The sequence below is a fragment of the Pantoea agglomerans genome (genome assembly GCF_021397715.1).
Classification (GTDB): Bacteria; Pseudomonadota; Gammaproteobacteria; order Enterobacterales; family Enterobacteriaceae; genus Pantoea; species Pantoea astica.
In genome coordinates, this window is record NZ_CP090207.1 from 1,544,660 (window position 1) to 1,660,002 (window position 115,343).

Consider the following 115,343-nt stretch of genomic DNA (forward strand, 5'->3'; position numbering starts at 1 on the left):
CCGGTCAGGTCCACCAGATGCAGCACCGTGGCGCCTTCCTGCGCATACTGCTGCAGACGAGGCAGCGGATCGCTGCCGTAGTCGCGCTGCTGGCCATAATCGCCCTGATGCAGACGGACGACTTTGCCGTCGATTAAATCTAACGCGGGGATAATCATCACATCTCCAGGAAGTTTTTCAGCAACTGCGCGCCCGCTTTGCCCGAGCGTTCCGGATGGAACTGGACGCCGAAGAAGTTATCTTTCTGCACCGCCGCGGTGAAGGCTTCACCGTAGTGACACTGGGCGATGGTGCTGGCATTCACCGGCATGGCGTAGCTGTGAACAAAGTAGAAGTAGCAGCCTTCCTCAATGCCACGGAACAGGTGGTTGCCCGCCTGGGCGGTAATCTGGTTCCAGCCCATGTGCGGCAACGGCAGTCCATGGGTGTCCATCAGCGAGACCGGCTGGTCGATAATCCCCAGCGTCGGCACGCCGCCGTTTTCATCACTGCCGCGTCCCAGCAGCTGCATCCCGAGACAGATGCCCAGCACCGGCTGGGTACAGGCTTTGACCAGATCGATCAGGTCACGCTCTTCCAGCTGATTCATCGCCGCCTGCGCGGTGCCCACGCCCGGCAGAAACAGTTTGTCGGCGCGCAGCACCACATCGGGATCGCGGCTGACTTCCGGGGTGTAACCCAGACGTTCAATCGCCCATTTCACCGACGAGAGGTTGGCGCAGCCGGTATCCATGATTACCACGTTCATCACAGCACTCCTTTCGAGCTCGGCAGCGTATTACCTTCAACGCGGATCGCCTGGCGCAAGGTACGGCCAAAGGCTTTAAACAGGCTTTCGACGCGGTGATGATCGTTCTTACCTTTGGTTTTCAGATGCAGGGTGCTCATCATGGCGTAGGAGAGCGAACTGAAGAAGTGCTCAACCATCTCGGTGCTCAGGTCACCGACGCGCTGATAGTTAAATTCCGCTTTAAATTCGATGTGCGGACGGCCGGAGATATCCAGCGCACAGCGTGCCAGGCACTCATCCATCGGCAGCACAAAGCCAAAACGGCCAATGCCACGCTTATCACCCAGCGCTTTAAGTAACGCTTCACCCAGCGCCAGGCCGGTATCTTCCACCGTGTGGTGATCGTCGATGTAGAGATCGCCTTTCACTTCGATGTTCATGCGGAAACCGCCGTGCACCGCAATCTGGTCCAGCATGTGGTCAAAAAACCCGACGCCGGTGTTAATTTTGCTGCCGCCTTCGCGATCCAGCCACAGCTCGACCCGCACCTGAGTCTCTTTGGTATTACGCTGCACCAGCGCATAGCGGTCGCGCTGGGTCAGACGCTGCTGAATGGTCTGCCAGTTCTCGCCGTCCGCGCCATAACGGATTGGCTGAATGCCCATGTTCTCCGCCAGCTGCACGTCAGTCAGGCGATCGCCAATCACATAGCTGTTAGCGGTATCCAGCGCGCCTTCAGCCAGCCAGGCTTCCACCATTTTGGTTTTTGGCTTACGGCAGTCACAGTGATCTTCGGGCAGGTGCGGGCAAATCAGCACGTCGTCAAAGGTGATGCCCTGTGAGTTCAGCACCTGCATCATCAGATTATGCGGGCCATCAAAGTCCGCCTGCGGGAAGCTCTGGGTGCCGAGTCCATCCTGATTGGTGATCATCACCAGACGGTAACCGGCGGCCTGCAGCGCCAGCAGTGCTGGGATGACGTCAGGCTCAAACGCCAGTTTGTCCATACGATCCACCTGAAAATCTTCAGGCGGCTCAGAGATAAGGGTACCGTCGCGGTCAATAAAAAGGGTCTTCTGGCTCATGCTTGCTCCACAGAGAGGGCTTGCAGCGCGGCGATCACACGTCCGCACTCTTCACGCGTGCCGATGGAGATGCGCAGACATCCCGACAGGCCCGGATTTTTGTTCTGGTCACGCAGGATAATGCCCTGATCCCACAAGGTTTTGAAGACTTTTGGTGAGTCGGTAAACCGCGCCAGCACATAGTTGGTTTCACTGGCGAAAACCTGTTTTACGCAGCCCAGCTTTGCCAGCTCCGCCAGTAACCAGCTGCGGTTGTCGTTGAGCTGCGCCACATGCTCACGCATCAGCGAGATGCCTTGCTCGCTCAACGCCTGACCGGCGACATCCGCCACCGGTGTCGCCAGCGGATAGGGCGCAATTACCTTCATCAGCAGGTCGATGACCGGCTGATTGGCCAGCGCGAAACCACAGCGCAGGCCAGCCAGCGCAAAGGCTTTCGACAGGGTGCGCAGGATCACCAGGTTGGGATAATCTTTCAGCCAGCCGGTCAGCGTCGCCTGCGGACAGAATTCAATATAGGCTTCATCCGCCACCACCAGCGCTTTGCCGGCGGTCATCGCCAGCAGCTGACGGATATCATCCTGATTGATCAGGTTGCCGGTGGGATTGTTCGGGCTGCAAAGGTACACCACCTTGACGCCTTCCAGCTGCTCAGCAATGGCGGGCAGATTAAGCTGCCAGTCGGCCAGCGCCGGGACGGTGCGGTATTCAATGCCGATGGTTTCGGCGCTGACGCTGTACATGCCATAGGTCGGCGGGCAGAACAGAATCGCATCCTGACCCGGCTCACAGAAGGCGCGCATGATCAGTTCGATGGCTTCATCTGCGCCACGGCTCACCAGCACCTGCTCCGGCGTTAAGCCCGCGTAAGCAGCGTAGCGCTCAATCACCAGTTTAGGCTGACACTCCGGATAACGGTTCAGCGTCTGCTGTGACAGCTCAAACGACACCGGCAGCGGGAACTCGTTGGCATTGAGCCAGACATCACCGTTGCCACCCAGCCGGCGCGCCGACTGGTAAGGCGTCAGGGCGCGAACGTTGGCGCGCGCCAGTTGTTCAATATTCTGGCTCATGCTTGCTCCTTCAGTGCGGCAACGCGCAGGGTGACGGCATTTTTGTGGGCATCCAGCTGCTCGGCGGCTGCCAGCGTTTCAATCGTCGCGGCCAGGTTGAGGAAGCCCTGCGGCGTCAGCTCCTGTACCGTCATACGCTTCTGGAAATCCGCCAGGCCGAGGCTGGAGCAGGTCGAGGTATAACCGTAGGTCGGCAATACGTGATTGGTGCCAGACGCATAGTCGCCCGCGGACTCCGGTGACCAGTCACCGAGGAATACTGAACCGGCGCTGGTGATCGACTCCACCAGTTCGCGTGGCTGACGGGTCTGCAGGATCAGGTGCTCCGGACCGTACAGATTCGAAATTTCCACACACTGTTGCAGATCGCGCGCCACAATCAGACGGCTGCTCTCCAGCGCCTGACGGGCCGTGGCGGCTCGCGGCAACTGCGCCAGCTGCTGCTCAACCGCTTCAGCGACTGCGTCGGCCAGCGTGCGTGATGGCGTCAACAGAATCACCTGGGAATCGGGACCGTGCTCGGCCTGCGACAAAAGATCCGACGCCACGAAAGCGGGCGTCGCGCCCTCATCGGCAATCACCAGCACTTCTGACGGACCAGCAGGCATATCAATCGCCGCCCCATCCAGGCGCTGACTGACCTGACGTTTCGCTTCGGTCACCCACGCGTTGCCCGGACCAAAAATTTTATCGACGCGCGGCACGGTTTCGGTGCCGAAGGCGAGGGCGGCAATCGCCTGCGCACCGCCAACCTGAAACACCTCTTCGACGCCACACAGTTGAGCGGCATAAAGAATCTCATCAGCAATCGGCGGCGGTGAGCAGAGCACCACGCGACCACAGCCAGCGATACGGGCCGGGGTCGCCAGCATCAGCACGGTGGAGAAGAGCGGGGCGGAACCACCAGGAATATAGAGTCCGACCGATTTCACCGGACGGGTAATCTGCTGGCAGCGTACGCCGGGCTGGGTTTCAACATCCACCGGCGGCAGGATCTGCGCATTGTGGAAGGTTTCGATGTTGGCCACCGCTACCGCCATCGCCTGTTTCAGCGTATCGCTGAGCCGGTCACTGGCATCGCTGATCTGTTGCGGCGTCATGCGCAGATTCTCAACCTGCGCCTTATCGAAGCGGGCGCTGAAGTCGCGCAGCGCCGCGTCACCACGGGTCTTCACCTGCTCCAGCACTTCACGTACCGTCTGGGTCACATTCTCTGAGGCGGCAATAGCCGGACGTAACAACAGCGCCTGCTGCTGTTCTGCGCTGCATTGCTGCCAGTCAATCGGGGTAGAAAAGGCCATGGCTTACTCCATCATCTTCTCAATCGGCAGCACCAGAATCGAACTGGCACCCAGCGCTTTCAGTTTTTCCATGGTTTCCCAGAACAGGGTTTCACTGCTTACCATATGCATCGCTACACGGCTGACATCACCGGCCAGCGGCAGCACCGTTGGGCGCTCTGCGCCAGGAAGCAGGCTGATCACTTCTTCCAGGCGTTCACTCGGTGCGTGCAGCATGATGTACTTCGATTCACGCGCTTTAATCACGCCCTGAATACGGGTCATCATTTTGTCGATCAGCTCCTGCTTCGCGGCAGGCATCTCGCCGTCACGCTGGATCAGCACCGCTTTTGAACGATAAATCACTTCAACTTCGCGCAGGCCATTGGCTTCCAGCGTGGCACCGGTCGACACCAGATCGCAGATGGCATCTGCCAGGCCGGCACGGGTGGCGACTTCAACGGACCCGTTCAGTAAACAGGTTTTGAAGCTGACGCCTTTTTTGTCGAGGTATTGTTTGAGCAGGTGCGGATAGGAGGTGGCAATACGGGATTTATCGAGGCATTCCGGGCCGGTGTACTCGGCATCTGTCGCCATCGCCAGCGACAGGCGGCAACCGCCGAAATCCAGGCGGCGCAGCGTGAAATAACGCGGGTCTTCACCCTGGGCACGGCGTGAGAGCAGCTCTTCTTCCAGCACGTTCTCACCGATGATGCCTAAATCGACCACACCATCCATTACCAGGCCAGGAATATCGTCATCACGCACCCGCAGGATGTCGATCGGCATGTTCTCCGCAAACGCAATCAGGCGCTGTTGCTGAAGATTGATTTTAACGCCACAGCGCGCCAGCAGTTCGCGTGAATCATCGCTTAAACGGCCGGATTTCTGCATAGCTATGCGTAAACGGGTGTTATCTAACATGGTTCCTGTCCTCTTTAAGCCTATTCCAGTAGGCGTATATTGTTGCAGTCAGTCTGGTCACGGACAGTGCGCAACAACCGGAACGTACCCGCAGTACGTAAGGATTGTCAGCACTGCTCAGGGCCAGAGTGGCAAATAAAATAGCCTGATGGGATAGGCTACTGTTCCTGTCCTGATTGCTGGGTTTGCGTCAGCCCATAAAAAAACCCCCGGAAGACGATCTTCCGGGGGTTCTCTTGCGTTCGCACCACTGGAAGATCTTGAAAGTCTTCCAGCACACATCGCCTGAAAGACTAGTCAGGATGATGGTGGTGGTGATGGTTGAACTGAACGCGTGTCATAATAATCTCGTCGATGAATGAGTATTCATTTGTGAGGTTTAACCTAGCGAAGATGGCTGCGATTGGCAACCCTTTTTTAACCAGTCGGTTCGGAAAGCGCTGAAACCGGTTGTTCTGGTTTGCATTCCGGGGGCAAACTAGGTTGAAGTCAGGGTTGATGTTTCACGCCAGGAGTCAAAATGAAGAAGGTCGCAATTGTGGGACTGGGTTGGTTAGGTATGCCGCTGGCTACGGCGTTAACCGCACGAGGCTGGCAGGTCACCGGCAGCAAAACCACGCCGGACGGGGTGGACGCGGCGCGCCGCTGCGGCATCGAAGCCTTTCAACTGGCGCTGACGCCGGATCTGGTGTGTGATGCCGCCGACGTCGAGCCGCTGTTCAACGTCGATGCGCTGGTGGTCACGTTACCCGCCAGCCGTACCGCAGAAGGGGGCGAAGCCTATCTGCAGGCGGTGCAGAACGTGGTGGATAGCGCGCTGGTCTATAACGTGCCGCGCATCATCTTTACCAGCTCGACTTCGGTCTATGGCAGCGACTCCGGCATCAAACGCGAAACCAGCCCGCTGATACCCGAAACCGTCGCCGGCAAAACGCTGGTGAAACTGGAAAACTGGCTGCACGATCTGCCGGGCACCAGCGTCGATATTGTTCGTCTCGCCGGGCTGGTGGGGCCGAAGCGCCATCCGGGTCGGTTTCTGGCCGGTAAGCAGGATGTAGCGAACGGCTCGCAGGGTGTTAACCTGGTACACCTGGATGATGTAGTAGAAGCGATTACGCTGCTGCTGCAGACGCCAAAAGGAGGACGAGTCTATAACCTGTGCGCCGCAAAACATCCGTCGCGCGACACCTTTTATCCGGCGGTCTCGCGACAGCTGGGTCTGCAGCCGCCACACTTCGCGCCGCAAACCGGCAACGAAAGTGGCAAGCTGATTGACGGCTCACGCATCTGCACCGAGCTGGGCTTTGAGTATCGCTACGATGATCCGGTGAAGATGCCGCTGGAGTAAAGCGGGTGCTGCTGTTCCGGTGGCGCGCCACCGGAACAGGAATCAAAGCAGACAGAAATCGGGCGCAAATAGTTACAACATACTAAAAGCCTGAAGAAACGGCCAGAGCCTGCCCCGGCAACACGTTTCAGCGAAGTACGACAGGCAGGGGATGCTGCTACCTCATCACACCCCTAACCGATCGCGAATCGCGTACCACACCGCGCCCATCGCCGTCAGCGGTACCTTAAAGCGACGTCCGCCTGGGAACGGCAGGTGAGGCAGCCGGGCGAAGGCGTCAAAACGCTCAGCATCGCCGCGCAACACTTCGCTGATCAGCTTGCCGGACAGATGAGTGCTGGTCACGCCGTGGCCGCTGTCGCCCTGCATGAAATAGACATTGTTCTCCAGCCGGCCAAACTGTGGCATACGCGACAGGGTCAGCAGAAAATTACCGCTCCAGCTGAAATCCAGCTTCACATTCTGCAACTGAGGAAAGGTGCGGCGCAGTTTTGGCCGAATCAGCGCCTCGATATCGGCAGGCTCGCGCGCGCCATAGACCACGCCGCCGCCATACAGCAGCCGGTTATCGGCGGTCAGACGGAAATAGTCGAGCAGATAATTACAATCTTCCACGCAATAATTATTTGGCAACAGCGACAGCGCCTGATCGGGGGACAGTGGTTCGGTGGCCACAATCTGCGAGCCGCACGGCATACTTTTACCGCTCAGACGGGGTTCAACCTCACTGGCCAGATAGGCGTTACCGGCGAAAATCACAAATTTTGCGCTCACCTCGCCGTGCGCGGTTTTTACCCGATTCGGTGAACCATAGGCCACCTTCAGCGCAGCAGACTGTTCATAGATGCGCCCGCCGTGTCGCCGGATCGCTTCCGCTTCACCCAGCGCCAGATTGAGCGGATGCAGATGACCACCCCGGCGATCCAGCAGCCCACCGACGTAGCGTTCGGTCGCCACCTCACGGCGAATGCCGCGCTCATCCAGCAACTCCAGATCATGATTGCCATACTGTTGCCATAACGCTTTCTGTTTACGCAGGTGCGCCATCTGGCGGGCATTCAGTGCCGCAAAGATACCGCCAGGCCGGTAGTCGCAGGCAATAGCGTAACGATCAATACGATCGCGGATGATCGCTGCGCCCTCGAACATCATGCTGCCCAGCATACGAGCGCTCTCTTTACCGTAACGCTGTTCAATAACGTCGACATCGCGGCTGTAGGAGTTGACCACCTGGCCGCCGTTGCGTCCGCTGGCACCAAAGCCGATACGCGCCGCTTCCAGTACTACCACCTCGTAACCCGCTTCAGTCAGATGCAGCGCCGCTGACAGGCCGGTAAAACCGCCGCCAATGATACAGACGTCACACTGAATGCTCTCCTGCAGCATCGGCCAGGGTTCATGCGGATTGGCGGTCGCTGCGTAATAACTCTCCACGTAATTCATCACTACCTCCTTGAAGCGCTCAGAAATTGGCAGGCGTATGGGCACTGACAATGCGGCAGGGTACGTCAGACGTATTGGTAAAACTGTGCGGCAGACCGGTATCAATCACGTAACTTTCACCGGCGTACAGATGAAAACTCTGACCATTGATCACCAGGGTAATTTCACCCTCCAGCAGCGTGCCGGTCTCTTCACCGGGATGTCGCAGTTTTTCGCCAGTGCTGGCTCCGGGTTGATAGGTCTCCAGTAGCATCCCCAGCGAGCGCTGCGGATTGCCGTTTTCAACCAGCTTCAGCGAGACGCCCTGGCTGCCCATCTCCAGCAAATCCTCGGGACGGACAATGGTTTTAGGCGTGGCGTCGGCTTTCGGTTCCGAAAAAAACTCCGACAGAGAGAGCCCGTACACTTTTAATAGCTTCTGCAGGGTACTGACCGCCGGGCTGACCTTATCCTGCTCAATAGTGCTGATAGCGCTGTGAGTCAGGCCCGCCAGCTCGGCGACGCGGCGCTGTGACAAACCCAGCGCCTGACGGATCTCAGACAGCCGGCGTCCGGGTGCCAGCGTGACGTCATTCATGATCTTTTTCCTTGTGAAAACGCAGCGCAGCCTGAATAAAACCCTCAAACAGCTGGCACGATCCGGTAGCGCGATCCGCCTGCCATTCCGGGTGCCACTGTACCGCCAGCGCGAAAGGATGGTGGCGCAGGCTGACCGCTTCAATCAGTCCATCCGGCGCGCGGGCCTCAACGCGTAACTGCGGGCCGGGTTCACGGATGCCCTGATGATGCAGGGAGTTAACCTGCAGCGGCTGGGTGCTGTCGAGCAGCGTCGCGAGCAGCCCATCCGCTTCAATCGTCACCGGGTGAGCCGGGGCATACTGTTGATCCAGCGGCTGGGTCTCATCTTCATGATGGCGCTGGAACTGTTTTTGCTGGCCGAGATCGCGCCACAGCGCGCCGCCATTTGCCACCACCAGTTCCTGCATCCCGCGGCAGATACCGAACATCGGCATTTTTCGGCTGGTGGCGTACGTAATCAGTTGAAAGGCAAGACGATCGCGGCCCGGATCGGCGTGCGGCTCGGCACCGGCTTCACCATAATGCCAGGGTTCGATATTGCTCGGGCTGCCGGTCAGCAGGAGGCCATCCAGCACCGTCATAGCGTTTTCTGATAGATGAGGCGCATTGAGCAGGCTGTGGGGCAGGGCAAGCGGCACTCCGCCCGCGAGGATCACCGCATCAAGATATTTGTTGTGCACGGTCTGCGTCGGATGACCACCGATATGGCTTTGACACATCACTACGCCAATCAAAGGTTTGTCAAAAATAATGCCCATCTCACATCCTCGCATCGCTGTTCGAAATATCTACCGAAAGGGCACGTCTGGCGGTTAAGTGTGCAATATTTTGTCAATCTAGCAATCTGCTGTTTGTTCTTCAAACAGATTTGTTACATTTGCACACTTTTTATGTTGGCGCTATGTTAGAGGAGTGGCTGTTATTTTGAGCATTGCGCAAACCGAATAGGGGCGGGTGAGATCATGACTAACCTGGTAGAAGTGGAAGACTTCACGCTTCACAGTGAAGAGAAACGAACCAGCGCGTTCCAGCTTGAGGTGAAAGCCTGGCTGGAGCGCCATCCTGAAACGCAGTATGTCGACATCCTGTTAAATGATTTAAACGGTGTTTTTCGCGGTAAGCGCATTCCCATCTCGGCGCTGCCAAAGCTGGAAAAGGGCTGTTATTTCCCCGCCTCGGTATTTGCCATGGATATCCTCGGCAACACGGTGGAAGAAGCCGGGCTCGGACAGTCCCTCGGCGAACCTGACAACCTCTGTCTGCCCGTGTTGGGCACCTTAGTTCCCTCCGCTTCCGATCCTCAGCACATTGCGCAACTGCTGCTCACCATGTGCAACCAAGATGGCACTCCCTTTGACGTTGAACCCCGAAATGTCCTTAACCGGCTGTGGCAACAGCTGCGTAACCGAGGTCTGTTTCCGGTGGTAGCGGTAGAGCTGGAGTTCTATCTGGTCGACAAGAAGCGCGATGCCGAAGGCTTCATCCAGCCGCCGTGCGCGCCGGGCAGTGATGAACGCAATATGCAGAGCCAGGTCTATTCGGTCGATAATCTCGATCACTTCGCCGATGTCTTGCGCGACATTGACGATCTGGCGCGTCAGCAGGGCATTCCGGCCGATGGCGCGCTGGCCGAGGCGTCACCTGGCCAGTTTGAAATCAATCTGCATCACACCGGCGATGTGCTGCGCGCCTGCGATCACGCGGTGCAGCTGAAACGACTGATCCGTCAGGTCGCGGAAAATCACGGCATGACCGCCACCTTTATGGCGAAACCGTATGAAGAGTACGCGGGCAGCGGTATGCATGTGCATATCAGTATGCTGGATGCGGCCGATCACAACGCATTTGCCTGTGATGACGGCAGCGACTCGCCACTGATGAAACGGGCGCTGGCCGGCATGATCGACCTGATGCCCGCCTCAATGGCGCTGCTGGCCCCTAACGTTAACGCCTATCGCCGCTTTGTGCCGGAGGCTTACGTGCCGCTGCAGGCGTCGTGGGGCCATAACAATCGCACCGTGGCGCTGCGGGTGCCGTGCGGCGATATCGATAATCATCGCATTGAGTACCGGGTCGCGGGCGCGGATGCTAATCCTTATCTGGTGGTGTCGGCGATGCTGGCCGGGATGCTGCACGGGCTGGATACTCCGCTGCCGTTACCCCAACCGGTGACCGGCAACGGCCATCATGCTGAAGGACTGGCGCTGCCGATCCGGCAGAGCGACGCCCTGTATGAGTTCGACAACAGCTATCCGCTGCAAAAGTTGCTCGGCGAACGCTTTGCCCGGGTCTGGTATAGCTGCAAGAATTATGAACTGATGCAGTTTGAACGGCTGATCACCGCCACGGAGATAGACTGGATGCTGAAGAACGCCTGATCATCTTTTTTTTTTGCATCCGGTGCCCCGGTGGCTTGTATTCCTGCCCTGCTATGGGGCAGAATACGCGGCCTGCAAAATCAGACCATAACCGACGCTCACCGCGCCGGTTATTTTTTTTGCATCCTGTTTTAACAAATAGTTTTTCGCTGACTTAACCGAGGCCGGGCACGCACCCGGATAGATAAACACTGAAAACACGCGTAAGCGTGAGATTGAGGATACAAAGATGGGGATGTTTTCCACACTGCCAGCTCAGGCTGGCGCGCGCTTTCGTGATGACTACGGCGCCGCGTTGATCACCAACCTTACTCCCTGTCGCTTAATGCGCAGTTGCCCTGTGACCCAACCCAGTCAGGTTGTTGCGCATGGGGGACTGAAGCATGTCGCTTAATACCTCCGCTGCACCACAGCGTACACAGCTGAAAAAAACGCTTACGTTACTTCCGGTCGTCATGATGGGCTTAGCCTACATGCAGCCTATGACCCTGTTCGATACCTTTGGCATCGTTTCCGGGCTGACCGACGGTCACGTCGCCACCGCTTACGCTTTCGCGCTGATTGCGATTCTGTTTACCGCCGTGAGTTACGGTAAGCTGGTACGCCGCTTCCCCTCTGCGGGCTCCGCTTATACCTACGCTCAGAAGGCGATCAGTCCGCACGTCGGCTTTATGGTCGGCTGGTCATCCCTGCTGGACTACCTGTTCATGCCGATGATCAACATCCTGCTGGCAAAAAACTATTTCGAATCGCTGGTGCCCGGTATCCCGTCGTGGATTTTCGTGGTGCTGCTGGTTGGTTTTATGACGCTCTCTAACCTCAAGGGCATCAAAACCGTCGCCAATTTTAACAGCGTGATTGTGGTGCTGCAGGTGATTGTCATGGTCGGCATTACGGCAATGGTGATCTACGGCGTGGCGAACGGCGTCGGTGCCGGTACGCTGGCGAGCAGCAAGCCGTTCTGGTCTGAGAATGCGCACGTCGTGCCGATGATCACCGGGGCGACGATACTCTGCTTCTCGTTCCTCGGCTTTGATGGCATCAGCTCACTGTCGGAAGAGACCAAAGATGCAGAACGTACCATTCCGCGTGCGATTTTCCTGACGGCGCTGATTGGCGGCGTGATCTTTATCATCGCCTCTTACTTCCTGCAGCTCTACTTCCCGGACATCACGCGCTTCCAGGACCCGGACTCCTCACAGCCTGAAATCATGCTGTTTGTTGCCGGTAAAGCGCTGCAGGTCGGCATCCTGATCTTCTCGGTGGTCACGGTGCTGGCATCCGGTATGGCGGCGCACGCTGGCGTATCGCGTCTGATGTATGTGATGGGCCGTGATGGCGTATTCCCGGAGCGTTTCTTCGGTTACGTCCATCCTAAGTGGCGGACCCCGTCGCTCAACGTGCTGCTGGTCGGTGCGATTGCGCTGATGGCGATTAACTTTGATCTGGTGACCGCGACGGCGCTGATCAACTTCGGTGCGCTGGTGGCCTTCACCTTCGTTAACCTGTCGGTGATTGCGCAGTTCTGGATCCGTGAGAAGCGTAACCGCACGCTGAAAGATCACGTCCAGTATCTGCTGCTGCCGCTGCTGGGTGCGCTGACGGTCGGTGCGCTGTGGGTGAACCTGGAAGAGAGTTCGATGGTGCTGGGCCTGATCTGGGCTGCCATCGGCATTATCTACCTGGCGTTCGTGACTCGCAGCTTCCGTAATCCGGTGCCGCAGTTCAGCGAAGAGGTTTAATCCCGCGACACTTCGCCGCCTTCCGCTGTTATTCGGGAAGGCGGCGAAAGCCTTAGTCAGCCAGCACCAGTTCGCAACTGCCCGCGCTTAACGCAACTCGTCCCGCCTCACTCAACTGACTGTCGGTCACCACCAGATCAAACTTCTCCAGCGGCAAGGCCAGAAAGGTCGCAATCTTGTTATATTTTGAGCTGTCGCTCACTAGCACCCGTTTACTGCTCACCTCGCTGACCGCCTGCTTTACCGTCACCTTGTCTTCATCCGGGGTAAATAAGCCGCGCGGCCCCCAGCAGGAGGCGGAAATAAAGGCGATATCGATCGCCAGATGACGCAGGCTGCGCGCCGCCGACTCGCCGACGCAGGAGCGGTTCTCACGGCATACCGTGCCGCCAGTGTGGATCACCCGACAGTGGCTGGCTTCCATCAGCAGATTTGCCACCATGAAATCGTTGGTCACCACCAGCAAATCATCCCGATCCACCACTTCCCGCGCCAGCGCCAGCGTGGTGGTACCGGCATCGAGATAGATGCAGCTATTGCGCGGAATGTGCTGAGCGGCATAGCGGCCAATGGCGCGCTTCTCATCGTTATACAGGCCACTTTTGGTCAGGTGCGACGGTTCCGCCGCCAGCCGATCCGCCGATCGCACGCCGCCCGATACCGACAGCACCGCACCTTGCTCCTCCAGCTTTTGCACATCACGACGGATAGTCATGTGTGATACGCCCAGCCGCTCGGTCAGTTCAGCAATGCTCACCACTCCCCGATCCGCGACCAGCGCCAGAATCTGTTGATGACGTTCAACCGGAATCATATTCCCTCCCTGAGATTTATCATTTTTTCACATTGTAAAGCATCCGCCTGTTAACCAGAACAGGAATTAACAGCCCATAAAGGTTCGCTCTGCCGTCATCATCGCCGTCAGGCCCGATGAGCCGGTGTCGGTGCGCAATGTTAATAATTGTTCCCGCTCACATCACAGATGTTTTTTTGTGAGACATGGCACATTTTTACCGGCTTAAAGCTGGCAGGATTAACAGTAACAAACAAATAATCACTTATTTTAACAGTGGAGGCCGACAGTGCCAGTCGAAAATATCTGTGTTATCGGGTTAGGTTCTATGGGCATGGGTGCCGCGCAATCCTGTATCCGCGCCGGTCTTAACACCTGGGGTGTCGATCTCAATCCCGCCGCGCTGGAGACCCTGCGCCAGGCGGGCGCGCGTGACGCGCAACCCTCCGCCGCCCACTTTGCTGACCAGCTCGACGCGGTGCTGCTGCTGGTGGTGAATGCGCAACAGGTCAACGCCATCCTGTTCGGGGATGACGGTCTGGCGGCGAAGCTGCGGCCCGGCACGGCGGTGATGGTTTCATCGACACTCTCGGCGCAGGATGCGCAGCAAATTGAACAGCGGCTGGCGCAGCATCACCTGCTGATGCTGGATGCGCCGGTCTCCGGTGGTGCCGCTAAAGCCGCCAGCGGTGAGATGACGGTGATGGCATCGGGCAGTGAAGCGGTCTTCACCCAGCTGCAACCGGTTCTGGATGCTGTCGCAGCGAAAGTCTATCGGGTGGGCAGTGAGATTGGCCTCGGCTCCACGGTCAAAATTATTCATCAACTGCTGGCTGGCGTGCATATCGCCGTTGGTGCAGAAGCGATGGCGCTGGCCGCGCGCGCCGGTATCCCGCTGGAAACCATGTATGAAGTTGTCACTAACGCCGCCGGTAACTCGTGGATGTTCGAAAACCGTATGCGGCACGTGGTCGACGGTGACTACAGCCCGAAATCGGCGGTCGATATCTTCGTCAAAGATCTCAATCTGGTGACGGATACCGCCAAATCGCTGCACTTCCCGCTGCCGCTGGCCTCGACCGCGCTCAATATGTTTACCGAAGCCAGCAATGCCGGTTATGGCCGGGAAGATGACAGCGCGGTGATTAAAATCTTCAGCGGCATTACCCTGCCACAGGGCAAGGAGAAGAGCTGATGCGTCTTGGAGTGATAGCCGACGATTTTACCGGCGCTACCGACATTGCCAGTTTTCTGACACAGAACGGCCTGAGCACGATTCAGTTCAACGGCATCCCCGACAGCGAGCAGGCCGCAGAGGCGCAGGCGATTGTGATCAGCCTGAAGAGCCGATCCTGTCCGGCCGATCAGGCGGTTGCACAGTCGCTGGCGGCGCTGGCGTGGTTACAGCAACAGGGCTGTGAGCGCTTCTACTTCAAATACTGCTCCACCTTCGACAGCACCGCGCAGGGCAATATCGGCCCGGTGACCGATGCGTTGCTGGCTGCGCTGGGTGAAACTCAGACGGTGATCTGTCCGGCGCTGCCGGTGAATGGCCGCACGGTCTATCAGGGCCATCTGTTTGTCGGCGATCAGCTGCTGTCGGACTCCGGTATGCGCCATCATCCGGTGACGCCGATGCGCGACAGCAACCTGCTGCGTCTGATGACGGCGCAGGCCACAGGCAAAGCCGGGCTGATTAGCGCCGCGCAGGTCGATCAGGGTGCAGAGTCCGTGCGTCAGGCGCTGGACCAGCTGGCGGAGCAGGGCGTGAACTATGTGGTCATCGATACCCTGAATGAACAACATCTGCTGACCCAGGGCGAGGCGCTGCGCGATCGGCGGCTGGTCACCGGCGGTTCCGGGCTGGCGATTGGGCTGGCGCGTCAGTGGGCAACGGCCGGGGCGGATGCGGCAGCGGCGGAGCAGGCGGGACGGCCGCAGGGCGATCGTGCGGTGGTGATCTCCGGCTCCTGCTCGCAGATGACCAACCTTCAGGTTGCCGCGTATCGCCAGCTGGCACCGGCACAGGAAGTGCAGATCGAACGCTGTCTGCAGGATGCAGACGGTTATGCCCAACAGCTGTGTGACTGGGTGGAAGCCAACAGCCATCAGGCGCTGGCACCGCTGCTGTTTGCCACCGCTGACGCGCAACAGCTGCAGGCGATTCAGCAGCAACACGGCGCCCGGCGCAGCAGCGAGGCGGTGGAGCAGCTGTTTGCCGCGGTGACCCGTGAGCTGAAGCGGCGCGGCTGGCAACGCTTTATCGTGGCGGGCGGCGAAACTTCCGGCGTGGTGGCCCAGAGCCTGGGCGTCACCGCGTTTCATATCGGCCCGACCATCTCGCCTGGCGTGCCTTGGGTGCGCGACATCCACCAGCCGCTGTCGCTGGCGCTGAAGTCCGGTAACTTTGGCGATGAACACTTTTTCCGCCGCGCGCAAACGGAGTTTTCCCATGTCTGAATCTTTTTCTTTAGCCGAGCAGCAGGCGCGTGACGAAATGGTCCGGCTCGGTGCCTCCTTTTTCCAGCGCGGCTACGCCACCGGCTCGGCCGGTAACCTCTCCGTACGGCTGGAAGATGGCAACCTGCTGGCGACGCCAACCGGTTCCTGCCTCGGTGAATTACAGGGTGATCGGCTGGCGAAAGTCACCCCTGATGGTGAGTGGCTCTCTGGCGATAAACCCTCCAAGGAGATCGCGTTTCACCGTGCGCTCTACCTGAACAATCCCGACTGCAAAGCGGTGGTACATCTGCACAGCCACTACCTAACGGCGCTCTCCTGTTTACAGGGACTGGACCCGGAAAACTGCATCCGCCCGTTTACGCCCTATGTGGTGATGCGGGTTGGCGATGTGCCGGTGGTGCCGTACTACAAGCCGGGCGATCAGCGGCTGGCGGAAGACCTGGCGCAGCTGGCACCGCGCTATCGCGCCTTTTTGCTGGCCAATCACGGGCCGGTGGTGGTGGGGAAATCATTACGTGAGGCGGCAGATAACACCGAGGAGCTGGAGGAGACGGCCCGGCTGATCTTCACTCTCGGCGACCGCGCCATCCGTTATCTCAACGATGCCGAAGTGGCCGAGTTAAGGAGCCGATAATGCCAAAGTTTGCTGCCAACCTGTCGACCCAGTTTACCGAACTGCCGTTTGCGGAACGCTTCGCCGCCGCCGCGGCCGCCGGTTTTGAGGCGGTGGAGTTTCTGTTTCCTTATGACTATCCGGCGGAACAGCTGAAGCAGTGGCTGGATGAGAATCAGCTGCAGCTGGTGCTGTTCAATACTGCGCCCGGCAACGTCGCGGCGGGTGAGTGGGGCGTTTCCGCCATTCCCGGACGTGAAGCGGAAGCGAAAGCGGATATCGATCGTGCGCTGGACTATGCGCGGGCGCTCAACTGCCCGCAGGTGCACATCATGGCGGCAACCGTGCCGCCGGGTGGTGATCGCCAGCGCTATGTTGAGACTTTCATCGGCAACATGCGCTATGCCGCTGAGCGCTTTGCCCCGCACGGTATCACCCTGCTGATTGAGGCGCTCAATCCGACCACCAAGCCAGGCTATCTCTACTCCAGCCAGTATCAGACGCTGGAGATGGTGGATCAGATCGATCGGCCCAATGTGTTTACCCAGCTCGATCTGTTCCATGCGCAGTTAGTGGATGGCAACCTCAGCCATCTGATTCGCCACTATGCCGGGCGCTATCGCCACGTACAGATTGCCTCGGCACCGGATCGCCATGAACCGGATGGAGGGGAGATCAACTACCCGTGGCTGTTTGACCTGCTGGATGAGGTCGGTTATCGCGGCTGGGTCGGCTGCGAATATTTCCCGCGAGGCAGCACCACGGCCGGCCTCGGCTGGTTTGCGCCCTGGCGTACGCGCTGCTAATCACCTGCATGCTGAATCACACCGCTTGCCAGACAAACGGTGTGAGTCCTGCTGCAGCTTAATCACACCAGTGTTGAATCAATAAAAATATAACTTACTGAAAATTATAATTAATCAGAGGTCTGCCGATGTCCACTACGCTGCTGTTATCCATCGCGCTGGTCAGCGTGATTCTGCTGTTGCTGCTGGTAATCAAAGCCAAAGTCCATCCGTTTATTGCGCTGCTGGTTGCCAGCCTGTTTGTCGCCATCACCACCGGTATCCCGGCCGAAAACATCATGAAAGTGATCCTCGGCGGCATGGGAAGCCTGCTCGGCAGCATTGCCGCCATCATTGTGCTGGGTGCGATTCTCGGCGCGATTATTGAAACGTCCGGCGGGGCCGATCGACTGGCAAACCGCTTCGCGCAGCTATGCGGACCGCAGCGCATGGTAGCGGCACTCACCACCGTGGCCTTTATTCTGGGGTTGCCGGTATTTTTTGACGTCGGGTTTATTATCGTGGTCCCGCTGATCTATGGCTTCACCAAAGTGATGCGCGTCTCGCCGCTGAAGTTTGGTCTGCCCATGGCGGGCATGATGCTGATGGTGCATGTTACGGTGCCCACCCATCCGGGACCCGCCGCTGCCGCCGGATTGCTGAATGTCGATCCTGGCTGGTTAATGATGACCGGAATTGCCCTGTCGATACCGACCGGCATCGCTGGCTATTTCGTCGCCAAAGCGCTTAATCTTCGAAAATATCATCTCTCAATTCAGGTACTGGAGCAGCTACAGCTGACGGAGCCGAACGCCGGGGGGCAATCCGCCCGTCACCACGATGCACCGGGCGCATTGCTGATTTCAGGCTTAATCGTGCTGCCGATCCTGCTGATTATGCTGGGCACGTTGCTGCCGCCGCATCTTACGCCTGGCAGCCTGCCGCTGAAGATCCTGACGCTGGTCGCATCACCGGCGGTGGCGTTACTGATTACGCTGGCGCTTGCCGGATGGTTACTGGGGCTGCGTCGTGGCTGGACCGCAGAGAAGCTGGAAACGCTGTCAAACAACGCGATATCCACCGCTGCTGGCGTGATTCTGGTTTCAGGTGCCGGAGGCGCGTTTGGTAAAGTGCTGGTGGAGTCTGGCGTAGGCAAAGCGCTGGCCACTTCGCTGCAGACGATCCATCTGCCGTTAATCCCGGCTGCGTTTATTCTTTCACTGGCGCTGCGCGCCTCACAGGGCTCAGCAACGGTGGCGATCGTCACAACCTGTGGATTGCTGAGTACCGCCGTTGCGGGTCTTGGCGAGATGCAGCTGGTGCTGGTGGCGCTGTCCGCCTGTTTCGGCGCGCTGGGCTTGTCACACGTTAATGATTCGGGCTTCTGGGTGGTCACCCGTTATCTCGGCCTGTCGGTCGCCGATGGGTTACGCAGCTGGACGGTACTGACGACTCTGATGGGATTATGCGGTTTTGCGCTGACCTGGCTGGTCTGGGTGATGATCTAAAATCGCAGATGCCGGGACCGCTGACGGCAGCGGGACCCGGCATTAAGGTAGCAGGGAAGGCCGGGCAGAGCGCGCGTTAAGAAACCAGTTCCTGCGCGTAGAGATAGAGCGCTTTTAACTGTCCCAGCTTCTCTGGATCGGCTTCATGAAGATTCGCCAGACCTTCCAGTTCCTGCATAAACGCCTGCACCCGATCAGCATTCAGCACTTCACGCCGATGCTGTAACCAGCGCTGCTGCTCAGCATCATCCAGCGTACCGGGGAAATTACGCGCCCGATAACGGAACAGCAGTTTCGCCACGCGCGCGCTGTCGAAGGTTAAATCCAGCGCCGGCAGATTGGCGGGGGCGGTCTGACGTATAATATTCATGCCCGCGCGATCGGCATCGCTGAAAAAGCCATCGTACAGCTGAGTATCGACATCGTCCGACGGGGTAAACGGCTCCGCTTCAGCAAACAGCGTGACCAGCTTCTCCCGCACCTCAGGCTGCTGACGCAGCAACGCCAGATTCGCCAGACAGTGCTGACGATCGATACCCAGCCGGGCGGCATCTTCCGGACGCAAAGTATTGGCCGGGGCCAGCACCGGACATTTATTGATGTGAACCAGCTTTACCGGCACCGCTGGCCGATCGCCGAGATCGTTTTTCGGCGTATAAAGTCGCTCGCGCAGGGTATCGGCATCGAGTTGCAGCAGCGGTGAGATATCACCGGCCAGATCGACCACAATCAGCGCATTGCGGTTATCGGGATGCCAGGCCAGTGGAACCACCCAGCTGGTATTGCCGCGCGCCGCGCCGAACATGCCGGAGACATGCACCAGCGGTTTCATCTGCGGGATATCAATCAGGTTCATCAGCTTGTTTTTGTTACGGTGGGTAAACAAAAACTCAAACAGTTTTGGCTGCTTCTCTTTTACCAGCTTTGCCATCGCCAGCGTGGCATAGACATCTGACATCGCATCATGCGCATTTTCATGCGCCACGCCGTTGGCTTTGGTCAGATGTTCCAGCCGGAAGCTGGGAAAACCCTCTTCGTTCTCCGGCCAGTGAATGCCTTCCGGGCGTAACGCATAGCAGGCCCGCATCACGTCGAGCAGGTCCCAGCGCGAGTTACCGTTCTGCCAGCTCCAGCCATAGGGATCGTAAAAGTTGCGGTAGAAAATATTGCGCGTCACTTCATCATCAAACCGGACGTTGTTGTAGCCCACCACACAGGTCTGTTCGACGGTAAACAGGGCGTGAATGCGTTCAGCAAAGTCTGCTTCAGTGACGCCGCGCGCCATCGCTACCTGCGGCGTAATCCCGGTAATCATTACCGCTTCCGGCTGCGGCAGATAGTCATCCGGCGGACGGCAGTAAAAGACCTGCGGCTCGCCGATCGGATTAAAATCGCTGTCGGTGCGCAGCCCGGCAAACTGCGCCGGCCGATCGCGTGAAGGACTGGTCCCGAAGGTCTCGTAATCGTGGAAGAGGAAGGTGGGCTGTACGCGATCGTTATTCAAATTTCATATCCGCTCAATGTCGTTCACTAAACTGATGAACAGAAAGTCATCAGGCTTCCCGCTCGCTTGATGCCTTACTTCATCGGCACCTGGCTGCTGGTGCGAGAGCTGTGCCTGTGCAGAGCACGGTCACGCAGGCAGCATCAGGCTTCACAACCTACATGGTAAACCATAATCCGACCGGCCTGAAGTTTCGGATGGTAGCGGGGACAGGGGTTGCATCTGGCTGAGAGGTAAGGCGGCAGGATTAAACCGGACTTTTATCTCTCAGGCTGTAGCTCGCTCATTCCAGGTGTCTCGATAGATAATATTCCCTTCGGTATATTTCCAGGTTATCGCTTCATAGCGTAATTCCAGCGTTTCCAGATGCGTGCTGCTGATGCCGTTGGGTGCAAGATAGGGCGATACCGTGGTGACCTTCACGTTTTCCAGGATGATATTAAAATATTCAGTCTCAATTCCTGCATCAATTATCCGGTACATCCTGATTGTCGCCTTCTTCATGATTCGGCCTTCGCAGACAGCTCTGTACAGAAGTGGAGTTGTTTGATCAAACTCTTTCACTATCGTTATAGGCTGGTGAATGCGTGTGCCTGTAAGTTTTCCCCAGTTAGGATCGACCGGAATAGTAACGCCGTGGGAGAATGATTTGAGTTCAATAGAGCCTGAACGCAGTGGCATCTGACAACTACCGACGATTGGAGATCCATTTTCATCGTTAAGCCATAAATGTGCGGGAGCAGACATGTTATATCCTTATATGTTGGAGTTTTTGTTAAATAACGGGTTACCATTTAACCAGTCGGTGGAAAAATATAATGATAACTACAGCAAAAACAGGTACGGGCCACAAAGGGCCTTCAGGGAAGATCTGAAAAAGGGCTACAGAAAAAGCCAGAGTAAGGAGAGCTGGTCCATAGAGAGAAATCCAGGATTTAAAAAGGCGCTTGAGAAATCTTTTTATTAAATTTTCCATTATTCATTTACCGAATCATGTTAGTAATAACTCTGGAGATTTCATCATCAGATGCCCACGCACTTCGCAGGGCTCCAGATCTTTCGAATAAAGGATCAATCAGAAAAAACATCATCTCTGGTTCATTGGCATATAATGCAGAATAATAGCCAGGCAGGGCATATCGAAGTCGGTTTGCGCTATCAGCAGCTTTCTGAACGACGCCATACATTCCCGCAAGAGCAGCAACTGCACCAGCTTTGAGGCCCACCAGTGCGTTCATATCAAGGCTCATTTTCATGCCAACAGATACCGCAGCTGCTACAGCTAAAGAAAACCCGTGCTGCGTTAAATAAGTGGCAGCAATATGGATATTTACTGCCATTAACGACTTCTTAATACGCTGTAGTTGGCTAAGGGTTTTGTATTTGAAGACATCTTCAAAATATATTTTGAGCATGTCATTTACTATGTTTCCATGACTGATGAGCTGATACACGCCTTTGGTAAATCTTAAGTCCTCAACTTTTTGCTGCTGACAAATCTCCTGATATTCATCCGTAAAACATGATGTGTAATACATTGCGCGCTGCACACCTGCGCCTGGCATATCAATTTGATCAGATGCCGCTTTTCCAACGCCGGTAAATGTGCGGTCAAGTTTTAACGCGAGGATATTATTTGACTTCAAGTAACTGATAACGTTTTTATTATAGTACATAACCGTTTCCTTATGGTTAGTCTGTGTCCTGCCACCCTTTAAACTTAATGGAAATAATCATTTAGTAATGTGTAGTACAAAGCGCGTTTTGCACCTTTTCCAATAAGTACCCTCTGAGCAGAGACCACGTTATTCAAACCTGTTAAGGCGCGATCAAGTTTCAGCGCCACTATCCTGTTGGTTTGCAGAAAATCGATAATCTCCTCACCGTAATACATAACCTTATCCCTCAGGCCGATGTTCCTTTTATAACCTCACAAAAGGTACGGGCAAATGTTCATTAAGTAAACAGCTTTCACCGCACGCCGTGATCCATCGAACAGCCAGCCGGTGTCTCAGCCGCCGCAGTTCATACTTTTTTTCAATTTATTCAAACCTTCACAACGCTTTTGCCGTAAAAGGTGCGGCTGTTTCCGTTTCGTTTCATAAATAAATTTTTTCTCCCGTGCAGGTAAGGATGAAGTGTTGAAAAGGCGTCTGTTGATTACCGTTACCGCTACTGTTTTTTGGGCTTCGCTGGCACAGGCTGACGACATGCCGTTTCCCGTGACGCCACCGGCGATTGATGCGGCCTCCTGGGTATTGATGGATGCCACTACCGGCCAGGTGCTGACCGCTGGTAATCCGGATGCGCGCCGCAATCCTGCCAGCCTGACCAAGCTGATGACCGGTTATGTGGTCGATCGCGCTATCGATCAAAAGAAAATCAGCCGCGACGATATGGTCACCGTCGGCAAAGATGCCTGGGCTGCCGGTAATCCGGTGTTCAAAGGGTCATCGCTGATGTTCCTCAAGCCCGGCGATAAGCTCAGCGTGCGCGATCTCAGCCGTGGAGTGATCATCGATTCCGGTAACGATGCCTGCGTGGCGCTGGCGGACTACGTGGCGGGCAGCGAAGATAACTTCGTCAAAATGATGAATCACTATGTTGATAAACTCGGCCTGCAAAATACCCACTTCGAAACGGTGCATGGTCTGGATGCACCGGGCCAGTTCTCCAGTGCGCTGGATATGGCGAAACTGTCGCGGGCGATTATCGACGGTGAGCCTGACTTCTATGCCATGTACAGTGAGAAAACCCTGACCTGGAACGTCATCACTCAGAACAACCGTAACGGCTTACTGTGGGATAACAACCTGCATGTCGATGGGCTGAAAACCGGCCACACCGAAACCGCGGGCTTTAACATCATCGCCTCTAACGTGGTGGGCAAACATCGTCTGATCGCGGTGGTGATGGGTGGTAAGAGTCCCAAAGGGCGGGAAGAGCAGGCGCGCAAACTGCTGGTATGGGGTCAGAATACCTTTGATACCGTGCAGCTGTTCCATGCCGGTAAGAAAATAGGCAGCGAGAATGTCTGGTATGGCAATCCGCATCAGGTTGAAGTGGGGACCGCGAATGATGTCTATCTGTCGCTGCCGCGCAGTGAAGTGCAGAACGTCAAAGCGAAATACATCATTAACCGCAGCGATCTGGAAGCGCCGCTGAAAGCCAATGAAGTCATTGGTGAAATTCAGGTGATGGATAAAGATCAGCAGATTGCCCACTATCCGCTGGTGGCGCTGAGCGCCGTAGAGCCTGCTGGCGTGATTACCCGCATCACCGATTATCTCAGGCAGAAATTCTGATCGGCATCGCTGGCACCGTAAACGGGGGCAGCCTTCTGGCTGCCCCACGGAGGTTTAGCGTAACTCTTCCTTCATCTTCTTCACCTCACTGGCCTCAACCGGCGCGGCGGCATTGCCCCAGCTGTTGCGAATGTAGGTGAGCACTGCCGCAATATGGTCATCACTCAGCGTACCGGCAAAGGCTGGCATCGCCGGTGCCGTTGGCCGTGCGTCGGTATCCACGCCGCGACTGCCCGCCAGCACCACATGCATCAGTGATGTTGCATTCGGCTGATTGATCAGCGGATTATCCGCCAGCTGCGGGAAGATGTTCTTTTCACCGCGGCCACCCGGACTGTGGCAGGCCGAGCATTTGGCTTCATAGATCGTCGCCCCGAGCTTCATTCTGTCATCACCGGCATCCAGCGGTTTGGGCTTCTCATCGGCTTTTTTATCACCCTCCTTGAGATAAACCGCCACCGCATTAAGATCGTCCTCGCGCCAGTGCTGGGTTGAATGGCGCACCGCATCGGCCATCGGGCCGGACGCGATGGCATAGCGGTTCACGCCGGTCCGCAGGTAGGTGACGATATCCTGCTGCGTCCATTTACCCAGCCCGGTATGGTCGCTGGCGTCCAGGTTCGGCGCATACCAATCCTCAACCTCGCTGCCGCCGAGGAAGCGGCCATTTTTGTCGCCGCCCAGCAGATTTTTCGGGGAGTGGCAGGTGCCGCAGTGGCCGAGTCCTTCAACCAGATAGGCGCCACGGTTCCATTCCGCCGACTTGTCCGGATTCGGTTTAAATTCGCCTTTATCAAAGTTGATCCAGTTCCACACTATCAGGCTGGTACGGATGTTGAACGGGAAGGGGAGCTGGTTGGTTTCAACCGGATGATGGATCGGTTGCAGCGTCTGCATCCAGGCCCACAGGTCCTGCAGATCTTTTTCCGACATTTTGGTGTAGGCGGTAAACGGCATCGCGCCATATAACCGTTTGCCGTTATGACCGACGCCGGTATTCATGGCGCGGCGGAAATCATCGTAACTCCAGTCACCAATCCCGGTTTCACGATCAGGGGTGATATTCGCCCCAACCAAGGTACCAAACGGCGTTTGCAGCTTAACGCCACCGGCGAACGGCTGTTTCTCATCGGTGGTGTGACAGGCGGTACAGTCGCCCAGCGTGGCGATATAGCTGCCGCGGGCGATCTGATCATATTCCGGCTGCGCCTGACTGCTGAATGATGCGGCCAGCAGCAACGCGGCGGCAGAGAGAAGCGGTAAAGTTTTCATGCGCTGATCATCTCCCCCGGACGTTTCAGGTAGTAGCGACGGATATCATGCGCCGCTTTAAAGGCCAGCGCGCCCACCGTACCGGTCGGGTTATAGCCGGGATTCTGCGGGAAGGCGGAAGCGCCGACCACAAACAGATTCGGCACATCCCACACCTGCAGATGCTTATTCACCGAGCTGGTGCGCGGATCGGCTCCCATGATAAAGCCGCCGACGACGTGAGAAGACTGATAGGGCACGCTGCTCCAGTGGCCGGTCATCGGCTTAACGATCATCTCGCGCGGGTTCATCACCTTAGCAATCTCAGCCACCTTGTTGGTGCAGTACTGCGCCATCTTCAGGTCGTTCTGCGCGAAGTCGAAGGTGATACGTAACAGCGGGCGGCCGTGCGGATCTTTGTAGTTGGGGTCAAGCGACAGGTAGTTGGTGCGGGTGGTATAGCTGCTGGCTTCACAGCCAATCGACATGGTGCTGAGATAGTTATCTTTCAGCGTCTGTTTCCATTTCGATCCCCACTTCGGCGTGTTGGGCGGCAACGGTCGATAACCAATCGGCGCTGCGCCAATTGGCGTTACGCGGATGCTGCCGCCGCCGAAAAAGCCGAGGCCGCTGTGGTCAAAGTTATCGTTATTAAATTCGTCGATCCCCATCCCGACCGCGCCTGCGCCGATAAACGGATTGAAGTTTTTGTTATCGAAAAACAGCGTGACGTTGTTGGCGGTCTGGTAGGCGTAGTTGCGCCCGGTGGTACCGCTGTTGGTCACCGGATCGTAGGCCTCGCCAATCCCGGAGAGCAGCATCAGGCGCACATTTTCAAAGGTGAAGGCGGCGACGATCACCAGATCGGCGGGCTGTTCCCACTCGTCGCCTGACGAGTCGATGTAGGTGACGCCGGTGGCTTTTTTGCCGGTTGAGTCCGTCAGCACCTGCAATACTTCACTGTTGGTATAGGCGGTGAAGTTAGGCTTACGCATCAGCGCCGGCAGCACGGTGGTGATGGCGCTGGCTTTGGAGTAGTTGGCACAGCCGTAGTTAGTGCAAAAGCCGCAGAAGGTGCAGGGCCCCATCGTCACGCCGTACGGATTGGTATAGGCCTCCGAGACCAGCGAGGAGGGCACCGGGAACGGCTGATAGCCGAGATTTTTTGCCGCATCGGCAAACAGCGTTGGCGCATAAGGCTGACGCAGCGGCGGCGTCGGATAGTCGCCGGAGCGCGCGCCCTCAAACGGATTGCCGCCCGGCCGTTTTTCACCGTTAAGGTTACCGGCGCGGCCCGAGGTGCCCGCCACCCGCTCAAACTGCATATAGTGCGGCTCCATCTCCTCCCAGGTTGTGCCCCAGTCCTGCAGCACCAGCTCATCAGGTATGGCGCTGGCACCGTAACGCTCGGTCAGATGGCTCTTCAGGCGGAACTCTTCGGGCTGGAAGCGAAAGGTGATGCCAGCCCAGTGGTTGCCTGCGCCGCCGGTGCCGTTGCCGGGGTGAAACGATCCCCAGGTGCGCATCGGTAACGCGGTCTGCGACGGGTTGTTGCGCATGGTGCAGGTGTTCTGGCGAGTGCGCAGCATCAGTTCTTCACGCATCACATAACGCAGCTCATCGGTGACGGTACCGATATTGAAGTCGCGAGCGGTATCGCGCCACGGACCCCGTTCAATACCGACCACTTCCAGGCCTTCATCGGCCAGTTCATTGGCGATAATCGATCCGGCCCAGCCGAGGCCAATCACCACGACATCGGTTTTGGGAAGTTTTTTCATGATTCGTCCTTTGCTTTCCATTGCGCAATACTGATCGGTTCGAAGTGCAAATCTTCGTTATGCCGCTCGATGTAATCGCGGTAGTCATAGCGCGCGCCCGGAAAACCGAGCATTTTCCATGACACCATCTCCCGGTTGCCGCCATACACCGGATCGGCAAAGAAGCCTTCCATGGTGTTATTGAGCACTTCGAGAAAGAAGGATTGCGCATCGAAATCGCTGAAGTGAACCTTACCGGCTTCCATCGCGTGCAGCAGTTCGTCCTGCTGTGGCGGCGTCAGATCAGTGAAGTTTTTGTTCGAGGTCTGCTGAACGTAGCGGTTAAGCGCGGCGATGCCCTTGCGGTAGCGCTGGCGCGGCACCAGCGGGGATTGATCGCCCTGTTCAGTGGTGCCTTGCTGAAACGGGCCCTGCATATAGAGGCGCTCAAAAGTGCCGTAGGAGCTGTGCAGCTGACGATCGATAAAGACCGCGCAGCCCGCCTCTTTGCCGCCCACGCTGAGGTCATCGGCCGGGATCAGCCGGTCAACCATCGCTTCGATGGTCTTTGCTTCAGCATCAGTAAAAAACAGCCAGCCTTGCTGGGGATAGGTTTCTGGAGGATTATCGGAGAATGGCGTCCAGCCTGGACTACCTTTCAGAGAAACGGCATCGGCGACCTGGCTGACCGTCGCCGCAACGCCCAGCGTCGACCATGTCAGAACCTGCCGCCGCGTGACGCCCGGCAGGGTTTTTGCTCTCTTTCTCATCGTGCTTCCTTCTCAAGTGTTACTAACAAAAGCGAAAGGTTAAAAACTGTTGGCAATTTGTTTTTTGAGTTCGGGGTCGTATGTAAAGGCGATGTTGATAATTGTAAGGGAACGTCAAAACTGTTTTGAAATGTAGATGGCGCACTAAGCCTTAGCAACATCAGGGGTTAAGATAGCGCACGAATTGATCCACCAACCGGAAAACCACTTTGCGATCTGATAAGCCCATATCAAAACTTGAGTTTTGGTTCTATCGTCACTACCGCAGTGTTCATGGCGTGCGCATCGCTATCGCTTTTTTACTCTGCTTTATTTTTGTCCGGGCTACCGGTATTCCGGAAGGCACCTGGCCGCTGATTACCCTGGTGGTGGTGATGGGGCCGATCTCAACCTGGGGAAATGTCTTTCCGCGCGCCCTGCAGCGCATCAGCGGCACGGTGGCGGGATCGATCTCGGGGTTGATTGCCCTGAAGCTGGAGCTGATCTCCATGCCGATGATGCTGGCATGGTGTGGCGTGGCGATGTTTATCAGCGGCTACCTGACGCTGGGCAAGCATCCCTATATGGCGCTGCTGATCGGCATTACCCTCAGCGTGGTGGTTGGCGCACCGACCGGCGATTTCACCATGGCGCTGTGGCGCGGCGGCGATGTGATCCTCGGTTCGCTGATGGCGCTGCTGTTTACCGCCATCTGGGCGCAGCGCGCCTACATTCACTGGCGTATTCAGCTCTCGGACACGCTGGCGGAGATGGCGAAAATTTATCACGCCGGTTTCTCACCCAATCTGGTGGATAAGCCGCGCCTGAACAAGCCGCTGGGTAAGTTGCTGACCAGCGTAATCAGGATGCGGGCGCTGCTGGAGCCGTCGAGCAAAGAGACGCGCATTCCAAAATCGGTGCTTGAAGCGATTCAGACCATAAACCGTAATATGGTGTACACCATTGAGATGCAGATTAATGCCTGGTGGGCCTCGCGCGAGAGCCATCTGATTCTGCTCAATGCTCCGGCATTACGTCGTACCCAGCAGATGACCGAAAGCACCCTGCGTGCGCTGTCGGTGATGGCGATTGAAGGCGAGACTGACGAAGTGCTGGCCAACAGCCACGAACTGACCGAAATCAGCGACGAACTGCGGCGGCTGATAGCGGAAGCCGGCAGTGAAAGGCTGGAGGAAACGCCGATCTACGGTTACGTCTGGTTAAGCCTTGAGCTGGCAAAACAGCTGGAGCGGATGACCGATCTGATGCGGATGGCGCTGCGCAAATAATCACCTCAGACAATGACTTAATGTGAAACCGGGTTTCTTTGCGCTAAGATAAGGGCCAGTCCGAAATTAGCTGTGAAAATTGCGTATAAGGCTGGCTAGCCGCTAAGCTGATCGTTTTGTCTCTCTCCCTGCGTCAGCAGGCTCAAAGAAAGGTGCCATCATGGAAAATGCCAAGCAATCATTTCAGGACGTCCTGGAGTTCGTGCGTATGTTCCGCCGCAAAAACAAACTGCAGCGTGAAATTGTCGATAACGAGAAGAAAATTCGCGACAACCAGAAGCGCGTCCTGCTGTTAGACAACCTGAGCGAGTACATTAAACCCGGCATGAGCGTGGAGGCGATTCAGGAAATTATCGCCAGCATGCGTGTGGATTATGAAGATCGCGTCGATGAGTACATCATCAAAAACGCCGATCTGTCGAAAGAGCGTCGTGAGCTGTCGAAAAAGATCAAAGCCATGGGCGTCGGCGAACACCCGAAAGCCTGAGGCCGATAACGGAGCCGGTCCGTTGCGCTCTGTTAACTGAGACCCGCTCCCGTTTCCGGGGGCGGGTTTTTTTATGGGCGATGGATTGCGACGTGGCGGTCAGCCTCTGCCTGGCGGAGTGGCTGCGCTACTTTGCTGTCAGCTGGCGGGCAATGGCCTGTAGCTGCTGCGCCAGCGCGGTTAAATCGACGCCGGAGTCGGCGGGTGGGGCGGTGGTTTCCCGGATCACCAGCGTGGTTTCCAGCGCTGCATCACTGAGGGTTTCGCCCTGTAGCTGCGCCAGCAATCGCTCGACGCTGAGCACGCCAAGCTGTTGTAAATCCTGACGCACCGTGGTGAGCGGCGGCTGATACCACGCACTCTCGGCGGTATCGTCATAGCCAATGACCGAAATCTGTCCCGGAATCGCCACGCCGTGCTGATGGAGGGCGCGCATCGCACCCAGCGCCATCTGGTCATTGGCCACCAGCAGGGCCTGAGGTAAGGCATCAGGCAACTGCGCCAGTAACACCTGATAGCCTGACTGCGCACTCCAGTCGCCGCGCAGCGAGCAATGCGGTGTCAGCTGATGATCTGCCAGCGCCTGACGCCAGGCAGCTTCCCGCTGACGTGCCGACACCGATCGCTCCGGGCCGTTCAGCAAGCCGATCTGCCGATGTCCCAGCGCCACCAGATGTTCGACCGCCGCTCGCGCCCCGGGATGATTAGGATACTGACACTGCGCCACGGCCGCCTGCGGCTCGACATCCAGAAACAGCGCCGGTTTTGCGCCGCACAACGCCTGGATCTGCTGAGCCTCCTCCGCCTGCAGCGGCAGGTTAATCAGTAAGCCATCCACCCGCTGAGCCAGCAGCTCGTTGACCGTCGCCGCGGCGTCATTGCCGCTCTCCATCGCGATCACCAGATGGTAGCCCGCCGCCGCCGCGCGTCGCTGAATTGCCGAGGCAATCTGAGCCGGTGCCATCAGCGCCAGATCGCTGGTGGCAAGTCCCAGGGTACGGGTCGCTTTACCGGCCAGCTGTTGCGCCACCCGATTCGGCACATAATTGAGCTGCTGCATCGCCGCTTCTACCCGCTCCCGGGTGCGGACAGAAACCTGTTCAGAACGATTAAGCACGCGTGAAACGGTTTGATAAGAGACGCCAGCCAGTTGAGCGACATCATCAAGGGTCACAGAGCGGGAAGTCATTGATCTCTCCAGTAGATGAAGTGGCGATTGTAGCAAATTTTCCCACTGCAGCGCTGCTGTGGCGCGTTACACTGCGCAGCGACAAGGAGAAAAAGATGCAGCTTACTGAACGTGACAGGAATGACGTCAACCTGATTGCCGACTGGCTGGCGCTGGATCAGCTCTCCGGACAGGATGAGATCCACGCCGATCTGCTGATACTGGCGGGCCATGCGGTGCTGCCTAACATTGAAGGCGCGGTGGCGCTGGCAAAAAGTTCTGGCTTACCGCTGTTGATCAGCGGTGGCATCGGCCATGCCACGCCGCTGCTCGCCGGGGCGATGGCCGCCCATCCATTGTATCGCCAGATTGATACGCAGGGAAAAAGCGAGGCGCAGATGCTGGCCGCTATTGCGCGGACCTTTGCCGATCTGCCGGACGATCGGCTGCTGCTGGAGGGCGAATCGCGCAACTGCGGCGAAAATGCGGCCTTGAGTCAGCGGCTGCTGGAGAGCCGTGGCATCCGGCCGCAGCAGGTGATTCTGATTCAGGACCCGTTGCTGCAGCGGCGCACCGACGCCACCTTCCGCTGGCAGTGGCGCGATCGGGCGGCGGCTCCCCGCTTTATCAGCTGGCCGGTTTTTGTGCCGCAGTTAACCGCTGAGGCGGACCAGTTGCGGATTACCGGCGCCGCGCCGCAGGGTCTGTGGTCGCTGGAGCGCTTTATGTCGCTGCTGATGGGCGAGGTCCAGCGGCTGCGTAACGACGAACAGGGCTATGGGCCGCGCGGCAAAGGGTTCTTTGCCGAAGTAACGTTGCCTGATGAGATTGAGGCGGCGTGGCAGCGGCTGATGCGTCTCGCTGGCGTACAGCAGCGGATTCAGGGGAGCTGAAAAGCGGCGGGCCGGCGCGATGCGGCCCGCTGGCGTTTAGCGATTTTGCAGATAGACCTGCAGATTGACAAATACCGCATTCAGCAGGGGCGTGTTCAGACCGTACTGACCGGCACGCAGCAACAGATCGCCGATGATCTGGTCGGCTTCAATATCGAATCCCTGGCATAAATCGCGGTACATCGAGGAGGTCATCGGTGTGGCAGGATCGTTCAGCAGCTCGAAGATTCTGGCGGTTACCGCCGGGCGTGGCTGATAACCCGCAGCACCGATCACCGTCAGGATCTCGGTGAAAATTCCCTGAAGCAGCGCTTCGCCGCCTGCTGATCGCAGCACCTGCTGGGTATCACCGCGCGCCAGACAGCAGACCGCGCCGAGCGTGCTGAGCAGCAGCCACTTCTCCCACAGTTCATCCATCATGTTGTCGCTGAAGCGGGTATCGACCTGAGCGTCGCGCAGCGCTGCGTCAACCCGCTGCAGGCGCGCATCGTTATTACCGTCGAGCGCGCCGTAATAGAGCTGATGCAGCGCGGTCATCTGGATCACTTCACCGTTGTCGCCCAGCGTGGCGTTGATTTTACACATCCCGCCGATCACCGCCTCGCGGCCAAAGCGCTGCTGCAGCGTTTCAAGGTGCCGCATACCGTTCAGAATCGGCATGATCAGCGTCTGCGGACCGACGGCAGGCGCAATGTCTTCCATCACCTGTTCAAGGGCAAAACTTTTTACCGTCAGAATAATCAGGTCGTAGTGGCCGTGCAGTGATGCCGCCTGCACCAGTTGCGGCCGCAGCGTTTCGCTGCCGCCGGGCGTCTGCAACACCAGCCCCTTTTCCTGCAACTGCCGGTAGCGCCGTTCGCGCACCAGAAACGTCACGTCCTGGCCCGCCTGAGCCAGTCGCGCGCCAAAATAGCCGCCGGTCGCGCCGGCACCTGCTATCAGAATCCGCATAGAGTTTCCCTTTAATTAAATTCCGTTACCTTAAAACGTCGTCGCCGGGCTTGCCAGCCCGTGCGTGCGGTGCGGCATCCTGGGGGATGGCGGTCAGCACGCTGGTCAGTAAGCCGGGGAAGCGTTGTTCGAGATCCTCACGCCGCAGCGAAATCAGATTTTCCCGTCCCAGCGGTCGTTGCCAGATCACGCCACTGTCACGCAGCACCCGCCAGTGATGCGTCATGGTCGATTTCGCCACTTCACCGCGCAACAGGCCGCAGGGCTGTTCACCTTCACGCGCCAGGGTATCCACGATCGCCAGCCGCAGCGGATTGCCCAGCGCGAACAACACATTTTCCAGCCGTAACTCTCCGGTTTCCGGATGATGACTCAGCATAACCTTCCTGTTGTTTAGAGTGAGCTGATTAATAATAGCTCAAACTGTTCGTATAGAGTCGTACCATTGGGCTACGCTTGCTGACACAGCTGCGCAAAAATTGCGCATCACGTTCCCGTCAATCTGACTAAGGATACATCATGCCCCGACCCCTACCGATCGAACGTTACCGTAATATCGGCATCTCCGCGCATATCGATGCCGGTAAAACCACCACCACCGAGCGCATTCTGTTTTACACCGGAATGAGTCACAAGCTGGGGGAAGTGCACGATGGCGCGGCAACAACCGACTGGATGGCGCAGGAGCAGGAGCGCGGCATTACCATCACCTCTGCCGCCGTCAGTTGCTTCTGGCCGGGCATGGATAAGCGCTTTGAGCCGCACCGCATCAATATTATCGACACCCCAGGCCACGTCGATTTCACCATCGAGGTCGAGCGCTCAATGCGGGTGCTGGATGGGGCGGTGATGGTGTATGACGCCGTGGGCGGTGTACAGCCGCAGTCGGAGACGGTATGGCGTCAGGCGAATAAATATCATGTACCGCGGCTGGCGTTCGTCAACAAAATGGACCGCCAGGGCGCCGATTTTTTCCGCGTCGTCACCATGATGCAGTCACGGCTGAAAGCCAATCCGGTACCGATTGTGATCCCGATCGGGCGTGAAGAGCAGTTCGTCGGGGTGATCGATCTGATCCGTATGCAGGCGATCTACTGGGATGAAGAGAGCCAGGGAATGACCTTCAGCTATGGCGAGATCCCGGCTGACCAGCTGGCCGAAGCGCAGCGCTGGCGTGAAAAAATGGTCGCGGCGGCGGCGGAAGCCAATGAAACCCTGACCGAAGCCTGGCTGGAGCAGGGCGATCTCAGCGAGCAGCAGGTGATTGCCGGTTTACGCCAGCGCACGCTGCAAAACCAGATTCAGCCGATGCTGTGCGGCAGCGCGTTTAAGAACAAAGGAGTGCAGCGGATGCTGGATGCGGTGATCGAACTGATGCCGTCACCGGCTGATGTGCCGGCGATTAGCGGCGTTGATGAGGCTGGCAATCCCGCTGAACGCCATCCGGATGATGACGAACCGTTCTCGGCGCTGGCGTTTAAGCTGATGAGCGATCCCTTTGTCGGCCAGCTGACCTTTGTGCGGGTTTACTCGGGCGTGTTACGCAAGGGTGATAGCGTCTATAACGCGGTTAAAGGCAAAAAAGAGCGCATTGGCCGTATCGTGCAGATGCACGCCAACGCCCGTCATGAGATCGACGAAATACGCGCCGGAGATATCGCCGCCTGCGTCGGGCTGAAAGAGGTCACCACCGGCGAAACCCTGTGCGATCCGCACGCCATCATTACCCTGGAGCGGATGGAGTTTCCTGAACCGGTGATTTCGCTGTCGATTGAGCCGAAAACCAAAGCGGACCAGGAGAAGATGGGGCTGGCGTTACAGCGGCTGGCGGCAGAAGATCCCTCGTTCCGGCTGCACACCGATGAGGAGTCGGGCCAGTCGATCATCTCGGGCATGGGCGAACTGCATCTGGAGATTATCGTCGACCGCCTGAAGCGTGAATTTGGCGTCGAGGCGAATATCGGGCGACCGCAGGTGACCTACCGCGAAACGCTGCGCAAAGCGGTACAGGATGTGGAAGGTAAGTTTGTGCGCCAGTCGGGCGGCAAAGGGCAGTACGGCCATGTGGTACTGAGCCTGCAACCGGGTGAGGCGGGCAGCGGCTTTGTCTTTGAAGATGCCACCAAAGGCGGCGTGGTGCCGCGTGAATATATCCCGTCAGTGGAGAAAGGCGTGCGCGAGGCGCTGAACAGTGGCGTGCTGGCGGGCTATCCGATTGTTGATATCAAAGCGACCCTGACGTTTGGCTCTTATCATGAGGTCGACTCCTCGGAGATGGCCTTCCGCATGGCGGCCATTCTCGGCTTTCGCGCCGCGGCGAAACAGGCCGATCCGGCGATTCTGGAGCCGGTGATGAAGGTGGAAGTGGAGACGCCGGAAGAGTACGCCGGCGGCATCATGGGCGATCTGTCGTCACGTCGCGGGGCGGTGCAGGGCATGGATGAGCATTTTGGCGGCCGGATTATTCGCGCTGAAGTGCCGCTGTCGGAGATGTTCGGCTACTCCACCAGCCTGCGCTCGCTGACCCAGGGGCGCGCCACCTACAGCATGGAGTTCAGCCACTACGCGCAGGCGCCGCGCAACGTGGCTGATGCGATTATCGCCGCCCGTAAATAGAACAGTGCGGCAGGGAAGCCTGGTGCCCGTCAGTAAAGCGACAGGTGTTAACGCGGTCTGGTGCCGCTCAGGGGCTGGCGGTCCTCGCGCCGCTGCGCGGTTCCTTCACGTCATTCGCCTGCCTGACGGACCGCCGGGGATGGCACATCCTGTGCCGCCCCGCCTTTCGCCCGCGTCCTGCGGGCTCTCCTGGCCGACTCATTCTGTTCAGCGCTGCGGATTGCCTGCCCCTGATCGGCCACAGCCTGCTCTGTGGCTTCAGTGCGTGCTGTTAAAGGGCACAAAAGTGGAGGCCTGAGCGCCTCTGCTGTTCAAAGTCGGGTCACCCCAAGCGCTGTTGCCTGCTGTTCAATGCGGATAATCGTCTGATAATCCTCGCGCTGCAGCGGGCTGAAGCCGCTAATCAGGCTGGCTGCACAGACTTCCCGCCACGCCGGATCGGTCACCAGTTCGCCCAGCACCGCCTGCAGCGTCTCGCGCTGTTGCGCGCAGGTCGCGGCAGAGGTGATCAGCGGCAGTCCGGGCGCAGGCGGGGTTTCGCCAATAATATGCAGTCCCTGTAACTCCTCCGGCGCATATCGGGCGATCAGTGCCCAGCTGACACAATCAATCGCCGCGATATCGGCCTGATGCTGACGCACCGCCGCCAGTGACTGACGATGCCCGCCGCTCAGCACCAGCCGTGAAAACATCACGCCCTGCTGTGCCGCCACCACACGCAGCGCGTTATAGCCAGAGTGCGAATCCACGCTGTTAGCCACCGCCCGACGCGCATGAAAGTCGCTCAGCGTCGCGCCCTGATCCCGCGCCACCAGCCAGCTACGATAATCGGGACCGCTGCAGCCTGGCGCGCTGTAGTGAAACGTGCCGACCAGCTGCACCGCGGGTAGCCGCGTCACCAGCGGATAGCCGCAGGTCTGGCTCAGCAGCAGCCGATCGTCCTGCCAGTGGGCCAGCAGATCATCGGGCCAGATCGGCTGTGCCGCCGTGCCGTGCTGCGCCAGCAGGGTCACGATGGCCTGGCTGAGCGCCACGGTGGTTAGGCGATCAATGTCATACATCGGTAATGCCAGCAGGTCAGTCATGGCGTGCCTCTTCTGAACTCCCCGGATGGGCATTGACTCCGACCGGTCGCGCCCAGAACTGACGCAGCCAGACCCGGTAGCCCGCCACACGAAAACCGTGATTACGCTGATAGTAGCGCTCGCGGTCAAGCAGATAGAGGCGGCGCAGGCCATACCAGGGCACGCCGGGCAGATCGTGATGCACTGAATGGTAGTTCAGATTCAGAAACAGGATGCGCCAGGGCAGCGCCGCTTCATTGTTGACCGAACGCGCCAGCGGATCGTCAGCCGCGCGATGCTCGTAGAAGGAGCGCACTTTGGTCAGCGCCAGCGCCGGGTAGCTGACCGCCAGCAGATACCACAGCGGGGAAAAACCGCGCTGGACCATCCACCACAACAGCAGCGCCAGCAGGGTGCCGTGCAGCAGCCACATCCCAATCGCGGCCCGATCGCCGCCGCGTATCGCCCGCCACATCGCCCTGAAGGTACCGACGATATCCAGCAGCGGACCCAGCAGCAACCGGCCAAAAAAAGTGTTCCGCAGATGGATCAGCTGCTGCTGCCACGGCGACAGCTGCGCCCAGCGTGCGGCGGAGAGGTAGTAACTTTCCGGATCGTCATCCGGTTCGGTCAGGGTGTGATTACGGTGATGGGCCAGATGGGAATCGCGGTAGAGGCCAAACGGAAACCACACCGCCAGCGGCAGAGTACCAAACAGCTGATTGACCCGCGGCCAGCGCGTCGGATGCCCGTGGATCAGCTCATGCTGCAGCGACATGTACCAGGCGGTAAAGCCAGTCAGCAGCAGCGTAGCGGGCAGCCGTCCGAGCATCTGCCAGTTGAGCAGCGTACCGAACCAGCCGCCATAGATAGCGATGATCAGCAGCCAGGTCGGCAGTTCGGTGCGCCACAACGCACTGCGCGACAGCTGTTGCAGCAGGGCGCGCTGCTGCGGATGAAGGTAACCGGCACGGCTTTTTTGCATGATCAACCTGGCAGAAGAGGAACAGGCAGCCACAGTGAAATAAACGCGGCGCAAAGACAAAGACGTTATTTTTCTTAGCTATGTCGAAAATCCTGAATATGGCGCTGAAAGATATTGACTATCAGTGGCGACGACGACGGCGTAACCTTTGCTTATCGAAAATCGCCTCAGCATGTGCGGGTTAGCGTTGCCCGCCAGGAGAAGTAACAGATGAAAAAGATTGGCTTTTTATCCTTCGGTCACTGGACACCCTCTTCACAGTCAGCCACCCGATCGGCGCAGGATGTGTTACTGCAATCGATCGATCTGGCGGTGGCGGCCGAAGAGCTGGGCGCAGATGGTGCCTACTTCCGCGTGCATCATTTTGCCCGCCAGCTGAGTTCCCCGTTCCCGCTGCTGGCGGCGGTGGGTGCCCGCACCAAAAAAATTGAGATCGGCACCGGCGTGATCGACATGCGCTATGAGAATCCGCTCTATATGGTGGAAGATGCCGGTTCAGCCGACCTGATTTCCAACGGTCGTTTGCAGCTCGGCCTGAGCCGTGGTTCGCCGGAGCAGGTGGTGGATGGCTGGCGCTATTTTGGCTTTGAGCCAAAAGCGGGGGAGACCGACGCGGATATGGGACGTCGTCATACCGAAGAGTTCCTGGAGGTGCTACGCGGTGAAGGTTTTGCTAAACCTAATCCGCAGCCGATGTTCCCGAATCCGCCGGGTCTGCTGCGCCTCGAACCGCTGTCAGAAGGGCTGCGTGATCGCATCTGGTGGGGCTCTGGCTCCAATGCCACCGCAGAGTGGGCGGCAAAAATGGGTATGAACCTGCAAAGTTCGACCCTGAAAGATGATGAAACTGGCGAGCCCTTCCATATTCAGCAGGCGAAGCAGATCCGCGCCTACCGTGAAGCGTGGAAAGCCGCTGGTCATCAGCGCGAGCCACGGGTTTCAGTCAGCCGCAGCATCTTTGCGCTGGTGAATGACATGGACCGCGCCTACTTTGGCCGCAGCGGCAGTGACCAGGATTCGGTGGGTTTCCTTGACGAAAAAACCCGCGCCATCTTTGGCCGCAGCTATGCCGCTGAGCCGGAGCAGTTAATTAAGCAACTGGCGCAGGATGAAGCGATTGCTGAAGCCGATACGCTGCTGCTGACCGTGCCGAATCAGCTGGGCGTGGCGTATAACGCGCATGTGATTGAGGCGATACTGAAATATGTCGCGCCGGAACTCGGCTGGCGTTAATCCCTTCCCCAACACAGCGCCTTAGTAATAAGGCGCTGATTTTCGTCTTCAGCAACCCTTCCCGCGTCAGTCGCTTAACGTCTTAATGCACTCCTCAGCGTCGCCACCTGACGGACGGCCCGCGCCGGCTTGTTTCGCTATTCGCATCCCGTGACGTAAATTATCAGTAGTCACTATTTTATTCGTTGCCTCTTCTTTTGCTTATCCGCCCGCCTGTTGCCGCGCACTGCGCCGATAACTTTGCGGGCATGACAATCCGCAGGTGCAGAGCCAAAAGTGATCCTTAATCGCTATTTTGTGACCATTGACAATATTGGTCACTTGATAAGAGAATGGCGCGAACTCCCCATTCACTGATAAAGGTCACCTATGTACAGGTTTAATCCTGCCACCGTTGCTCTATGCCTGCTGCCGTTGGCACTGGCTGCCTGCCATGACACTGCCCGTGATGACGATCCGCGCAACCAGCCGCCTCAGGTCCGGGTCGCAAAGGTGGTCAGCGCCACTGACGCCGCACGCGCCTTCAGTGGAGTGGTGGTTGCCCGGGTCCAGAGCGATCTTGGCTTTCGGGTATCGGGCAAAATTCTTGAACGTCTGGTGGATAACGGCCAGAGCGTCAGACGCGGTCAGCCGCTGATGCGTCTCGACCCGGTCGATCTGCAGTTGCAGGTCCAGGCCCGGCAGCAGGCCGTTGCCGCGGCACAGGCCCGCCTCAGACAGACCGCGGCCGATCAGGCGCGTTACCGCAGCCTGCTGAGCAGCGGGGCGGTCTCCGCATCGGCTTACGATCAAATCCGCGCCGCAGCAGAGACGGCGAAAGCTGAACTGCGCGCGGCAGAAGCGCAGGCGGATGTGGCGCGAAACGCCAGCGGTTATGCGCTGCTGCTGGCGGACGCCGATGGCGTGGTGATGGCCACGCTCGCCGAACCGGGCCAGGTCGTGAGCGCGGGCGAACCGGTGATCCGGCTGGCCCGCGCCGGTCAGCGTGAGGCGCGGGTCGAGCTGCCGGAAACGTTGCGTCCGGCGCTGGGTAGCGTAGCGATGGCAACCCTCTATGGCCGCAATAGTGCGGCGGTGCCGGCCCGGTTGCGGCAGCTGGCGGATGCGGCGGACCCGCTGACCCGTACCTTTGAAGCCCGATATGTGCTGGAAGGGGCGCTGGCCGCTGCGCCCCTTGGCGCGACCGTCAACCTCGCGATCCCCAACAAGGCCACACAGCCTTTGCTGCAGGTGCCGCTGGCCGCGCTCTACGATGCGGGCAAAGGCCCTGGCGTCTGGCAGATTGCCGGGCCGCCCGCTACCGTCGCCTGGCAGCCGGTAAAAGTCATCAGTCTCGGTGATGAGTCGGCTACCGTCAGCGGTGAACTCCAGCCGGGAGAGCCGATTGTAGCGCTGGGCGCGCACCTGCTGCATGAAGGCGAACGTGTCCGTCTCAGCCAGGCTGACGCCGCCGGGAGCCAGCCATGAGTCACGGACGGTTTAACCTCTCGGCGCTGGCGGTACGTGAGCGCGCCATCACGCTGTTTCTGATCATCCTGATTACCGTCGCCGGGGTGCTGTCGTTTTTTGAACTCGGCCGGGCGGAAGATCCGCCGTTTACCGTTAAACAGATGACGATTATCACCGCCTGGCCGGGCGCCACTGCGCAGGAGATGCAGGATCAGGTGGCGGAACCGCTGGAGAAGCGGCTGCAGGAGCTGAAATGGTATGACCGCAGTGAAACCTATACCCGTCCTGGTATGGCCTACACCATGCTGTCGTTGCAGGACAAAACGCCGCCGTCACAGGTGCAGGAGCAGTTCTATCAGGCGCGTAAAAAACTCGGGGATGAGGCCAGCAATCTGCCTGCCGGAGTGATAGGCCCGATGATCAATGACGAGTTCTCCGATGTGACGTTTGCGCTACTGGCGCTGAAGGCCAGAGGGGAACCGCAGCGTCTGCTGGTGCGAGATGCCGAAGCGCTGCGTCAGCGGCTGCTGCATCTGCCGGGCGTGAAAAAGGTCAACATCATTGGTGAACAGGCCGAGCGCATTTACGTCTCCTTCTCACACGATCGACTGGCGACGCTCGGCATCTCGCCGCAGGACATTTTCGCCGCCCTGAATGACCAGAACGTTCTGACGCCAGCCGGCTCCATCGACACTGCCGGACCGCAGGTATTTATCCGGCTGGAAGGGGCCTTCGATAAGCTGGAAAAGATCCGTGAAACGCCGATTGTGGTGCAGGGCAGAAGCCTGAAGCTGGCGGATGTAGCAACGGTCGAGCGCGGTTATGACGATCCTGCCACCTTTCTGGTGCGCAATCAGGGTGAACCGGCGCTGCTGCTCGGCATCGTGATGCGTGACGGCTGGAACGGGCTGGATCTCGGCAAGGCGCTGGCGGCGGAGACCGTCAAAATTAACCAGGCGATGCCGCTCGGCATGTCGCTGACTCAGGTCACCGACCAGTCGGTGAATATCCGCTCGGCGGTTGATGAGTTCATGGTGAAGTTTTTCGTAGCGCTGCTGGTGGTGATGGTGGTCTGCTTCGTCAGCATGGGCTGGCGCGTCGGTGTGGTGGTGGCGGCCGCGGTGCCGTTAACCCTGGCGGTGGTATTTGTGGTGATGGAGGCCTCCGGGAAAAACTTCGACCGGATCACGCTGGGCTCGCTGATACTGGCGCTCGGGCTGCTGGTGGATGACGCGATCATCGCCATCGAAATGATGGTGGTCAAAATGGAGGAGGGCTACGATCGGATTAAAGCCTCCGCCTATGCCTGGAGCCACACCGCCGCACCGATGCTGGCCGGGACGCTGGTCACCGCGGTGGGCTTTATGCCCAACGGATTCGCTCAGTCGACCGCCGGTGAGTACACCAGCAACATGTTCTGGATTGTCGGCATTGCGCTGATCGCCTCATGGGTGGTGGCGGTGGTCTTTACCCCGTATCTCGGCGTGAAGATGCTGCCAGCCATCAAAACCGTCGAGGGCGGCCATGCGGCGATCTACAACACCCGTCACTACAATCGCTTTCGCCATCTGCTGACGCGCGTAATTGCCCGCAAATGGGCGGTGGCGGGCGCGGTGATTGTGCTGTTTGTGGCGGCGGTGTTCGGCATGGGGCTGGTGAAAAAACAGTTCTTCCCGACCTCCGATCGTCCGGAAGTGCTGGTGGAACTTCAGTTGCCCTACGGCAGTTCCATTGAGCAGACCGCGGCGGCCACGGCAAAAATCGAAACCTGGCTGAAAAAGCAGCAGGAGGCGAAAATTGTCACCGCCTATATCGGCCAGGGACCACCGCGTTTTTATCTGGCGATGGCACCGGAACTGCCCGATCCTTCGTTTGCCAAGCTGGTGGTGCTGACCGACAGCCAGCAGGCGCGTGACGCGCTGAAGTTACGGCTACGCGCGGCCGCGGCCAGCGGTCTGGCTCCCGAGGCGCGGGTGCGCGTCACTCAGCTGGTGTTTGGCCCCTATTCACCTTATCCGGTGGCCTGGCGGGTGATGGGACCCGATCCTGCACGGCTGCGGGTTATCGCCAGCCAGGTGGAAGCGGTACTGCAGGCCAGCCCGATGATGAGAACGGTCAATAGCGACTGGGGTTCACAGGTGCCGACCCTGCATTTCTCCCTCAATCAGGACCGTTTGCAGGCGGTGGGGCTGACCTCCAGCGCCGTGGCCCGCCAGCTGCAGTTTCTGCTGTCGGGCGTGCCGATCACTGCGGTGCGGGAAGATACTCGTTCGGTGCAGGTGGTCGGACGGGCGGCCGGCAATATCCGGCTCGATCCGGCGCGGATCGGCGACTTTACCCTGGTGGGCGCGGCGGGCCAGCGTATTCCGCTGTCACAGATTGGCGAAGTTAAGGTACAGATGGAAGATCCGCTGCTGCGGCGGCGCGACCGCACGCCGGTGATCACCGTGCGCGGCGATATCGCTGACGATCTGCAACCGCCGGATGTCTCAGCCGCCCTCGGCAAACGCCTGCAGCCGATCATCGCATCGCTGCCGGAAGGCTACCGGATAGAGCTGGCGGGCTCGATAGAGGAGTCGGGAAAAGCGACCCAGGCGATGGCGCCGCTGTTCCCAATCATGATCGCCATCACGCTGCTGATTATTATTTTGCAGGTGCGATCCATGTCGGCAATGGTGATGGTATTTTTAACCGCTCCGCTTGGACTGGTCGGTGTGGTGCCGACGCTGCTGCTGTTTAATCAGCCGTTCGGCATCAATGCGCTGGTCGGGCTGATTGCGCTGTCGGGGATTCTGATGCGTAACACCCTGATCCTGATTGGTCAGATTCACCACAATCAGCAGCAGGGGCTGGCCCCGTTTGATGCGGTGGTTGAGGCGACCGTGCAGCGCGCCCGACCGGTGCTGCTTACGGCGATGGCGGCCATTCTGGCGTTTATCCCGCTAACGCACTCGGTATTCTGGGGCACGCTGGCCTATACCCTGATTGGCGGTACGCTGGGCGGCACCATTATCACGCTGGTCTTCCTGCCGGCGATGTATGCCATCTGGTTCCGGATCCGTCCGGTAGCGGAGTAACCGGCGGGCGGTGAAAGCCGCCCCTCTGAACATCCTGCGCTACGCCGTGCCTGTTGACAGGCGCGGCGCTTTTCATCGTTAAAACCTTTTCAGCTAAGCATATTCAAAGGAGCAGGCTATCAAAGGTATAGGATGAGACAGGTGTGCCTTTTTCAAAAGCCACTATAGAGTAGCGCTGAGAATACATAAAAGAGGTGTGACCATGAGCAATTCTGTTGATGAAGATGCAAAAGATGCAAAGCCTATTGTCGAAGCCGATCGCGAAGCGGCGGCGGGTAAATGTCCTTTTCACGCAGGAAAGGCAAACCAGACATCAGGCGGCGGCACGACCAGCCGTGACTGGTGGCCTAACCAGCTGCGTGTCGACCTGCTGAACCAGCACTCATCCCGCTCTAACCCATTGGGCGAGTCGTTCGACTACCGTAAAGAATTTGCCAAATTAGACTACGCTGCGCTGAAAGCCGATCTCAAAGCCTTGCTCAAAGAGTCACAAGCCTGGTGGCCTGCCGACTGGGGCAGCTACATCGGTCTCTTTATCCGTATGGCCTGGCACAGCGCCGGCACCTATCGCGCCGTTGACGGTCGCGGTGGTTCAGGACGCGGTCAGCAACGCTTCGCCCCGTTAAACTCCTGGCCGGATAACGTCAGCCTGGATAAAGCGCGCCGTCTGCTGTGGCCGGTGAAGCAGAAGTATGGTCAGAAGATCTCCTGGGCTGACCTCTATATCCTGGCGGGCAACGTGGCGCTGGAAAATTCCGGCTTCCGCACCTTTGGTTTTGGTGCCGGACGTGAAGATGTCTGGGAACCGGATATGGATGTCAACTGGGGCGATGAAAGCACCTGGCTGGAACACCGTCACCCGGAAGCGCTGGCGCAGTCACCGCTGGGCGCGACGGAAATGGGGCTGATCTACGTCAACCCGGAAGGCCCGGAACACAGCGGCGATCCGGCTTCGGCTGCCCCGGCCATTCGTGCCACCTTCGGCAACATGGGCATGAACGATGAAGAGATCGTCGCCCTGATCGCCGGTGGTCATACGCTGGGCAAAACCCACGGTGCCGGTTCGGCCGACCACGTTGGCGTTGACCCGGAAACCGCACCGCTTGAAGCACAGGGCCTGGGCTGGGCGAGCAGCCACGGCACCGGCGTTGGTGCTGATGCGATTACCTCAGGTCTGGAAGTGATCTGGTCGCAGACGCCGACCCAGTGGAGCAACTACTTCTTCGAGAACCTGTTCAAATATGAGTGGGTCCAGACGCGCAGCCCGGCGGGCGCGATCCAGTTTGAAGCGGTCGATGCGTCAGAGATTATTCCTGATCCGTTCGACCAGACGAAGAAACGTAAACCGACCATGCTGGTTACCGATCTGACTCTGCGCTTCGACCCGGAGTTCGAGAAAATTTCGCGTCGTTTTTACAACGATCCGCAGGCATTCAATGAAGCCTTTGCCCGCGCCTGGTACAAGCTGACGCACCGCGATATGGGGCCGAAAGCGCGTTATATCGGTCCGGAAGTACCGAAAGAAGATCTGATCTGGCAGGACCCGCTGCCGGTACCGGTTTACCATCCGACCGGCGCCGACATCGCCCAGCTGAAAGAGAAGATTGCCGCCGCGGGCCTGAGCGTCAGCGAACTGACCTCGGTGGCGTGGGCGTCAGCCTCTACCTTCCGTGGCGGTGACAAACGCGGTGGTGCCAACGGCGCGCGCCTGGCGCTGCTGCCGCAACGCGAGTGGGACGTAAACGCCATTGCGGTCCGGGTGTTGCCGACGCTGGAAGCGCTGCAGCGTGAATTTAACAAGGTTTCGCTGGCCGATCTGATTGTGCTGGCCGGTGTGGTCGGGGTTGAGCAGGCGGCGAAAGCGGCTGGCGTTGAGATTGAGGTGCCGTTTATTCCGGGCCGGGTCGATGCGCGTCAGGATCAGACCGATATCGAGTCGTTTGAGTTGCTGAAACCTCGCGCCGATGGCTTCCGTAACTACGGTCGCGGCTACGGTAAAACCACCACCGAGAACCTGTTAATTGATAAGGCCCAGCAGCTCACGCTGACGGTGCCGGAATTAACGGTGCTGATTGGCGGAATGCGCGCGCTGGGCACCAACTACGACGGCAGCCAGCACGGCATCTTCAGCCGCCGCGTCGGGGAACTGAACGCCGATTTCTTCGTCAATCTGCTGGATATGCGCATTGAATGGAAAGCGGTTGATGGTTCCAGCGAACAGTTCGAAGGTCGCGATCGCCTGACCGGTGAAGTCCGCTTTACCGCTACCCGCGCCGATCTGGTGTTCGGCTCCAATGCGGTATTACGCGCCTCGGCGGAAGTCTATGCCAGCAGCGATGCTAAAGAGAAGTTCGTTAAAGACTTCGTTGCAGCCTGGACCAAAGTGATGAACCTCGATCGGTTCGAACTCTGATCGCCCGCTGTTAACGGTTGAAAGCAAAAACCCGCTGAGTGATAAGCGGGTTTTTTATTTTTCAAAGCCTGATGGCTCAGCGAGCGGGCTCGCCAGGCTGACGCTGGAGTAACAGCGGATCGTCATCTAACACCAGCGTGTCACGCAGCGCCCAGCCTTTGAGTTTACCGGGATTGAGTAACCCGTCTGGATCGAGGCACTGTTTAACCGACACCACCTCGGGTTTGATCTCGCCCTGTTTGCCCTCTTCAATTTGATAGACATGCGGATTGTTGATCCTGACATCATGAGCGCGGAAGGTGTCCATAATCTCATTCAGCCTTGCTTCGCTGGTATAGCGCACCAGTTGCAGGCCGCTGGCAGTGATATTGCCTTCACCGTCACGCAGGAACTCAATATGCGACATCACTTCATCACCCAACCGGGCGGCCATATCAATAATCTGCTGACGATAACAGGCCGGGTTAAACGCACTCTGTAAATAGGTCAGCGTGCTGTCTGCCTTCAGCGCGTGAAGCGTGGTGTGGTTCCAGCAATATTCCATCAGTGACGCATTCGCCTCGCGTGCTGCGTCGGCAGGCTGCCGCACCGCGTTGCTGCCGCGATATTTCTCCAGCAGCCCCGTTGCCAGCCGTTCACTTTCCCCGGCAATCAGGCTGATCACCGCGTGCTGACCCGCCTGATAATGGCCATTAAGATGGGTGAAGTAGCCGGGGATCGGCGCGGCAAAGAGTGCCAGCTGACGTTTCACCACTCCTGGTGAACGGGCAAAGGCATTGGCGTAATCCAGCGCATCGGTAAAATCGTCGAACACGTCGAGCCGCTCTATCCAGTGGTGAACCGGGGCCAGCGCCAGCTCAACCTCCAGCACGATCCCGTTGCTGCCGTAAGCGTGATGCAGCAGCAGCGCCTGCGGTGCCGGTATCTGCAAAATGCGCGGTTCCGCCTCCACCGTCATGACTTTGACGCTGAGTACGTTACCGGCTGCGGCCAGCGGGCCATAGTTGATTGAGCCGATGCCGCCGAAACCGCCGCCGTACAGCCCGCCCAGCGTGGCAAGGCGGTAAGTCGAAGGCATACAGCGCAGTTCCCAGCCGGTCGGGCGGGTCAGGGCTTCAATCTCCGCCAGCCGCATTCCGGCCTGCGCCCGCACCACGCCATCACTGAGTTCACACAGCTGATTAAAGCCGGTCATATCAACCAGAATGCCGCCCTCCAGCGGCACCAGCTGGCCATAGTTGCCGGTTGCGCCACCCCGCAATATCAGCGGTAACTGATGCTGTACGCAGGCGCTGACCAGCAGACTCAGCTCCTCTTCACTGCGCGGTTTAACCACCGCATCGGCCTGCTTATCTTCCAGTTGCCGTTTGAGTACCGGGCTGAACCAGTGAAAGTCGCGCGACAGACGTTTAACCTTTGGCGGCTGTAGTGTCCAGTCGAGATCGGGAAATGCCTGTTGTATCAGAGTAAGTGCCTGCTGACGGTGTTCAATGTGCATCGTGTTCCTGCCTGAAAATAGAGGTTAATGAGACTGAACCGCTTCGCTCTCGTGCCAGGCGCTGAGCGCGCGGCGGGAAATCCACGACATCACACCAAACAGTGCAATCCCGGCGAGAGAGATCAGCAGCAGCGCCGCGAACATCAGCGGAATATCGAGCTGATAGCCCGCCTGCAGGATCTGGTAGGCCAGCCCGGTATTATTTCCGCCGGTCCCGGCGACAAACTCGGCCACCACCGCACCAATCAGCGACAGCCCGCTGGAAATTCGCAGCGCACCGAAAAAGTAGGGCAGCGCGGAAGGAATGCGCAGGCGAATCAGCACCTGCAGACGACTGGCGCGGCTCAGCCTGAAGTAGCTCAGCAGCCCCGGCGAGACGCTGCGCAGCCCCTGGGTGGTGTTAGAGATAATCGGGAACACCGCCATCAGGGTTGAACAGACCACCAGCGACAGGGTGGTGTCTTTGACCCAGATAATAATCAGCGGCGCAATGGCGACGATGGGCGTCACCTGCAGGAAGACGATGTAGGGAAACAGGGCGGTTTCGACAAAGCGGTTCTGCACCAGCACAAAGGCCACGGCGGCACCGATGACGATCGAGAGTAAAAACGAAATCAGCGTGATTTTCAGGGTGAAGAGCAGCGCCATCATCAGCGACCCGAAATGAGTCCACAGGCTTTGCAGCATCACCAGCGGTGACGGCACCAGAAACTGCGGGATGTTGAAGTAGCTCACCCAGCCCTGCCACAGCAGCACCACAACCACCGCGACCACGGTGGGATAAAACACTTTGCGAAAGCCGGGATTGGCTATCCACGGCGAAGATTTTTGCGTCTGCATGGTATTACTCCCCGCCCGATTGGCTGGCTTGTAGCAGGCTGTCCTGCAGTTGCTTTGCGTAACGTGAAAAAGCCGGACTGACGCGGAAATCTTCGCTGCGCGGGAACGGCTCATTGATGGCGATATCCTCCACCACCCGGCCCGGCCGGGCTGCCATCATGATCACCCGCTGCGACAGAAAAACCGCTTCATGTATTGAGTGGGTGACGAACACCACCGTCAGGCCCTGTTCACGCCACAGCCGCAGCAGGTCACTGTCGAGTTTATTGCGGGTGATTTCATCCAGCGCGCCAAAGGGTTCATCCATCAGCAGCAGTTTCGGTCGCGTGACCAGCCCGCGGGCAATCGAGACGCGCATCTGCATTCCGCCGGAGAGCTCGCGCGGCAGCACCCGGGCAAACTGACCCAGCCCGACCAGTTCCAGCGCCTCGGTGACGCGGGTATTGGCTTCGGCCCGCGGCACGCCCGCCAGATCCAGCGGCAGACGAACGTTGTTTTGCACTGTGCTCCACGGCATCAGCGTGGCTTCCTGGAACACAAAGGAGAGCGGAACCTGCGCGCTTTCCCGGCTATCGCGACGCCACAGCACCAGTTTGCCATCGCTGGGCTCGGTCAGCCCGGCGACCATTTTTAGCAGCGTACTTTTGCCACAGCCCGACGGACCGAGCAGGGTGACAAATTCGCCCTGATGAATGGTGAGATTGACCGGCAGCAGCGCGCGGGTGCCGTTGCTGTAAATTTTCTCTGCCGACAACACTTCGATAGCCGGCTCTGCGTGCGGCGTGGCGGCACGACGATCGCGCATCACGGTCAGGTTGGGGGCGGTGTTCATGGCATCACCTTCGCGTCTTTGATCATATCGAGGCTATAGGTCTGGTCGAACGGCACTTTCTCCGCGTCGATCAGCTTGTTTTTCACCAGCATCTCCCAGCTCTTTTTCAGCCGAGCTTCGGTGATGATGCCGATACCGCCGGTTTGTGCGTCACCGCCGGTAACCAGCTGGTATTTCTTCATCTGCGCGATGCCGAAGGCGATCTGGTCGGCGCGCATCTGCGGGTTATCTTTGGCGATCAGCGCATTGCCGGCGGTCGGGTCCTGCAGATAGGCTTTCCAGCCCTGCATCGAGGCTTTGACGAAGGCGGCCACGGCGACCGGTCGTTTTTTCACCGTGTCAGCCATGCAGATAATCGAGTTACCGTAGGGCGGATAGCCCCAGTCGCTGAGCATGTAGACGTAAAACGGTTTGCCGCCTTTGGCAATCGAGAACGGCTCGGAGGTGACGTAACCCTGCTGCACCAGGTTGTTATCGGCGAGGAAAGGCTGAACGCTGAAGGTGTAGGGCCGGACTTTCACTTTATCCAGTCCCAGCTCGCTTTTGGCCCACGGCCAGAACGAGTTATAGGCCTCGGTTGCCAGCAGGAAGGTTTTGTCCCTGAGCTGCTGCGGCTGGTCCACCTTGTCATGGCTGATAAAGACCGTCGGCGAATGCTGGAATACCGTCGCCACCGTAACGGCATGAACCCCAGCCTCCCAGGTCTCCAGCGCCTGGCCGTTATCGCCCAGCGTACAGTCGGCGCGTCCGGCCGCCATCAGCTGCATCACGTTGACCTGCGGGCCGCCCATATTAATGCTGACATCCAGTCCGGCTTTTTTGTACAGCCCGTCGGCCTGCGCCTGATAAAAGCCACCGTGCTCCGCCTGGGCATACCAGTTGGTCAGGAAGGTAAACTTCTCTTCCGCCATCGCGGAGGCAGAAACCCCGGTCAGCAGCAGGGCCAGCAGAGAGAGAGTCGATCGACATCCAGGTTTCATCGTAAGCACTCCACTATTCAGAGACAAAAGAAGACGAAGGGGGCGTAAAGGTGGTTTGTACAAAACCGTGCCAGTGCTGTTTTCCCCAGGTGGGTTCGCTGCGGACTTTCCAGCTCATCTGGTGGATTTCGGTGATCGCCTGCGCCCAGCTTGCCGCCAGCGAATCGAGGATCGCGTGGCCCTGTTCGGCAGTAGCGCCGGTGGGATCGCCAATCACGCCACTCGGTCCGAAATCGTAGGCGGCCCAGGCAGCCGCCGGTCGGCCTGACGAGAGCGTCGGGCAGGGAAATGCTGGCGGATAGTTAGCAACCGCCTGGTCGAGGTGGACGCACTCCGGCGCCAGCGCCAGCATCACAGCGGTTTCGCTGTGACCGGCGTGCATCGCCATCTTCTGCTCCTCGGCGCTGAGGAACTGGTTTTCGACATTCGGCACCCGAAACACGTCGTGCGGGATCACGATCATATCGCCATGACGCAGGCGCATTTCCCGCGCCGCCATCTGCAACACCTGCGGCTGTCCGCCGTGACCGTTGATCATCAGCAGCTTGCGAAAACCGGCGCGGTAAAGCGATTCGGCAATTTCCAGCACCGTTTGCAGCAGGGTGTCGCCGGTTAAGGTCAGCGTGCCGGGAAAGTTCAGGTGTTCGTCTGACTTGCCGTAGGTGATTGGCGGAATGGCGTAGGCCGGGACCGACGCGGGCAGCCGCGCCAGCGCATGGCCTGCCACGCCGGAGGCGATCACGCTGTCGACCGAACAGGGCAGGTGCGGACCGTGCTGCTCAATCGCGCCGGTCGGCAGCACAATCACCGTATTGGCTTTGTCGGGCAGGGCAGCAATCGCCGTCCAGCTGAGAAAAGGCAGAAATCGCGCTGCGGGAATATAACCGTTAATCATGCTGTGCCTCGTGATCGGAAATTATCGGGGGAGCGGTAGCCAGGCGGTGGCTTCCACTTCAATCAGTACCTCGGCGCTGGGCAGCATTTCGCTGACCTGTACCACGGTTGAAACCGGAGGCTGGCCGTCATAGAACAGCTTTCTGACCCGGCTGTAACAGGGAAAGTGATCGAGATTGCGAAAGTACTGCACCAGCTTGAAGACATCACTCATCTGCCCGCCCGCCTGTTCGATGGTGTGGCGAATGCTTTCCAGCACGTACCAGCTCTGCGCAAGGATCGGTCCCTGTCTGGCATCGGTGGAGAACTCGCCGGTTTCGCCGACTAACTGGCGAACTTCGGCCGGGATATCCTTAAAGCCGCGTACCAGAGTGCCGCTCTGCGGGTTAACCGGAATGATGCCGGAGAGAAAGACAAAATCGCCGGCCCGACGCCAGGCGGCATAGTGGGCGAGCGGTTTGCCCGCGCCCTCTTCAAGACTCATAGGGGTTCTCCTGCTGCCAGGTGCGTTGATGGGTCAGCCTGCCGCGCTGGATCACCAGACGGGCAGCACTGTTTAATGGCCAGCTGCCACTGTCGCTGCCGGGAAACAGCACCAGCGTGGCGTCGCTGCCGGGTGACAGCGGCGGTACGGCTGAAGGTTCTCCGGTCAGGGCGGCGACATCACAAATCAGCCGTGAAGCGTGGTCAAAAACGTGGCTCAGTTGCAGGGCGAACAGGGCGCAGCTCAGGGTATCCAGCGGGTCATAACTGCCTGCCGGACAAAAGGCATCCTGAACGTTGTCGCAGCCGATCAGCAGCGGAACGCCAGCCGCCTGCGCCTCTTTCAGCAGAGTGATGCCGCGCTGACGCGGCGTACGCCCGGTTACGGCATCCTGCAACAGCAGGTTGGTCATCGGCAGAGCAATCAGCGTGACGCGCTGTGCCGCCAGCTGTTGTAACACCTGGCTCGCCTGCTGCTCACTGCCGGACGCCAGCGCGCAGCCGTGACTGCAACAGATGTGGCCGCTGAAGCTGTTTTCAGCCAGCCAGTGCGCCAGCCAGCTCAGACCCTGGGCCACGGGCGACAGCTCTTCATCAATGTGCAGATCGAGATCCAGATGCCAGCGTGCGGCGCTGCGCATCAGGTGAGTCATCGCCGCCGGGTCCCAGTTTGAGGAGTGGATAAAGCCGCCGAGCAGGCAATGCTGGCCGCTCTGCGCCACGGTGCGGGCGATGCGGTCAGCGACCTCAGGGTCGGCGAACAGGCCCAGCGGCACCAGTGCGACCCGTTCCAGCCGCATCGTTGGCGAGGCTATCGCGGCCAGTTCCGTCCAGGCGAGCGGGGCGGTAGCGTCAAACCAGTCGAGATGGGTGCGTAAGCGGGTGACACCGTTAGCCGTCGCTAATGCGATCGCCTTGCGGGCGCGCTGCTGCAAATCTGACGGCGTCCAGTGCTGACGATCCTGGTGCAGGGTCTCAATCGCGGCCAGCAGACCCGGTTTCGACGGGCGACTGCGGGCAAGAGTAAAGGTTTTATCGAGATGCGCGTGCGGTTCAATCAGCCCCGGTAACGCCAGCGCGCCGTGCTGATCCCACAGACCAATCTGATCGCGTCCGGCGGGCGTCAGGTCGGCAATCTTGCCATCCTTAAAGCGCAGATCCGCCAGCAGCGGCTCGCCCGCTTCCGTCGGCCAGTTCGCTGGCAGCAGCCAGGCGGGCAGACGAACATTGGCAATGCCTTTCAGCGGGGCGTCAGTGAAAGCAGCAGGCATCTTCAGGCTCCGGGGTGGCATTAAAGATCGAGGACCAGAACCGGCGTTCTGGATCGCGAGCAGCACAAGGTTATCTGCGTATTTTCCGCTTTCTCTTCGGCAGTCAGCACACAGTCGCGATGATCGGGAATACCGTCGATAACATCCGTAATGCAGGAGCCACAAATACCCTGTTCGCACGACAGCATAATATCGACGCGGGCGCTTAACAGGACTTCAGCAATTGTCTGATTCGGGCCAACTAAATAACGGCTGCCGGTTGAGCTGAGCTGAATATAAAATGGGTTATCGCTGGCGCTGTTATTCAGTGCCGCATTGCTGAACCGCTCAAAAGATAATTGTTGCGGCTGCCAGTGATGCTGCTGCATAAGATGTTGCAGGCGCTGAATAAAGCCATCCGGACCGCAGGCGATTATTCGCGTCTGTGGGTCAGGCTGTGATAAACAGGGCGGCGTGAGGTGACGCAGGGAGTCACTGGCGCTGCTGTAATGAAAATAAACCTGGTCGGCCAGTAAGGGCGCTGATAAGCGTGAAGCAAACGCGGCCTGTTGTGGCGCAGAAAGATAATAATGCAGCTCAAATTCAATACCTTGCCGGGCAATCTGTTCCGCCATGGTCAGCAGCGGCGTAATACCAATCCCGCCAGCAAACAGCAGATAGCGTCCCGCTTCGGGCAACGGAAAGTGATTACGCGGCGCTGAAATCGTCAGCTTATCGCCGGGCCGGAAATGATGATGAATATAATGTGAACCGCCGCTGGAACGTTCTGCCCGCCTGACGCAGATTTCATAATATTCGCCGCTGTGGGAGTAGCTGCAAAGGGAATACTGGCGCGGACCGATATCCGGAATAATCACGTCAATGTGCGCGCCGGGTAAATAAGCCGGTAACGCTTCGCCGTGCTGCGAAATAAGCTGCAGGGAAAGATTATCGACACCGTTAATATCGACAGATTTAATCGTGACAGGAATCAGTCCGGCATCTTTCATCGTCATTTACCGTTTTTCATTAAGCTGGCCTGTATAAAAAGGACGAAAACGCACTCGCCGACTGACCTGAAGCGAAACAGCGGCTCGCTGCCCGGCATCTGCCTGTCCGGCGATGAAACAATCGTTCCCGTTGCAATGAAATCTACGTTATTGTGATAAAACTGTTGCGTCCAGCGCTTTGATTCGCACATCCCGTTGCATAAAAGAGAGCACTCGCTATGTTCGCCTTCTCCCGATTTTTGCTCTATTTCACTGAAGTCGCCCGTCAGGGATCGTTTCGTAAGGCCTCCGAAACCCTGCATGTGGCGGCATCCTCCATCGACCGGCAGATCCTGCGGGTTGAGAAAGAGCTGGCGATGCCGCTGTTTGAGCGCCACCCCAGCGGCCTGCGGCTGACCGCCGCCGGTGAGCTGTTGTTGCACGCGGCAAATAACTGGAAAAAGGATTTTTCCCGGGTCTGCGAACAGCTTGACGATCTGCGTGGTCTGCGCCGCGGTCATGTGCGTATCGCCACCATCGACGCCATTAATCGGCAGTTTTTCTCGTCGATGCTCAGGCAGGTGCATCTCGACTACCCGAATATCTCTTTCACCCTGACCACCATGAATAACGTCGATATTCAGCAGGCGCTGATCTCAGGCGATGCTGATTTTGGCGTGATGCTCAATCCGCACACCTCACGTGAACTGCAGGTGCGGGCGTTTGCCGAAATTAACCTTGGGATTGTGGTGCCGGGCGGACATCCGCTCGCCAGCAAAAGCGGGGTGCGATTTAATCAGTGCATGGATTATCCGTTTATCCTGCCTTCCGCGCCGCTGATGCTGGCGGAACCGGTGCAGGCGCTGATCAACATCCACGGTGGCAGCATCAGAGAAGTGGCGGTATCGAATAATATCCACATGATTCGCTCGCTGATTAAAGAGAAGATCGGCATCGGCATTCTCTGCTGGCTCGATATCATGGATGAGGTGGAAAGCGACGAACTGCGGTTTGTTCCGCTGACCGATCCGCAGCTCAAAACCTTTACCCTGTCGCTGTGCGTCGCACCGGCCAGGCAGCTCTCGCTGGCGGCCTCAATGATGCTTAAACAGCTGGAAATGCTGTTCAGTCAGATCCAGACTCCAGGCCATCACCGATCCTGACTCTGCACCAGCATGGTGCTCTCTGCTCCTTAATGAATCAAAGGTTGCAGCGCGCCCGGCTCCGATCGCCGCGCCAGCCGCCATCCACGCCGATCCGCTGACCTGGCATCCTTTTTGTATAACTCAGTGTGAGTAGAAGCGGTCAGTGCAGGTAACTGCGCGGGACATTGCTCAGCCACCATTTCGCGGTTCATGTTGAACCGGTTGGGGGCTGAGCCGCATTGGCTCAGCCTCTCTCCGGTGACGATTAGGAGAGGAGCAATGAAGTTACTATTCCGCATTCCCCTGTCTGGCTGCGTGCTGAGCACGCTGATTTCTGGCGCATTTGTCTTCCCGGTGGGTGCCGCAGAGAAAATCGCCTTGCTGACTTCCTGGTACGCCCAGGCTGAGCAGGGCGGCTACTATCAGGCGCAGGCGACCGGCATTTATCAGCGCTACGGGCTGGATGTCAGCATTCAGTCCGGCGGACCGCAGATCAACGGTATGCAGTTGCTGTTATCAAAGCGGGCCGACGTGATCATCGGTTATGACCTGCAGTTACTGGAGGCGGTACAGCGCGGCTTTCAGGCGAAAGCCATTGCCGCCCCGTTCCAGTTCGATCCGCAGGGGCTACTGACCCACGCCTCCGTCACCTCCCTTGACGGCCTGAAAGACAAAACCATTCTGGTTTCCAGTTCCGGCCAATCCACCTGGTGGCCGTGGCTCAAGGCGCAGTATCAGCTCAGTGATGGGCAGGTACGTCCCTACACCTTCAATATTCAGCCGTTCATTGCCGATCAGAATGTGGCCCAGCAGGCTTACGTCAGCTCTGAGGTTTTCCAGGCACAGAAGGCCGGGGTGAAATCGAACTTCTTTCTTTTCTCCGAACACGGCTATCCCCCTTACGGCGGCATTCTGATCACCCGGCCAGACCAGATCAGCAGCCGCAATGAGGCGATGGCGAAGTTTGTCCGTGCCTCAATGGAGGGCTGGGTGAGCTATCTGAACAACCCGGCACCGGGCAATGCGCTGATTAAAAAAGATAACCCGAAGATGACCGATGATTTGCTGGCCTGGGGCGTGACGCAAATCAAACAGCACCATCTGATTGACGGCGGCGATGCCGCGACAGCCGGCTGGGGCACCATGACACAGGAGCGCTGGCAGAAAACCCGGGATTTCATGGTGAAAGCCAGCCTGCTGAAGGCGGATACCGACTGGAAACAGGCGTACACCACCGAGTTTGTTCAGCAGATGCAGGTTAAACCGTGAGGAGTGATGCGATGTCATCTCAGTCATTACTGATTAAAAATGCGCACGCCATTCTGACTGGCCTGCCGGGCGATCGGGCGCGCCAGGCCGGACCCGATATCCGCGTCCGTGAGGGCGTGATCGAAGCCATTGGCTCGCTGAGCGCCTTGCCGGACGAGCGGCTGATCGATGCCCGCGACTGCGTGGTCTATCCCGCCTGGGTCAATACCCATCACCACCTGTTTCAGTCATTGCTCAAAGGTGAGCCGCAGGGGCTGAACAAAAGCCTGACCGCCTGGCTGAGCGCGACGCCCTATCGCTTTCGCGCCACCTTTGACGAGCAGACGTTCCGGCTGGCGGTGCGTATCGGCCTGATTGAGTTACTGCGGTCCGGCTGCGCCACGGTCGCCGATCATAACTATCTCTACTGGCCGGATATGCCGTTTGATCCCTCAGAGATTCTGTTCAGTGAAGGCGAGGCGCTGGGGATGCGCATTGTGCTGTGCCGCGGCGGCGCAACGCAGGGGCGGACCATTGAGCAGGATCTGCCACAGGCGCTGCGCCCGGAGAATTTCGGCCACTACATGGCTGATATCGAACGGCTGGTGGCGCGCTACCACGATCCGCGACCAGCCTCGCTGCGGCGGGTGGTGATGGCTCCGACCACGCTATTGCATTCGGCTCCCGGCGCGCAGCTGCGCGAAATGGCCGGGCTGGCGCGCCAGCTCGGTATCCGGCTGCACAGTCATCTGTCGGAAACGGTGGATTATCTGGATACGGCGCGCGATCGCTTCAATATGACGCCGGTGCAGTTTTGCGCCGAACACGACTGGCTGGGTGATGACGTCTGGTTTGCGCATCTGGTGAAGCTGTTGCCGCAGGAGATCACGCTGCTGGGTGACAGCCGGACCGGGATTGCGCACTGCCCGCAAAGTAATGGCCGTCTCGGCAGCGGCATTGCCGATCTGCTGGCGCTGGAGCAGGCGGGCGTCCCGGTTTCGCTGGGCGTGGACGGTGCAGCATCGAACGAAGCGGCAGATATGCAGAGTGAAGCCCATGCGGCCTGGCTGTTGCAGCGCGCCCGAAAAGGCATGTTTGCCACGCCACGCTATGACGGCGGAACGTTTGAAGGCGGCGGCGATGCGGCCACCATTGAAGATGTGGTGCGCTGGGGCAGCGCTGGCGGCGCGCAGATCCTCGGCCTGCAACAGAGCGGCACCGTGCAGGTCGGGATGCTGGCTGATATCGCCATTTACCGGCTGGACGACCCGCGCTACTTCGGCCTGCACGACATGGCGATTGGCCCGGTGGCCTGCGGCGGTCGGGCTTCACTCAGGGCACTGATGATCAATGGCCGGGTGATTGTCGAAAACGATCACATCCCTGGCCTCGATCTCGACGCCATGCGCCATCAGGCAATGTCAGCCGTCCGCACCCTGCAACAGCGTGCCGCCGGTTAACCCTCTTCTGTAAAGGAAAAAAATAATGACACAATCAACCCAGACACAAGGCTACGCACTGCAGGAACTGGAAAAAGAAGCGGCGATGGGCGCAATGGGTGAAGAGACCTTTGCCCGCGAGGTCCGCTGCATCGACCTGTCAGATTTTGAACAGCGTAAACCTGAGATTGCCGATGAACTGTGGCAGGCCGCGGTGGAGATCGGTTTCTTCCAGGTCAGCAATCACGGTATCGCTCTCGACGATATCCGTCAGGCGTTCAGCATGACGGAAGATTTCTTCTCACTGCCGGATGCGGTCAAAGCCCGCTATCCGCTGGCGCGTAACGCCGGCTGGGAAAATAAGTCGCAGGTCCGTCCTTCGACCAAAACCCCGGATCAGAAGGAGTCCTATCAGATTACCCGTCCCTTAATGGATTCGCTGTGGCCGACCGAGCAGGAGTTGCCCGCCTTTAAGCAGACCATGCTGAGCTTCGAATCACAGTGCTGGCAACTGGGGATGAAATTGCTCTCCTGCTTTGCACTCAAGCTCGGTTTTCCTGAGCACTTCTTCGAGCAGGCGCACAATCCCGATCGGAACACCTACCAGAGCACGCTGCGGATGCTGCACTACTATGCGACCGAACAGTCGGAGCAGGGAATGTGGCGTGCCGGTGCGCATACCGATTTCGACTGCCTGACGCTGCTGTTCCAGCGCCCCGGTCAGGGCGGCCTGCAGGTGTGCCCTGGCAAGGATCGCGAAAGCCAGCAGTGGACCAGTATTGAACCGCGTGAAGAGGTGATCACCTGCAATATTGGCGACATGCTGATGCGCTGGAGTGACGACCAGCTGCCGTCAAACTTCCATCGGGTGAGAAGCCCGCTGCCAGGAGAATATCAGGGCGCGCGCTATAGCCTGGCGTTCTTCTGTCAGGCGAATAAAGATGTCGAGATCCTCGGCCCGCAGGCGAAGTATCCGGCGATCAGCGCTGAAGATTATCTGCAACAGCGTATCCAGGCGAACTTTGCCAAAGGGTAAAGCGAAATAGCAGCAAAAAGCCCGCTCAGGTTTCCCTGAGCGGGCTTTTTTAAAAACTTCGCTTCATCGCTGATCGTGCCACGAGGTTCTCTGCAAAAGACGGGTATCCAGAACAAGCATCTAAAAGTCGGCTCGAAGCGAGAGGGTGTCCAAAGAGCTCTGACGGTCTGCTCTGTGCCAGAAGCGGACGCTGCTAACTTCATGTTAAGTTGATGTGCGGGAAGCAGGTCACCTCGAACAGTCCACAGCGCAAGATGTCTCTTTGCTTCCGGATCGGTTCTCTTGTGTGACTTGCTTAAGGTTGACCACGGTTCTCTTTGGCAAACGATTGAAAGCCTGAGGCTCAGATAACATAAAAAGCAATAGGCAGAAACAATTAAAATATTGGCTGTTTTTGCCGATAGTTCCAGGTAAATTAATTCCGGGTTTCTATTATAATGAAAAAATATTTATCATTTACTATCCTGAGTATCTCTTTATTAAGTGGCTGCTCAGCCTTTAATTATTCCGCGCCGCTTTATAAAGACCCCGTCGGTGAAAAAAGCAATCTGGCTCGAATCCGTTTTGTTGGGAATGTAACCGGCACATCGATATCGACTAAAGAGAACAGAGAATATCAACAGTTAGTGCCGCATACTTCATTTGGTCATTATAATGACACCCGAGATATTGGTATGCCTAAGATAAGTTATCGCCAGAATGATTATAAGAATTATTATTTTGAAGTATATGCAAAACCAGGTCAGGCTATTTTCCATATTCTTACAGACAATACCGATCAGGGAAGCTGCTCAATGTCAGCGTTAGTTAATCTTGAGGCTGGAAAAGATTACGACGTGAATTTTGATGCACATGAACAGTTTACTAAATGTGTTTTCCACTTTAGTGAAATTGTAACCGATCCAGCTACAGGAGTGAAAATCCTTAAAGCTAAACCGTTTAAGAAAGAGGATTACTTTGCGACCAAATTCAATTAAATTAATCATTTATACTTTAATGTTGGCTTTACCTTTCGTGCAGGGCTGTATGTCTGGAGGCGTGCGCTCACATAATCTTCCGGAGACATTTTCTGAAAAAAAACCTCTTAGCAGTTGGTTAATTGCTGGAAAAACAACTAAACGGGAAGTCCTGAACCGTTTTGGGCCACCCAATTTTCCTGAAAACTTCAGTGAAGCCCTGAGCTGGCGCTATATCTGGAGTCAACAAAGCAGACTCGTAATAGTTCCGCTTTCGCCGAAAATACTCGGTCATGAACAAATTCTTACTTTATCTTTTACCGAGGATGGTCATCTGATTAATTATAAACTTGATGAGCAGAGTCCTCACCTTCAAAAAGGTGATGATCCTAAAGGGGTATTTTTTTAAACACCCCAACCAGAGGCGTCTCCATCATAGCAATTGACCTGCTACCCTCTACTTGATACAACGCGGACTTACTGATGTCCGCTTTTCGCTCACAGCGGACCTTCCGATTCGTTAGCTCAACCGCTGTGTGCCAAAAACGGAGATTTAAGCGTTCAGGGAACACTAATCCCCTGGGGATTTTCCATCGTTTTATAGAGTCTCAAGCAATAATTTACATTTCATATTTTGTAATTTTTTGAATATTGTCATGAGGAGCTCGTGGCTTTTTTCGAATTCACCTGTGAACAATTGTCGAGCTGTCTAATCGCAGGGACCAGGCAGGTGCCTAAAGTTGCTATGACTACTGCTATCGCTGAAACCAGAAGCACATTACTCCTGCCATAATGAATTGCCAGCGGCCCAGCGACCAGTTCACCTAAGGGAATGGCCACAAACGAACCTACAGCGTCATAGGCGTACACGCGAGCCAATTTTTCCTGAGGAATATGAGTTTGTAGTGAATGAGCCCATGAGACTCCGAATAGACCGAACGTTGCACCAGCAATAAAAAAAGCTGCAATAAGCCACGTTGCAGAAGCAGGTTGACTAAGCATAAAAATTGGCAGTGAGCATAGTGATACTAGCATTGCACCAATAAAAAGATCGCGTCGTGGACGCCATCTTAGGGCGAAGAATGAACCTGTCATAAGGCCAACGCTTTGCGCAGCAACCATAATTCCCCAATTAGCTCGCCCAAAAGAAGCATCAGCAATCACAGGGCCAAGTACCATCATGACGCCACTAAATGCTGCATTGATAATGGTGAATTGGACCACAATTGCCCATACCCAGGCTCGGCTTGTGAATTCTTCCCATCCTTCTTTTAAGTCCTGCAGGATATTACCTGATGGTGGGCATGCTTTGATTGATGTAATACGAATTAAGAAATAAAGCGGTGCAGAGGCTGCAAAACCTATCGCATCAATTGCCAGTCCCCAACCGGGTCCGACAGAACTGATTAGCATCCCACCAAGCGAAGTGCCGATAATCGTACCGCCATAAATACCAAGCTGAATTAATGCATTCGCTGCTCGCAAATTCTGCACTGGAACAGTTTGAGGGACTAGCGCTGAGGATGCAGGTAACGCGATGCCAGCTGCTGCTCCATTCAAAGTTCCAAGTAATGCCAGACTCATCACAGTTGCTGAACCGTCCAACACAGACCATGCGACAATAGCTTGTGAAACTGCCGCAATAACAGAAGAGGATACCAATACCTGGTTACGAGAGTAGCGGTCCGCTAATACGCCCCCGATCAACAAGAATAAAACGTTAAAAATTGAGCGGGACGCAACAACGAGACCTAAATCAGATACCGATCCGCCAATATCAAGCACTGCGAACGCTAATGCAATCGGTGCAATACCATTGCCCAAAACGGTAAGAAGGCGAGCAGCAAACAGATAACGAAAAGGACTGAAGTGAAAAACGCTAACTTTTTTAGTAAATGTTTTCATTGTAAAAATGGCTTCTGGATAAGAGGATTTATTTTAGAACGCCTGTCTTTTGCTAATACTTTAGCATGATCTGAGAGTTACACTGCATTATGTCGTTTAGGTAAGCAGAGAAATAACTTCCGCTCCTCACTCCTCACTCCTCACTCCTCATGGATATTGGCCTGTATGTCAGTCCGCCTCGTGCCAGGAGCTGACTTCGCGAACATCACGACACGTTAATGAAAGATATCTAAAATCACGTAGCCGGGTTTTACGGGATGTTTACAGGGTTGCCGGAGCGTTACCTTTTTACTGATGCGGCCAATTTTCACGCCACCGGTCTGCATGAGCGGGTTCACTGGACTGGGGCAAAAGCCGCCTGAATCGTGAAATGAAAGGGAAGTTTGGCAGTGCGAGTCAGGCTTTTGAGGAGTTGATCGCCGAGCCGGGAAGCGCGTACCTGATGGCGGATCGGGGGATAGCTGGAGAGGTGCAGCATGAAAGCGATATTGCTTCCTGGCTGAAAGCACTGAAGAATGACAAGCGCTATATCTTCAAGGCCGCGAGTGCAGCGTCCAAAGCGCATTATTATTCGATGGGTAAATGTTTCGGTGAGATATTTAATAACTACAAGCGCAAAAAGCCCGCTCAGGTTTCCCTGAGCGGGCTTCTCAAATTTGGCTCCTCTGACTGGGATCGCCTTTGTCAGTAACTGGCTAATAAGTAAGCTAAACCTGAATTACTAGTCTGTCAAGACCACCAGAATGACCACTATTAAACGCTGTACTGTAGATCACGTGGATGTATTGCTCTGTGAATTCACGGAGCTAAATTGATATAAAAAATTAGTCGAATATTATTAACATTATGGCCACAATGATCATTATGGCTGATTATTATGGTATGAGATTTTTAATTATGACATAGGTAGCGTTAATAAGTTCTTGCTGTTTGTTAAAACTTCCTGTTCATTATAGCTTCAATTTCACTTATAAGAAATACGCATTTCTCTAAAAAAATAGGATTAATGCATTTGTATTTATTATGAAATAATACGAAGGAAAGCAGATAAGAACGATATCCCAAGAGTTTATTTTTCAGTTGCGATGAGTAGAACTTGGCTTCAAATTTTTCTTTATTTTTTTCATATGTAAATCTTTTGAGTTTTAGGTTAAATACTTTAATGCATATATGCTTTGAAGAGCTACCTTTCTTGATTTCATATAGTGATTTATATAAGGGGTTTAATTTTGAAGACGACAACCTAATATTTCCACTGCTGTTATATTTTAAAATATTTTCAATGACATACCCACCTAAAGAAATAGCCCCTTCTTTATATAAATACTTCGACTTATTCAACTTGAATTTATTAATGGAGAGAATGGATGCAATCTCATTTATAAAAAAAGTGCTGCTTAATATGTTGTTTTCTTTTTTTGTTGAGAACAAAAGATCATCTGCATATCGTGTATAAGTAATTTTATTCTTATCACAAAATTTTTGTATTAAAATATCAATTTTTCTAAAAATAATATTAGATATTGATGGGGAAGATTTAAACCCCATTGGAATGAATGTTTTTTCGACCCCGTCTAATTCCGCAGTCAGAGTCACACTAGCCATGAATGCATCTAATAAGGATTGTTTTTCTTTTACCAAAAACTCATCGGAAAAGTATACCGAAAAAGTATCACGTACAATATTTACATCTATGCTATGAAAGAATGAAACAATGTCAAGATGACAATATTTGACATTTTGGGTATGAGGCTCTAAATAATGCAAGTATGAGCGCTCTTTCCTAAATGCAAAACTCGATGCACTTAAAGGTATATTTTTAAGTAAGAATTTTTCAATTCTGGTTTGAATAGAGTAGTGTGGGGATGAGTGAGCTAAAGAATAGAATGTTTTATTTTTGTTACTGATTATTGATACTTGATTCTTGGCAATTGGTGGTATAACTTCCCCTGCCTCGAATTCATTTTGAAATGATGTTTTAATAAAAATTTCAGTATAGAAATTTTTATCAATCTTGCTTATTTTTTCTTTCATAAAGCTTCTTCTCCGATACCAAGACCATCTTTACACCCCGTGAGGCTTAAAGCGGCCATCGCGACAATTGGCGGCGGCAAACTAGTGTTTGCAGGGGCTAGGAACGACAATCGTTCAGTGAAACTCCCCTATATCTATCGAAGAAGAAGCTTGCTCTATTATAGATATAATTTCAGGGAAAAGGAAGCGTAAATTCTCGGTTATCTTATCCGCATTTTCTTGCTCTAACTTAGCTATCGTAAAATCCAAAAAACTGGTAACCCAGCCACTAGTTTTTGTGGTATAAGGGAGTAAGAATTTAAGCTCATTGCTTTTATATTTCTTTATTGTGGCTGTAATAGATGGGCCTATTTTTTGACAACTCTTTTTCAGATTCATTTCTAAACTTATAAGTGTGGCAGTTTTCCCTCCAAAAAGAAGTCTAAATAGGGTTGTAATTTCTTTATTGTTTTTAAAATCTCCTTTAATGCTTTTTTTAATTAAAAAAAGAGCCCTTTTTTTAACCTTGAATACCAGTTTTTGCTCCACTGAATCTAATATACTTAAATGAGTTGAGAGAACAAAAGCCGAATTTAATATACTTATAGCTCCATCTTTAAGATTGTACGTTCTCATTAAGCCAGCAAACATTTTTTTAGGGTTTTCATTATTGACGTCTAGCTGGTTAAAAACGATATGACAAATCCATCTGTAAAAGTATTTTAAAGAATGCTCATTTATTAATGCACCCTCTATTGTAGTTGTCATATAATTAAGGTTAAATGATTTTAACAGTTTATTGAAATCCCTCACAAAATTTTCAATTCTAAATGTTTTGAAAAACAAGCCATCAACCGACATTTCCTTCTTAGACTTATCCGCTCTTATTATTTCCTTTGCGCTGTTAATTTTTTTTATTAAGGATGGGTTATAAAAATTTAAACTGCCTTTTCGTATTAGTTTATTAACTAGAGAAACATCACCATCCAGACTTAACATTTCATTTTTATAGTCAAACTTAATTACCTTGTCTATATCTTTAACAATTAAAAAAGGAATTGCTGCTTGAGAATAAGTTGGGTTTATATTTCTCAGCATAACATCATCACTGGCGTATATGTCAATCCTGCCTAAATCAGGATAAATTCTAGCTAACGAACTATTTTGGAAGACTTCCATTTCAGTGGAACCTTCTACGAAAAGAATATACTCACTGAAAAAAAGTCTGGCTTCATTATCGCTAAACATATTTATAAATCGCAAATCACTATATTGTGAATTTAATTTAGATATCTTTGTGGAATTTTTATTCTTTTTAGAAAAATGAAAAATCTGCTGATCTGTTGAAAAAAGTTTAATAGTTTGCTTTAAAATATTTGGTGCATGAGTACTGAAAATTAAACAAGGATAAGGTGTTGAGTATTTTCCTGATTCCTTTTCGAGAACGATTTTTTTATATCTATTATAAGTTGTGTGAATTGTTGTAATAAATTGCTCGCCAAGTTTTGGATGTAGTCCTATCTCGGGTTCGTCTATATATATGGTAGGTGTTATGAACTCGGTTCGTGATAACGAAATGAGCAGCTTAATAATTGTTTCAATATATTTATGTGAATTTGTTCCATCAGACTGATGAAGGATATCTTCACCTGAGTTCGTGAAAATATGACCTTTCAATGCTATCTTAATATAATTAATTACTTTCTCTTTATAGGTGTATGGTTTTGTGTCAATTACATCAGTAATGCGAGTGATGTATTTTTTGTAGTCGCCATCTCGAGATGAAATATTTTCATCTAAAAATTTCAGGATTTCATCTTCGCTTATTTTTTGAAAGTTGAAGGAATTAATGCTACTTATTATTCTCCATATGTCTTCCCAGTTGTATAAATCCATTCTACGTGTGTCTATATAAAAAAAAGGGAAGATAATTTTAATTAGGGATAAAAGTTTTTTATCTTTCGTAGACCATGATATTGAGTCATCATTTGATATTGTAAGTGTTAAGGAATATTCGCTATTTTGTTTTTTTCTTTCGGGTGCGAAAAGTGCGGTGAATTTATTTTTATTTGGTTCTTTAAAAAGAGTGTTGTATATATGTTTATGAAATCGAGAGTTATTATTAGTGCTGGTTACTATTTTCTTTATCCGGGTTGTATCATATGTAATTGTTATTATTCCAGAGGGCGTGTAATTCGAATTTAGAGTAAGAGGAATGCTCCGTTGCTCGTCTAATTTTTCATAAAAGTATTTAAATACTTTTAAAAGATTTGATTTTCCAGAGTTATTTCTACCTATAATTAAATTAAAATCTTCAAAGCTATCAATATATACGTCATCAAAGGAGAGTATGTTTTTAATTCGTATGCTTTTTATTCCCATAAGTAATATCCCTGCGGTATTATCATGCATAAGTGTATAAGTATTAACTTAATTGATTTTTGAAATAATAATTCAGTTAATAGGTGAATAGAACCCCTTCTGTTATAAATAAGTCTTATTAGCAAGAGAGGGAGAGATTTTTACGTTAGATATAACAACTAATTTTTATATAAGTACGCTACCGCCCATAGGCCTTATTGCTAATGGCCATGAACATAATAATAGTTAACTTTATTATTTTACCATATTATCGCTAATAATTTCAACCGAATTTTTAATATATATTGGATTGTATATATAACTCCGATAGTATCTTTGTGGTTGTTCTACATAATTACTAAAAAAAGCAAAACTTCAAAGTGAAAAGTTTTTTATTTTATTATTATCTATAAAGGATGAACAAAACTATAAGACCATTTTGAATTTACTATAGTACATTTTTGGGGGCTCCGTATCATTGAGATATTATTAAATATGGTCGAATTACGATGTTAATCCAAAAATAAATTTTAATGATGGCGGTGTATGTTTCTAATAACCAATCGCTCTATGATATTACTTCTGTTTGTCGCTAAAAGCAGGCTAACATCTTAGATCTGAACTAACACCTCTTAATCCTACTACAACCTATTTCACCACAGCGGAGCAAGGGGCACCATGTCCAGCTATACAGAGGCAGATTTTTTCTCCTGTGTGCTTTCCATTTTCCATATCAGCTTCTGGTAAATCGTGGATTGCCCCCACGATAGTAGATATTTCCTGCCCTCATAACTGGACCTGTTCGAAGGCCTTCGGGATGAAATGGCTTAGATGGCTGTGGTGCCGTTCCAGGTTGTAGAAGACTTCAATGTAATCGAGTATATCAGCGCATACAGCACCAGCTCTCATAAAAATGTTGGTTTTATTGCCAGCCCTTCACGTTGTGGACATAGAGGTCGATAACCGACTCTTTAACGTGTCACTGCATCCCGCTACATTACATAGATACTTGAGACGGGCAGAATGATCTGGCCCAGAGCTTCGCCAACACTGAAAATCCAAGATCTGCATTATGAGGAAAAGTCACTCCCCATCTAATAGGCTGTCGCCCAGAGGCGGACGGACCAGCCGGCATTTTATCTGGATGAAGCCGATATCGATCTGAATCCGAAAATTGGCGCAGACTGGATGCGCAAAGGATAACAGAAGCGTATTACGACGCCGGGACAGAACCAAATACATTATGTGGCGGTATGATGCATTCGGATATGAGGCAAGTCCATTACGTCGGTGGCGTACCGCGCCGACACGTGCAGAAAGGCCTTAAACTCGACCAAAAAAATTTATCCTTAAAAAATAGTGGAAAATGGCTCATCAGTGCTATTTCATAATAAACTGCCAAGGAAAAAAGAGAGAATAAGATATGCCACACGCTATTATGCCTTGGGCTCAAATTGCACCTAACTATCATCGGAATACGATATTGTTGGGTAATGGTGCAAGCATTGCTGTTTCACCGTACCTTGACTACGGTTCTCTACTGGCTTACGCCCACAGGGCAGGTCTGCTTACACATGATGTGAATCGACTCTTCCAATTTTTCAGAACATCCGATTTCGAGATGATTCTTCGGCTAGTTTGGCAGGCATCCAACGTAAACAGATCACTTCAAATACCAGACAATCGCACACATCAAGCCTACCTGAATGTCAGAAATTGTTTGATTCAGGCCGTTCGTGATGTACACCCTGAATATGAGCAAGTTAGCGATAAATTGCCTAATATGTACCAGTTCCTCAAAGGGTTCGATACCGTTTTATCGTTGAATTACGACTTGTTGATCTACTGGACGATGACCTATGGATTCGACATCCAAGATGGTCATTTATTCAAGGATTGTTTCTTGTGGAACGGCATCTTCGACGATGCTTGGTGGAGATTTCGTGATACTTTTAGAGAGCGTACTAACACCTTGGTTTTCTACCCGCATGGAAGCTTGGCCCTGTGCAGAAATGTTGTGGAGCAGGAGTTCAAGATCCACAACGCTGGAGAAGGCTTGCTGGAGGCAATTCTTGAAGAGTGGCGCAGCGAGCAAGCGGTGCCGCTGTTTGTTAGCGAAGGAACGATGCAGCAGAAAGTATCTTCTATCCAGAATAGCTACTATCTGTCCACCGTGTACCGGGAGGTACTAACGTCGCAGCGACCCTCCTTAACGATACTTGGTTGGGGGCTTGGAGAACATGACCGGCATATTCTCAAGCGGATGCGCGGAACCGGCATCCAACGTGTAGCGGTTTCCGTTCATCGTTGGAATCAGGTCTATTGCAACCATGCGTATCAGGTTATTCAGGACGATCTAGGGCCTGTTCGTGTTGATTTTTTTGACAGCGAAAGTCCTGGATGTTGGGTTCATCCGGTGCTGCCAATTTTGCCCCGATTTTAGACAACTCGCAGGATTAACGTGGTTGCTTGAGCGAGGACTGCTACGGAGATTGAAACTGGGCGCGGCGAATCACAACATCGCCCGTTTTTTTTAAAGCCACCCCGTGGGCAATCTGACATCGGGCCGGATGTGTCGGGATACGGAAAACTGGCTAAGCCTGTCAGGGATAAGCGAATAGCAAATCTGGAGCAACCAGACCCGCGAAGGGGAGGTACATATACTATTCGATAAAAAACGCTGGATCGTCACCAAGTCATTGGTGCCTTCCCATTTGTATACTCATTTATTGTGCAGGGTCCGCTATAAAAGGGAACAAACCGTAACGGCCATGATGCGGATTCTTGCCAAACATAAGAGACTGCTCACGCTTCATGATTGCATCAGGCGGGTCGGTGTTCTCAACAACGATGACTTGGGTGTCCTCAGGCAGCGCTTCAAGGTACGCGTAAAACTGATCTTTAAGGTCAGTACCGGTCAAATCATATTCTGTTCCATCTGGCTCTCTGTATGCCAGCAATGGAGAATCGAGTACAACGAATCCCGTGTGTGGTGTGTGGCGCTCACGGCAGAAAGCAAGCAGCCCGAGGGTGAAAGCTGCATGCGTAATGGCGCGAAGGCCCTTACCAAAAGCACTACGCGACTTTCCAGCAATTACAAGATCTCGAGACTTGGAATCGAAGTACACATCCCCAACCTCTGGGAAGTGCCAACCAGTCAATATGCCTTCAACAGTCTTAGCAAAACTATGGGCTACAGTGCTTGAGAGATCTGCGTTAGCAACCCCCCCAGCCTTCTCGTCTTCAGTGCCCTTTTCAAGATCAGCCCGACGGCGTTCCATGTCTTGAACAGTGGCATAGAGTGCCAACGCTTCGCGTACCTCGGCCCGCTTGTCGGCAAAGTCTGAATAGGACTTGCGAAGGGTCGAGAGCTTGGGAGCGAGGAATTCTTCAACTGACTCCGAAATCGACTCCAGTTCTCGAACAACAGTGGGTATTCTGCGATCAAAGTTGGCGCCTTCGCGCTCAAGGCTTTGGACGGTAGCTACAAGTTCCGTGCGCAAAACTTCGATCTTGGCAATCTCCACACGTGCAGCCTGAACGACGGCATCAGTATCTCCATTACACCCAGTATCGGGGGGATGATGATCGGGGGCCGCTCCGCAAAGAGGACAATGCCCGGCACTCAGTACGCTAAAGAGCGTCCCGCCTTCTTCAATGGCACGTAGCCTTTCAATATCGGACAAGTAGTGTCTATCAAGCAGCCTGAATCGCTCAAGCATCGCACTTACCTGTGCACGTCGCTCTCGGCTTTCTTCCAGTTTTTTGCGTAATTCTCGTCGCTTCCCGGCAGCCTCCTGAAACTCATCTTCGGTGGTGTTTACCTGGGCCGCCTGTTGACGAAGTGAGGTGTTGATCTTCTCTAGCTGCTCCTCGAGTTCCTTCGGACTCTTTGTCAACTCCTTGAGCCGGTCACCATAGTCTTCAAGAAGCTGATCGAGAAGACGCAATTGTGCCTTGCGCGATAACTCTTCCGGCTCACTCTTATTACTGGTGGCGACCAATGCGGAGTCGTCTGCTCCGGTTAAAAGTAACTTGAATGTGGCTAAGTTCGGCGTGTTGGCGGTGGGATTGCCATCAATAAGCGGTGAGCTTTGTTGTGTAATCTCCGTCTCATCGACGATCATCAAACGCGCAATGTTGCGAAAGCTTAAGCTGAGGGTTTCGTTCCGGGAGTTTTTGCGAACACGCTTGCCACCAAGGCTACATAGATCCAGCAAGAATGATGAAAGGTTCGTATTGTTCTTATCGCTGTGTTTTTCGTCAAGCTGCGTATACGGAATTTCGTTTGTTGGTGGCGCCTGGTGCAAGTCTTCGTAGAGCCGAAAACCACCGCCATCTATGCTGCGCCAGAGTGTAAATGACTTCCCATCAAGGGTTTCAAGCCCCAATAGAACAAGGTCGTAGCCAACGCGCTCAGGGATATCACGCAGAGGCGGCTTTCCACCGAGCATGAAGTCGATGGCTTCGACAATGAAAGATTTTCCAGTGTTTGATGCGCCGTAAATGACATTGAGGCCAGCACCGAAGGTCACTGTAGCGGGTGGCTTTTGTGGCCCAAAAAAACCGAGAAAGCGCAAGCGTAAGCCGGGAGTTACTGCCGTCATGCATCACCTCCTAAGCTTTGCTCAATGCTCTGAAACTGTTCGACCCATTTATCGAAGAAACGGCGCATCATGGCTTTGAACTGTTCATCCGTCAGATCACCAATGGTTTCGACAAGCCATACAGCGCGATCCTTCAGTGACAGCAAATAGTTGGAAGATACTGATGACAGGAACGTTGCAGCATTTTCACCCGCGCCGTACTTGATTCCCTCGGATGTGACTTCGCGCTCAACTAGGTCACGGGTCATCATCAGAAGCAGTGATTGCTCAACTAACTTGCGGCGCACGAGCAATTCAGCAGAGCGCATTGGCGTCGGTGGGTGCAAATTGTCTGGTCCACCAATATCGCCCGTGTGAACAAGAAGGTAGTCAAAGGCCACAAGCCGCTGGAGGTCGTAGGTTTGCGGATAGGCAGCACCCAGAATCGAGACCGCACGGATACCTGCCTCAAGTGGGCTATTGAAGGTAATTGGCTTATGTTCTTGGCTCATGATCGTGTCCACCGAAGGCGCTCTTCGTTCACAAGTTGGTGGCAGATTCCGTCTCTATCCTTGGGGTTAGTACAAATGATGAGGGCGTTTGCCGTAATTTGCATGTCGCGGGCAGCCTTGGTGACAGCGCAGACCTTTTCGTAACCGTCAGCATGGTTCCCGTCGTGTGTATCAATAACGCCATCATGAATATCATCCAGCAAAGCTTCGAACGTGCCTGGCGGGACACTATCACGTGCGAAGACGCGCAGTGACTCAGCCTCATAGAACGCTTCGCGCTGGCGACGGAAATGATCCTTGAGTTTCGTCACGGGCAAGGCCGAAGGGTCAGTCACTATTGTTCCTGTGTGTTCGCTGTATGCGCCGAACAACTGCGTCACATAGCGACTCTCGGTGGCGGCAACTTCTTGGGGCGGCTTTTCAGATGCAGGCCGCGTTGGTAGTCCACCACCAAAGCGCGCTGTGTGAACCGGCGTGGCTCTGTGATCGTCAACAAGCTGAAGCGCAGTCTTGGCGTCGAAGATGGTAAAATCGAATGAGTCTACATAGGCACGGAGCTTCGCGTCGAGTAACACTTCTTGTGTGCTAGTGATTGCATCTTTCACATGCTTATCCCAGTTAGCTAACAATTCCTCACGCAACTTCGTGCCATTCGAAAATAGGCGGCTAAGCGACGTACCAGCACCTCGTGGCGAAACAAAGTAGTAGCGACGAGGGACCGTATATTCACCTTTGTACGAGTACCAGATGATCTTCCCGAACTCAACCCAAACATCACTAGGCCTGATGGCATTGCCGTAGTGCTTGCATTGGAAATTGTCCCAAACCCCCAGCAGGCGTTCATCGCCAACGAACCCGGCGACATCAATACCCATATCGCCAGCACCAGAGAAACGCAGGACGTGTTCATACTTCGTCGTGAGGCAGTAATAAGCCCATTCCTCGACGAATCCCTCCCACTCGTCTGGTGAGTAGGTCAGTAGCCTTTGCTGCGGTGGAATAATGGGGCCGTTCGCCACCTGAGCTGCCGTAACAGCGGTTGCTGGGCTCGGCGGCTTATTGATGTCCATCCAACTCGCCGTCATAACGCACCTTGTGCTTGGCTATCGTGTGGGCAGAAGTACGGGTTTTTGTGTATCTGCGCAGCCTGGACTTTCTTTGTGAAGAACTCTGAAAGGTCGGCTTGCTGCTCAAGCAGACGGACGATCTCATGAAGCGTCGATAGGACTACAACTTTGTGTTGCAGAAATTCACGTGCCGTAAGAATGGCTGGTTCTGTATAGTCACTGGCAGAAATGAAGATACCTCGAACCTCGGCACGCGACATGAGGCGAACAAGATGCTCTGAAATCTCAGGCTTACCCACTGGATTGCGATACCACTTCATTTCAACGAAATACAGAACACCACCGAGTTCAATGATCCCATCAATCTGCTCTACGATCCCTTCACCAGTCTCACCAACCAAATGAAAGGATTTACGAATGAGAACACCGTAGGCTTGAAAAAGATTGTTGAGAGCCGTCTCCAGCAATTTTCCGCGTTCGTGTGCAGTTGCAGTAGTGCCAAACAATATATATAAACCCTGCTTGGCATTCTCGATTCTCTCAGTACGATCACGTTTTTCTGCTGCGATTCGCTGTGACTCAGTGAGGCGAATTTGCCGTTCTTCTTCGCGGGCATTGTTCATGCGTGTGAAAGCGTCTTTTTGGTTGACGACTTCGCGGATACTGGCGACTAGACCCTTGGCCTTAAGTTGGTCTGCGGCCCAGCACGAATCAAAGTTCGCAAAGTCCACCACGCGCCGCAGTACCTCGCGCCGTTCACGGACAGCGTGTTCCCCCTTCGCGTTGAGGCGTTCAAGCACCGTGCGAACCATCTGGTACTTGTTGACGTCCTTTGGTTCAGCCCTCAAGTGAGCTGCAATGTCATAAGTTATGTTGTAAGGTACTCCTGCGCCCCGGAAGAAAATAAGCACATCCTGTTTCGAGCGATTGAGCAACGGCACAACATCCACCAGGAGGTTGAACAACTCCGGTGGATAGTGGAATATGATGTCTGAGGGTTCATCAGTCATGCGCTACTTCCCCCTCCAAATACACTCATCAATGTAAGCAATGGATTTGTTCCCTTTCGTCATAAAGCTTCCCTGTTCAGGCTTCATATGCTTGTTAATCTTATAACCGTAAACCGTTGGGCCAGTAAGGAGCGATCTGATAGCCATTCCTGATTCAGCTTCGACAAGCTCCAAATCGTACAGTGCCTACAAGTGCATTCAGAACTGCGGGTAATCGCTGAACCAATGAACAAGCCGTAGTGCTGAGTCGCTGGTAATACCGCGTTTGCCGTTGATGATCTGGGTGATCCTATTGGCTGGGACGTCAATTTGGCGCGCTAGCTCAATTGGTAACATACCAACAGCTTCAAGCCGTTGGGTGAGAACTTCACTTGGATGATGGGCTGCTGCGGTCATATTGCGCCACAAAATGGAAAGGCTATCACACAAACGGTAAGGTTTTTGAGGATGTTCGTCAATCGTACAAAATTGAGTTTAATTATGTACAATAAAAGTGAGCTGCTCATACATTAGGCTCTCCAGAGCGTAAGGAACACGCTGTTACGGAGAATTCGACATAGATTACAGCAAAAAGGGGCCGAAGCTCCCTGCGATTACAACAACTCTCGTTCGGCGAAGGACCCCGTGACCTTACCACCGAAGTAAAGTGATCCAATGTATGCACTTAAACCATTGCCAATCCTTTTTTAAGCTGCACCCTAATTACCCACACTAGCGACCCTAACGCCGCACCGGCGACCAGCGTATACCCGCTGGAGCGGTCAGGCTCCGCAAAAACGAAATTTTCTCTAACCTAAACAGTTAATTATCAGACCATCACCGACAACATCATTGCAGCGCTTGAGGTCGGTCTAAAACCGTGGCCCTGCCCTTGGCAACGAGTGCAGGGCATGTATGGGTTGCCTTCTAGCTTTGCAACCGGTATCGCGTATAGCGGAATGAATATCATGCTGTTTTGGTATAGCGCGTCAAAACAGGGTTTCAGCGATTCACGCTGGATGACCTACAAACAGGCGCAGACAGTAGGCAGGCTGGTTCGTAAAGGGACAGCCATTTTTATACGACCTCAGAGAAATAAATCTAAGACGGTGACATAGAACGGATCCCGTTACTAAAAACCTTCAATTTGTTTAATATTCAACAAATTGATGGCCTTTCACAGACAACTGAAAAATTTAGCCCGGAAGCAACCTTTGACCCGTTTCCTGAGGTTTAAAAGCTGTTCCGAAAAAACGGTGCAAACATCATTAAGAAAGGACAAAACGCTTTTCAGACCATCAACTAAGGAGAGTATTACCTTTTTTCTGATGTCGTTAATTTCTATGCTGCTGCACTGCATGCACTGCATGAGCGGGTTCACCGGACTGGGGCAAAAGCCGCCTGAATCGTGAAATGAAAGGGAAGTTTGGCAGTGCGAGTCAGGCTTTTGAGGAGTTGATCGCCGAGCCGGGAAGCGCGTACCTGATGGCGGATCGGGGAATCGCTGGAGAGGTGCAGCATGAAAGCGATATTGCTTCCTGGCTGAAAGCACTGAAGAATGACAAGCGCTATATCTTCAAGGCCGCGAGTGCAGCGTCCAAAGCGCATTATTATTCGATGGGTAAATGTTTCGGTGAGATATTTAATAACTACACGCGCAAAAAGCCCGCTCAGGTTTCCCTGAGCGGGCTTCTCAAATTTGGCTCCTCTGACTGGACTCGAACCAGTGACATACGGATTAACAGTCCGCCGTTCTACCGACTGAACTACAGAGGAATTGTTGGAACGGGGCGCATAGTAACGGCCTGTCCGGGCCATGTCAAAGCTCTTTTTCACAAAATCGCCCGACTGCTGAAATAGTCGCCACTCCCGCCTGATGCCCCACAAAAAATGCCCGCTTTTCGCCCGTTCCGCCCAGCGGAGTTAAAAATCGCTGGCGGCAAAAAATGAGGTATTTATGAGGTGTTTTGCCGCAGTGATCCCCTTGTCAGGCGGCGTAATCAGTGGTTTTACCGGATAGTTTTCCACCATCGTCACATTTATTTCATTCTGGCTTTGTAAACGGCATAAATGAAATTTAGATTTCATTTCAACCTTGAGATGCGCCTATGGAGTTGAAATGAACAAAGTCAGAATCGGCATGATTGGCAGTGGGTATATTGGTCGCTGTCACGCCATTGCTTATGCCCAGGCCCCCACCGTTTTTGCGCTGAAAGGCGAGATCGTGCGGGAGATGCTGGCGGAAGTGAACCCGGAGCTGGCGGCCCGCCAGGCCGCGACCTTTGGCTTTGCCCGATCGACCGGCGACTGGCGCGAGCTGGTGCGCGATCCGGCTATTGATGTGGTCGACATCTGCGCCCCTAATTTCCTGCATAAAGAGATGGCGCTGGAGGCGATCCGCCACGGAAAGCACGTCTACTCCGAAAAGCCGCTGTCGCTGAGCGTGGCCGATGCCGAAGAGATGGTGGCCGCCGCCACGGCCGCTGGCGTCAAAACCCTGGTCGGTTTCAACTACATGAAAAACCCCACCAGCCAGCTGGCGAGAGAGATCATCGCCAATGGCGAGATCGGTGAGGTGGTGCATTTCTACGGCACCCACAACGAAGATTATCTGGCAAAACCGGAGACGCCGCTCGACTGGCACTGCCAGAAAGCGCTGGCCGGTCTGGGCGCGCTCGGCGATCTGGCGGCGCATATCGTCAATATGGCGCACTATCTGGTGGGGGATATCGCCGAGGTCAGTGGCGACATGATGACGGTGATCACTTCACGTCCGGACCCAAAAGATCTCAGCCGCCAGCTGCCGGTGGAAAACGAAGATCAGGCCAGTGCGCTGCTGCGTTTCAACAGTGGGGCGCATGGCGTGATTGAAACCTCCCGCATCGCCTGTGGTGCCAAGATGGGGCTGACCTATGTGGTGACCGGCACCAAAGGCACGCTGCGCTATACCCAGGAGCGCATGGCGGAGCTGGAACTCTACATTCACGATGAGCCGGCTGGCCGTCAGGGCTTTAAAACGCTGCTGACCGGCCCGGCGCACCCCGATTATGCCAACTTTTGCGTCTCGGCCGGACATGGCATCGGCTTTAACGATCAGAAGACGGTTGAGATCCGCGATTTGATTAACGGCATCGCAGCGGGCGATCGTATGTGGCCCGATTTTGCGGAAGGATTACAGGTGCAGAAGGTGCTGGAGGCGATTGCGCTTTCTGCGCGGGAGCGCCGCTGGATGACGGTGTAGGGCGAGCGACGGAAAACGCAGCAGACGGGAAGCCAGAGCTTCCCGTCCGGTATTAGCAGGCGAGGCCGCTTTTTTCCCACCACAGCTTATCCAGTGCGTAGTAGCGGTCGCGCTGGCTTTCCGGCTGAGCCAGATCGCGCTTCCACGGCTTCGCCAGGATGAAGTGCAGATTCTTCACCTCGTCATCATGCCAGATCGGGCGATGCTGGAACGGCAACGTTTTCAGCGCATTGTAGACGTAAGAGAGCGGCATCCAGCGACCGGCGAAGGCCTCATTCAGCAGGTCCTGTTCTGAGAAGGGATAATCGCTCAGGTCATCAATCGCCGCGATACGCTGTTCCAGGGCGTCGTAGACCGCGTTATCGGGCGTCAGCACCAGAAAACCGCCGTTCAGGTAGTAGTCCAGGCTGGGCGGAGCGGCTTCACCCCGCGCCTGCCAGGTGTAGTGGCACTGCTCGGGCTGCCAGTCCGCCGGATAAGAGGCGATCTGATTCGGATTACAGCGACAGGCGTGGCACGCCGCCATCAGGTTATCCCCGAGATCGAGCGTGAACAGCTCATCCATATTCTGCAGCACCAGCATATCGGCATCGAGAAACACCACGCGCTGATAATCAGTCAGCTGCCAGGCACGCAGCTTGGTCCACACTTCGCCAAACTGCGCCGAGGCGTAATGCTGATCCAGATCGGCGCGCGGATAGATGGGCTCAACCGGGGCGATGACGCAGCCCTCGGCCTGCAATGCCTGGCAATCGTCAGCGGAAATCGCTGAGGTGGTCATCACCACCAGCGGCCACTGGCTGTTGCTCTGTTTCAGCGAGCGGTGCAGCGCTTTGACGCCCACCAGATAGTCGGGTTGAGTTAACAGCGTTACCCAGGCAAACATATTTTTCCTTATTCAGTCAGTCAAAAAGTGGGGCGATGTAGTCATTACCTAACCGGCCATGCGGATCGAGCTGGCTGCGCAGGGCGCGGAACGCATCCCACTGCGGATAGATCTCACGCCAGTTATAGCGATCGGCGTCGTAATACTTGCCCCAGTGCGGGCGTCCACCCTCGTCGGCCAGCAGTTTTTCCACTTCGGTCAGGAAATGCAGACCTTCCTGTGACAGCGTGCCGTCATCGGCGTAATAGACCACGAAACCGAAAAAGCAGGTTGGCTGATCAGACGCCGGGCTGAGCCAGGCCGAAGAGGCACCAGTACAGCGCAGGATGATTGGGTAATGCATATGCGGGCGGTTCTCCGCATACCACTGCTTAATCCGGCGGATAATGGCAGGCGTTTTCGCCAGCGGCACGCCGATTTCGACATTAATCTGCGGCACCGCGATGCCCCGACAGAACAGCTGATAGATGTCACCGGTAACATCGGTGAAGTCGCGAAAACGGGTCACGGTGCGAAACTGCTTACCGCCTTTGCCCTGAATCTGGGTATCGCGATGCATGTGCGCCAGCGTCTGATCGATGGTGTCATTCAGGCTGTCATCCGCCTGACCTTCGTGTTCAACCACCTGACGATCCTGCTGTTCATAGCGCAGACGCTCGTCGTCATTCGCCTCGTGGGCGTTCCAGACGTGTACCAGGTTGTCATCAACAAACCACCAGGCCTTGCTGAGCGGATACTCTTCATTCCAGCGCAGCAGGTCCTGCTCCAGCGTATCCGCTGAAACCGCATTTTTGTGACAGGTAAAGATGCGGAACGGCTCGGTTCGCAGCGTCACGGCGGTCACGATGCCCAGCGCGCCGAGTGAAACCTGCGCCGCCGGGAAGTCTGGCTCGCCACGGGTAAATTCCCGCACGCTGCCATCGGTCAGCACCATACGGATCGCCAGCGCTTCATCGGCTATGGAACTCTGTTGCAGACCCTGGCCGTGCGTGCCGGTCGCCATCGCGCCGGCCAGTGTCTGAATCGCAATCACCCCTGGCGACGAAGCCAGCATCCGGTTCATCCCGGTCAGGCTGCGGTAAACCTGATCGAGCGGTGTCGCACCGCCAAAGGTCACGCTCTGTTCATCACTGGCGATCTGGCCCCTGAACGCGCTGAGATCGAGCAGCAGATCCTGTTCGCTGACGTGCAGCATCCGACCGGGGGAGAGCTTGCTGCCGATCACCCGGATCTTACCGCCTGACTGGCGCATTAATTCCTGGAGTTCCGCCTCGCTGGAGGGACGCTGAACCTGATGGCGGCTACCGATCTGGGCGTTTTGCGCCCAGTTCCAGAGCCGGTCATCGTTGGGATCAACATCGGTGTGGCGAAGCGGGTAAAGGTGGGCGTCTCTGCTCACAACAGCATTCCTTTTATGGCGTTTTTGTGACGATATTCACTAAGCGTAGACCATGACTAAGCCAGGCCGTAAAGATGCCCGTTTATTTGCGGATGTAGCGTAACGTTGCGGTTACAGCCAGTTGACGGTTGCGGCGAATACTCTCTTCTTCGCTGTTATCCGGGCTGAACAGCGCGTTAAAGGTGTAGCGGTTGGAAACGTGATGCACGCAGATACTGCTGATCAGGCGATGCACGTCGATGGTCTGTACTTCTTCGATAAACAGGCCCTGTTGCTGACCGCGGGTCAGAATGTCATCCAGCACGTCCAGCGCGCTGCGATTGAGGGTTTTAATCTGCGTTGACTGGCTGATGTAGCGACCGCGTAGCAGGTTCTCGCTGCACACCAGCCGCATAAAATCGGGATGGGCGACATGATAATCGAAGCTGGCTTCGACCAGACGCGTCATCGCCAGTTCCGGTTCCATCGCCGCCAGATTAAGGCCGGTTTCGTGCTGGCGTATCTGCTGGTAGACCTGCTCCAGCACGTCGATGTAGAGCTGCTCTTTACTGCCGAAGTGATAGACCACCATTCGTTTGGTGGTCTGCGCGTGCTCGGCAATCTGCTCCAGTCGCGCGCCCTGCATACCAAACTCGGCAAAAGTTTTCAGTGCGCCCGCGATAATGCGTTTTTTCAGCCCTTCAGGGTCATTTTTACGTTTGGTTAATTCCGACATAGTGCTCAACAGGGTGGTTTTGACCGGAGAATGTTAGCACAGCGGCAGAAGGATGCCTTTAACCGACAGCGCGGCGCAGCCGACGATCGCGTAGCGCGATCCACCACGGCTTGCTGACACAGGCCGGGAATTTACAGGTATAATCGGGGAAATTTCGTAACAGGCTCAGAAACCAACATGACCAAACTCACCTTACAAGAGCAGATGCTGAAAGCGGGATTAGTCAGCAGCAAAAAGATGGACAAAGTCCAGCGCACCGCCAAGAAATCACGCGTTCAGGCGCGTGAGGCCAGAGCGGCGGTTGAAGAAAATAAGAAAGCGCAGCTTGAGCGCGACAGGCAGTTGAACGAGCAGCAGAAACAGGCGGTTTTATCCAAAGAGTATAAAGCGCAGGTGAAACAGCTGATTGAAATGAACAGGATCGACATTTCAAAGGGCAACATCGGCTTTAACTTCACCGATAATAACCTGATTAAAAAGATCAACGTCGATAAGCTGACCCAGGCGCAGCTGATCAGTGGCCGTCTTGCTATCGCCCGTCTGGCGGCGGAGAACGGCGGCGAGCATCAGTATGCGATTATCCCGGCCAGCGTGGCGGATAAAATTGCGCAGCGCGATGCCAGCAGCATCGTACTGAATAGTGCACTGAGTCAGGAAGCGCAGGATGAAGACGATCCCTATGCTGACTTTAAAGTGCCGGACGACCTGATGTGGTAAGTCCGCGTTGCGGCGGCGGTGACGGCAGGACAATAACGGTCACTGCTGCGCGTCGCCGGCATCAGAACGGGCTGGCGTGCCGCGCGTGAATCGCCTTGCCGCTGACCGGATGCATAAAATGCAGCTCGCTGGCGTGCAGCATCAATCGCGGCGTTGTTTCACAACCAGGCCTCTGTAGCCCGCCATACAGGTCACAGCCCAGAATCGGGTAACCCAATAGCTGGCAATGAATCCGCAGCTGATGAGTGCGCCCGGTTTCCGGGGTTAATACCACTCGCGTTACCGGCACCACGTTGCCATCCTGCTGCGCATACTCTGTACGCTCAATCACCTGATAGCGCGAACGCGCAGGCTTGCCGTGGGCAGCGCAAATCGTCATTCGTGGAAAGCACGCCGCATCTTTCGCAATCGCCGCCTCAATCATCCCGTCGTCCTCAGCCAGATGGCCGCACAACAGCGCGCTGTAGATTTTGCGCACGCTGCGCTGGCTAAACTGCTGGCAGAGCGCCGCATTGATCGCCTTATTGCGGGCAATCACCATCAGCCCGGAGGTGCCGAAATCGAGCCGATGTACCAGCGTGCAGCCCGGAAAGTTTTTCACCAGCCGGTGATGTACCGAATCAAGGTTCAGCGGATTTTTGCCCGACAGGCTCAGCAGCCCGCTGGGCTTATTGATCAGCAGCAGATGATCATCCTGATAGAGGATCTCAATCTGGTCATGACACGGCGGTGCAATAAAAGTATCGACTATCTCAGACATCGGGCTACCGGCGGGAAAGGGGAGGCGGATGATAACTAATTTTGCCTGGTGTGACGAATGGTGGATGGCGGGCGATCAGAACGCCAGCCGGTTATGCTCGCCGTCTAATCAGCCCGCTGCGGGGCGGCATGTTGTCTGGCCGCCAGCGAATGCGGAACGGGCTAACCATGACATACCCTGTTGTCTCTCTTTTAAGGTAAAGGTAACTCAGACTGAATTGAGTGGATAAGCAGGGATTTATGTAACGCAGCAACATGTGAACTGGCTTACATTTTTGACCTTCATCACACTTTATAGTGACCGCCTGATTAAACGACGCATCTCATTATCATGGCATCGATTAAAGACGTAGCAAAAAAAGCGGGAGTGTCTACGGCTACCGTATCGCGTGTGCTGAACCATCATCCCAGCGTGACGCCGGAAACACGCCAGGCAGTACGTGATGCAATGGATTTCCTTTGCTATGTGCCCAGCAAAAGTGCGTTTCAGCTGAGTGGTAAATGTTCCGGGCTGATTGGCGTGGTGCTACCAAACCTGGTGAATCCACACTTTTCTGAGTTACTGGCGACCTTTGAAGAGGAAGCAAGATACATCGGGAAATCGGTGATTATTAAGACCCATCAGAATCAGCCTCAACAGGATAAGCAGATTATTCACAGCCTAATCGGAATGGGGATCGACAGTCTGCTATGGGTGCCCACAGAGGCCGAAAGCGAACTTGCGGAATGGTTGACCGCGACCAGCATTCCGGTGGCGGTGGTCACGCAGGTTTCTCGTTTTTTTAATTCTGTCTCTATCAATCAAAGGAAAGGTGCAGAAGCTATTGCGGAGCATTTTATCCAGACCGGGCATACCACCTTTGGTTTTATTGCTCAGGAGGGCGTCGATAATCGAAAGGTCTCTTCCTGGAGTAAAAAAATCACCAGTCAGGGGTTAACACTCGCTAAAGAGAATCAATTCTGGATAGCGAAAGGCGAAGGTGAAAAAATATCCGGCCATATTCGGATACTGGACGATATTATCGGGATGTTAGCTGACCGGAAAAAAGCGTGCTCTTCTCTTTGGGTCTATAACGATGTTGCTGCCAGTTATGTTATCGATGGCTTAAAGGAAAGAGGGGTGGCTGTCCCGCAGGATATTGCTATCGCCAGTTTTGACAATACCCTGCTGGCGCAGACCAAAAAAATAACCAGCGTGGCTCAACCGATTGGCGAGATCGCCCACCTGGCATTCCAGATGGTGAATAATACCCCTAAGCAGGAGAGTATCGAAATGTATGAAATTGTCTCACGGTTAATTATACGTGAGAGCAGTATCGCGCTTAATATCACGGCTGTCTGATTTCTGCTTTTCCCGCTTAATTCTTTTTAAACGAGCCGAAAATTTTTATTCAGTCATCCGCACAGGGGCTGGCGATAATGCTCTGTGTTTAATTTTTATAGCTGTGCATTATTGAGGTGATTTTATGTCCGCAACGGTAATGGAAAAGCAAAGCGCTTATGGAAAACTGCGTCTGAAAGAGAAGATCGGTTACGGGATGGGGGATGCGGGATCCTGTATGATCTGGAGTGTACTGGCGCTCTATCTGACGTGGTTTTATACCGATGTATATGGATTAGCGCCTGGCGTCGTTGGAACACTATTTCTGGTGATCCGTATTTTTGACGCCTTCAGCGATCCGATTATGGGTGCAATCTGCGATCGTACGCAAAGTCGATGGGGTAAGTTCCGCCCGTGGTTGTTATGGATGGCGGTGCCCTTTGGCCTGGGTGCCATCGTGATGTTTACCACACCTGACCTGAGCATGAACGGAAAAATCATTTATGCCTGGGTGACTTATCTGGTGATGTCACTGATCTATACCGCAATCAACATTCCCTATTGCTCAGTCGCGGGGGTGATCACCCTGAATCAAAAAGAGCGACTGGGCTGTTTATCATGGCGTTTCTTCCTGAATGGCCTGGCGACGCTGATTGTCTCTTCCTCAATTTTACCGTTAACCGACTGGTTGGGTAACGGTAACCGCGCTTCAGGTTTTCAGCTGACCATGGTGATCATGGGGTGCGCCGCGACGCTGATGTTCCTGTTCTGTTTTGCCAGTATCAAAGAGCGCGTTGTTTCAATTAAATCTGACGATTCGTTAATGAAAGATTTGAAAAACATTGCTAAAAATGACCAATGGCTGCTGATGATTACGATTACCTTTCTTAACGTCTTCCCGGCCTTTATTCGCGGGGCTGTTACTATTTATTATGCCACCTATGTGATGCAGGCCTCCGTTGGGTTTATTACCTTTTTTATGGCGCTTGGTGTCGCCTGTAATATGTTGGGGAGCGTAATAGCTAAGCCACTGACTGACCGATTTGATAAAATTAAGCTATTCCGCATTATTAATATTATCCTTGGTGTTCTCTCTTTCGCGCTGTGGTTTGTTGACCCAAAATCGCTGACGCCACTGCTTACGCTATTTGTGATCATTAATATTCTGCATTTAATTCAGTCCGGACCTATTCTATGGGCAATGATGTCAGACGTCGATGACTACGGTGACTGGAAATTTGGCAAACGACTCACCGGTATTTCCTTTGCCGGCAATCTGTTTATGCTGAAAATGGGACTGGCGGTCGCTGGAGCCATCGTCGCCTGGATTCTTTCCTATACCGGCTATGTCGCTAACAAACCGCAACAAAATGCGCAGACCCTTGAGGGCATTATTATCATGTTCTCATTACTGCCGATGGTGAGTTATTTCATCAGCGCATTTATGGTGCGCTACTTCAAACTGGATAACCTCTTCCTGGAAAAAATTAAAGTCGATCTCGCAAAACGCGAGCTTGAAAAAGGTTCGGTTCAATCGCAGGAGTTTAAAAATGTCCCTGTCCATTAATGTTAAGCAAGGTCAGCGCCTTGATTTATGGATAAAGCAAACAAAGCCGGCCGGTCAGCCCCTGTTTGCTATCCACATGGAAAATGCGGTGCTTTTCAAAATAGAAACAGCACCGCCGTATTATCACTATTTTACCTGGACCGCATGGCAGCAGGGTATGGTCTCTCTGGAGTGGTTACCGGAGCACAGTGAGATTTCGTTGTGTTACAGCTGGCACCCTGACACGCTCCCGCAGCAGGGCGTCAGCTTTATTGATATCGAAAATAACGACCTTTGCCTGCGAGATGACCGCGCAGTTGCAGAGCACTATCTGCAGGAAGAGTTACGCCCGGCATTACATTTTTCTCCACGTACCGGCTGGATGAATGACCCTAATGGTCTGCATCGGAAAGGTGAGGAGTGGCATCTGTTTTACCAATATCATCCGCATAGTACTCAATGGGGGCCGATGCACTGGAACCACGCGGTGAGTCAGGACCTTTACCACTGGCGTCACTATCCGGTTTTCCTTCAGCCAGAGCAAAATTTATCCGCGCTTGGGGCAACGGGCGGCGCATTTTCCGGCAGCGCTTTCATCGATGCCGAGGGGCAAACGCGTTTCTGGTATACCGAAAGGCTTCCGGCTTACGATCTTTATCGCGGTTATCGCGAAATCCAGAAAATGGCGGTCCCGCAGCCTGCTTACGACAAACCCGCTTTGATAAAAACAGTATTAACAGAGCTGCCTGCAGGCGTCGATTGTGATTTCCGTGATCCGAAAGTCTGGTATGAGGAAGCGGACGCGACCTTTTATATGATCCTGGGCGCGTCGGTGAACGGCGATCCTGCCATGCTGCTGTTTCACTCCGAAGAGAGTGACAGCTGGCTATTCCATCATGTGCTCTACACCGCGCCCCCTTATTTTCGGGAAAATGGGGGCCGCTGCGTCGAATGCCCGGACTTTTTCTGCCTTGACGGCGTCTGGGTAATGATTATCGGTATTGTGGGTTACACCGAGCCGACAACCGGACGACATAATCTGTTATTTGCACAAACAGGTGATTTTCGGCGCGGTTATTTCACTCCCTCAGCGCAACCGCTGCAGATGCTGGATTTCGGCACCGATTTCTACGCCCTGCAGACCTGGGGTGAAAGCGACAGTCGTACAGGGTTTGCCTGGTTATACAACTGGGCGACACAAAAGAATGTTCATTCTGCCTATTCCGGCGAAATGTCTCTGCCGCGTCGTTTTCATCTTAATGCCCGGCAACAACTCTGTATGACACCGGTATTGCCGCCAGCCTCGCTGATCATCAGTGAAGAGCGGCTGGATGCGTGTAGTCACTGGTCAGGCAGCACTGCCTGTAAGTCCTGCATCATTACCTTTACCCCGACCTCGCATTTTTGCCTGACTCTGACCGGTCAAACCGGGCAGCAGATTATTCTGGCGCACGATGGACACACGTTAAGTCTGCTGGAAAAAGATCGGGATGACGGCCGTTATCAGGCACCGCTGGCCAACGTGGGCGATGTGACATTATGTTTTGATGCCGGAATAGTGGAAGTTTTCGCTCAGCAGGGGAGTGTGTGTGGAACGCGACGTTATTATTCATGCAGTTCACTGACTGAAATAACGCTCTCTGGCGCACAGGCAAAAATAACCCGCTATCACTCCCCTTACGCACAGCCATAACTCAATTTACTGCTGATTTTTTTCTTATTACTGTCACCGAAGGAATTAGTCATGACAAGCCAAAACTATTACGATGTTACAGAATGGAAGGAAGGTAACCCTTATCAGGATATTGGTGAGGTTATAAACAGTATTATTTCTGATATTAAAATCAGACAAACCGAAACGGATCTCAATCAAGGCGGTAAGCCGGGCGCGGTTATCTATATTCCACCCGGCGACTACCCGCTTCTTACCCAGGTGTTAATTGATATTAGCTATCTGAAGATTATTGGTTCCGGGCATGGCTTCACCTCTTCAAGTATTCGATTTAATACGCCCGAAAGTGAGTGGGCAAAATGGCATGAAGTGTGGCCGGGGGGAAGTCGACTATGCGTTAATCTTTCTCCCGCTGCCGGAAGTGACCCCTCTGCCGGTGCTGCCTTTTATGTGAAACGTAGCGGTGAACCACGCATAAGTTCGGTCGAGTTTGCTGATTTTTGTATTGATGGCTTACATTTTGTCGATGATGGTTCAGGCAATGATGATCCCGAAAATAGTTATCTGAACGGTAAAACCGGTATCTATATCGCGAGCGCGCAAGACTCTTTCCGTATCAGCGGCATGGGACTGGTCTATTTAGAGCATGGGGTGACAATTTTTAACGCTGATGCGCTGGCGATACACAATAATTTCATCGCTGAATGTGGAAACTGCATTGAGTTGCGCGGTTCGGGGCAGGCATCAAAAATCACCGATAATCTGATTGGTGCAGGTTACAGAGGCTATTCTATTTATGCAGAAAATTTTGGCGGCCTGCTGATTACGGCCAATAATATTTTCCCACGCGGCAAAAGCAGCGTACATTTTTCTGGGGTAGTTCGCTCTTCGATATCCAGCAACAGATTTCATTCATTTTATCCGGGGATGCTGGTTCTGGAAGGCAATAGTTCAGAAAACCTGGTCACGGCTAACCATTTTTTCCGTGAGCGTGAACCCTGGGGACCGATGCAGGCTTATAATAATGGATTAGATGATTTATATGGTCTGCTTTATATCAGCGGTAACAACAACTCCATTATTGCTAATCATATTTCGGAAACGATTGATTCTCAGTCTATCATCCCGCAGGGCGCAACACCGGTGATAATCCGGCTGGTGTCGGGTGAGGGGAATTATATTTCGGATAACCATATTGTCGCGACCACCGAAGTTTCACCGGCGGAGAGTGCGGCCACCGAATCCTGTTTCTCAACTCAGGTGAGTGCACTGCTGGCAACAAAAGGGCTGGTAGCTCTGGAGGTTATCGCAGTACAGATCGAAGAAGCCTCTTTGCAAAATACCGTACTGGATTCAGGCAGTGAGAGTCAGGTTTTGCTGGATAAGAAAGTGAATGCGTTCAGGGCTACGCCCGTACCTGGCTTGCTGAGCTGAGAGCGCTTAACGGGCTCACGCAGACAGTTTATGAGTGATTTTATTCTGAGCTGACTGACGGCAACCAATGCGGCGCACCCTTTCTCTACACAGGTGGTGCATGTGAAAGGTGACCACCGCTACCGTGGATAGCGGTGGTCAGGCAAAACACAGGCACCGGCGGCAGGGCAGTCATCATCTGTTGATCGGCAGCAGACGCGCATTGGTATGGCATGAGCCATGCCGCAAATCGACAGTGAGTGGTGATGTGACTTCATGACGCTGGCATCCCGATACCACAAAGACTAACCGGGATCAGAATATCTGAATCACTATCGGCACTGTTAAATTTTGAGCAACCTAATCCGCTGATCACGTTGTTTATTGCAGGCTATTTTAAAGGAGTAAAAATGCCGCTACCTGAACGTATGAAACCCGCCAGCGTAAGCCGAAAAAAAGTCGCACAGCTGGCCAGCCAGGCTCAGCAGATACTCGCGAAAATTGATGCCGGAGCAGGCCCGCAGGAGAGTGAACTTTTCTAAATCTGGCTCCTCTGACTGGGATCGCCTTTGCCAGTAACTGGCTAGTAAGTAAGCTAAAACTGAATTGTCTTTCTGTCAGGACCACCAGAGTGACCACCGATAAAATTGTGTTGAGCAAAAGGTGTCTGGAGCCTTTGTTGTATGTGGTGAACATGACTATGACGTCCCCCCAGCAATAAGCGTAGCCAGGGAGCGGGTAACAATGGCCGCCGCCCATGGTACTTTACTGCGTCGAGGCTAATGCTTTTCATTGCGCATCCGACTGTTATAGATAGAAAGCTACACTGACAGGAACATACTGAAGGCCAGAAGACAAGCATTACGCCGAAGTATGGTTTTCCAACAAAATAGAATAGGACGGAAACGTTACACTGCCATCAGTCTACTCAGGGAGACAAACTCATCGGCATCAGGCATCTTCAGCATCTGATTTTTGATTGCCTGAGAAAGATCCTTAAGCATCGTTCTGGAGCGTACATCCAGGCAGTTATTATAGGTAACGATGTGCGCCGATGGTATTTTCGGAAGACTGACAACGTGACTGGCGTCCGTTAGCTCTTTCAGATCCGAAACTGTGAGCGCGGTTTCTGGTAAGGGGACAATCCCCAGCCCTGATTTTGCTGCCGCAATGATGGTTTCCATTCCGCCGCCCTGGAAACTATCAAACCACGGGATTCGAGCTTCAAGTAATAAGTCCAGAATGAGCTTCCTCATACGGCAAGATTCTCTTAAGGTAATTAGCGGGATTTTATCCTGCTTAAAAGCCAAAGTTGGAGAGCAATACCATCTATAGTTTTCACTCCGTAGATATTCTCCGCCTTTTTTATCGCCATCCTGAGTGATAATTGCTATATCTAATTTTTTATTTTCGAGTGCGTACAGAACTTTGGAAGAGCTGTCTACTTTAACTTCAATCATAAGGTCGGAGTAAGTTTGTCTGATACTTTGAATCGTCTGCATGAGCGGGATATCCAGTACATGGTCGCTAATACCAATTTTGATATTTTGGATATTTTCACAGACGTTGAGCGTTGTTAACGCGCTGGCGTGGGCCACCATCAGACTTTGAGCCCGGGATAGGAACACTTCGCCCTGCGGCGAAAGGTAGATATGACGCGGCGTTCGGTGGAAAAGCGGATATCCTAGAATATTCTCAAGCTTTTGAATTTTAACGGTAACTCCTGACTGAGTGATGCAAAGTGACTCGGCTGCCAGGGTAAAGCTATTTAGCTCGGCAACTTTAAGAAAAGCCTCAACTGAATGCATATCAAGATATAAGCCCATCACCATTCCCGTTCGTCATTACTGAAATCAAATTAATGAAATTGTATCATGTTTTTCATTTTGGTAAATATTGCTTATCGGAAAAATCCTGACTGAAATATGCGTACGAAAAAACGTCTGGCGGTGAGGATTTTCCGAAAAATTAACTTTCATCGGCCGGTCGTCTCGAGCGAAAACGTCATTGAGCAGATAAAAAAATTATTAATAAATGAGATATTTTTTCATTCTTAACCTTCCAGGCAACGTAAGCCGTCGCCTGGAGGAGTCAAGGCTATGAATGTCTGATTTCAGCAATGGCGAAGAGTTTTTATTAAATATATCCTGGTTATGGCGCTTGAATACATCATTTGGTTCCCTTATTAAGGACGGTAATTTGAACATCAGTAAAGAAAAGATTTTAATCATCGATTCAACGACTGAAAAGCATTTCAACACAGCTATTGTCGAACAACAGATATTAGCCGGGCATGATGTTCAGTTACTGCATGTTAGCCATGTAAGTGAAATTCCTTTAAATTTTATTTCAGAAGTCAATTATCTTATTATCTGGGCATGTGTACCCGCCGTTAATTTCGATAAAGCATTTTTATCCAGTTTAAAAAATTGCCGAACCATTGTTAAAGCGGCGGTGGGTTTTGACAATATTGATATCTCTGCTGCTCGTGAGTTGGGCATTTCTGTGCTTAATATTCCGGATTATGGCACGGAGGAAGTTGCCGACCATGCTTTGGCACTGCTGCTGGGCATTGCGAGAAAACTTGAAGAGATCCATATCCACGTCAAACAAGGTGGCTGGGATTGGGCAAGTGTCAAAAAGCTCTATCGCCTGCGCGGCCGTAAATTAGGCATTATCGGTTTTGGCCGTATCGGTGGTGCGGTTGCCAGAAGGGCGGCGGCGTTTGGTCTGAATGTACAGTTCTACGATCCCTATGCGGTCAGCGGGCTGGATAAAACGCATGGTGTCTTTCGCTGCGAATCTCTGCAAGAGCTTCTGACTAGCTCAGACATCATCTCCGTGAATGCGTCTTTAAACCGCACTTCTCACCATCTGTTGTCACACGCCGAATTCGACATGATGAAAATGGGTGTTTTGCTGGTCAACACGGCGCGCGGCGGAATTATTGATTCTGACGCCCTTTTTTCAGCCATCAAATCAGGAAAAGTGGCAGCTGCTGGTCTGGACGTGCTGGAAAATGAACCCGATATTCCCGACGGCTTCAGAACGCTGGATAACGTGCTGCTGACCGCACACTCCGCTTTTTATACGGAAGAATCTTTTCTCGAAATGCGAACCAAATCCGCTGAACTGGTTCGACAAAAAATGAACGGGCTACCTGTCAGAAACTGCGTTAATGAAAATTCCGGCGAGCACTCTGTACCCTACTAAATACAAAGTTTATGAGCATGTCTAAAGATAATATGATTGACATTAAACAATTTGAAGAAGAAACCCGATTCTCTGAAAAAACCACGCCTTATTTAAGAGAGCTGATTAAGAAAAGCGTCGCAATCAGAGATATGTATGAGTTTAACCCAGAATATGAAACCTTGCCGGCTAATCTGGATGTGGATTTATTAAATGAAAAGACCTCGACACCGGTATTCGGCACGGTAAGAAAATATGATGGTCAGCTGCTGGTATTGCTCTCTTATACCTGTGCGGCCAACTGTCGTTATTGCGAACGTCAGGATCGTGTCGGAGTAGGTCTGGACGTTGAAGGCAGACTTAAAATGTCTCAGATCGATGATATTGTAGAGTATATCGCCAATGATCCGACTATTTATGAAGTCATTGCCAGCGGGGGTGACCCTCTGACCAACCCGAAAGGATTGCAATACCTGTTTAACAAGTTGAAAGAAATCGAACATGTTAAGGTGGTGAGGATCCATACGCGTTATCCGTTACAAAACCCTGGCAAAGTACGTATGGAATTAATGGAAGAGTTGGCAAAAGCAAAACCAACGGTCTATTTAAGCCTGCATATTGATCATCCCGATGAGCTTCAGCCTGAAGTCATCGAGCTGATTCATGCATTCAGAAAAATGGGTTATGTGATGTTAACGCAGACCGTTTTCTTAAAAACCATCAACGATAATAAAGAAATACTTAAAACGCTGTTCCTGCGTTTATTCGAACTGGGTGTACGACCTTATTATATTTATCATGGTCAGGAAGTGACCTCTACGCGTCGCTTTGTTATGAGCCTGGAAGATGAAATGGCGATCATGACGCAATTACGCAATGAACTTTCCGGTCTGGCCTTCCCGCAGCATGTTATCGATATTCCCAGCGCATCCGGAAAAGTCGTTGTCCCCAGCGAACACTGGAATACCGACACCGCGACAGTGACTGATTTTTATGGCAAGACAGTAAACACTCACGACTGGTCAACGGTTATTAAGCAGGGCTCGCCGGGGAATTGTTAATATGAAAACATTTATCATTCTTCAAAATATTGTCACCTTTCGTGCTGACTGGAATAAATTAATCGACCGCGATCGGTTTTCGGTCTGTTTGCTTACCGGACATCAGGGATGGGGAAATCTGCCTGAAGATCAAAAAGTTTGTTTTGACGATATCAAAATTTGCGACCCTTTTACCGTCGACAATCTCGAGCAGGCTTGCCGCGATTTGTTCGCTGAGCGCCATATCAGCGATATGTCTGAAGTCAGCATCATCACTAATGACGAGTATTTCCTCGGCCATGCTGCCCGGTTGCGTGAAATATTGGCTATTAAGGGCGCGACATTTGCGCAAATAGAGCCATTCATCAACAAGCTGCGTATGAAAGCGGTAATGGAAGCCGGGAACATAGCTATTCCCAGGGTGCTGCCATTCTCGCCAGCAGAGTATCAGCGTGAGCCAGAAAAATATTGTCAGCAGATTGAGAAGGCCGTGGGGTATCCCGTTTTTGCCAAGCAGATTGACTCGGCGGGGAGTGAGCTGATCGCTAAAATTGAAGATCCTGCCGCGTTACGCCGCTGGTGCAGTGATAACCGTGTCGTCGCGAACTATGAACTCGATGAGTTTATCGAAGGGCGTCTTTACCATATCGACTCGCTGATTTTTAACGGCAAAATCGAAGAGATTTATATCTGTCAATACAGCTATCCGAATGCGGAATTCATTGAGGGCAAACCTATTGGTAGCCTGCCGCTGGAAAAAAATGACCCGTTGTATCAGCAGTTTTATGAATACAATCAACGCGTATTTGATGCTCTGGGCTATGTGCCGGACGGGGCCACGCACCTCGAAGCATTCCTCACACAGGATAACCGTATCGTATTTTTAGAGATTGCAGCGCGGGCGCCGGGCGGTTGGATCCCACAAATGCATGCACTCTGCTCCGGAAGTAATATTGAAGAGCAGCATTTTCGTTCACAAATGGGGCAGTGGCAGAAACCGGTGCCACAGTCAGAAACTTATGCCGCCTGGGTGTGGTACCCCCATCGGGAAGGGGAATGTGCTGACCTGACGAAAGACATCAACATCGGAAATGAATATAAAACGGTGTGGGAAGTGAAGCAGGGTTCGCTGCTTGTTCGCCCGCAAAGTGTTCGCGACCGTATTGGCGGTGTCCTGCTTTGGGGATCCTCTTATTCGTCTCTGAAAGAAGATTATCACTGGCTGGTTGAACAATATATTCCTTATCAGCGTATGCAACAGGTCGGTAATGAGGTCACGGAATGAATACATGGGGTATGTTGAGGCTGTGGTGGCCAAGCGCAATCAGTATTAGCTTACTTAATCTGGAGTTGCCGCTTATTTCGGTCATTCTGTCCGCCTATAGTCTGCAGGCGTCCGGAGATTATGCCATAGCCTTGAGTACCTTTATGTTTGCCAATGCCTTTGTTTTTCCTTTGTGTGCAGTGGTTATCAAAATAAGGAAGAGCAGGGAGACGCTGATATTCGCCATGCTGCTGGCTGTTAGTGTCTTTGTTATATTCAATATTGCCGTCTCAATATTCAGTTCGAAGATGACGCCACATATTGTATTCATCACGCATTTCTTTTCACTCTCATTATTGGCCGTAGCCGTCAGGAGGTATTTGCAGGGATGCTGTATTTTGGAAGGAAAAACTGCACTAATGAGCCGGGCTTCTTTAGTGCGGGTGCTGGTCTCGGTCATCGGGTGTTTTACCTTGACCCGATTTCAGGTGCCTGTCGATATGGCGGCCATTGTGGCGCTGGTTTGCGGAGCATACACCGAGGCGGCCCTGTTGTTCATTATGGTACGCTGGCAGGGCATTCGTTTATATGACAGCACAGGTCATCACTATGCTGCGCTGTTAGCGCCGTACGCTTCGGCTTTCCTTATGTCAGCTTCATCACTGATGAGTAATATCATCGTTGTGATCTGTTTGGGGCAAGTCGCCGAAGGAGACACTGTTTTAAAATACTGGCCGCTGACCTTCGGGATGATATGTATTTCGATAGGATCGGTGCTTGATATCGAAAGTATTCTGCTCAAGATACTGGGCCACCAGTCGCCGGGAAAATCACTATTCACATTTCTCAGCGTTCAGTGTCTGGTTGCGCCGGTGTTGTTTATATTATTGTGTGTCATTCTGGGTAGCTTTAATTTGTTTCCGGCAGGCAGCAAAGTGTTATATATGAATGCGTATTTCTTTATCGCTATTGTTGGTGTTTCGACAATGTGGATTGTCCGCGGATATTGTCGTTCTGTCCTGATGACGAATAACCGTCTTGGTGTGATTAATTTCAGTATCTTCACTGCGCTGGTCACGCCTGTTGCAGTCTTTTACCTCTTTCACATCGCTGATTATGGCCTGATGCTTTCAGTGGGTATTTTTTCCTCTCTGATCGTAGTTGAACTGCTGTGTTATGGGGCTTATGGCCTTATACGAGGAGTAAGCCGGCCACAGTGGGTGAAAAATTAGATAATTAAAGGATTCGCTGTTGTTGTTGTCTGTACCCGGTGAATATAAAAAATAAATATCAGTATTAAAAATGCGCCCCATTCGAGGGCCATTAATCATGTTTTAAAATTGAAGGCAAGGTGTGTAATAAAAATGACAGCCGTAACGAAGTTTATCCCCTATACCCAACGTACTATCAGTAAAGCCCCTCAATGGGAAAAGTTCACTCCCGAAATGAAACATACCGTTGAGGTGCTGAGTCAGGTATTACCTTTTCGTGTCAATCAATATATCCTCGATGAACTTATCGACTGGGATAATATCCCCGATGACCCTATTTTTCGTCTGACATTCCCGCATCGTGAAATGCTGAGGGAAAATGAATTTTCCCAGCTCAGTGATGCTCTTCGTCAGAATAAAGACGAAGCGACTTTGCAGACGATCATTAATAAGATCCGCCATCGTATGAATCCGCACCCGGCGGGTCAGCTTACACATAATGTTCCTATGCTCAACGGTGAGGCAGTGCAGGGGCTTCAGCACAAATACAAAGAGACCGTGCTATTTTTCCCTTCTGCAGGTCAAACGTGCCATGCTTATTGCACCTTTTGTTTCCGCTGGCCGCAGTTTGTGGGCATGGATGAACTTAAATTTGAGGCGCGCACTTCCGCACTGCTGGTTGAATATCTCAAGCGTCATCCTGAAGTTTCCGATGTATTAATCACCGGCGGCGATCCAATGATTATGAATGCGCGCGCTCTGGGGGATTATATTCGTCCTCTGCTTATTCCTGAGCTTAGCCATATCAAGAATATTCGTATCGGTACAAAGTCGGTGGCTTACTGGCCGCAGCGCTATGTTACCGATAAAGACGCTGACGATGTATTACGCTTGTTCGAAGAGGTTGTGGCTGCGGGGAAAAATCTTGCCCTGATGGCACACTATAATCACCCTCAGGAGATCCAGCCTGAAATAGCCCAGACTGCGCTGAAGCGTATTATTGCCACCGGTGCTACGGTGAGAATGCAATCTCCACTTATCCGCCATATTAATGAAGATCCAAAAGGGTGGGCGACCCTGTGGACGACCGGTGTACGTCTCGGCGCTATCCCTTATTACATGTTTGTCGAGCGGGATACCGGCCCCAATGAATATTTCGGGCTTCCTCTCTTTAAGGCCTGGGAAATATTCCAGCAAGCTTATCAGTCGGTATCCGGTTTGGCGAGGACGGTGCGCGGCCCTTCAATGAGTGCCTTCCCCGGTAAAGTCATGATTGATGGGATAACAGAAATCCGTGGCGAGAAAGTCTTTGCGCTGCAATTTCTTCAGGCGCGTAACCCGGACTGGGTACGTCGGCCCTTCTTTGCCAGATATGATCCGCAGGCCTCGTGGCTGGACCATCTGCGACCTGCCTTTGGTGAGTCACATTTCTTTTTCGAAAATAAAGACAAAACCACGCCTTTCGAAGAAATGGCCAGAATCGTCACTGTATAAACTGCCCGGAATTAAAAATGATACCTGAATATGAAGTCTATGCGCTGCGCTACGCAGAGCATAAAAACCGATCGCGTAATGAAAACTTTATTTCGCACGATGAACACGATAACAGTGATATGCCGCTGGATTTTTATTGCTGGTTAATTCGCCATGAAAATACCTTGCTGATGGTGGATACCGGATTTAATCGCGAGCTGGCCGTGAAACGTGATCGACATTATTACGGTTCGCCAGAGTCGCTGTTGCAAAAGCTGGATGTTGACGCAAACCGCATTGGAAAAGTTATTGTCACGCATATGCATTATGACCATATCGGCAATCTGAAGGCCTTTCCCAATGCCACGCTGTATATGCAGGAAAAAGAGATGCATTACTGCACCGGCAGACACATGCTGCACCGCTATGTGAGAGCGCCTTATGATCCCGAAAATATTGCCAATGCGGTTTATCGTCTGCATCAAGGTAAAGTGCGCTATGTCGGCAGGCATGAGGAAATTTTACCGGGTATTCATACGCAGCTTGTGGGGGGGCACACCGCAGGGTTGCAAATTGTCACGGTAAATACAGCGCGTGGCAAAATTGTCCTGGCCAGCGATTCTGCGCATTACTGGCACCATGTCGATGCCTCAACGCCGTTTCCAATCGTGATGGACATTCCCGACATGCTGGCGGCGCATAATACCCTGAAGCAGCTTGCATCCGACCTTACCTGCATTATTCCCGGCCATGATCCCCAGGTGCGAACGTTATTCCCGCGCTTTAAGGGCGAAGAAAATATTGTACAACTCCACCTTCCGCCAGAAGGAGAGATCCGTGCGCGTTAATCATCTCGCTATTATTGGTTTTGGTCCTCGTGGCCTGAATGTCCTTGACCGTATTATCGAAAATGTCATTAACGATGCTATTCAGGATCCTATTCACCTGCATATTATTAATCCGGGAAATCCGGGGCAGGGGAGCCATCCGGCAGAACAACCTGAGCATTTATTGGTGAATACGGTCTCCTCTCAAATCACCTTGTTTGCAGGTAACAGCCAGGCATTGAAGGCCGGAGGCGAATCGTTTATTCAGTGGGCAAAAACGGCGGGTTACCGGCGTGATAACGATACCTTTACGCAAAATGGCGTCGGGGCAGAGCTGACGGATATGGAGTATTTGCCCCGATCGCTGCTGGGTGAATACCTCACGGATTACTATCAGCGTTTGCTTAAGCTTTTACCGGAAAATATCACGATTACCGAATATCGTCAGTTTGCCGTAAACCTGACTAAAGACGAACGTTTTACCGTCACTCTGCAAGACGGAAAACGTATTGCCTGTGATTTCGTTTTCCTGACCACCGGGCACGGATACCGTAAACCCACGCACAGCGATAGCCATTTTTCAGCATTTTGCGAGCGTCATCGTGATCGCAATCCGCTGCTGGCTTATCACGCTTCTCCCTATCCGGTTAAGCGGCTTGATACGCTTTCGGCAAAATGCCGGGTGCTTATTCAGGGATTCGGCCTGACGGCGCATGACACGATTTCGGCGCTGACCCTCGGGCGCGGGGGACGCTATATCAAATCCGGTGACGGGCTTGAATATATCGCCTCGGGAAGGGAGCCGGAAATAGTGCTCTCCTCACGCCAGTGTCTGCCGTTTGCGGGCAGGGGTATTAATCAGAAGGGGCTAACCGGTCGTCATGCCGGGCAATTTCTGACGCCTGCGGTGGTAGAGGCGATCGCTGCCAGCAATATTGCCGAACGGAATTCAAAACAGATCGATTTCCAATCGCAGATATTGCCCCTCTTAATTAAAGAGATGGCTTATGCCTGGCAGTGCGCGCTGATGCAGACACGGCTGGATCCGGAGACATTCAGCGCCGACGAACATGTTGTTGCGCAGATTGAGCAGGTGCTCTGGCCGCTGCGCAACCAGACCTTTGATGACTACCCGTCCTGGTGTGCATTCTTCCTTGAGATGGTTAATCATGACCTGCAACAGGCTAAATCAGGCAATATGAACAGCCCGTTAAAGGCGGCGACCGATGTATTGCGCGATGTGCGGGAAGCCTTGCGCCGGGCGGTTGAATGGAACGGGCTGACACCAGAATCACACCGTTACTTTATCGAATCCTTTAATCCGATTATTAATCGCATCTCTTTCGGCCCTCCGCTGCGCAGAAACCAGGAGCTACTCGCCTTGTTTGCGGCCGGTGTCGTCACACTGGGTGGCGGTCCGGCGACCGGGATTGTTTGCGATGAAAGCCAGTCCCGCTTCGTACTGCGCGGCCAGTTTACCCGGCAAAATTACCAGAGCCCGGTAGACGCCATTATTATCGCCAGACTCGACGCATATTCCCCTCTGACGGATGGCAGCGAGCTTACTCGTAATCTGCTCAGGAACGGACTCATTACGCCTTATATGAACGGTGATTATCATCCGGGGGGGATGGCGGTAGACAGAGAGCTGCATCCGATTAATGCCAGCGGAGTGGCCGACGAAAATCTTTGGGCGATCGGTTTCCCCGTCGAAGGTCCACATTACTATACCCACGCCTTGCCTCGCCCACATTTGCCCTCGCGACAGTTTGAGGATGCGAATATCAGCGTGAAGAGTTGCCTGCGCCGTCTCGTCCGTCAGGAATATCCGCTCACGACACCGGTGGAGGCATCAGCATGACTGAACAGCACGTCTTACAGCCGGGAAACTTGCGTTCATTCAGTCGCTATCTGGAGGATAACCAGCGGCCTCGCGAAGAGAGCGTCATCTGGAAGCAGTCATCTATTTTGCAGGCCCTGCAAACTGAAGAATTCACGGCCCGTGGTGCACTGTTTCTTGAAAATCCCCATCGCGAGAAGCAGGGAGAAACCTTGCATGATCTGTCTGTCACCGTTCAGGTTATTCCTGCCGGCGACCGCACTACGCCACACTCTCACTCTTTCTGGCATCTGTACGTGGTGATATCCGGAAAGGGGGAACTGGTGCTGGATAATAACTCCCCGACGCCGTTTGCCAGCGGTGACGTTATATATGTGCCGGCATGGAGTGAGCATCAGTTTATTAATCAGGAGGATGAAAATCTGGTTTTGTATGTGATCCAGAATTTGCCGGGTATGGCAAAGCAGGGAACATTATTACGAAACGATGGAGATAAAACCTACTCGCCTCATTCGAAATAAATTACTTAATTATTAAAGGTATCATCATGGCTGAAATATCTTCGTCTCCGTCGCTGAGCGCATCAAAAGTAATGACGCACATCTTCTTACCGTTTGCTTTCGGACATTGTACGTCATTTCTGTTCAGGAATATTAATGCGGTATTAGCACCCTTTTTGATTTCGGCAATGTCGCTGTCGGCCGGGCAGCTCGGCATTTTATCCAGTGCGTATTTCTTCTCATTTTCTCTGGCGCAGTTGCCTGTCGGGCTGGCGCTTGATCGTTATGGTCCGAAACGTGTGCAGCTTACTCTGCTTGGCGTGGCGGTGGCTGGGGCAGTGCTGTTTGGTATCGGGCACAGCTTCACCACCTTATTGCTGGCGAGAATACTCATCGGGCTGGGGTTGGCGGCATGTTTTATGGGCTCAATTAAAGTGCTGTCATTTTGGGTGCCGGTAGGCAAATTACCCTCGATTCATGGGTATCTTCTGGCGGCAGGCGGACTGGGCGCGATGTTGTCAACCTTGCCGGTTGCCTGGCTGGTAGGATTTATCTCCTGGCGGATGCTTTTTTTTGTCATGGCAGGCATCACGCTGATGGTGATGTTGGCCATCGCCTTGTGGGTACCGAAAGATCCTGTTGAACACAAAATGGTGAAGTGGCCGAGCCTCGCCTCATTGCTTGAGGTATATAAAAACCGGGCGTTTCGCAAAGTGATTAGTCTGTTGCTGCTCCCGCACACTGTCGCTTTTGGTTTGCAGGGACTGTGGATGGGCAAATGGTTGCAGGATGTCGGGCAGTACAGCATCGCGGAAACCTCCGTTTATCTTTTCATTGGCATGGGCGCGGTCGTGGTGGGGTCATTGTCCGTGGGAGCGGTAACACAATGGGCCGGAAAATTTAACATTAAACCGCTGGACGTGGGGGGAATCGGTATTGCGCTGTTTTTGGCCGTGCAGGTGCTTTGTGCATTAAATATCGTGCCTTTGCTTCCCGCATTGTCGATAGGCTTCACACTCATCGGCACCATCGCTGGCCTTGAATACACCATCGTCGCGCAAAATGTGTCACCGGCAATGACCGGCCGCGCGGCAACCTGTCTCAATCTGCTTATCTTGTTCGGTGCCTTTCTCACGCAAACGTTGTTCGGGGTGATCATTGGATTCTGGCCAATGGATGTCGCAGGCCATTATCCGCAAATAGCCTATCAGGCCGCGTTTGGTTTTATGATCCTCCTGCAGGCACCAGGCTTCTTCAAATGGCTCGTGGGTGTGATTAAGCGTGGCTCACTCAAGACGGCGGATGACAGCTTATGATCAGGCTCTACGGTTGCCGCACGTCGTCTGCGACGAACAGGGTACGCATTGCATTGCGTTTAAAAGACATTAGCTATCAATATGTTGAGGTCGATTTACAACAGGGGGAGCATCTTACCTCCTCTTACCGCGAACTCAATGCACAAAGAAAGCTGCCGTTGTTAATGCACAACGGTCAGATATTGACGCAGTCACTGGCCATTATCGAATACCTGAACGATATCCGTGCCGGGCACGACTTACTGCCTCGCGATCCGCTGGAGCGGGCCGCCTGCCGGAGTTTTGCCTCGCTGTTCGCGGCCGATTATCACCCGCTGATCACCCGTCGTGTGGCAGACAGACTGCGTGCGTCTGACATGACCGAAACCGATATCAGTCAGTGGAAGCTGCATTGGCTGGACGAATCCCTGCAAGTGGCAGAAGAAACCTTGTCGCAGAGAGCCGTACACCAGCCGTTTTGCTGTGGTGCTTCTCCTGTGATGGCGGATATATGTCTTTTTGCTCAGTGTGAGTCGGCGCGTAAACAGGGGATAGATCTGAGCCATCACAAGTTGCTCTTCGGCATTTATGCGTTGTGTTATGAGCTTGATGCTTTCCACGAGGTTCCATAAAGAACATTGGGCGCTGCCGGGTGGCGGGTTCAGAAAAATGGGCTTCAGCGTTGAGGCCAATATCTACAATAAACAGAGAAGTCAGAAATGAATACGTTTAAAAAAACAGCAGTGGCGATGGCATTTTTACTGGCAAACGGTGCGGCGCATGCTGCACAGGCAGAGAAAATCAGCGACCCGCTGAAATGGCCCGCACAGTGTGATGAAGTCAGGTTTTCTGACAGCGACCTGAGCCTGGACAGATTGCCAGATATGGATCCGCAAAAGGCCAGCCCGGAGCAACTTGCCGCGATTAAAAAAATCAGTGCCGGACCGCGCGGTTGTATTTTCGGGCCGTTTTCAGTGTTACTGAGAAGCCCGGAATTACTGACGCGTGTTCAGATGCTGGGTGAGCACGTGCGTTTCACTTCCGAATTGCCTAAACGCATCCGTGAGTTCGCCATTCTGATTGCCGGACGTGAAATGCAATCGCCCTACGAGTGGTATATCCATGAGCCGATTGCCTTACGCTCAGGGGTGACCCGTGAAACTGCCGATGCCCTGGCGGCACAGCGCAGACCTCCGCATATGACCCACGATGAAGCCATTACCTATCAGTTTGTCACCGAACTTCATAAAACTCATATGGTGCAGGATGCCACCTATGACGCATTCAAAGCGCGTTTTGGAGAGTCGGGTGTGGTTGAGCTGACCGCGCTGGACAGTTATTTCGGGCTACTTGCCCAGGAACTTAACGTCGCGCGCACGGCAGCACCGGAAAATGTACAGCTTCCTTTCAACCCACCCTGGAAATCATAAGGCTGCACGATGTCACTTACTATTACTGAAGAGTGTATCTACTGTGATATTTGCCGTCCGGCGTGCCCTAACAGCGCGATTTCCGCAGGAGATGAACTGTATGTGATTAACCCAAACCTTTGCACTGAATGTGTGGGTCATTATGATGAACCACAATGTCAGCAAGTGTGTCCGGTGGAATGTATTCCGCTGTTACCCGAACTAGCCGAAAGCAAAGAAAAACTTTGGGAGAAATATACGCTAATCACCGGGTCGGTTGTTTCCTGATATAGAAGTCCTGACAAAAAATACGCCGAGGCGCAATGCCGGCCAGTTAAGCCTGACTGACTTTTTTATCCAGTATCTGTGCTTTCCCGGTAAGAGAAATTGCCGTAAAGGAGGGAGAAATTATCACAAAGCCCGCTCAGGTTTCCCTGAGCGGGCTTTTCTAAATCTGGCTCCTCTGACTGGACTCGAACCAGTGACATACGGATTAACAGTCCGCCGTTCTACCGACTGAACTACAGAGGAATCGGTTGATGGCGCGCAGTTTACTGATTTCTGCCGCAGGCGCAATGGCCTTTTTCACCGGATGCGATCGATTGCAGAAAGCGTAATCAGTTCCCGCTCCTGCCTGGCAGCCAAAAAGCGCTGCGCTCACACAGGACTTCTCTTCATCGCCCTTGCGCCTCAGGGACGGCTGCTAAACTTACTGGCTTATCAGTAACGATTCAGCACCGATTCTCACTGGCGAGACGCTGATCAATCAGCCGCTCGCGCGCTTAAAAAGGAGAAACCGATGACAGAGCGTCCACACTATCCTCAGCAGCGACCAGCGCAAACCGGGTTTGCTGGCTCAGTAACAAGGCAGCCAAAACCTCATCACAGTGAAGAGCGTTACCAGCGCTCTGACCATTCGAAAGAGAAAACCGCCATCACGAGCGGCCGCATCAAAAGTCTCTGACAGGTGAAGGAGGAAAAATGAAAGCCTATCCATTAAAGCTGACAACACCACTCGCCACCCACATCTTCGGCGGCCAGCGTATCCGGCAGCAGCTGGGTAAAGCAGGGCTGCCGGACTCACGCGTAGCCGAAACCTGGGAGATCAGCGATGTCGACGGCATGATCGCCTCGGTTACCAACGGCGAACTGGCGGGCACCAGCCTGCGCGAGTTGATCACCCGTTACCCTGATGACATCGTCGCACCCGGCTGGCGCGGTCCGCACTTTCCGCTGCTGAGTAAATTTATCGATGGCAGCGGAATGCTGCCGGTGCATCTGCACGCCGATGATGAAGCGGCGCAGCGTCTTGAGCAGCAGCCAAACGGCAAAACCGAAGCCTGGCATATTCTGTGGGCGGCGCCGGATGCCACCTGTCTGCTGGGCGTACGCGCCGGTGTGGATCATGCCCGGCTCAAAGCGGCGCTGCTGGCGGAAGATTACGATGCGGTGATGCATCGGGTGCCGGTCAAAACTGGTGATACTTTTTACGTTCCCGGCGGGATGCTGCACAGCTTTGGTCCCGACACGCTGATCTATGAAATCGAACAGACCTCCGACATCCAGCAGCACGCCATGCCGTGGAATATGGAAGACGGCTCGTGTCTGAGCCAGGCGGAGTGGGAACAGAACATTGATGCGCTGTTACAGGAACTGCGGCCGGAGCTGCGCTGCGAACCTCAGCCGGGCCTGACGCTGAACAGTGCGGATCTGACGCGGCGGTTTTGCTGTGCCAGTCCTTATTTTGCGCTGGAGCGCTGGCAGTTCAGCCAGTCACAGCGCTTCAGCTTCAACAGCGCGCGTATTCTTTCCAACCCTGGTGAGCCGCTGAGGGTAGAAGCCAATGGCGTCAGTGTAGAGATGGGTCGGGCGGAATCACTGCTGTTGCCCGCCGCGCTGGATGAGGTGATTCTGCACGATGCGGGTGACCTGTTAATCGGTTATGTGCCGGATCTGGCTGATGAAGTGGTAACACCGTTGCGCCAGGCCGGTTACAGCGATCGGGCCATTGCCGCGCTGGGGGAGATTCCGGCCCTGGCAGAATAAAGCTGGCTCAGCGCAGGGCGTGTCAGGCGCGGGGCGCCGCCGCCTGGCGCACCTGCTTTCCTGCATCTCCCCGTCACCGGTCAGAGGTGTCAGGACCCGAGCCGGAATCTACAGCAACGGTTCTGAACTGAGGTCGCGATGCCGCACCATTGCGTTAAGCCTCACGTCATCAAAAACGGCCTATGGCGCAGGACACCAGCTCATTCAGGCGGAGAGAGAACAGAAATCAGCGATGAGATTGGATTGCCGGTTGATAATGCGTATGATTCTCATTCTTTTGCCCGGTCACACTGGACCGGTGCGATTCATCCCTTGATGGAGTTACGCATGAAATCGTTGTTTAGTCCGCGCAAAGCCACTGTTGCTCTGGCCATCGCCGCCACCTTTGGCCTAACCGCCTGTCAGGCCCCAGCCAAAAAAGTCGATGCGCCTGCTGCTGAAGCAGCAAAACCGGTTGATACGGCGATAACGCAACGCGCTCTGGGGGACGGTCTGTATGAAATGGTCTATTCACCGGTTTCTGAAGCGCTGTTTGTTGCCAGCGCTCAGGCGTTTAAGGATGTGAATGGCGGCATGATCTATCGCCTCGATCCGGTCACGCTGGCGACCAAAGGTGAAACCCACACCGACATGAAAAACTTCGGGACCGCCATCGATCAGCAGGGCAGCGTGTTCTACACCACCAACTCACTGGATGGTGCGATCTCTAAAGTCGACGCGCAGAGTGGCAAGGTGCTGCAGCGTCTGGTCTTCCCTGGCAAAATCAGCAAAGAAGGTTATCCGGCCGGGGCGCGCGAAGTGCTGTGGCACGGTAACGAGCTCTATGTCGGTCGCGTTGCCGATCCTGGCTATATCTCGGTGGTGGATACCAAAACCTTTAAGCTGAAAACCGAGATTAAAAATGCCGGTAAATGGGTCACCGGTCTCCTCTATTCCCCGCTGACCGAACGTATTTATGCCGCCAACGGTTCCGGTGAAATCCTGGTGATCAATCCGCGCAGTCACAAAATCGAAAAACGCCTGACCGCCGGTGATGGCAAAGAGTACCTGTTCCTTAATATGGCGGAAGATCCGGCCACCGGTCGTCTGTTTGTCACGGACGATTCCAAAGCCAAAACCACGCTGGTGTTCGACGAACGCAGCGGGAAGGTGATCAAACGTATTGAAGGTGACGCGCTGGGCATTAAATTCAATGCACAGCGTAATGAGCTCTACATCAGTCAGCGCGAATCGAAAAAAGTGCTGCAGCTGGACGCCACCACCTACGCGGTGAAAAAGAGCTGGGCGTTTGATAAAAGTCCTAACAGCCTGCTGATTGGCCCGGACAACAACACGCTCTATGTCACCCTGAAGGCGGAGTTTAACAAGGACTCATCGACTAAGGGCACGGACGAAATCGTGCGGATTGCACTGAAGTAATCACGCGCTAAAAGCGTCACTCTGTATTGGCAGGGAAGCGACGCGAACAAAATGAAAACCCGCTCAGGGAAGCCTGAGCGGGTTTTTTTATTGATAACAATGCTCCACATCATCTCACCCGATAACAAATCTGGTACAGCTCGCAAAACTATGAAGGCTGTGTGGATTCATCACTGACCCGACTGAACGCCTCTCTCACTTTGCAATAAAGGCACAGGCATCTGAAATCCCCCTGCATCACACTCGATTATCGCTTTACACCTATATAGCATTTGACCTATATTATTAAGGAGATCCCGTGTGGATGATTAAAACGACGGAGAGATTTGATCGCTGGTTTACCTTGCTTAATGAGAGCGATCGCGCCTGTGTACTGGCAGGATTAATGGTGTTGCGCGAAAAAGGGCCGGGGTTATCCAGGCCATATGCCGATACGCTAAAGGGCTCTGTTTATATCAACATGAAAGAGCTGCGTATTCAGAGTCGCGGCGAGCCGATAAGGGCTTTCTTTGCTTTTGACCCGAACCGCACGGCGATTGTGCTTTGTGCCGGAAATAAGGTGGGCAATGAAAAGCGTTTTTATCGGGAGATGCTTCCGGTTGCCGATGGGGAATTTACACACTGGCTGAATGGCTTTAAAGATGAGGAGTAACCAGATGGGTAGAACGCTTGAACAGCTTATTGCGGATGAAAAACCGGAAGTCGTTGCCGACGCACAGGCGATGGCGACGGATATCCTGCTCAACATTCACCTTGCCGAACTGCGCGAGAAAGTGCAAAAAACACAGGTCGAAATGGCAAAGGCGCTGGGTATTACACAGCCTACCGTGGCGGGCATGGAGAAGCCGGGCCGCGACCTGAAGCTTTCCACGCTCAAGCGCTATATCGATGCGGCAGGGGGTAAGCTGCGGCTGGTGGTGGAACTGCCGGACGGCTCTCACTTCGGGTTTGAGGTGTAAGCCATTCAGGCGGGGATGCCATGCCGCCGTGACCAAAAACGTAAAAAGCCCGCTCAGGTTTCCCTGAGCGGGCTTTTCTAATTCTGGCTCCTCTGACTGGACTCGAACCAGTGACATACGGATTAACAGTCCGCCGTTCTACCGACTGAACTACAGAGGAATTGCTGGAACGGGGCGAATATTAGCGGCGTGGGTTCAGCTTGTCAAAGCCCTCTTTGATGAATTGCGTTCAGATGCTCGTAAAAGCAGCGGATCGGCGTTTTTTTAGGGTTTTCGGTGACTTTTCAAACTGCCAACAGGATCTCAATTTAAGGGCATTTCCTGACAGATGTTAGATGCATGTCAAAGTTTTGTTATTTGGCGATGTTAAAACAATCATTTCAGTGCTTTTATGATAAAAATTTCAAAACGTGATTATATGGAATAAATAAACTGCTTATCATCACGGACGCAACTGTTGTGAAAAAGTAAAACAACATTTTGAAATTAACTGTTTGTGAATCAAGTGATTGTGAAAAGGAGTGGTCGGTCACAAAAATAGCCAGAACCGGAAGTCTTACCTCAAATTTAACGAAACAGACGCCAGCCCGGTTGGATGAATGTAAAAGATATTTTTCATTCGCAGTGTCAGCCACTGAGCAAGTTAACAAATAAGAAGGGTCCCTATGAACATTAAAAGAACGATTGTCGCCTCACTGTTAGCCTGCATGTTGCCTGCCGCCGTCATGGCAAAAGATCTCTCTGTCGGTGTCTCTATGGCACTGTTTGATGACAACTTTCTGACCATTCTCCGCACATCAATGCAGAAAGAGATGCAGAAAGATGGCGTCAAAGGTCAGATCGAAGATGCAAAAGGTGACGTTTCACAGCAGCTGCAACAGGTTCAGACCTTTATCGGTCAGGGCGTCGACGCCATCATCGTCAACCCGGTCGATACCAACGCGGTGAAACCGATTATGGATCAGGCAACCAAAGCCGGCATCCCACTGATCTTCGTTAACCGTCGTCCACAGGCTGAGCTGACAGACAAAATGGCTTATGTCGGTTCCGATTCCGAGCTGGCTGGCCGCTTACAGATGGAAGCCCTCGCTAAAGCGATGAACGGCAAAGGCAACGTCGCCATTCTGATGGGCGATCTGGCCAATGAAGCGACCCGTGACCGTACCAAAGGGGTTGAAGAGGTTGCCGCGAAATTCCCGGGTATCAAAATTGTGCAGAAGCAGACCGCAAAATTCATGCGTAACGACGCGGTGGATGTGGTCAGCAACTGGATGACCGCCGGTAATGAAATTAATGCTATCGCCTCTAACAACGACGAAATGGCGATCGGTGCCTTACAGGCGCTGGGCAAAAATCCGGACAAGATTCTGATTGCTGGCGTTGATGGCACGCCCGATGCGTTGCAGATGCTGAAGCAGGGCAAAATGATCGCGACCGTCTTCCAGGATGCGCAGGGCCAGGGTGAAGGTGCGGTACAGACCGCGGTGAAGCTGGCGAAAGGCGAGAAGGTTCAGAAGATTATCAATATCCCTTACCAGTTGATCACCAAAGAAAACATGGAACAGTTTACCCAGCGTAACCTGAAATAATCGTTCCCGACCCAGCTGTACGGAGGTGATGTATGACCGCTTTTGCGCTTGAAGCCGAAGGCATCAGCAAGTTCTTCCCCGGCGTGAAAGCACTCGACAACGTCTCGTTGCGGGTGCGTCCGGGAACGGTACATGCCTTGATGGGCGAAAATGGCGCGGGCAAATCCACTTTAATGAAGTGCCTTATCGGGATGTATCGTCCCGATAAGGGCACCATTCGCATTAAAGGGGAGCCGGTGCAGTTTCAGGACACCATGGACGCGTTGCGTTCCGGTATTTCGATGATCCACCAGGAGCTGAACCTGGTGCCGTACATGACGGTAGCGGAGAATATCTGGCTGGGCCGCGAACCGATGAAGTTTGGCTTTGTCGATCATGCCCGACTGAATCAGCTGACCCAGGCGCTACTCAACCGGCTCAACATCCGGTTAAAAGCGGAAAGCATGGTTGGCGATCTCAGTATCGCCTCGCAGCAGATGGTGGAAATTGCCAAAGCGGTCTCCTGGGATTCCGACATCGTGATTATGGATGAGCCCACCTCCGCGTTAACCGAAACCGAAGTCGCGCATCTGTTTACCATCATTCGTGACCTGCGGGAGCAGGGCAAAGCCATCATCTATATCAGTCACAAGATGGATGAAATTTTCACCATCACCGACGAAGTGAGTATTTTCCGCGACGGCAGCTGGATTGGCAGCGATCAGACGGCGAAATATACCCGCCAGTCATTAATCACCCAGATGGTGGGGCGCGAACTGACCCAGCTGTTCCCGAAATTCAACAATGCCATTGGTGAAGAGGTGCTGACGGTTCGCAACCTGAGCTGCAAAGACCGCTTCACCGACATCAACTTCAGCGTTCGCCGTGGCGAGATCCTTGGCGTGGCCGGGCTGGTGGGTGCGGGGCGCAGCGAGGTGATGGAAAGCCTGTTCGGTATGGAAAGTTTCGACAGCGGTGAGATTCTGATTGATGGCGTACCGGTCAATATCGACTCGCCCTCCACCGCGATTGAAAAAGGGATGGCGTTTCTCACCGAGGATCGCAAAAAGTCCGGGCTGTTTCTGGTGCTGTCGGTGATGGAGAACATGAGCATCGTCAACATGCCGGAGTACAGCGGAAAAAGTGGTTTTGTCAGCCATGTGAAGATGGCGCAGGACTGTATGGATCAAATCCGGCGACTCAATATCAAAACGCCGACCATGGATCAGATCATCAACAACCTCAGCGGCGGCAACCAGCAAAAAGTCCTGATTGCCCGCTGGCTGCTGGCGCAACCCAAGATCCTGATTCTGGATGAACCGACGCGCGGTATCGACGTCGGGGCTAAAGCGGAGATCTACCGCTTAATCAGTGAACTCGCCAACCGTGGCGTGGCCATCATTATGGTGTCGTCTGAATTGCCGGAAATTCTCGGCATGAGCGACCGGGTGATGGTGATGCACGGCGGGCGTATAACCGGCATCCTCGATAAAGAAGAGGCCGATCAGGAAACCATTTTGTCGTTGGCATCCGAGTGAGGCGCGAGACAACTATGAGCAATATGAAAGCTACTGCCACCCCGGCAGCACCGCAGCAACCCTCTTTTTTCGCCAGTCTGCGTCACAAATTGCCGAAAGATACCGGCATTTTTGTGGTGATGGTGGGGATTGCGTTAATTTTTGAAATGTTCGGCTGGTACGTGCGTGACCAGTCTTTTCTGCTCAACACCAACCGCCTGATCCTGATTGTTCTGCAGGTGGCGATCATCGGGATTATTGCGGTCGGCGTCACCCAGGTGATCATTACCACCGGTATCGACCTTTCCTCCGGGTCGGTCATCGCCCTGACGGCCGTAGTTGCCGCCAGTCTGGCGCAAACCTCGGATAGCCTGTCGCCGATGTATCCGTCGCTGGTGAATATGCCGGCAGCGATCCCGATTGCCGCCGGTATCGGCGTCGGCTTACTGTGCGGCGTGGTGAATGGCGTGTTGATCACCCGCACCGGTATCCCGCCATTTATTGCCACGCTCGGCATGATGGTGTCGGCGCGTGGTCTGGCACAGTATTACACCCAGGGTAACCCGATCAGCTTCCTTTCCGATGGCTTTACCTCTATCGGTCAGGGTGCGATGCCGGTGGTGATTTTCCTGGTGGTGGCGCTGCTGTTCCATATCGCGCTGAAGCATACCCGCTACGGTAAATATGTTTACGCCATCGGCGGCAACATGACTTCCGCCAAAGTCTCCGGCATTAACGTTAATAAATACCTGATCATCGTCTATTCCATCGCCGGCGCACTTTCGGGCCTGGCGGGCGTGGTGCTGGCCGCTCGTGTCAGTAGCGGACAGTCGAGCATGGGGATGTCCTACGAACTGGATGCGATTGCCGCAGCCGTAATCGGTGGCAGCAGCCTGATGGGCGGTGTTGGTCGCATTACCGGTACGCTGATCGGTGCCGTGATCCTCGGCCTGATTAAGAGCGGATTCACCTTCGTGGGTGTCGATGCTTATATTCAGGACATCATTAAAGGGATCATTATTGTTGCTGCGGTTTCGATTGATATGCATCGCAACCGTAAAAAACGCTGATTCACTCCCGGCGTTGCGCCGCCGGAACGCGGGCGCATGCCTTGCCCTCTCTGCTGCCTGGCAGAGAGGGCAAGGTTCATCTTAATCCTGCCAATTTGCCGCCAGATTCCCGCTAAAGATAAGAAATCCCACTGATAGCGTTTACACTTCTTTCTGCATCCGCGACGCCTGAAGCCAGACTCTCTGCGCGTTTTCAGGCTGCCGCTGCACTAAAACAGTCTGCCGGTCATCACTTTTATGCACATCTGACTCGCAGCGCCTGCACTATCCCGGTGCGCCTGGTCCGCTTTACGCTTCCGTGCGGCTATCGCCGCTGCTTATTAACTCTTATGAGGTAATCAGAAACGCTTATTTTCCGGCGCGTTAGGAAAATTCTGGTTAGAGCAACGGCTGTGCTGACCAAACCTGGCCTGCATCTTGCAATTTCCTTAGCAACAAGGCGATTGGCTCAGACCAATTTCGCTATTCGGGGTTAGTGACGGAGGCAAGATGAATTTAAGACGACTGAAGTACTTTGTTAAAATCGTCGATATCGGCAGTCTGACTCAGGCGGCAGAAGTGCTGCACATCGCCCAGCCGGCGCTCAGCCAGCAGGTGGCGACGCTGGAGAACGAGCTGGATCAACAGCTGTTGATCCGCACCAAGCGCGGCGTAACGCCGACCGAAGCCGGTAAGATTCTCTACGCCCACGCGCGTACTATTCTGCGTCAGTGTGAGCAGGCACAAACCGCGGTAATCAATGCCGGTCAGGTGCTGAGTGGCCAGGTATCGATCGGCCTGGCACCGGGTACCGCCGCATCCTCGCTGACCATGCCGCTGTTGCAGACGGTACGCGATCAGTTCCCGGAAGTGCTGGTTTACCTGCATGAAAACAGCGGCAGTTCGCTGAATGAAAAAGTGATGAACGGTCAGCTGGATATGGCGGTGCTGTACGACCGTGCGCCGACCGCCGGAATTAACAGTATGCCGCTGATGAAAGAGGAGCTCTATCTGGTCGGGACTACCGACTGCCCGGGTGCCAGCGTCGATCTGGCTGATGTGGCGCAGATGAGTCTGTTCCTGCCGCGCGACTACAGTGCAGTGCGCAAACGTGTCGATGAGGCATTTTCATTGCGTCGCCTGAGTGCGCGGATCATCGGTGAAATCGAGTCGATCTCCACGCTGACAGCGGCGATCTCCAGTGGTATGGGCGTCACCGTGCTGCCGGAATCCGCCGCACGTTCGCTGGTCGGCTCGACCCATGCCTGGATGGCGCGCATCAACAGCCCGTCACTGAGTCTGCCGCTATCACTGAACATCTCCGCCCGCTTACCGTTGTCGCCTTCGGCGCAGGCAGTGAAAAATATTCTGCTGTCGCTGCTGAATAAGCCGATGAGTGAAGAGAGGGAGTTGATGTTAGTGAGTTAACAGGCAGGGCTCTGTTGGGATTCGCCTGGCGGCGGGCTGGGGCTGGTTACGCATGGCTGCGGTCTGACATGGCAGGTTTCGTATGGCAGCGGGCTGGCATTGAGCAGGTTACGCCTGGCAGCGGGCTGGCACTGAGTAAGGTTTCGCCCGCCAGGCGTTGGGGAGTTTCAGCTTGCCCGAGCGGGCGGACGCGTCAAGGGGCGGACGCCCGCCCCTTAACAATCCCGGCGTCCGGCTGCCTTCGCGCCACGCTGCGCGCGGTGCCTTCGTCATTCACTGCGGCCGACGGACCGTCCGGACTCGCCGTCCCTGGCGAGGCCGTCCTTTCGCCGACGTCCTGTCGGCTCTTCCTGGCCTTCGCTCACTCCTCAGCGCTTCGGACGCCTCTGACAAACCCCCGCCTGAAGTATCTCTGTTTTTTTTATGGTCCGGAGTCGTCTGCTGGTTTGTGTAATGACGCCTGGCGGCGGGCGGGAGCTGGGGCTGGTTACGTATGGCAGCGGGCTGGCACAGAGTAAGGTTTCGCCCGCCAGGCGCTGGGGAGTTTCAGGTTGCCCGAGCGGGCGGACGCGTCAAGGGGCGGACGCCCGCCCCTTAACAATCCCGGCGTCCGGCTGCCTTCGCGCCACGCTGCGCGCGGTGCCTTCGTCATTCACTGCGGCCGACGGACCGTCCGGACTCGCCGTCCCTGGCGAGGCCGTCCTTTCGCCGACGTCCTGTCGGCTCTTCCTGGCCTTCGCTCACTCCTCAGCGCTGCGGACGCCTCGGGTAAACCCCCGCCTGCAAACCCGCTATTTTGTTTTATGGCCTGATATTGTCTGCCTGCTGATGGTTTGAGCCTGATAGTCAGGCGCGCTTCGCACTGCTGCATCCTGCGCAGCATCTGCATGACAGCGGATTCTCAGATTGCTGTCTGTCCTGATGTCGTCTGATTATTGACGGCCCTGAAAAAAACCAGCAGCACCGACAGTCATTGTGCTCATACATACAGCGGCGAAGAACTCACCAGGAAATACAGAAATAACAGCGAGGGGTTGGGAGGCCGTCTGAAGCGCTGAGCGGATGAGGGATTTCAGGACGAGCGACAGGGATGTCGCGAAGAGGCGGGGCCGCGCCAGGGATGGCGCGTCCCGGCCGGTCCGTGAGAAATCAGGAAGAAGCGAAGGGACCGCGAAGCGGCGGTGAAGCAGGCCGGAGCCCGGGGTCAAGGGGGCGCGGCGACTGGCGCCCCCTTGTCGATCGCCGGCAGCGGCGAAGCTGAAACTGCCGCAGCCAGCCGGCGAACGAAACCCGCTCATAGCCCGTTCGCGCAGCGAACCCCACCAGCCAGCCGGCGAACGAAACCTTCTCATAGCCCGTTCGCGCAGCGATCCCCCACCAGCCATCCGGCGAACGAAACCTTCTCAGAGCCTGTTCGCGCAGCGAACCCCACCAGCCATCCGGCGTACGAAACCTTCTCAGAGCCCGTTCGCGCAGCGAACCCCACCAGCCATCCGGCGAACGAAACCTTCTCAGAGCCCGTTCGCGCAGCGAACCCCACCAGCCGGTCGGCGGAACGAACCCCGCTCCCAGCCTGTTCGCGCAGCGAACCCTCACCCAGCCGGTCGGCGGAACGAAACCCCCTTAGCCCTGTTCGCGCAGCGAACCCCCAACCCTCATTCCCACCCCGTTATTCCCTAAAGTCATATAAGTAAATTTTTTAGTATTTCCTGTTATCAATAATAGTTCTTACCATCAATTCATCAGATTACGTAAAGGGAGGTAAATACCGTGAATTTCCAGCAACTTAAAATCATCCGCGAGGCGGCCCGCTGTGAATTTAATTTAACGGAAGTCGCCAATACGCTATTTACGTCCCAGTCGGGTGTGAGCAGACATATTCGTGACCTCGAAGATGAGCTGGGTGTGGAGATCTTTATCCGCCGCGGCAAACGCCTGTTAGGTATGACCGAACCGGGAAAAGCCTTGCTGACTATCGCTGAGCGCATCCTCGATGAAGCCGGGAAAGTGCGGCGGCTGGCCGATGTCTTTACCAATGAAACCAGCGGTATCCTGACGATTGCCACCACCCATACCCAGGCGCGCTACAGCCTGCCGAAGATCATTAAAGCCTTCCGTCAGCTCTATCCCAATGTCCGGCTGGAACTGAATCAGGGATCGCCGCAGGAAATCGTCAGTATGCTGCTGGCGGGCGAGGCGGATATCGGTATTGCCAGTGAAATGCTGGTCAATAACAGCAGCCTGGCGGCCTTCCCCTGGTTCAGCTGGCATCACGCTCTGCTGGTGCCGAAAGAGCATGAGCTGGTGCAGAATCAGCCGGTATCGCTCAGCACCCTCAGCCGCTATCCGCTGATCACCTATCGGCAGGGCATAACCGGCCGGTCACGCGTCGACCGGGCGTTTCAGGCCGCCGGGCTGAAACCGGATATTGTTCTCAGTGCGCAGGACTCCGACGTGGTGAAAACCTACGTCAAACTCGGTCTGGGGGTTGGAGTACTGGCCGATCAGGCGTGCGAAACTGAAGAGAACGATGACCTGGTCCGCGTTGAGGCGACGCATCTGTTTGATGCCAGCACCGTCTGGCTGGGTCTCAAACGTGGTCAGCTGCAGCGTAACTATGTCTGGCAATTCCTCGAATTGTGCAACGCGAACCTGTCGCTGGAGGAGATTAAACGCCAGGCGCTCTCCTACGGTAATGAAGATGAGCCGGTAATCGACTTCCAGATTTAACGCTGAGGCGCATCCATTTGGGTGCGCTTCTCACTGCACGGCATAAAATTTCTTTTCACGGCCAAAAATTCCTTTCCGGTACTTTCTGCTCTCCGACAACAACATCCTGCGCTGACCCGCCGCGATAAAGTGGAATCAACTGACCACAAGGGGATGTTATGTCGCGACTACAACTGAAAGATAGCGATCTGCTGCGCCAGCAGGCGCTGTTCGCCGGACGCTGGCAGGGCGCGCAGCAGGGCGCCACGCTGCCGGTCACCGATCCAGCCACCGGCGAAACCCTCGCCACCATTCCGGCGCTGGGAAAAAAAGAGACTGAGCAGGCGATAGCGCATGCCGAATCAGTACGCGTTGCCTGGGGAAAAACGCCCAATGCCACGCGCGCGGCGCTGCTGGAAAAGTGGCACCAGTTGATCATTGATCATGCCGACGATCTGGCGACGATCATGACCGCCGAGCAGGGCAAACCGCTGGCAGAAGCCAAAGGTGAAGTGCTGTACGGTGCCAGCTTTGTTAAATGGTTTGCTGAAGAAGCGCGTCGTATCTACGGCGATACTATTCCGGCCCCCAGCGATGACCGCCGTATTCTGGTGCTGAAACAGCCGGTTGGCGTGGCGGCAGCCATCACACCCTGGAACTTCCCGATTGCGATGATCACCCGCAAAGTGGCCCCCGCGCTGGCCGCGGGCTGCCCGATCATCGTCAAACCCTCTGAACTGACGCCGCTCTCGGCGCTGGCGCTGGCGGTACTGGCGGAACGCGCTGGCTTCCCGTCCGGCGTGCTGCAGGTGCTCACCGGCCTGCCGACCGAAATTGGTGAGACGCTGACCGCCAGCCGCACGGTGCGAAAGATCTCCTTTACCGGCTCCACAAAGGTCGGGCAGTTGCTGATGCAACAGAGCGCTGACAGCATCAAACGCCTCAGCCTGGAACTGGGTGGCAACGCGCCGTTAATCGTCTTTAACGATGCTGATATTGAGATAGCGGTGGCGGGCGTGATGATCAGCAAGTTCCGCAATGCCGGCCAGACCTGCGTCTGCGCCAACCGGATTCTGGTGCAGCGCGATATCTATCCGCAGTTCAGCGCCCGGCTGCTGGAGGTGGTCGCGACCCTGAAAGTCGGCGATGGCTTCACGCCGGGCACCACCATTGGACCGCTGATCAACAACCGGGCGCTAGAGAAAGTGAACGGTCACATTGACGATGCGCTGAGCCAGGGAGCCACGCTACTGACCGGCGGCATCAGTCGGGGCAACGGCACCTTTGTTGAGCCAACGGTGCTGGGTAACGTCACCAGCACTATGCGCATCGCGCATGAAGAAACCTTTGGCCCGGTCGCGCCGCTGTTTATTTTCGATGATGAAGAGCAGGCGATTGCGATGGCGAATGACACGCCTTATGGCCTGGGGGCCTATTTCTTCACGGAAAATATCCGACGGGCGTGGCGGGTGGCGGAAGCGCTGGAGTTTGGCATGGTCGGCTTCAATACCGGAGCGATCTCATTAGAAGTCGCCCCGTTTGGCGGCGTGAAATTATCCGGTATTGGCCGCGAAGGTTCACGTTATGGAATTGATGAGTATCTTGAACAAAAAACATTTCATATCGGCAGCCTCTGAATAATCTCACTCTATTAACCGCGCCAGCCTGTTTTCCGGGCTGGCGCTTTTTTTGCACCCATCATTGTTACCGCCCGACGTTAATTATCTGCACCCTGAATAACAGAGAAATTTATCAACAATGTGAAGCAGGTCGATTATTTACCGGTGAAAATCTGTCGTCGGGTGCAACGCTGGCTCACTGATATCCGTCATGGTGCAATTTCCGTGCGCGTTGCACCCGCAGAGTGCAACAATTTTGTGAAGTAAATCATCTGTTTAATTGTTCGGCAATTCTGCAAAAATTCCTTCATCAATACGGCAGAAAATTTTTTTGCGCTGTTTTAAACGCATTTTTATTTTTTGCCCGGCAGGCATACCTTCTGCATTAGCTTATTAACGCGATAACTAAGCGCGGTTTAAAAGGCTAATAAGCCAGCGAGTGACGGGTGTAACAAATAAGGATTCTTCCATGTTAAGTTTCGACCCTGAAAAAGTTTCTCTTCCGGTTGGTCATTATATTGGCGGCCAGCATCTTCAGAGCCAGGGCGCGCCCTTTGCGGTTAAGCGTCCCTCCGACGGTAAGGTCTACGCCACGCTGCATGACGCCACGCCGCAGGATGTCGATCACGCGGTTACCGTGGCGCATCAGGCGCTGAAAACCAGTGGCTGGTCAGGCTGCGCGCCACGTGAACGCGGTCGCGTATTGCGGCGCTGGGCTGAGCTGATTGAGCAGGACCCGCTGCTGGCCCAGCTGGAAGCGCTCGGATCGACCCGACCCATCAGCGATGTGGTACTGCACGAAATCCCGTTCACCGCCGAAGCGATTCGTTTTTATGCCGAATGCGCCGACAAATACAGCGGTGACCTGTTCCCGACCCGCGACAGCAGCCTCGGAATGCTGATTGCCGAACCTTACGGCGTAATCGGTGCCATCACCCCGTGGAACTTCCCGCTGTCGATGGCCTCATGGAAATGCGGACCGGCACTGGCCGCCGGCAATGCCGTGGTGCTTAAACCTTCTGAGCTGACCCCGTTTTCCACCGTACGACTGGCCGAGCTGGCAATTCAGGCGGGCTTACCGGCTGGCGTGCTTAACATTGTGCAGGGCAGCGGGGCGGTAACCGGCAGTGCGCTGGTGAAACATCCGCTGGTGCGCAAAGTCTCCTTTACCGGTTCGACCCTCACCGGCGCGCGCATTATGAGTGATGCGGCGCAGTTCGGCATGAAGCCGGTGACGCTGGAGCTGGGCGGCAAAAGCCCGCAGCTGGTGTTTGATGACGCCGGTGACCTGGACATCCTGGCGCAGCGCATCCTGCGCGGTTTCACCGCCAATGGCGGCCAGGCGTGC

The 115,343-nt window shown here is 54.2% G+C and carries 99 protein-coding genes, 3 tRNA genes, 3 pseudogenes and 1 other annotated feature (2 of these 106 running past the window's edge); of the genes and pseudogenes, 58 read left to right on the forward strand and 47 right to left on the reverse strand.

The window, feature by feature from the left end:
• The 7 genes from hisA to hisL form a co-directional block, all read right to left on the reverse strand.
• Nucleotides 1-158: the 5' portion of a 1-(5-phosphoribosyl)-5-[(5-phosphoribosylamino)methylideneamino]imidazole-4-carboxamide isomerase gene (gene hisA, locus LZU96_RS07220; RefSeq protein WP_233987660.1), read on the reverse strand. 580 nt of this gene lie to the left of the window's left edge; the window shows 158 of its 738 coding nt (coding positions 1-158); the start codon lies at nt 156-158; its stop codon lies off the left edge, out of view.
• Nucleotides 158-748, reverse strand: coding sequence for an imidazole glycerol phosphate synthase subunit HisH (hisH, locus tag LZU96_RS07225; protein WP_233987661.1), 591 nt, complete (start codon nt 746-748; stop codon nt 158-160). The genes hisA and hisH overlap by 1 nt, the downstream gene beginning before the upstream one ends.
• The gene (hisB, locus tag LZU96_RS07230) at nt 748-1,815 is read right to left on the reverse strand and encodes a bifunctional histidinol-phosphatase/imidazoleglycerol-phosphate dehydratase HisB (RefSeq protein WP_233987662.1); all 1,068 of its coding nucleotides are present in this window, start codon (nt 1,813-1,815) and stop codon (nt 748-750) included. The genes hisH and hisB overlap by 1 nt, the downstream gene beginning before the upstream one ends.
• Nucleotides 1,812-2,888, reverse strand: coding sequence for a histidinol-phosphate transaminase (gene hisC, locus LZU96_RS07235; protein ID WP_233987663.1), 1,077 nt, complete (start codon nt 2,886-2,888; stop codon nt 1,812-1,814). The genes hisB and hisC overlap by 4 nt, the downstream gene beginning before the upstream one ends.
• Nucleotides 2,885-4,189, reverse strand: coding sequence for a histidinol dehydrogenase (gene hisD, locus LZU96_RS07240; protein ID WP_233987664.1), 1,305 nt, complete (start codon nt 4,187-4,189; stop codon nt 2,885-2,887). Before hisD ends, hisC begins: the two co-directional genes overlap by 4 nt.
• Before the next feature lie 3 nt (nt 4,190-4,192).
• Nucleotides 4,193-5,092 (reverse strand): ATP phosphoribosyltransferase, encoded by a 900-nt coding sequence (gene hisG, locus LZU96_RS07245; protein ID WP_004571317.1) that lies wholly within the window; start codon nt 5,090-5,092, stop codon nt 4,193-4,195.
• Nucleotides 5,093-5,289: 197 nt separating this feature from the next.
• Nucleotides 5,290-5,410 (reverse strand) — a sequence feature (His leader region).
• Nucleotides 5,386-5,433: a his operon leader peptide gene (hisL, locus tag LZU96_RS07250; protein WP_100396937.1), complete on the reverse strand. Its 48-nt coding sequence runs from the start codon at nt 5,431-5,433 to the stop codon at nt 5,386-5,388. Its footprint overlaps the feature before it by 25 nt.
• Before the next feature lie 179 nt (nt 5,434-5,612).
• Here hisL and LZU96_RS07255 point away from each other — a divergent pair, with 179 nt between their 5' ends.
• Nucleotides 5,613-6,440 (forward strand): SDR family oxidoreductase, encoded by an 828-nt coding sequence (locus LZU96_RS07255; RefSeq protein WP_233987665.1) that lies wholly within the window; start codon nt 5,613-5,615, stop codon nt 6,438-6,440.
• Nucleotides 6,441-6,605: 165 nt separating this feature from the next.
• Here the strand turns inward: LZU96_RS07255 and LZU96_RS07260 are convergent, their stop codons facing one another.
• The 3 genes from LZU96_RS07260 to puuD are packed head-to-tail and all read right to left on the reverse strand — an operon-like array spanning nt 6,606 to nt 9,220.
• Nucleotides 6,606-7,883, reverse strand: a complete 1,278-nt coding sequence (locus tag LZU96_RS07260; RefSeq protein WP_233987666.1) for an NAD(P)/FAD-dependent oxidoreductase — start codon at nt 7,881-7,883, stop codon at nt 6,606-6,608.
• A gap of 19 nt (nt 7,884-7,902) precedes the next feature.
• A complete protein-coding gene (puuR, locus tag LZU96_RS07265) occupies nt 7,903-8,460 on the reverse strand; it encodes an HTH-type transcriptional regulator PuuR (protein ID WP_233987667.1) in 558 nt (185 codons plus the stop codon).
• The gene (puuD, locus tag LZU96_RS07270; RefSeq protein ID WP_233987668.1) at nt 8,453-9,220 is read right to left on the reverse strand and encodes a gamma-glutamyl-gamma-aminobutyrate hydrolase; all 768 of its coding nucleotides are present in this window, start codon (nt 9,218-9,220) and stop codon (nt 8,453-8,455) included. The genes puuR and puuD overlap by 8 nt, the downstream gene beginning before the upstream one ends.
• A 204-nt stretch (nt 9,221-9,424) precedes the next feature.
• Between puuD and LZU96_RS07275 the strand changes: the two genes are divergently transcribed.
• A complete protein-coding gene (locus LZU96_RS07275; RefSeq protein ID WP_293002171.1) occupies nt 9,425-10,840 on the forward strand; it encodes a glutamine synthetase family protein in 1,416 nt (471 codons plus the stop codon).
• 383 nt (nt 10,841-11,223) lie between these two features.
• Nucleotides 11,224-12,582 (forward strand): APC family permease, encoded by a 1,359-nt coding sequence (locus LZU96_RS07280; protein ID WP_233987669.1) that lies wholly within the window; start codon nt 11,224-11,226, stop codon nt 12,580-12,582.
• A 52-nt stretch (nt 12,583-12,634) separates the two neighbouring features.
• Here the strand turns inward: LZU96_RS07280 and ygbI are convergent, their stop codons facing one another.
• A complete protein-coding gene (gene ygbI, locus LZU96_RS07285) occupies nt 12,635-13,396 on the reverse strand; it encodes a DNA-binding transcriptional repressor YgbI (protein WP_233987670.1) in 762 nt (253 codons plus the stop codon).
• Nucleotides 13,397-13,664: 268 nt separating this feature from the next.
• On the opposite strand from ygbI, the gene ltnD reads away from it, so the two are divergent.
• The 5 genes from ltnD (at nt 13,665) to LZU96_RS07310 (ending at nt 18,744) form a co-directional block, all read left to right on the forward strand.
• Entirely contained in the window at nt 13,665-14,570 is a 906-nt protein-coding gene (gene ltnD, locus LZU96_RS07290; protein ID WP_233987671.1) for an L-threonate dehydrogenase, read from the forward strand.
• Nucleotides 14,570-15,835 (forward strand): 3-oxo-tetronate kinase, encoded by a 1,266-nt coding sequence (gene otnK, locus LZU96_RS07295; protein ID WP_233987672.1) that lies wholly within the window; start codon nt 14,570-14,572, stop codon nt 15,833-15,835. Before ltnD ends, otnK begins: the two co-directional genes overlap by 1 nt.
• Complete coding sequence (locus tag LZU96_RS07300) at nt 15,828-16,472, forward strand: aldolase (RefSeq protein ID WP_069729547.1); 645 nt, start codon at nt 15,828-15,830, stop codon at nt 16,470-16,472. The genes otnK and LZU96_RS07300 overlap by 8 nt, the downstream gene beginning before the upstream one ends.
• The gene (locus LZU96_RS07305; protein ID WP_233987673.1) at nt 16,472-17,257 is read left to right on the forward strand and encodes an HPr family phosphocarrier protein; all 786 of its coding nucleotides are present in this window, start codon (nt 16,472-16,474) and stop codon (nt 17,255-17,257) included. Before LZU96_RS07300 ends, LZU96_RS07305 begins: the two co-directional genes overlap by 1 nt.
• A 128-nt stretch (nt 17,258-17,385) precedes the next feature.
• On the forward strand, nt 17,386-18,744 hold the full coding sequence (locus tag LZU96_RS07310; RefSeq protein WP_233987674.1) for a GntP family transporter: 1,359 nt from the start codon (nt 17,386-17,388) through the stop codon (nt 18,742-18,744).
• A 76-nt stretch (nt 18,745-18,820) separates the two neighbouring features.
• Here the strand turns inward: LZU96_RS07310 and sbcB are convergent, their stop codons facing one another.
• Together sbcB and LZU96_RS07320 are read right to left on the reverse strand one after the other, a co-directional pair.
• Complete coding sequence (sbcB, locus tag LZU96_RS07315; RefSeq protein WP_233987675.1) at nt 18,821-20,248, reverse strand: exodeoxyribonuclease I; 1,428 nt, start codon at nt 20,246-20,248, stop codon at nt 18,821-18,823.
• Between the two features lie 267 nt (nt 20,249-20,515).
• Complete coding sequence (locus LZU96_RS07320) at nt 20,516-20,995, reverse strand: Hcp family type VI secretion system effector (protein WP_233987676.1); 480 nt, start codon at nt 20,993-20,995, stop codon at nt 20,516-20,518.
• On the opposite strand from LZU96_RS07320, the gene LZU96_RS07325 reads away from it, so the two are divergent.
• Nucleotides 20,994-21,215, forward strand: coding sequence for a hypothetical protein (locus LZU96_RS07325; RefSeq protein ID WP_233987677.1), 222 nt, complete (start codon nt 20,994-20,996; stop codon nt 21,213-21,215). The genes LZU96_RS07320 and LZU96_RS07325 overlap by 2 nt on opposite strands.
• A gap of 16 nt (nt 21,216-21,231) precedes the next feature.
• Here the strand turns inward: LZU96_RS07325 and LZU96_RS07330 are convergent, their stop codons facing one another.
• Nucleotides 21,232-21,924 carry a hypothetical protein gene (locus tag LZU96_RS07330; protein ID WP_233987678.1) on the reverse strand — a complete coding sequence of 231 codons (693 nt, stop codon included), beginning with the start codon at nt 21,922-21,924 and terminating at the stop codon, nt 21,232-21,234.
• A gap of 44 nt (nt 21,925-21,968) precedes the next feature.
• Nucleotides 21,969-22,142, reverse strand: coding sequence for a hypothetical protein (locus tag LZU96_RS07335; protein WP_233987679.1), 174 nt, complete (start codon nt 22,140-22,142; stop codon nt 21,969-21,971).
• Between the two features lie 247 nt (nt 22,143-22,389).
• Here LZU96_RS07335 and dacD point away from each other — a divergent pair, with 247 nt between their 5' ends.
• Nucleotides 22,390-23,553, forward strand: a complete 1,164-nt coding sequence (gene dacD, locus LZU96_RS07340; protein WP_233987680.1) for a serine-type D-Ala-D-Ala carboxypeptidase DacD — start codon at nt 22,390-22,392, stop codon at nt 23,551-23,553.
• A 54-nt stretch (nt 23,554-23,607) separates the two neighbouring features.
• Here dacD and LZU96_RS07345 read toward each other — a convergent pair whose 3' ends face one another.
• The 3 genes from LZU96_RS07345 to LZU96_RS07355 are packed head-to-tail and all read right to left on the reverse strand — an operon-like array spanning nt 23,608 to nt 27,334.
• Nucleotides 23,608-24,825, reverse strand: coding sequence for a cytochrome c (locus tag LZU96_RS07345; protein WP_233987681.1), 1,218 nt, complete (start codon nt 24,823-24,825; stop codon nt 23,608-23,610).
• Nucleotides 24,822-26,588: a GMC family oxidoreductase gene (locus LZU96_RS07350; protein WP_233988154.1), complete on the reverse strand. Its 1,767-nt coding sequence runs from the start codon at nt 26,586-26,588 to the stop codon at nt 24,822-24,824. Before LZU96_RS07350 ends, LZU96_RS07345 begins: the two co-directional genes overlap by 4 nt.
• Entirely contained in the window at nt 26,582-27,334 is a 753-nt protein-coding gene (locus tag LZU96_RS07355; RefSeq protein ID WP_233987682.1) for a gluconate 2-dehydrogenase subunit 3 family protein, read from the reverse strand. Before LZU96_RS07355 ends, LZU96_RS07350 begins: the two co-directional genes overlap by 7 nt.
• A 209-nt stretch (nt 27,335-27,543) precedes the next feature.
• Here LZU96_RS07355 and LZU96_RS07360 point away from each other — a divergent pair, with 209 nt between their 5' ends.
• Both LZU96_RS07360 and tmaR read left to right on the forward strand, forming a co-directional pair.
• Nucleotides 27,544-28,602: an FUSC family protein gene (locus LZU96_RS07360; RefSeq protein ID WP_233987683.1), complete on the forward strand. Its 1,059-nt coding sequence runs from the start codon at nt 27,544-27,546 to the stop codon at nt 28,600-28,602.
• Nucleotides 28,603-28,762: 160 nt separating this feature from the next.
• Nucleotides 28,763-29,089 (forward strand): PTS system regulator TmaR, encoded by a 327-nt coding sequence (gene tmaR / locus LZU96_RS07365; protein ID WP_004571340.1) that lies wholly within the window; start codon nt 28,763-28,765, stop codon nt 29,087-29,089.
• 127 nt (nt 29,090-29,216) lie between these two features.
• Here tmaR and LZU96_RS07370 read toward each other — a convergent pair whose 3' ends face one another.
• Nucleotides 29,217-30,278 carry a LacI family DNA-binding transcriptional regulator gene (locus LZU96_RS07370; protein WP_233987684.1) on the reverse strand — a complete coding sequence of 354 codons (1,062 nt, stop codon included), beginning with the start codon at nt 30,276-30,278 and terminating at the stop codon, nt 29,217-29,219.
• On the opposite strand from LZU96_RS07370, the gene LZU96_RS07375 reads away from it, so the two are divergent.
• A complete protein-coding gene (locus tag LZU96_RS07375; RefSeq protein WP_233987685.1) occupies nt 30,278-31,150 on the forward strand; it encodes a YdcF family protein in 873 nt (290 codons plus the stop codon). The genes LZU96_RS07370 and LZU96_RS07375 overlap by 1 nt on opposite strands.
• Before the next feature lie 36 nt (nt 31,151-31,186).
• Here LZU96_RS07375 and LZU96_RS07380 read toward each other — a convergent pair whose 3' ends face one another.
• A complete protein-coding gene (locus LZU96_RS07380) occupies nt 31,187-32,101 on the reverse strand; it encodes a ketopantoate reductase family protein (protein ID WP_233987686.1) in 915 nt (304 codons plus the stop codon).
• A gap of 25 nt (nt 32,102-32,126) precedes the next feature.
• Nucleotides 32,127-32,480: an ArsR/SmtB family transcription factor gene (locus tag LZU96_RS07385; protein WP_233987687.1), complete on the reverse strand. Its 354-nt coding sequence runs from the start codon at nt 32,478-32,480 to the stop codon at nt 32,127-32,129.
• Between the two features lie 140 nt (nt 32,481-32,620).
• On the opposite strand from LZU96_RS07385, the gene fusA reads away from it, so the two are divergent.
• Nucleotides 32,621-34,717: an elongation factor G gene (gene fusA, locus LZU96_RS07390; protein WP_233987688.1), complete on the forward strand. Its 2,097-nt coding sequence runs from the start codon at nt 32,621-32,623 to the stop codon at nt 34,715-34,717.
• A 311-nt stretch (nt 34,718-35,028) separates the two neighbouring features.
• Here the strand turns inward: fusA and LZU96_RS07395 are convergent, their stop codons facing one another.
• Nucleotides 35,029-35,802, reverse strand: coding sequence for a phosphate/phosphite/phosphonate ABC transporter substrate-binding protein (locus LZU96_RS07395; protein ID WP_233987689.1), 774 nt, complete (start codon nt 35,800-35,802; stop codon nt 35,029-35,031).
• Nucleotides 35,795-36,766 (reverse strand): fatty acid desaturase, encoded by a 972-nt coding sequence (locus LZU96_RS07400; RefSeq protein WP_233987690.1) that lies wholly within the window; start codon nt 36,764-36,766, stop codon nt 35,795-35,797. The genes LZU96_RS07395 and LZU96_RS07400 overlap by 8 nt, the downstream gene beginning before the upstream one ends.
• Before the next feature lie 210 nt (nt 36,767-36,976).
• On the opposite strand from LZU96_RS07400, the gene LZU96_RS07405 reads away from it, so the two are divergent.
• The 4 genes from LZU96_RS07405 to katG all read left to right on the forward strand — a co-directional run bounded on the left by LZU96_RS07405 (nt 36,977) and on the right by katG (nt 44,938).
• Entirely contained in the window at nt 36,977-37,999 is a 1,023-nt protein-coding gene (locus LZU96_RS07405) for an LLM class flavin-dependent oxidoreductase (protein WP_233987691.1), read from the forward strand.
• Between the two features lie 369 nt (nt 38,000-38,368).
• The gene (locus tag LZU96_RS07410; protein WP_233987692.1) at nt 38,369-39,466 is read left to right on the forward strand and encodes an efflux RND transporter periplasmic adaptor subunit; all 1,098 of its coding nucleotides are present in this window, start codon (nt 38,369-38,371) and stop codon (nt 39,464-39,466) included.
• A complete protein-coding gene (locus tag LZU96_RS07415) occupies nt 39,463-42,525 on the forward strand; it encodes an efflux RND transporter permease subunit (protein WP_233987693.1) in 3,063 nt (1,020 codons plus the stop codon). The genes LZU96_RS07410 and LZU96_RS07415 overlap by 4 nt, the downstream gene beginning before the upstream one ends.
• A 202-nt stretch (nt 42,526-42,727) precedes the next feature.
• The gene (katG, locus tag LZU96_RS07420; RefSeq protein ID WP_233987694.1) at nt 42,728-44,938 is read left to right on the forward strand and encodes a catalase/peroxidase HPI; all 2,211 of its coding nucleotides are present in this window, start codon (nt 42,728-42,730) and stop codon (nt 44,936-44,938) included.
• Between the two features lie 76 nt (nt 44,939-45,014).
• Here katG and LZU96_RS07425 read toward each other — a convergent pair whose 3' ends face one another.
• Genes LZU96_RS07425 through LZU96_RS07460 form a run of 8 tightly spaced genes read right to left on the reverse strand, consistent with a single transcriptional unit; the run spans nt 45,015 to nt 52,731 of the window.
• On the reverse strand, nt 45,015-46,436 hold the full coding sequence (locus tag LZU96_RS07425; RefSeq protein ID WP_233987695.1) for an FAD-binding oxidoreductase: 1,422 nt from the start codon (nt 46,434-46,436) through the stop codon (nt 45,015-45,017).
• Between the two features lie 24 nt (nt 46,437-46,460).
• Entirely contained in the window at nt 46,461-47,276 is an 816-nt protein-coding gene (locus LZU96_RS07430) for an ABC transporter permease (protein ID WP_233987696.1), read from the reverse strand.
• Nucleotides 47,277-47,280: 4 nt separating this feature from the next.
• The gene (locus tag LZU96_RS07435) at nt 47,281-48,108 is read right to left on the reverse strand and encodes an ABC transporter ATP-binding protein (RefSeq protein ID WP_233987697.1); all 828 of its coding nucleotides are present in this window, start codon (nt 48,106-48,108) and stop codon (nt 47,281-47,283) included.
• Nucleotides 48,105-49,088: an ABC transporter substrate-binding protein gene (locus tag LZU96_RS07440; protein ID WP_233987698.1), complete on the reverse strand. Its 984-nt coding sequence runs from the start codon at nt 49,086-49,088 to the stop codon at nt 48,105-48,107. Before LZU96_RS07440 ends, LZU96_RS07435 begins: the two co-directional genes overlap by 4 nt.
• A gap of 13 nt (nt 49,089-49,101) precedes the next feature.
• Nucleotides 49,102-49,983, reverse strand: a complete 882-nt coding sequence (locus tag LZU96_RS07445; RefSeq protein ID WP_233987699.1) for a creatininase family protein — start codon at nt 49,981-49,983, stop codon at nt 49,102-49,104.
• Between the two features lie 21 nt (nt 49,984-50,004).
• Complete coding sequence (locus tag LZU96_RS07450; RefSeq protein ID WP_233987700.1) at nt 50,005-50,466, reverse strand: RidA family protein; 462 nt, start codon at nt 50,464-50,466, stop codon at nt 50,005-50,007.
• The gene (locus LZU96_RS07455) at nt 50,456-51,736 is read right to left on the reverse strand and encodes a cytosine deaminase (protein WP_233987701.1); all 1,281 of its coding nucleotides are present in this window, start codon (nt 51,734-51,736) and stop codon (nt 50,456-50,458) included. Before LZU96_RS07455 ends, LZU96_RS07450 begins: the two co-directional genes overlap by 11 nt.
• A 20-nt stretch (nt 51,737-51,756) precedes the next feature.
• Nucleotides 51,757-52,731, reverse strand: a complete 975-nt coding sequence (locus tag LZU96_RS07460; RefSeq protein ID WP_233987702.1) for a PDR/VanB family oxidoreductase — start codon at nt 52,729-52,731, stop codon at nt 51,757-51,759.
• 212 nt (nt 52,732-52,943) lie between these two features.
• Between LZU96_RS07460 and LZU96_RS07465 the strand changes: the two genes are divergently transcribed.
• The 6 genes from LZU96_RS07465 to LZU96_RS07490 all read left to right on the forward strand — a co-directional run bounded on the left by LZU96_RS07465 (nt 52,944) and on the right by LZU96_RS07490 (nt 58,937).
• Nucleotides 52,944-53,867 carry a LysR family transcriptional regulator gene (locus LZU96_RS07465; RefSeq protein WP_233987703.1) on the forward strand — a complete coding sequence of 308 codons (924 nt, stop codon included), beginning with the start codon at nt 52,944-52,946 and terminating at the stop codon, nt 53,865-53,867.
• Between the two features lie 261 nt (nt 53,868-54,128).
• Nucleotides 54,129-55,118: an ABC transporter substrate-binding protein gene (locus LZU96_RS07470; protein WP_233987704.1), complete on the forward strand. Its 990-nt coding sequence runs from the start codon at nt 54,129-54,131 to the stop codon at nt 55,116-55,118.
• Nucleotides 55,119-55,129: 11 nt separating this feature from the next.
• Nucleotides 55,130-56,557, forward strand: coding sequence for an amidohydrolase family protein (locus LZU96_RS07475; RefSeq protein WP_233987705.1), 1,428 nt, complete (start codon nt 55,130-55,132; stop codon nt 56,555-56,557).
• Between the two features lie 25 nt (nt 56,558-56,582).
• Nucleotides 56,583-57,572, forward strand: coding sequence for an isopenicillin N synthase family dioxygenase (locus LZU96_RS07480; protein WP_233987706.1), 990 nt, complete (start codon nt 56,583-56,585; stop codon nt 57,570-57,572).
• Between the two features lie 437 nt (nt 57,573-58,009).
• Complete coding sequence (locus tag LZU96_RS07485; RefSeq protein WP_233987707.1) at nt 58,010-58,549, forward strand: hypothetical protein; 540 nt, start codon at nt 58,010-58,012, stop codon at nt 58,547-58,549.
• 49 nt (nt 58,550-58,598) lie between these two features.
• Nucleotides 58,599-58,937, forward strand: coding sequence for a hypothetical protein (locus LZU96_RS07490; protein WP_233987708.1), 339 nt, complete (start codon nt 58,599-58,601; stop codon nt 58,935-58,937).
• 245 nt (nt 58,938-59,182) lie between these two features.
• On the opposite strand, the gene LZU96_RS07495 is transcribed toward LZU96_RS07490, so the two are convergent.
• Nucleotides 59,183-60,433 carry an MFS transporter gene (locus LZU96_RS07495; protein WP_233987709.1) on the reverse strand — a complete coding sequence of 417 codons (1,251 nt, stop codon included), beginning with the start codon at nt 60,431-60,433 and terminating at the stop codon, nt 59,183-59,185.
• Nucleotides 60,434-60,702: 269 nt separating this feature from the next.
• Between LZU96_RS07495 and LZU96_RS07500 the strand changes: the two are divergent.
• Nucleotides 60,703-61,016 (forward strand): annotated as a pseudogene (locus LZU96_RS07500) (zincin-like metallopeptidase domain-containing protein); the annotation flags it as partial.
• 350 nt (nt 61,017-61,366) lie between these two features.
• On the opposite strand, the gene LZU96_RS07505 reads toward LZU96_RS07500, so the two are convergent.
• Both LZU96_RS07505 and LZU96_RS07510 read right to left on the reverse strand, forming a co-directional pair.
• Nucleotides 61,367-62,467 (reverse strand): reverse transcriptase domain-containing protein, encoded by a 1,101-nt coding sequence (locus tag LZU96_RS07505; protein ID WP_233987710.1) that lies wholly within the window; start codon nt 62,465-62,467, stop codon nt 61,367-61,369.
• Between the two features lie 114 nt (nt 62,468-62,581).
• Nucleotides 62,582-64,828, reverse strand: a complete 2,247-nt coding sequence (locus tag LZU96_RS07510; RefSeq protein ID WP_233987711.1) for a retron Eco8 family effector endonuclease — start codon at nt 64,826-64,828, stop codon at nt 62,582-62,584.
• Nucleotides 64,829-65,762: 934 nt separating this feature from the next.
• Here LZU96_RS07510 and LZU96_RS07515 point away from each other — a divergent pair.
• Nucleotides 65,763-66,102 (forward strand): annotated as a pseudogene (locus tag LZU96_RS07515) (IS630 family transposase); the annotation flags it as partial.
• Nucleotides 66,103-66,230: 128 nt separating this feature from the next.
• Nucleotides 66,231-67,250, forward strand: coding sequence for a DUF4917 family protein (locus tag LZU96_RS07520; protein WP_233987712.1), 1,020 nt, complete (start codon nt 66,231-66,233; stop codon nt 67,248-67,250).
• A gap of 283 nt (nt 67,251-67,533) precedes the next feature.
• Here the strand turns inward: LZU96_RS07520 and LZU96_RS07525 are convergent, their stop codons facing one another.
• The 4 genes from LZU96_RS07525 to LZU96_RS07540 are packed head-to-tail and all read right to left on the reverse strand — an operon-like array spanning nt 67,534 to nt 71,982.
• Nucleotides 67,534-69,414, reverse strand: coding sequence for an ATP-binding protein (locus tag LZU96_RS07525; RefSeq protein ID WP_233987713.1), 1,881 nt, complete (start codon nt 69,412-69,414; stop codon nt 67,534-67,536).
• Nucleotides 69,411-69,905 carry an ABC-three component system middle component 2 gene (locus LZU96_RS07530; RefSeq protein WP_000076577.1) on the reverse strand — a complete coding sequence of 165 codons (495 nt, stop codon included), beginning with the start codon at nt 69,903-69,905 and terminating at the stop codon, nt 69,411-69,413. Before LZU96_RS07530 ends, LZU96_RS07525 begins: the two co-directional genes overlap by 4 nt.
• Nucleotides 69,902-70,990 carry an ABC-three component system protein gene (locus LZU96_RS07535; RefSeq protein WP_233987714.1) on the reverse strand — a complete coding sequence of 363 codons (1,089 nt, stop codon included), beginning with the start codon at nt 70,988-70,990 and terminating at the stop codon, nt 69,902-69,904. Before LZU96_RS07535 ends, LZU96_RS07530 begins: the two co-directional genes overlap by 4 nt.
• Entirely contained in the window at nt 70,987-71,982 is a 996-nt protein-coding gene (locus tag LZU96_RS07540) for a restriction endonuclease (RefSeq protein WP_233987715.1), read from the reverse strand. Before LZU96_RS07540 ends, LZU96_RS07535 begins: the two co-directional genes overlap by 4 nt.
• Before the next feature lie 671 nt (nt 71,983-72,653).
• Here LZU96_RS07540 and LZU96_RS07545 point away from each other — a divergent pair.
• A pseudogene (locus LZU96_RS07545) lies at nt 72,654-73,587 on the forward strand (ArdC family protein); the annotation flags it as partial.
• Between the two features lie 74 nt (nt 73,588-73,661).
• Here the strand turns inward: LZU96_RS07545 and LZU96_RS07550 are convergent.
• Nucleotides 73,662-73,737, reverse strand: a tRNA-Asn gene (locus LZU96_RS07550).
• Nucleotides 73,738-73,884: 147 nt separating this feature from the next.
• Nucleotides 73,885-74,049, reverse strand: a complete 165-nt coding sequence (locus LZU96_RS07555) for a hypothetical protein (RefSeq protein WP_233987716.1) — start codon at nt 74,047-74,049, stop codon at nt 73,885-73,887.
• Between the two features lie 31 nt (nt 74,050-74,080).
• On the opposite strand from LZU96_RS07555, the gene LZU96_RS07560 reads away from it, so the two are divergent.
• On the forward strand, nt 74,081-75,202 hold the full coding sequence (locus tag LZU96_RS07560) for a Gfo/Idh/MocA family protein (RefSeq protein ID WP_233987717.1): 1,122 nt from the start codon (nt 74,081-74,083) through the stop codon (nt 75,200-75,202).
• 52 nt (nt 75,203-75,254) lie between these two features.
• Here LZU96_RS07560 and LZU96_RS07565 read toward each other — a convergent pair whose 3' ends face one another.
• From LZU96_RS07565 to LZU96_RS07575, 3 genes are all read right to left on the reverse strand, one after another.
• Nucleotides 75,255-76,088, reverse strand: coding sequence for a glycosyltransferase family 8 protein (locus LZU96_RS07565; protein ID WP_233987718.1), 834 nt, complete (start codon nt 76,086-76,088; stop codon nt 75,255-75,257).
• Between the two features lie 16 nt (nt 76,089-76,104).
• Complete coding sequence (locus LZU96_RS07570) at nt 76,105-77,487, reverse strand: D-arabinono-1,4-lactone oxidase (protein ID WP_233987719.1); 1,383 nt, start codon at nt 77,485-77,487, stop codon at nt 76,105-76,107.
• An 82-nt stretch (nt 77,488-77,569) separates the two neighbouring features.
• Nucleotides 77,570-78,202 (reverse strand): TetR family transcriptional regulator, encoded by a 633-nt coding sequence (locus tag LZU96_RS07575; RefSeq protein WP_233987720.1) that lies wholly within the window; start codon nt 78,200-78,202, stop codon nt 77,570-77,572.
• A 177-nt stretch (nt 78,203-78,379) separates the two neighbouring features.
• Here LZU96_RS07575 and LZU96_RS07580 point away from each other — a divergent pair, with 177 nt between their 5' ends.
• A complete protein-coding gene (locus LZU96_RS07580) occupies nt 78,380-78,919 on the forward strand; it encodes a DUF2058 domain-containing protein (RefSeq protein WP_233987721.1) in 540 nt (179 codons plus the stop codon).
• Between the two features lie 61 nt (nt 78,920-78,980).
• On the opposite strand, the gene LZU96_RS07585 is transcribed toward LZU96_RS07580, so the two are convergent.
• Nucleotides 78,981-79,679 carry an RluA family pseudouridine synthase gene (locus LZU96_RS07585; RefSeq protein WP_233987722.1) on the reverse strand — a complete coding sequence of 233 codons (699 nt, stop codon included), beginning with the start codon at nt 79,677-79,679 and terminating at the stop codon, nt 78,981-78,983.
• A 330-nt stretch (nt 79,680-80,009) separates the two neighbouring features.
• Here LZU96_RS07585 and LZU96_RS07590 point away from each other — a divergent pair, with 330 nt between their 5' ends.
• From LZU96_RS07590 to LZU96_RS23490, 5 genes are all read left to right on the forward strand, one after another.
• Nucleotides 80,010-81,020 (forward strand): LacI family DNA-binding transcriptional regulator, encoded by a 1,011-nt coding sequence (locus LZU96_RS07590; RefSeq protein ID WP_233987723.1) that lies wholly within the window; start codon nt 80,010-80,012, stop codon nt 81,018-81,020.
• Nucleotides 81,021-81,144: 124 nt separating this feature from the next.
• Nucleotides 81,145-82,566: a glycoside-pentoside-hexuronide (GPH):cation symporter gene (locus tag LZU96_RS07595; protein ID WP_233987724.1), complete on the forward strand. Its 1,422-nt coding sequence runs from the start codon at nt 81,145-81,147 to the stop codon at nt 82,564-82,566.
• Nucleotides 82,550-84,238: a glycoside hydrolase family 32 protein gene (locus LZU96_RS07600; RefSeq protein ID WP_233987725.1), complete on the forward strand. Its 1,689-nt coding sequence runs from the start codon at nt 82,550-82,552 to the stop codon at nt 84,236-84,238. The genes LZU96_RS07595 and LZU96_RS07600 overlap by 17 nt, the downstream gene beginning before the upstream one ends.
• A 51-nt stretch (nt 84,239-84,289) precedes the next feature.
• Entirely contained in the window at nt 84,290-85,651 is a 1,362-nt protein-coding gene (locus LZU96_RS07605) for a NosD domain-containing protein (RefSeq protein WP_233987726.1), read from the forward strand.
• A gap of 389 nt (nt 85,652-86,040) precedes the next feature.
• The gene (locus LZU96_RS23490) at nt 86,041-86,172 is read left to right on the forward strand and encodes a hypothetical protein (protein ID WP_262287706.1); all 132 of its coding nucleotides are present in this window, start codon (nt 86,041-86,043) and stop codon (nt 86,170-86,172) included.
• Nucleotides 86,173-86,538: 366 nt separating this feature from the next.
• On the opposite strand, the gene LZU96_RS23520 is transcribed toward LZU96_RS23490, so the two are convergent.
• Entirely contained in the window at nt 86,539-87,456 is a 918-nt protein-coding gene (locus LZU96_RS23520; RefSeq protein ID WP_293003293.1) for a LysR family transcriptional regulator, read from the reverse strand.
• 277 nt (nt 87,457-87,733) lie between these two features.
• Here LZU96_RS23520 and LZU96_RS07620 point away from each other — a divergent pair, with 277 nt between their 5' ends.
• The 12 genes from LZU96_RS07620 to LZU96_RS07675 all read left to right on the forward strand — a co-directional run bounded on the left by LZU96_RS07620 (nt 87,734) and on the right by LZU96_RS07675 (nt 99,969).
• A complete protein-coding gene (locus LZU96_RS07620) occupies nt 87,734-88,843 on the forward strand; it encodes a C-terminal binding protein (protein WP_233987727.1) in 1,110 nt (369 codons plus the stop codon).
• Nucleotides 88,844-88,860: 17 nt separating this feature from the next.
• Nucleotides 88,861-89,883 carry a KamA family radical SAM protein gene (locus LZU96_RS07625; RefSeq protein WP_233987728.1) on the forward strand — a complete coding sequence of 341 codons (1,023 nt, stop codon included), beginning with the start codon at nt 88,861-88,863 and terminating at the stop codon, nt 89,881-89,883.
• A gap of 1 nt (nt 89,884) precedes the next feature.
• Complete coding sequence (locus LZU96_RS07630; protein WP_233987729.1) at nt 89,885-91,147, forward strand: ATP-grasp domain-containing protein; 1,263 nt, start codon at nt 89,885-89,887, stop codon at nt 91,145-91,147.
• Nucleotides 91,144-92,358, forward strand: coding sequence for a hypothetical protein (locus LZU96_RS07635; protein WP_233987730.1), 1,215 nt, complete (start codon nt 91,144-91,146; stop codon nt 92,356-92,358). The genes LZU96_RS07630 and LZU96_RS07635 overlap by 4 nt, the downstream gene beginning before the upstream one ends.
• A gap of 132 nt (nt 92,359-92,490) precedes the next feature.
• Entirely contained in the window at nt 92,491-93,831 is a 1,341-nt protein-coding gene (locus LZU96_RS07640) for a KamA family radical SAM protein (protein WP_233987731.1), read from the forward strand.
• Between the two features lie 17 nt (nt 93,832-93,848).
• Nucleotides 93,849-94,658 (forward strand): N-acyl homoserine lactonase family protein, encoded by an 810-nt coding sequence (locus LZU96_RS07645; RefSeq protein WP_233987732.1) that lies wholly within the window; start codon nt 93,849-93,851, stop codon nt 94,656-94,658.
• On the forward strand, nt 94,648-96,498 hold the full coding sequence (locus LZU96_RS07650) for an FAD/NAD(P)-binding protein (RefSeq protein WP_233987733.1): 1,851 nt from the start codon (nt 94,648-94,650) through the stop codon (nt 96,496-96,498). The genes LZU96_RS07645 and LZU96_RS07650 overlap by 11 nt, the downstream gene beginning before the upstream one ends.
• Complete coding sequence (locus tag LZU96_RS07655) at nt 96,495-96,998, forward strand: cupin domain-containing protein (protein WP_233987734.1); 504 nt, start codon at nt 96,495-96,497, stop codon at nt 96,996-96,998. Before LZU96_RS07650 ends, LZU96_RS07655 begins: the two co-directional genes overlap by 4 nt.
• Before the next feature lie 26 nt (nt 96,999-97,024).
• Nucleotides 97,025-98,293: an MFS transporter gene (locus tag LZU96_RS07660; RefSeq protein ID WP_233987735.1), complete on the forward strand. Its 1,269-nt coding sequence runs from the start codon at nt 97,025-97,027 to the stop codon at nt 98,291-98,293.
• Complete coding sequence (gene maiA / locus LZU96_RS07665) at nt 98,290-98,904, forward strand: maleylacetoacetate isomerase (RefSeq protein ID WP_233987736.1); 615 nt, start codon at nt 98,290-98,292, stop codon at nt 98,902-98,904. Before LZU96_RS07660 ends, maiA begins: the two co-directional genes overlap by 4 nt.
• A gap of 87 nt (nt 98,905-98,991) precedes the next feature.
• On the forward strand, nt 98,992-99,702 hold the full coding sequence (locus tag LZU96_RS07670; RefSeq protein WP_233987737.1) for a carboxymuconolactone decarboxylase family protein: 711 nt from the start codon (nt 98,992-98,994) through the stop codon (nt 99,700-99,702).
• Between the two features lie 9 nt (nt 99,703-99,711).
• On the forward strand, nt 99,712-99,969 hold the full coding sequence (locus LZU96_RS07675; RefSeq protein WP_233987738.1) for a YfhL family 4Fe-4S dicluster ferredoxin: 258 nt from the start codon (nt 99,712-99,714) through the stop codon (nt 99,967-99,969).
• Between the two features lie 167 nt (nt 99,970-100,136).
• On the opposite strand, the gene LZU96_RS07680 is transcribed toward LZU96_RS07675, so the two are convergent.
• Nucleotides 100,137-100,212: transfer RNA gene (locus tag LZU96_RS07680), tRNA-Asn, on the reverse strand.
• Between the two features lie 450 nt (nt 100,213-100,662).
• Here LZU96_RS07680 and LZU96_RS07685 point away from each other — a divergent pair.
• From LZU96_RS07685 to LZU96_RS07700, 4 genes are all read left to right on the forward strand, one after another.
• On the forward strand, nt 100,663-101,727 hold the full coding sequence (locus LZU96_RS07685; protein ID WP_233987739.1) for a class I mannose-6-phosphate isomerase: 1,065 nt from the start codon (nt 100,663-100,665) through the stop codon (nt 101,725-101,727).
• 327 nt (nt 101,728-102,054) lie between these two features.
• Complete coding sequence (locus LZU96_RS07690) at nt 102,055-103,146, forward strand: YncE family protein (protein ID WP_233987740.1); 1,092 nt, start codon at nt 102,055-102,057, stop codon at nt 103,144-103,146.
• 298 nt (nt 103,147-103,444) lie between these two features.
• Nucleotides 103,445-103,798: a type II toxin-antitoxin system RelE/ParE family toxin gene (locus LZU96_RS07695; protein WP_233987741.1), complete on the forward strand. Its 354-nt coding sequence runs from the start codon at nt 103,445-103,447 to the stop codon at nt 103,796-103,798.
• Nucleotides 103,799-103,802: 4 nt separating this feature from the next.
• The gene (locus LZU96_RS07700) at nt 103,803-104,105 is read left to right on the forward strand and encodes a helix-turn-helix domain-containing protein (protein ID WP_233987742.1); all 303 of its coding nucleotides are present in this window, start codon (nt 103,803-103,805) and stop codon (nt 104,103-104,105) included.
• Between the two features lie 84 nt (nt 104,106-104,189).
• On the opposite strand, the gene LZU96_RS07705 is transcribed toward LZU96_RS07700, so the two are convergent.
• A tRNA-Asn gene (locus tag LZU96_RS07705) sits at nt 104,190-104,265 on the reverse strand.
• 505 nt (nt 104,266-104,770) lie between these two features.
• Here LZU96_RS07705 and LZU96_RS07710 point away from each other — a divergent pair.
• From LZU96_RS07710 to LZU96_RS07740, 7 genes are all read left to right on the forward strand, one after another.
• Nucleotides 104,771-105,694, forward strand: a complete 924-nt coding sequence (locus LZU96_RS07710; RefSeq protein WP_233987743.1) for a sugar ABC transporter substrate-binding protein — start codon at nt 104,771-104,773, stop codon at nt 105,692-105,694.
• Nucleotides 105,695-105,726: 32 nt separating this feature from the next.
• Nucleotides 105,727-107,211: a sugar ABC transporter ATP-binding protein gene (locus LZU96_RS07715; RefSeq protein WP_233987744.1), complete on the forward strand. Its 1,485-nt coding sequence runs from the start codon at nt 105,727-105,729 to the stop codon at nt 107,209-107,211.
• A gap of 23 nt (nt 107,212-107,234) precedes the next feature.
• On the forward strand, nt 107,235-108,260 hold the full coding sequence (locus LZU96_RS07720; protein WP_233988156.1) for an ABC transporter permease: 1,026 nt from the start codon (nt 107,235-107,237) through the stop codon (nt 108,258-108,260).
• A 489-nt stretch (nt 108,261-108,749) separates the two neighbouring features.
• Nucleotides 108,750-109,667: a nitrogen assimilation transcriptional regulator NAC gene (gene nac / locus LZU96_RS07725; protein ID WP_233987745.1), complete on the forward strand. Its 918-nt coding sequence runs from the start codon at nt 108,750-108,752 to the stop codon at nt 109,665-109,667.
• 1,770 nt (nt 109,668-111,437) lie between these two features.
• Nucleotides 111,438-112,397: an HTH-type transcriptional regulator Cbl gene (cbl, locus tag LZU96_RS07730; protein WP_233987746.1), complete on the forward strand. Its 960-nt coding sequence runs from the start codon at nt 111,438-111,440 to the stop codon at nt 112,395-112,397.
• A 158-nt stretch (nt 112,398-112,555) separates the two neighbouring features.
• Nucleotides 112,556-114,013: an NAD-dependent succinate-semialdehyde dehydrogenase gene (locus LZU96_RS07735; RefSeq protein ID WP_233987747.1), complete on the forward strand. Its 1,458-nt coding sequence runs from the start codon at nt 112,556-112,558 to the stop codon at nt 114,011-114,013.
• Nucleotides 114,014-114,464: 451 nt separating this feature from the next.
• Nucleotides 114,465-115,343 carry the 5' portion of an aldehyde dehydrogenase family protein gene (locus LZU96_RS07740; protein ID WP_233987748.1) on the forward strand. It continues 591 nt past the right edge of the window, so 879 of the gene's 1,470 nt are visible here — the first part of the coding sequence; it begins with the start codon at nt 114,465-114,467; its stop codon lies beyond the right edge, outside the window.

What these genes read in the sequence shown, in the direction of transcription:
- hisH (WP_233987661.1), bottom strand. Translation starts at nt 748, where the DNA reads ATGAACGTGGTAATCATGGATACCGGCTGCGCCAACCTCTCGTCGGTG.
- hisB (WP_233987662.1), bottom strand. Translation starts at nt 1,815, where the DNA reads ATGAGCCAGAAGACCCTTTTTATTGACCGCGACGGTACCCTTATCTCT.
- hisC (WP_233987663.1), bottom strand. Translation starts at nt 2,888, where the DNA reads ATGAGCCAGAATATTGAACAACTGGCGCGCGCCAACGTTCGCGCCCTG.
- hisD (WP_233987664.1), bottom strand. Translation starts at nt 4,189, where the DNA reads ATGGCCTTTTCTACCCCGATTGACTGGCAGCAATGCAGCGCAGAACAG.
- hisG (WP_004571317.1), bottom strand. Translation starts at nt 5,092, where the DNA reads ATGTTAGATAACACCCGTTTACGCATAGCTATGCAGAAATCCGGCCGT.
- LZU96_RS07255 (WP_233987665.1), top strand. Translation starts at nt 5,613, where the DNA reads ATGAAGAAGGTCGCAATTGTGGGACTGGGTTGGTTAGGTATGCCGCTG.
- LZU96_RS07260 (WP_233987666.1), bottom strand. Translation starts at nt 7,883, where the DNA reads ATGAATTACGTGGAGAGTTATTACGCAGCGACCGCCAATCCGCATGAA.
- puuR (WP_233987667.1), bottom strand. Translation starts at nt 8,460, where the DNA reads ATGAATGACGTCACGCTGGCACCCGGACGCCGGCTGTCTGAGATCCGT.
- puuD (WP_233987668.1), bottom strand. Translation starts at nt 9,220, where the DNA reads ATGGGCATTATTTTTGACAAACCTTTGATTGGCGTAGTGATGTGTCAA.
- LZU96_RS07275 (WP_293002171.1), top strand. Translation starts at nt 9,425, where the DNA reads ATGACTAACCTGGTAGAAGTGGAAGACTTCACGCTTCACAGTGAAGAG.
- LZU96_RS07280 (WP_233987669.1), top strand. Translation starts at nt 11,224, where the DNA reads ATGTCGCTTAATACCTCCGCTGCACCACAGCGTACACAGCTGAAAAAA.
- ygbI (WP_233987670.1), bottom strand. Translation starts at nt 13,396, where the DNA reads ATGATTCCGGTTGAACGTCATCAACAGATTCTGGCGCTGGTCGCGGAT.
- otnK (WP_233987672.1), top strand. Translation starts at nt 14,570, where the DNA reads ATGCGTCTTGGAGTGATAGCCGACGATTTTACCGGCGCTACCGACATT.
- LZU96_RS07300 (WP_069729547.1), top strand. Translation starts at nt 15,828, where the DNA reads ATGTCTGAATCTTTTTCTTTAGCCGAGCAGCAGGCGCGTGACGAAATG.
- LZU96_RS07305 (WP_233987673.1), top strand. Translation starts at nt 16,472, where the DNA reads ATGCCAAAGTTTGCTGCCAACCTGTCGACCCAGTTTACCGAACTGCCG.
- LZU96_RS07310 (WP_233987674.1), top strand. Translation starts at nt 17,386, where the DNA reads ATGTCCACTACGCTGCTGTTATCCATCGCGCTGGTCAGCGTGATTCTG.
- LZU96_RS07325 (WP_233987677.1), top strand. Translation starts at nt 20,994, where the DNA reads ATGTTATATCCTTATATGTTGGAGTTTTTGTTAAATAACGGGTTACCA.
- LZU96_RS07320 (WP_233987676.1), bottom strand. Translation starts at nt 20,995, where the DNA reads ATGTCTGCTCCCGCACATTTATGGCTTAACGATGAAAATGGATCTCCA.
- LZU96_RS07330 (WP_233987678.1), bottom strand. Translation starts at nt 21,924, where the DNA reads ATGTACTATAATAAAAACGTTATCAGTTACTTGAAGTCAAATAATATC.
- LZU96_RS07335 (WP_233987679.1), bottom strand. Translation starts at nt 22,142, where the DNA reads ATGTATTACGGTGAGGAGATTATCGATTTTCTGCAAACCAACAGGATA.
- LZU96_RS07345 (WP_233987681.1), bottom strand. Translation starts at nt 24,825, where the DNA reads ATGAAAACTTTACCGCTTCTCTCTGCCGCCGCGTTGCTGCTGGCCGCA.
- LZU96_RS07355 (WP_233987682.1), bottom strand. Translation starts at nt 27,334, where the DNA reads ATGAGAAAGAGAGCAAAAACCCTGCCGGGCGTCACGCGGCGGCAGGTT.
- tmaR (WP_004571340.1), top strand. Translation starts at nt 28,763, where the DNA reads ATGGAAAATGCCAAGCAATCATTTCAGGACGTCCTGGAGTTCGTGCGT.
- LZU96_RS07370 (WP_233987684.1), bottom strand. Translation starts at nt 30,278, where the DNA reads ATGACTTCCCGCTCTGTGACCCTTGATGATGTCGCTCAACTGGCTGGC.
- LZU96_RS07380 (WP_233987686.1), bottom strand. Translation starts at nt 32,101, where the DNA reads ATGCGGATTCTGATAGCAGGTGCCGGCGCGACCGGCGGCTATTTTGGC.
- LZU96_RS07385 (WP_233987687.1), bottom strand. Translation starts at nt 32,480, where the DNA reads ATGCTGAGTCATCATCCGGAAACCGGAGAGTTACGGCTGGAAAATGTG.
- fusA (WP_233987688.1), top strand. Translation starts at nt 32,621, where the DNA reads ATGCCCCGACCCCTACCGATCGAACGTTACCGTAATATCGGCATCTCC.
- LZU96_RS07395 (WP_233987689.1), bottom strand. Translation starts at nt 35,802, where the DNA reads ATGACTGACCTGCTGGCATTACCGATGTATGACATTGATCGCCTAACC.
- LZU96_RS07400 (WP_233987690.1), bottom strand. Translation starts at nt 36,766, where the DNA reads ATGCAAAAAAGCCGTGCCGGTTACCTTCATCCGCAGCAGCGCGCCCTG.
- LZU96_RS07405 (WP_233987691.1), top strand. Translation starts at nt 36,977, where the DNA reads ATGAAAAAGATTGGCTTTTTATCCTTCGGTCACTGGACACCCTCTTCA.
- LZU96_RS07410 (WP_233987692.1), top strand. Translation starts at nt 38,369, where the DNA reads ATGTACAGGTTTAATCCTGCCACCGTTGCTCTATGCCTGCTGCCGTTG.
- LZU96_RS07415 (WP_233987693.1), top strand. Translation starts at nt 39,463, where the DNA reads ATGAGTCACGGACGGTTTAACCTCTCGGCGCTGGCGGTACGTGAGCGC.
- katG (WP_233987694.1), top strand. Translation starts at nt 42,728, where the DNA reads ATGAGCAATTCTGTTGATGAAGATGCAAAAGATGCAAAGCCTATTGTC.
- LZU96_RS07425 (WP_233987695.1), bottom strand. Translation starts at nt 46,436, where the DNA reads ATGCACATTGAACACCGTCAGCAGGCACTTACTCTGATACAACAGGCA.
- LZU96_RS07430 (WP_233987696.1), bottom strand. Translation starts at nt 47,276, where the DNA reads ATGCAGACGCAAAAATCTTCGCCGTGGATAGCCAATCCCGGCTTTCGC.
- LZU96_RS07435 (WP_233987697.1), bottom strand. Translation starts at nt 48,108, where the DNA reads ATGAACACCGCCCCCAACCTGACCGTGATGCGCGATCGTCGTGCCGCC.
- LZU96_RS07440 (WP_233987698.1), bottom strand. Translation starts at nt 49,088, where the DNA reads ATGAAACCTGGATGTCGATCGACTCTCTCTCTGCTGGCCCTGCTGCTG.
- LZU96_RS07445 (WP_233987699.1), bottom strand. Translation starts at nt 49,983, where the DNA reads ATGATTAACGGTTATATTCCCGCAGCGCGATTTCTGCCTTTTCTCAGC.
- LZU96_RS07450 (WP_233987700.1), bottom strand. Translation starts at nt 50,466, where the DNA reads ATGAGTCTTGAAGAGGGCGCGGGCAAACCGCTCGCCCACTATGCCGCC.
- LZU96_RS07455 (WP_233987701.1), bottom strand. Translation starts at nt 51,736, where the DNA reads ATGCCTGCTGCTTTCACTGACGCCCCGCTGAAAGGCATTGCCAATGTT.
- LZU96_RS07460 (WP_233987702.1), bottom strand. Translation starts at nt 52,731, where the DNA reads ATGACGATGAAAGATGCCGGACTGATTCCTGTCACGATTAAATCTGTC.
- LZU96_RS07465 (WP_233987703.1), top strand. Translation starts at nt 52,944, where the DNA reads ATGTTCGCCTTCTCCCGATTTTTGCTCTATTTCACTGAAGTCGCCCGT.
- LZU96_RS07470 (WP_233987704.1), top strand. Translation starts at nt 54,129, where the DNA reads ATGAAGTTACTATTCCGCATTCCCCTGTCTGGCTGCGTGCTGAGCACG.
- LZU96_RS07475 (WP_233987705.1), top strand. Translation starts at nt 55,130, where the DNA reads ATGTCATCTCAGTCATTACTGATTAAAAATGCGCACGCCATTCTGACT.
- LZU96_RS07480 (WP_233987706.1), top strand. Translation starts at nt 56,583, where the DNA reads ATGACACAATCAACCCAGACACAAGGCTACGCACTGCAGGAACTGGAA.
- LZU96_RS07485 (WP_233987707.1), top strand. Translation starts at nt 58,010, where the DNA reads ATGAAAAAATATTTATCATTTACTATCCTGAGTATCTCTTTATTAAGT.
- LZU96_RS07490 (WP_233987708.1), top strand. Translation starts at nt 58,599, where the DNA reads ATGTCTGGAGGCGTGCGCTCACATAATCTTCCGGAGACATTTTCTGAA.
- LZU96_RS07495 (WP_233987709.1), bottom strand. Translation starts at nt 60,433, where the DNA reads ATGAAAACATTTACTAAAAAAGTTAGCGTTTTTCACTTCAGTCCTTTT.
- LZU96_RS07505 (WP_233987710.1), bottom strand. Translation starts at nt 62,467, where the DNA reads ATGAAAGAAAAAATAAGCAAGATTGATAAAAATTTCTATACTGAAATT.
- LZU96_RS07510 (WP_233987711.1), bottom strand. Translation starts at nt 64,828, where the DNA reads ATGGGAATAAAAAGCATACGAATTAAAAACATACTCTCCTTTGATGAC.
- LZU96_RS07520 (WP_233987712.1), top strand. Translation starts at nt 66,231, where the DNA reads ATGCCACACGCTATTATGCCTTGGGCTCAAATTGCACCTAACTATCAT.
- LZU96_RS07525 (WP_233987713.1), bottom strand. Translation starts at nt 69,414, where the DNA reads ATGACGGCAGTAACTCCCGGCTTACGCTTGCGCTTTCTCGGTTTTTTT.
- LZU96_RS07530 (WP_000076577.1), bottom strand. Translation starts at nt 69,905, where the DNA reads ATGAGCCAAGAACATAAGCCAATTACCTTCAATAGCCCACTTGAGGCA.
- LZU96_RS07535 (WP_233987714.1), bottom strand. Translation starts at nt 70,990, where the DNA reads ATGACGGCGAGTTGGATGGACATCAATAAGCCGCCGAGCCCAGCAACC.
- LZU96_RS07540 (WP_233987715.1), bottom strand. Translation starts at nt 71,982, where the DNA reads ATGACTGATGAACCCTCAGACATCATATTCCACTATCCACCGGAGTTG.
- LZU96_RS07555 (WP_233987716.1), bottom strand. Translation starts at nt 74,049, where the DNA reads ATGAAATCTAAATTTCATTTATGCCGTTTACAAAGCCAGAATGAAATA.
- LZU96_RS07560 (WP_233987717.1), top strand. Translation starts at nt 74,081, where the DNA reads ATGAACAAAGTCAGAATCGGCATGATTGGCAGTGGGTATATTGGTCGC.
- LZU96_RS07565 (WP_233987718.1), bottom strand. Translation starts at nt 76,088, where the DNA reads ATGTTTGCCTGGGTAACGCTGTTAACTCAACCCGACTATCTGGTGGGC.
- LZU96_RS07575 (WP_233987720.1), bottom strand. Translation starts at nt 78,202, where the DNA reads ATGTCGGAATTAACCAAACGTAAAAATGACCCTGAAGGGCTGAAAAAA.
- LZU96_RS07580 (WP_233987721.1), top strand. Translation starts at nt 78,380, where the DNA reads ATGACCAAACTCACCTTACAAGAGCAGATGCTGAAAGCGGGATTAGTC.
- LZU96_RS07585 (WP_233987722.1), bottom strand. Translation starts at nt 79,679, where the DNA reads ATGTCTGAGATAGTCGATACTTTTATTGCACCGCCGTGTCATGACCAG.
- LZU96_RS07590 (WP_233987723.1), top strand. Translation starts at nt 80,010, where the DNA reads ATGGCATCGATTAAAGACGTAGCAAAAAAAGCGGGAGTGTCTACGGCT.
- LZU96_RS07595 (WP_233987724.1), top strand. Translation starts at nt 81,145, where the DNA reads ATGTCCGCAACGGTAATGGAAAAGCAAAGCGCTTATGGAAAACTGCGT.
- LZU96_RS07600 (WP_233987725.1), top strand. Translation starts at nt 82,550, where the DNA reads ATGTCCCTGTCCATTAATGTTAAGCAAGGTCAGCGCCTTGATTTATGG.
- LZU96_RS07605 (WP_233987726.1), top strand. Translation starts at nt 84,290, where the DNA reads ATGACAAGCCAAAACTATTACGATGTTACAGAATGGAAGGAAGGTAAC.
- LZU96_RS23490 (WP_262287706.1), top strand. Translation starts at nt 86,041, where the DNA reads ATGCCGCTACCTGAACGTATGAAACCCGCCAGCGTAAGCCGAAAAAAA.
- LZU96_RS23520 (WP_293003293.1), bottom strand. Translation starts at nt 87,456, where the DNA reads ATGGGCTTATATCTTGATATGCATTCAGTTGAGGCTTTTCTTAAAGTT.
- LZU96_RS07620 (WP_233987727.1), top strand. Translation starts at nt 87,734, where the DNA reads ATGTCTGATTTCAGCAATGGCGAAGAGTTTTTATTAAATATATCCTGG.
- LZU96_RS07625 (WP_233987728.1), top strand. Translation starts at nt 88,861, where the DNA reads ATGTCTAAAGATAATATGATTGACATTAAACAATTTGAAGAAGAAACC.
- LZU96_RS07630 (WP_233987729.1), top strand. Translation starts at nt 89,885, where the DNA reads ATGAAAACATTTATCATTCTTCAAAATATTGTCACCTTTCGTGCTGAC.
- LZU96_RS07635 (WP_233987730.1), top strand. Translation starts at nt 91,144, where the DNA reads ATGAATACATGGGGTATGTTGAGGCTGTGGTGGCCAAGCGCAATCAGT.
- LZU96_RS07640 (WP_233987731.1), top strand. Translation starts at nt 92,491, where the DNA reads ATGACAGCCGTAACGAAGTTTATCCCCTATACCCAACGTACTATCAGT.
- LZU96_RS07645 (WP_233987732.1), top strand. Translation starts at nt 93,849, where the DNA reads ATGATACCTGAATATGAAGTCTATGCGCTGCGCTACGCAGAGCATAAA.
- LZU96_RS07655 (WP_233987734.1), top strand. Translation starts at nt 96,495, where the DNA reads ATGACTGAACAGCACGTCTTACAGCCGGGAAACTTGCGTTCATTCAGT.
- LZU96_RS07660 (WP_233987735.1), top strand. Translation starts at nt 97,025, where the DNA reads ATGGCTGAAATATCTTCGTCTCCGTCGCTGAGCGCATCAAAAGTAATG.
- maiA (WP_233987736.1), top strand. Translation starts at nt 98,290, where the DNA reads ATGATCAGGCTCTACGGTTGCCGCACGTCGTCTGCGACGAACAGGGTA.
- LZU96_RS07670 (WP_233987737.1), top strand. Translation starts at nt 98,992, where the DNA reads ATGAATACGTTTAAAAAAACAGCAGTGGCGATGGCATTTTTACTGGCA.
- LZU96_RS07675 (WP_233987738.1), top strand. Translation starts at nt 99,712, where the DNA reads ATGTCACTTACTATTACTGAAGAGTGTATCTACTGTGATATTTGCCGT.
- LZU96_RS07685 (WP_233987739.1), top strand. Translation starts at nt 100,663, where the DNA reads ATGAAAGCCTATCCATTAAAGCTGACAACACCACTCGCCACCCACATC.
- LZU96_RS07690 (WP_233987740.1), top strand. Translation starts at nt 102,055, where the DNA reads ATGAAATCGTTGTTTAGTCCGCGCAAAGCCACTGTTGCTCTGGCCATC.
- LZU96_RS07700 (WP_233987742.1), top strand. Translation starts at nt 103,803, where the DNA reads ATGGGTAGAACGCTTGAACAGCTTATTGCGGATGAAAAACCGGAAGTC.
- LZU96_RS07710 (WP_233987743.1), top strand. Translation starts at nt 104,771, where the DNA reads ATGAACATTAAAAGAACGATTGTCGCCTCACTGTTAGCCTGCATGTTG.
- LZU96_RS07715 (WP_233987744.1), top strand. Translation starts at nt 105,727, where the DNA reads ATGACCGCTTTTGCGCTTGAAGCCGAAGGCATCAGCAAGTTCTTCCCC.
- LZU96_RS07720 (WP_233988156.1), top strand. Translation starts at nt 107,235, where the DNA reads ATGAAAGCTACTGCCACCCCGGCAGCACCGCAGCAACCCTCTTTTTTC.
- nac (WP_233987745.1), top strand. Translation starts at nt 108,750, where the DNA reads ATGAATTTAAGACGACTGAAGTACTTTGTTAAAATCGTCGATATCGGC.
- LZU96_RS07735 (WP_233987747.1), top strand. Translation starts at nt 112,556, where the DNA reads ATGTCGCGACTACAACTGAAAGATAGCGATCTGCTGCGCCAGCAGGCG.